Below are 113,331 nucleotides of genomic sequence, written 5' to 3' on the forward strand. Positions count from 1 at the left end.
CGGTTTCCTCATCGAGCTTCACCCACTCGATCGCAGCGCTGTAGCTGACCCCGAAACGCTTCGCAGCTGCGCGCCGCGACATTCCCTCTGTCTTCACCGCCGCCACGACGCGCTCTCGCAGATCCATCGATAGTGCCATCCATGCTGGCCTCCTTCCCAGCATGAATGGTGAATCATAAACCCGCTGATTTGGGAATCCTCAACGACTCCCAACAATTTCATCCCGCTCTAGCGTAAGGCGTCCGAACCGACCCGCTTCAACTAGGACGACTCGGCGGCCTCATCGGCAGCCGGCGGCATGATGACAGCTGAAGGCTTGGCCTTCTTGACATGCGCGGCCTCAAGGATATGCCTCGCCAGCGCCTTGGCCGCCGGCAATTTCTGCACCGTCAGATGCGCCGCATAGCCGAGCGGACTCCCTGCGCGGTAGATTTGCCACATCGGTGAAGGCCGGCCGCCGAAGACGCGCTTGTAGGGCTCGTCGCCGATGGTGAAATCGAGGTGTTGATCGCCGCGCTCGATGCAATCGCGGGCGATCTGCTCGAACATCAGGCTGCCGATCGACTGCTTCCGGTAGCCGGTCTCGTCGAAACCGCCGAGGATGACCAGAAGCGAGCCGCGGTGCTCGAGCCCGAGCGCGCCGGCGATCGGCTGGCCGTTCATCCAGAATGCATAGGTGCGGGCGAAGCCGCCGCATCCTTCATTGGCCACGGCCAGGTAGAAATCGAAATAGGAAGGCAGCTGCAAAAGGTCGGCGGGACCGTTGCTGCCGTCGAAGCGTTTGCCGCGATAGAGCTTGAGGGCATCGAATGTCGTGCGGACCGCGGCCGGGCCGTCAACGCATTCGAAGCGCGCCTCCCCGATGCGGTTGAGCTGCCGGGATTTCTTGTCCAGCTCCTTGCGATAGGACTGGTCCAGCCGCTGCTCGCGCCAGCCGGCGAATGTCGGCTCCAGCTTGCTGGAATAGGCGCTCATGCCCATGCTCTCCCGCTTGTCGACGCCAAGCAGGCGCTCCATCGCCAGGGAGCGGTCCGCCAGCTTGCCGATGCGCAGGAGATCGTATGGCCGCAGATGCTTGCGGATGGCGGCGACGGTGCGGGCGTCGGCAAGAATGCGGGAGAAGGTCTCCTCGTCGGCGACGGGCGAGACATAGTCCGAAACCCGCATATCCGCGAATTCCACGACCTTCAGCAGCGTGTAGCGGCGCCTCACCAGCGGCAGGACCATCGCGAGCCTTCCGCTCGCACGCACGCGGACGACGATGATCAGTGGCGTGGCGGCGCCTTGCCGCACGAGCCTCTCATAAAGTTGCGCGAGCCAAATCGGATGCTGAAAAGCGGTTGCCGCCGAGCTGGCGAAGAGCTCGGCGTACTCCGTCGAACGGAAATCGAACGCATCCTCGGCAGTGACTTCAAACATGTGATCCGAACCGGCAGGGACAGCGGCTATCCACGACTTCTTACGTTCCAGGTCAAGACCGGTCGCCGCGATTGTTGGAATCTTGGTATATGCCGAAACCGCTAATCTTGCGTTGCATGGCAGGCCGGGCGGACGGCCACAACCGCTTCGGGATCGCAAGTCGAAAGTCATGCCGGAAAAGTAGAAATCCGGTTTTGCGTGTAACGCCGATGTAAGTATTTTCGGCCAGTCTCTCGTTCCTCATTGTTGGAAATCCGAGCAGGACATAGCCGCCCAAGACATGCTGGCGATCGAGGTCATCGTTCCGCAATCGGCGCCCCGCCATTGGCAGCAGCTCGCCATAGAGCGGCTGGAGGCGGACGGCCACGATGTCGCGGTGGCGCATCAGCCCGGGCCGTCGACCTGGCCGGCCGCGGCAAAAGCCGCCTTCCAGTTCGAGCAACGTCTTTTCCGCCGGCGCGGACCCCTTCTCGGCTCCGCGGTGCAAGCAATCCCGGCACGGCCCGGCAGGCGCCCTGCCGCGCTGAGGCTCGATCTTGCCGGCGATGCGGCCTTGTCGAATGTCCCCACCATCGGCCTTCGCTTCGACGGATCCAGCGCCGATCTGTCGGCTGCAATCGCCGTCGCGGCCGGCAGGCTCCCGGTGATCGAGGCCGTGCTCGACAGGAAGACGGTAGTCGGCCAGGCGCGGCCCATGGTCGACAAGCGGGAATCCACCGCACTCGGCACCGAGGACGTGTTCGCCCGCGCCATTACTCTGGTTCAGTCGGTCACCCGCGCGTTCGCGGCGGACCGGCTGCCACGAGAGGCAGTTGCTGAAATCCATGGTCGTGGCGAGCCAGGCGGGTTCACATCCGCCTATCTCGGCGCGGCGCTGCCGCGGCTCGGCCGGGAAGCGCTTCGGCGCGCGCGCTTCCGCCACGCGCATTGGCGTGTCGGCTATCGCTTTACCGATGCGCCGGGTGTCGCCGATACCGGCAAGCTCGGCACCGGCTGGTCGGTGCTGCCGGACCCGGGCGATCATTTCTATGCCGACCCGTTCCCCTTCTGGTGGCAGGGTCAGCCCTTCGTGTTCGTCGAGGACTATCCGCACGCGACCGGAAAGGCGGTCATTTCCGTTGTTCCGTTCGACGCGGATGGCGTTCCTGGCGAGCCTCGGGTCGTGCTGGAGGAGGCTCACCACCTCTCCTACCCGCAAGTATTCGAGCGCGACGGCGCGATCTGGATGCTGCCGGAGGCGAGCGCCGGCGGCAAGCTCACGCTCTACCGCGCGTCGGGCTTCCCGGACAGCTGGCTTGCCGAGACCGTGCTGGTCGAAGGCGAGATTTCCGATGCCACCTTGTTCGAGCATGAAGGCATGCTCTGGCTGTTCGCCACGGACCGTGACGGCCATGGAAGCACTTCTGACACGCTGGTGATTTTCTCCGCCCCCGCGCTTGCCGGTCCGTGGCGGCCGCATCCGGCGAACCCGGTCCTGATCGACCACCGCATGGCCCGCCCCGGCGGAGCCTTCGTGCGCAACCGCGACGGCCGCGTGCTTCTTCCGGTTCAGGACGGAACGCTGGGCTATGGCGGCGGGCTGGGCCTGTCGAAGCTGCTGGAGCTCAACCAGCAGACGGTGCGGCTGTCGCCGCCGCGGCCGATCGATGCGGCTGGCGACTTTCCTTATCCGAAAATCCACACACTCAATCGGGCCGGGCGCCTGGAAGTGATCGACGGGATCGCCGCCGTGCGCAAGCGGTCAAGCAAGCAGTAGCGCCTCGTAGCCCGCGCACATCCTGGCCGGCGAATACTTGTCCCGCAGCCGCCGTCCCGCGTCTGAAAGCCTGGCCTTGGCTTCCGGCCGCGCAAACAGATCGCCAAGGCCCCTGGCCATGCCGGCGGCGTCGGCCTCGACGAACAGTGCGGCGGGAGAGCCGTCCTCCGCGGTCAGCACCTCGCGCAAGACGTCGAGGTTGCTCGCCACGACCGGCAGCCCGGAAATGGCGGCTTCGACGCAGGCGAGGCCGAAGGTCTCCGTCATCGAGGCAAACGCATAGGCATCGCCAGCCGCGAGGAATTCGAAGATGCGCGCCGGCGGAACCTCGCCCACGAGATGCAGGCGGTCGGCCACGCCGCGGCTTTCGGCAAAGGCGACGAGCGCCTCGCGCTCCGGCCCGGCGCCTGCCAGCGCGACGTGGACGTCGGGCAGTCGATCGAGCGCGCCGACAAGCGCGATCTGGTTCTTCATCCGCGTCAGGCGGCCCGATGATACGGCCAGCCAAACGTCCTGCGGCAGGCCGAAGGCGGCGCGCGCCGCTGCCTTGTCGAATTCCTCGCCCGGCGCGGGTACGCCGTGATCGATGCGACGCATGCGCCGCCGATAGGAGCGCGGATAGCGATCGAACTGCGCTTGCGTCCAGCCGGAATTGACGACATTCGCCTGGTAAAGGCCGACCGTGCCCATCAGCTTGTCGATCTGGGAGAGCAGCCCCATGACGCCGATGCTTTGCGGGGCGCCGCTTTGGTTTGCGACGATGTGCCTGACGCCCGCCAGCCGAGCGCCGATCGTGCCGAAGATGTTGCCATAGTGTTGGTAAGTGATGACTGCGTCGGGGCGTGCCGCGCGCAGATATCGCGCCAGGCCGATGGTCGCCCGGATCTGCCCGGGGAATCCGCGCGGTCTGTCCGTCAGGACGAAATCCACATTGGGATCGCGGTCGTAGGCTTCGGTCTTGCGGTACATGAAGACGGTGCGCACCTCGTGCCCCCGCGCCCGCAATCCCTCGCCCACCATGTCGGAGATCCGCTGCGCCCCCGCAGCCTCCGCCTGGGTCTGCACTTGGACGATCTTCACGTGCGCCCTTTCAGGAGGGCATGAGGCACCAGCCCGATCCTGTCCAGGGACAACCCGAGGATCGACGGGTTGATGCCGATTCTGCGCCGGGCGATCAATACCCCGAAAGCCGTCCATGCGATGACGGTTCCGGCAATGCTGAGGGCCGCTCCTATGGACCCGAGGTAGTAAGTTGCCACGGCCGTCACGCAAAGTCCGACAACGTTGACGATGACCAGCACCTTGAAGAGCGCATGCTGCAGACCCGTCAACTGCAACAGGACTTCGATCGGGCCGCAAGCGGTGCCGAACGTCGCCCCGATGCCGAAGATGACGAGCGTCGCCCTCATGGTCGGCGTCGCATAGGCCGGATTGAAGATGGACAGGATGAAGTCGCCGAATATCCAGAAGGACGCCAGCACGCACAGCGCAATGGCCGAGCCGCCAAGCGCGGCGAGGCTGGTGATGCGTTGAACGTGAGCCCTGTCGCCGCTGTAGAAGGCCGCCGATATCTGCGGCGCCAGCGCCTGGTTGATGCCGTTGAGGGCAAGGGTCACGAAGCGCGTGGTCCGGTCCGCCACGAAGATCGCGCCTGCCGCCTCTGGCCCGAGGATCATCGCCACGAGCAGGGTGCTGACCTGGCCGAGCGCGGGCGGCAGCGAGGTGACGCCCCACAGGCCAAGCGTCACCGTCTTGAATTCCTGCTTTTGCCCTTCCGTGAGACCGCCGCGATCTGCCCGCGCTGTGTCGCGCAACAGCACAATTGTTTGCGGGACGACCGAGAGGATGAGCAGCAGCGCCGTCAGATATGTCGCCGCGATCGCATCGATCTTCACTTGCATGAAGTGCAGCGCCGCAACGGCGGCGATTGTCGTCGCGCGCCAAATGATGTCCCGCGGCAGCAGGCCCGATATCAGCGCGTTCTTGGCCCGGAAGGCGCCCGAGGTAAACTCCGACCAGCCGAGCGAGAACGACAGCACCGCCGCCGCCACGCATAGCGGCAGCCATTCCGGCGTTCCCCTGCCGACGAAGGGCAGGAATCCCGCCACGATGATGAGCAGGCTGGTGCCGACAAGCCCGGCCAGCGCCACGAGGATGGCGCGCGCCATCAGCCCGTGAGCCGAGCCGAGATCGCCCAGCCCGGCATATTGAGGCCAGAATCTGAGCACGGTGCTCTGCTGACCCACTGAAGCGAAGAAGGAAACCAGGCTCGCGCCGGCATAGGTAGCGCTGTAAAGGCCGAACTCGCGTTCGTTCGTCACCATCGCCACGGCCACGAACATCAGGAAGGACAGGCCCGCGCTGGCAAGCTTGATTATGCCGGCCACGGCGCCGCTCTTGGCAAGCGCCGTGACCGACATGCGCATGTCGGTCGCCGGGCTGGCCCCTGCCCCGGGGGCGGCCTCGCGGTTCCCTTTATTGTCCTTCAACCTCGCCTCCTGAGACGATCGGCGATGGGCTACCCGCACCTACGACGACGCTCAAAACCCGATCCTGCATAAGCAAAATGCCGCAACCGCGCCAGCGCGAACGCTTCGCATGGTTACCGGCATCGCCAGCGCCGAGCGCATCGTCACGCCGCCAAGCTTAACGGATGGCTAACGATAATCCTTAATACTGTGGAGACGAGTGAGGTCGTGAAGTCGCGGCTCTCGACGAGGAAAATCGATGAAGCCAGCCAGTATCGACGAGCGCACTCTTACGCCGTTGTTCGACATAGGTGCAGTGTGGGCCATCCTTTGGGCGCGACGCGTGATGGTGCTTGCCATCGCCGGCGCGGCAGTGCTGCTGGCGCTCTCCTATCTTGCGGTGACCAAACCAAGCTATACCGCAACGGCCTCGATACTGATCGACCCCCGCGACACGCGCGCGACCAATTTCAACAACGTGCTTCCGGGGATCGGCTCCGACAGCGCCGCCATCGCCAGCCAGGTCTTCGTCATCCAGTCGCCAGACCTGCTCGGCGCCGTCTTCAAAAGCCAGAAGCTCGACAGCGATCCGGAATTCGCCGGCGGCGGCCTTGCTTCACGTCTGTTCGGAGCCGGCGCAAGCGCGCCGCAGGACGCCGCCTTCAAGCGCTTCCAGAGCAAGGTTTCTGTCGAGCGCGAAGGGCTGACCTACGTCATCAATGTCAGCTTCACGTCGCCGTCGCCGGAAAAGGCCGCGCGCATCGCCAATGCCATCGTCGATCAGTACCGGGCAGGCCTGGTGGGAGAACGCGAGAGCGCCAACAGCGACGTGAATACGCTGCTCACGGACAGGATCTCCGGCCTGCAAAAGGACGTCAGCGACGCCGAGCGGACGGTCGAAGACTTCAAGACGAAACACAATATCGTCAATTCGACGGACGGCGGCACGCTGCAGTCGCAGCTCGATCAGCTGACGACGCAGCTGATCGCCGCCCAGGGCGACGCCGACCAGGCCAAGGACCGCTACAATCAGGCGCTGGCTGCGGGCAGTTCGCCGGCCGGGCTCGCCAAGCTTGCGGATATTCTTACGTCCACCTCGGCCATCAAATTGCGCGACGACTACAACCAGCGCGCCACCGAGCTTGCCAGCCTGCAAACCATGTACGGGCCGCGCCACCCCACCATCGGGCGGCTGCAGTCCGAGCTGGATAGGTTGAAGCGGCTGATGGCCGCCGAGGCGGATCGCATAAGGCAGCAGTTGAAGGCCAGCTATGATCTCGCCGTGCAGAATGTCGGCAAGCTGCAGGACAAGCTCGAAGCCTTGCGCCAACAGTCGACGAATTCGAACATCGCGCAGGTACAACTGCGGCAGCTGGAATCGAAAGCCCAGGCGGCGCGCGCCGTGCTCGACGACTATCTCAAGCGGGCGCAGGAAACGTCGCAGATGCAGGGCGTGCAGACTTCCGAAGCGCGCAAGATCGGCGTGGCTTCGCCGCCTGTCCAGCCGACATGGCCGAAGCCGGTCCTGCTTCTCTCGGTGAGCGCCGTTCTGGGGCTCCTCGCCGGATGCGGCCTCGCTCTGGCGCTTGGTCCGGTCCCGCAGCCGCAAGAGGACCCGCAGGCGCCGAAGGCGGCCGTGCCGGAGCCGGTCGTGGACCGTAAGGACAGCGCGCCGGTCAGCCCCCGGCCATTGCCGATGCCAGCCAATTTCGGCGAGTACCGTCTGCCCGGCGTCGCCGGTGGGACCGCCTACTCAAACATCAAGGCGATCAGGAAACAGCTCTTCCAGACCGGAAACGAAACGCTGTCGCTCGCCGTCCTGAAGATCATGCGGCAGATGGTCTTGCACCTGAACGACCACGGCAAACCGTTCGTCATCCTCGTGTCTTCGATCCACAGCAGTTTCGAGGCAAGGATTGCGGGCGCGATGCTGGGCATCGGCATGCAACGGGCCGATCAGAACGTGCTGATGGTGGAAATTGGCGATCGTCTGTCCAGCGCGACGACAGACGGCGCCGGATTGTTCATCGGTGGCGCGACCGGTCTGCAGACGGTCGTGTGCAGCTCAGTGGCGGAAAAAAGTCCCGGCGTTGCCGATCGCAACTCGTTCCGCGGCATTCTGGCCGAAGCCGGGAGCGCGTTCGATTTCGTGCTCGTGATCGCGCCCTCGCTCAATGAGAACGGCTGGAATCCGGAGCTCTTCGCCAAGGCCGATCTTGCGCTTCTGGCGCTCAGCCCTTCCGAGCAGCCTTCGGAAGCCGCCAGGCTGCTCGCGCAAAAATTCGGTGCCGGCCAGATCGGCCGCAGTGCCACTCTTGTCGTCGCGTCGGCCGACGCGCGGCCAGCCGCGGCGATCGACAGTCCGCGAGCGGCCGGCGAGCAGCGCCGCAGCGGCGCCGCCCGGGGCTAGACCGTGGAGGCGATGCATCGATGACATCGCCGCCCAAGGTGTCGAGGCGACGGGCGCTGGCCTTTGCCGCCGGAGCCGTTTTCGCGGCCTCCCCTCTGCCGCAATCCGCTGCGCTCGCGACGGCCGGCCACGTTCCGTCGCACGGCTTCAACCTTCCCGGATGGCTCGACCGAAACGATGGGCTTGCTCCCGCCACGGCCACGCTTGAGAAGCTGCGCCAATCAGGCTTCGAAACGATCCGGCTGCCGGTCAACGGCGATCTCGTCTCCAACGGCGACCCGGCAACGCTTCGCCGCATCCAGAACGGGATCAGGGATCTTGTCGGGCTGGGCTTTTCGGTCCTCCTCGACATGCATCCTTCTGGCGAGCTCGTGGCGGCTTTTCGAAACGATGCCGAGGCGGCCGCAGGAAGAGTGCTTCAGGCCTGGATGGCGTTGCGTGCCGTCGTTGCCGATCTGCCTGCGGAGTGGGTCTATCCCGAGCTGCTGAACGAGCCCCCGATGGAACGGAGCGCCTGGCTGGCGCTGCGGGAACGGATCGCCGCGGCGCTGCGGGCGAAATGTCCGCGCCACACGCTGGTCTGGGGACCGGCACGGTTTCAGGGCATCTGGGAAATCGCCGACACGCCGCCGCTCGCCGACGACAACCAGATTGCCGCCGTTCACTATTACGCCCCCCTGGCCTTCACCCACCAGTGCGAGACCTGGGATGCCTCGCCGCTCGCCCGCATCGCGGACCTGCCCTTTCCCGCAAGCAAGGGAATGGCCCAGGTGAGCCGGCTTATCTCCAAACTGCGGTCGGCCGGCGACGAAGAAGCCGCCAACCTCGTTGAAGAGGAATTGTCGGCGCCTTGGACGGGCGCGCGGATCGGCTCCGATTTTGCCGATCTGGCGCGCTGGTCCACCACCAACGGCTGCCCGGTCATGCTGAACGAATTCGGTGTGCTCAACTTCTGCGTGGATGCAGAAAGCCGCGTCTCCTGGGTGCGCGCCGTGCGCAAGGCGGCTGAAGCGAACCATGTGGCATGGACCTATTGGGAGCTCGATCAGGGCTTCGGCTTCATCAGGAGCAGGCAGAGCGTCGAGGGCTTCGACGGCTCGATGATTGCCGCGCTCCTTGGAGGTTAGGCCGGAAATGGACGACAGGCGCCATCTACGCTTGCTGGGACAAGTGACGAGCGGAGCGGATCAGCGATGAGCACGACGCAGGTCTCTTTGCCCGTCAGACTGGGTTTGCCGGGCAGGGATACGCCCGAAACCTTGCTGCATGTCGGCACGGCCTTGCTTGTCGTTGCGCTGGCAGTCTCCGCATTTGCCGTGTGGACGCCGTTCGGGATTGCCGCAACATTCGTGCTGATGCTGATCGTTTCGAACGCGATGCCGGCGGGCGTTCCGGTGCTGATCATCTGCGCCTTTCTCTTTCAGAACCTCGTGGTCGCCTGGTTCACCCCCTACATTCCCGACAACGACACGTTCGACGCGCTGCGCGGCACCAACTTCATCATCCTGATGACAGCGTTCGGCATTTTCCTGGCCGCCTCATTTCAGTACCGCGTCCGCGCGCTGACCGAGTTGCGCCCGTGGCTGCTGCTGAGCATGGTCCTGTGCGGAACGATTTGTTTCTATTTCGCTCTCGGCGTCGTGCATGGCGACCCCAAGGACGCGGTCGTCTATTTCCGCAACACGATCACGCCGCTCGCCTGCTTCCACGTCGCGGTCCTCGCCGCCAGCCTTTATCCCGTCGATCTGCGCAAGAGCATGCTGTGGCTCGGCGCCGGCGCGATCGTCTATGGCTATGCGGAACTGACCTTCACCATGGATTTCCTCGGACTGTTCCACGGCGACCAATATGTCGAGCGCAGCATCTCGCGGCAGGTCGAGACCGGCGTGTGGGAAAAAGCGCTTCAGGAAACCGGTTTCGTTTACCGTGGGATCGAAGACGTGATGACCACGACCTTCTTCAACACGCCGCTGTTCAACGACATCCTGCCAAGCGTCTTCCGCATCGGCGGCCCGAACTTCCATCCGATCAGCTATGCTTACGCCTTAAGCATCATTTCGGCCTGGCTGCTCTTCAAAGGACGATGGGTGCTGCCTCTCGCGGCTCTGCCGCTGCTGCTCGTCATCGGCTCCAAGGGCGCGACCTTCATGCTTTTCGTCGCAATTGCCGTGCGGCTGATCCACAGCCCCTCCCGCGCCGGTCTGGCGCTCATGGGCGCGATGGCCCTGGCCGTGGTCTGGACGACGGCGGCGATCGGCTATGGCGCCACCCATGGCGACTATCACGTCCTCGGTCTGATTGCCGGCATGCGCGATTTCCTGGCCGATCCGCTCGGCCAGGGCTTGGGTCTCGGCGGCAACCTGTCGAGCACCAGCATCAATCTCAACTGGCAGACCGCCCAGGCCGAAGGCGCCGCCTCCGTGCCGGTCGAGAGCGCGGTCGGTGTCATGCTTTACCAGATGGGCGTGGGGAGCCTCGTCTTCTTCGGCTTCCTGGCGGCGCTGGCCGTGGCATTGCGACGGCAGCTTATCCAGACCGGCGACCCGGATTTCCTGTTCGGCTTTGTCGGCATCGTCACCATTTCGGCCAATGCCGTATTGCAGGAGGAGGCGTTCTACTCCCCTCTTGCCCTCGCCTTCTGTCTGCTGCTCGTGGGCGTCTCGCTGGGAACACGCTGGCGCATGGCCGCGGCGGCAAGAGCCGAAGCGGCGGGCTGACTTCGGATCGGCTGATTCCAGACCGGCTTCGCGATTTCGTTCAGGAACCGAACAGCACCATTTCGGTGAACGTCAGGTCTCCCGGAGAAGGCGATTTCGGACCCTTGAAATATTTGATTCCCTTGTTCGGAAAATACCTGCCGGACAGACCGGGAACCGGCCCCATCGCATCGACGAGGCAAAGCAGTTGTCCGCGCCGCAGGAGAAAGCGGCCCACGACCCCGGCGCACCTGACCAGATCCGCGTGGGATCGGCAGTAGACGATCTGGCAGCACGGCACGAGGCCATGCAATATCCGGCGCGGCTTCAGAACAAGCGGCAACGCCAGACCGTGGCAGACGCAGATTAGCGAAAGACAGCCCAACGCGGCGTGCTCGAGCAATATGTATCTTTCGTTGTCGGTGAGTTCAGCCATTTCGGCGAGGTCCGCATGGGCTTCCAACACCCGGTCCGGACGCGGCATACCGTTCAGAATGGGCAAGAAGGCGATCTGTCCGCCGGAAAACAGGCGAAAACCGAAGGCTTTGTTGAGCCTCACTGTCCCGGGCGATGGAGAAATATTGGTGTAGACCACGTCCTTGCGCAGGATAACCGTCGCGATCATCCGGCTGGCATAGGGCCGGAATTCCGCGTCCACGGACCAGCTCGAGAGATTGCAGCGGATTTCATCGCCTTCCAGGCTTCTGTGCCTGGCATAGAGCGTAAGCACCGCGCCGACGATCCGGCCCGACTTCTCTAGGACGAACCCATATCGCGGAAAATCGGCGACCGCGGGCCGCTGCGACAGGCGGGTCAGCGCTTCTATCCAATAGCTCCTGCTGCGCTCCGGAAACCCTCGGTGCAGGCAATCCGCCACGCCTCCCCAATCCCTCTCGTCGAAGGGCCGGCAACCGATACCGGGAGGGAATGCGCCGAGAACCGCCATAGTCGACTCAAGAGAAAAGTACTGGATGTCGCCGAAGTCAGTATTATCCTTGGCGATCGATTACCAACGAATTGCATCGTCACAGAAGTCAATTTTACTGACCCGTTTGGCGATGCTACGTCACTCTGCGCCCGTGCAACCGGCAAGCCAAGCTTTACAACCTTTTGGCAGTTAATGCTTGTACAATTAGCTAATATGTCTTCCCCGGGATTTCTCGCAAACCCGTCACATGGAGCCTGCTCTGACCAGCCCTAGCCCGCCGCGACCCCTTGCGCTGGAGTGCAAATGCATTCCGCCGCGAGGCACGGCCGAAGCGCTCGCTACGCTTTCACGCTGCCGGCGAGCCGGTTCTGCCAAGGCGCAAAATTTCTACCTGACCGGCTTGTGCCGAAATCTCATATGTGAATATAGTATTCACAAAAGAAGATTTCGAGGATCGATCGCGTCCGACTCCGGCTTGCCGGAGCTGCGGCCATTCTCCCGGAGCGGACGAACAGCGCAATGACCAGCTTCCCGCCTACCGTCGGCGTCGCTTCGACCTGCCCTGCCGACATGCCGGCCGATCACGCCCTGCTGCCGGTATGGAATGCCGAAAACTGGTTCTTTGAGGATTGGCCGATCGGTCAGAAAATCCGCTCGCTCCGGCGCACTATGGCCGAAGGCGACAGCCATCTCTTCAACACCCTGGTGCTCGACATCCACCCTTATGTGCAGGACCAGATGTTCGCCGAGCGCGAAGGTATCTTCGGCAAGCGCCTCGTGGCGGGCGCCTTCGTTTTCTCGGCCGGGCTTGGTCTAGTCGCCACCAACTGCGTCAATGCCTTTTCCTACGGCTATGACAAGCTCCGCTTCATAAAGCCGGTCTTCATCGGCGACACCATCTATTCGATCCGCACCAACATGGAAAAGAAGCCCCGCTACAAGGACATGGGGCTGATCCGCGCCAGCTATGAAGTGTTCAAGGGCGAAGGCGACCTGGTGCTCTACTGCGAGCATCTGCAGACGGTGAAATACAGGGACCCGGCCGACTTCGCCGGCAAGACGGAGAAGCAATGATGGCCGCCGAACAGCCGCTGTCCGGCCTTGTCGTCGTCGACATGAGCCAGTTCCTGTCGGGACCTTACTGCTCGCTGAGGCTCCTCGACCTTGGTGCCCGCGTCATCAAGATCGAGCGGCCCGATGGTGGCGACCTGTCGCGCCGGCTCTATCTCAGCGACACCGAGATCGGTGGTGATTCCACCATCTTCCACGCCATCAACCGTGCCAAGGAAAGCTTTGCGGTCGATCTGAAGAACGAGGACGACCTTAAAGCGCTGCGCGGGCTGCTCGCCAAGGCCGACGTGCTGATTCAGAACTTCCGCCCCGGCGTCATCGAGCGGCTCGGCCTCGATTACGAGCATGTGCGCACGATCAATCCGCGCCTGGTCTACGCCTCGATCAGCGGCTATGGCGAGGAAGGACCGTGGGTAAAGCGTCCGGGCCAGGACCTGCTTGCCCAGGCGCGCTCCGGCGTCATGTGGCTGAACGGCGACGAAGATCAGGGTCCGGTGCCGTTCGGCCTGGCAATCGCCGACATGCTGGCCGGCGCCGCCTGTGCGCAAGGCATCCTCGCAGCACTGGTCCGGCGCGGCATCACCGGCGCGGGCGGCCATATCGAGACCAGCCTCTTCGAAGCGCTGATCGACCTCCAGTTCGAGGTGCTGACGACGCATCTCAATGACGGCCGGCGGCTGCCGCGCCGTTCGTCGTTCCATAGCGCCCACGCCTATCTGGCGGCGCCCTACGGAGTCTATCCGGCCAAGGACGGCTTCCTGGCGATCGCCATGACGCCGATCCCGAAGCTCGCCGACCTGCTCGAGATCGAGGCGCTGGCGCCCTATCGCGACCAGCCGGCGACCTGGTTCACGGCGCGCGACGAGATCAAGGCGATCATCGCGCAGCGCATCGCGCAGAAGTCGGTCGACGAATGGCTGGCGATCCTCGAGCCCGCCGACATCTGGTGCGCGAAGGTGCTGAACTGGAAAGAGGTGCTGGAAAGCGACGGCTTCAAGGCGCTCGACCTGCTGCAGACCGTGACGCGCGAGGACGGTGTTTCGATCGATACCACGCGGTCACCGCTCAGGATCGACGGCATGCGCGCCAAAGTCGAGCAGGCGGCGCCGCGCGTCGGCGAGCACAGCGCAAAAATCCGCAAGGAGTTCGGCCTGTGACGACGCTCAAGGGCATGACCTGGAACCATCCGCGCGGCTATGATCCGATGGTCGCCTGCTCCCGGCTTTGGCGGGAAAAGACCGGCGTCTCTATCGAGTGGGAGAAGCGCTCGCTGCAGGACTTCGAGTCCTTCTCTGTCGAAGAACTCGCCCGCGCCTACGACCTGATCGTCATCGATCATCCGCATGTCGGCCAGATCACCGCCGAGAAGTGCCTGGCCCCGCTCGACGTGCCCGGCCGCGAGGCGGAGCGCGAAGCGCTGGCGAAGGCAAGCGTCGGCCGGTCCTATCCGAGCTACACTTGGCAGGACCGGCAATGGGCCTTTCCGATCGACGCCGCGACGCAGGTGCAGGCCTGGCGACCCGATTTGATAGACGCCGCGCCGAAGATCTGGACCGAAGTGCTGGAGCTTGCCCAGCGGGGCCGCGTGCTCTTGCCGCTCAGGCCGCCGCACTCGCTGATGTGCTTCTTCACGCTTGCCGCCGATCTCGGCCGGCCATGTGCAGTCGAAAGCCCGAGCGATCTGATCGATCCCGATACCGGCGAGACCGTCTTCGAAATGCTGCGTGAGATCGCGGCACTCCTCGATCCCGAGTGCCTTACGATGGATCCGATTGCGGTGTTCGAAAAGATGGCCGAGGCCGGCTCGCGCATCGCCTGCGCGCCGCTGATCTATGGCTACGTGCCCTATGCCACTGCAGGCTTCCGGCCGAACCGGCTCTTCTTTTGCGACATGCCGACTGTGGGCGGCAACGGCCCGGTCGGCTCCGCGCTCGGCGGCACCGGCATCGCCGTCTCCGCCTTTTCCGCTGCCGGCGAGGAAGCGATCGACTTCGCCTACTGGATCGCCAACGGCGACGTGCAGCGCGGCCTCTATGCCGCCGCCGGCGGCCAGCCCGGCCATGCCGCCGCCTGGGAGGACGAAGCCGTGAATGTCGCGACGGGCGACTTCTACCGCGGCACGCGGGCGACGCTGGAAGGCGCCTGGGTGCGCCCGCGCCACGACGGCTACATGGCGTTTCAGCAGGCGGCGTCCGATCGCCTCAACGAGGGTCTTGCCGGCCGGCAGGACGCCCCCCGCGTCGTCGCCGACATCAATCGCCTGTTCCGGCAGAGCTTCGCGGCGCCCCGCTAATACAGTCGGGCATCGGCCTTGCGGCTCACAGCCGCCAGAGCTTCTTCGCGTTGCCGGAGAGCAGTTTCGCGCGCTCGGTTTCGCTCGCCCCGGCAAGGAGCGCGTGCGTCGCCGCTACCCAGCCGAGCAGCCCGCCACCGAGCGTGCAGACCGGCCAGTCGCTGCCCCACACGACGCGATCCCAGCCGAAGCTGCCGATCGTGTGCTCGACATAAGGCCGCAGGGTCTCGACGGTCCAGCTCGCCGGATCGGCATAGGCGACGACGCCGGAGATCTTGCCGACGACATTGGGGCGCCGGGCGATCTCGGCGATCTGCTCGCGCCAGGGATGCTCGGCCTTGCCCCGGATGTCGGGCACGCCGCAATGATCGAGAACGAATTGCACGTCAGGCGCCAGATCGACCAGCGCGATCGCTTGGCTCATCTGTCGCGGCAGGACGCAAAGATCGAAGGTCAGCCCGCTGCCGGCGATGCGCCTGATGTTCTCGCGGAACAGGGCGCCCTCGGAGACGTCGTCGGGCACGACATGCAGCACGCGGCGGAATCCTTTGACAAATGGATCGGCCTTCACCTTGTCCAGCCAGGCGGCGAAGCCAGGTTCTTCCGGCCGGCACGACACGATCGCGCCCCGCACCAGGCTGCCGGGCTTCTTCGACAGTCCTTCGACAAGGGCTGTCTCGGCCGCGATATCGGCCGGGTGGACGTCGACCTCCATATGGAGCGCCAATTCTATGCCTGCGCGGCGCGCCTCGGTGGCGTATTCGTCGTGGGAAAAATCGCGGTCGAGGGCCGGCACGCCGGAGAGCCATGGATAGCGTAGCGCCGCCCTGTCGATGAGATGCAGGTGCGTATCGACGATCATCGCTTCCTCCCTTGTCGCGCTATCCACGTGGCCGAATTGCGCAGCGGCTTTTGCGCAAACGACATGCTTCAAAACATCGTCTCGATCATCTCACGGGAGAATTCATCATTCAAATAAGAATTCTTCCTATGACCTGACATCCGACCCGGCGAGTTGCGACAGGCGGGCCGCTGCTGTCTGGAGCAGCGTGATGGTCCTGGTGATATCGGGCGCTGCCGGCGCGTTGACCAGAGTGATATAAGGTATGGTGAGCGCGGCGATGCCGTGCCCGTCGGAACCGAGCACCGGCGCCGACAGATTGTAGACGCCGGCGGTCTGCAACGAAGCCATCATCTCGTAGCCACGATCGCGCACCTGGTCGAGGCGGGCGAAGAAGTCGGGCGACAACTTCATCTCCTCGTTGCTGCGCAAATGCTCGGCGATCATCATCTCGCGCTCTTCCGGTGAGCGGAAGGCCAGCAGCACATGTCCCGAGCCGGTGTCGAACAGGCTGATATGCGAGCCGACGCGGATCGATATGCCCCAGTATCGCGGCGCTTCCTGCTGGGCAATGACCACGGCGCTGCCCCGGTCGAACACGACGAGTTGGTTTGCCTGCCAAGAGGTCTCGGCCAGTTCCCGCATGATCGACGTGGCGTAGGAGACCAGCCTGCGCACCGGCGCATGCAGCTGGCCAAGCCCGAACAGCTTCAGCGTCAGCGAGTAGCGGTCGCCGTCTGGCCGGGTCACGTACCCGCGTTTCACCAGACGGTCGAGCATCCGGTAAAATTCGTTCGGGCTGCGGTCGAGCCGCTTGGCGATCTCGGCCTGGGTCAGGCCGCCATCGACGCTGGCGAGCAGTTCCAGAATGTCCAGCCCCTTGTCCAGTGCCGGCGCGCGATAGCGATCTTCCTCGTCGTCCTGCACCCGATGCCCTCTGGTGAATTGTGATCTTCATATACGCAAGACAGCCTTCATAGGGAAGAAGTTTCGGCTTGACGACTTATGAATAATTTGTTTGCATATGAATGAAGCATGGAGCTTCAGCCACGACGGCCTGCGGCCGTTCCAGGGAGGATATTCATGAACAGACTGCTTTCCGGCGTCGCCGCCGGCGCATTGCTCATGGCATCGGGTGCGGTCTTTGCTGCCGACCTGCCGGGCAAGTTCACCGGCGTCACGATCGACGCCAAGCTGATCGGCGGCCAGCAATACGAAAAACTCTACGCGCGCATCGGCGAGTGGGAGAAGGCGACCGGCGCCAAGGTCAACGTCATCTCCAAGAAGAACCACTTCGATCTCGACAAGGAGATCAAGTCGGACATCGCCTCCAACTCGATCACCTGGTGCGTCGGCTCCAACCACACCTCGTTCGCGCCCCAATATCCAGGCATCTACACTGACCTCGCCAAGCTGCTGCCGAAGGAGGAGATCGACGCTTTCGTCCCGGCCAACATCGCCGCCGGTACGCTCGACGGCAAGCTGGTGATGCTGCCGCGCGCGCAGTTCGACGTCTCGGCGCTCTACTACCAGAAGAGCCTCTACCAGGACGAGGCCAAGAAGAAGGCCTACAAGGAGAAGTACGGCGAGGAGCTCGCCCCGCCGGACACCTTCGACGAGATGGCTCAGCAGGCGGAATTCTTCGCCAGCCCGCCCGACTTCTACGGCACGCAATATGCCGGCAAGGAAGAGGCGATCAACGGCCGCTTCTACGAGATGCTGATCGCCGACGGCGGCGAATATCTCGACAAGGACGGCAAGCCTGCCTTCAACTCCGAGGCCGGCGTCAAGGCGCTCGACTGGTTCGTCAAGCTCTACAAGGCCAAGGCTGTGCCCGCCGGCACGACCAACTATTTGTGGGATGATCTCGGCCAGGGGTTCGCGTCCGGCACGGTGGCGCTCAACCTCGACTGGCCGGGCTGGGCCGGCTTCTTCAACGACCCGAAGTCGTCCAAGGTCGCCGGCAATGTCGGCGTCAAGGTGCAGCCGAAGGGCTCATCCGGCAAGCGCTCGGGCTGGTCCGGCGCGCATGGCTTCTCGGTGACCGAAAACTGCGCCAACAAGGAGGCCGCCGCCTCCCTCGTCTGGTGGCTGACCAACGAGGACAGCCAGAAGCTGGAAGCCGCGGCTGGCCCGCTGCCCACCCGCACCAAGGTGTGGGAATGGGACCTCGAGCAGGCCAAGTCCGATCCTTACAAAACCGAAGTGCTGCAGGCCTTCCAGGAAGCCGCCAAGAACGCCTTCCCGGTGCCGCAGACGCCGGAATGGATCGAGATCTCCAACGCCGTCTATCCCGAACTTCAGGCCGCCATTCTGGGCGACAAGACCTCCAAGCAGGCGCTCGACGACGCTGCCGCCAAGGCGACGCAGATACTCGAGGACGCCGGCAAGCTCTAAGGACTATCCTCCCAGCGGCGCCGGTCTTCGCGACCGGCGCCGCTTTGACCGAAGCGGCCGCCCTGCGATTGGATCGCCGGCCGTGCAAATTATTCTGGGACACTGCATGACGGCCAAGCGGCTTTCCGCGCCAACGCTTCTTCTGCTGCCGGCCGTGCTCGTTCTGGCGGCGGTGGTGGTCGTGCCGCTCTGCCTGTCCTTCTATTCGAGCTTCACGCCGTTCAGGCTGACGCGGCCGGAAACCTTCTTCACCTTCATCGGCCTGCGCAACTATCGCAACATTCTGTCCAACGCGAATTTCTGGTGGGCCTTCGGCCGCACCGTGCTCCTCCTCACCATCGCACTCAATCTCGAAATGCTGCTCGGTCTCGGCCTCGCGCTGCTGGTCGAGAAGGCGAGCCGCGGCCAGCGGCTGCTGCGCACCATCATGATGTTCCCGATGATGTTCTCGCCGATCCTGGTCGGCTTCCAGTTCAAGTTCATGTTCAACGACAATATCGGCCTGGTGAACAACGCGCTGCAGTCGCTAGGCATAACGCGGGACGCCATCCCCTGGCTGATCGAAGGCCATCTCGCCTTCATCGCCATTTCGATCGCCGAGATCTGGTCGTCGACCTCGATCTTCGCGATCCTGATCCTCGCCGGCCTGCTCGCCATGCCGAAGGAGCCGGTCGAAGCGGCACGCGTCGACGGCTGCACGCCGTGGCAAACCTTCCGCTATGTGACCTGGCCCTTCATCATGCCCTTCGCCTATATCGCCATGACCATCCGCTCGCTCGACGTTGCGCGCGCCTACGACATCGTCAAGATCATGACCGATGGCGGCCCAGCCGGCCGCACGGAACTGTTGTGGACGCTGGTCGCGCGCACCGCCTACGGTGACGCGCGCATGGGCGTGGCCAATGCGATGGCCTACTTCTCGATCCTGCTGTCGATCGTCTTCACCGTCTATTTCTTTAAGAAGCTCGCCGCGGCACGGACCCAGATCGGCGCGGAGTGGTGAGGATGGACGCCAACGCATCCGCCCGCCTGAAGCGCCGCGCCGGCGTCGTCGCCCACCGCGTCGGCCTGTTCCTCGTCATGCTTTTGATCTGTCTGCCCGGCATCTGGATCGTGCTGTCCTCGCTGCGGCCGACGGTCGAGATCCTTGCCAAGCCGCCGGTCTGGATCCCGCAGCAGGTCTCGCTCGATGCCTACGTCGCCATGTTCAGCGGTGTCGGCAAGGGCGGCATCCCCGTCTTCGACTATTTCCGCAATTCCCTGATCATCTCGGTGACCTCGACCGTCATTGCCATCGCGATCGGCATGGCCGGCGGCTACGCTTTCGCGCGCTACCGGTTTCGAGGCAAGTCGGCGATGTTCCTCGGCCTTATGCTGACCCGCACCGTGCCTGGCATCGCGCTGTCGCTGCCGCTGTTTTTCGTCTATGGGCGGCTCGACATCATCGACACGCATTTCGGCCTGATCCTCGCCTATGTCGCGCTCAATGTGCCGTTCACCATCTGGCTGATCGACGGCTTCTTCCGCCAGGTGCCGAAGGATCTCGCCGAGGCCGCGCAAATCGACGGCTGCACGCGCTGGCAGGCTTTCTGGCAGGTCGAGTTTCCACTCGCCGGGCCAGGCATCGCGTCGGCCGGCATCTTCGCCTTCCTTACCTCCTGGAACGAATTCGCGCTCGCCTCGCAGCTGACGCGCTCGATCAATTCCAAGACGCTCCCCGTCGGGCTGCTCGACTACACCGCCGAATTCACCATCGACTGGCGCGGCATGTGCGCGCTGGCGGTGGTGATGATCATCCCGGCGCTGCTCCTTACCTTCATCGTCCAGAAACACCTCGTCGGCGGCCTGACTTCCGGCGCGGTGAAAGGTTGATCCGATGGCGATTGTCTCGCTCAAGAAACTGACCAAGCGTTACGGCAACATGGAGATCGTGCACGGCATCGACCTCGATGTCGCCGACCGCGAATTCATCGCGCTGGTCGGGCCGTCCGGCTGCGGCAAGTCGACCACGCTGCGCATGATCGCCGGGCTGGAAGATATCTCCGGCGGCACGATCGAGATCGGCGACCGCATCGTCAACGATCTGCCGCCGCGTTCGCGCAACATCTCGATGGTGTTCCAATCCTACGCGCTTTATCCGCACATGACGGTCTGCGAAAATCTCGGCTTCTCGCTGAAGATCGCCGGCGCGCCCAAGGAAGAGATGGACCGTCGCGTGGCCGAGGCCTCAGCCATTCTCGGCCTCGACGCGCTGCTCGAGCGCCGCCCCTCCCAGCTTTCCGGCGGCCAGCGCCAGCGCGTCGCCATGGGCCGCGCCATCGTGCGCGATCCGGACGTCTTCCTGTTCGACGAGCCGCTCAGCAACCTCGACGCCAAGCTACGCACGCAGATGCGCACCGAGATCAAGAAGCTGCACGCCAAGGTGAAGTCCACGGTTATCTACGTAACCCACGACCAGGTCGAGGCGATGACGCTCGCCGACCGCATCGTCATCATGCGGGACGGCAACATCGAGCAGGTCGGCACGCCGGACGAGGTCTTCCAGCGGCCGGCGACACGCTTCGTGGCGGGCTTCATCGGCTCGCCGCCGATGAACCTGCAGGAGGCGACCGTGGACGACGGCAAGATCGTCTTTTCCGGCGGACAGAGCCTGCCGCTGCCAGGCCGCTTCAAGGCCAAGGTGAACGCCGGCGACAAGGTAGTGTTCGGCCTGCGTCCCGACGACCTCTACCCCGTGGGCCACGGCCTGCATTCGGGCGATGCCGCTGACGTCCACGAGATCGAGCTGCCGGTGACGGTGACCGAGCCGCTCGGCAACGAGACGCTGGTGTTCGCCGAGTTCGACCGCCGCGACTGGGTTTCGCGGATGCTGAACCCGAGGCCATTGAGGGCGGGCGATCGCGTGGCGATGAGCTTCGACCTGTCGCAGGCGCATCTCTTTTCCGCGGAAACCGGCAAATCCTTGAGGGCCTGACGATGGCGAAGATCGAGAAAGTCGAGCTTGCAATGGTCGATCTGGTGCCGAAGGTGAAGCGCACCGACGCCATCCAGAGTTTCGTCAGCCAGGAGACGCCGATCATCACCATCACCGACGCCGACGGCGCGGTCGGCATGGGTTACAGCTACACGATCGGCACCGGCGGCTCTTCGGTGATGCGGCTTCTGGCCGACCACCTCGCGCCCCGCCTGATCGGTGAGGATGCCGACCGGATCGAGGCGATCTGGCACGATCTCGAATTCGCCACGCACGCCACCACCATCGGCGCCATCACGGCCATCGCGCTCGCCGCCATCGACACTGCGCTCTGGGACCTTCGGGCGAAGAAGCAGAAGCTGCCGCTCTGGAAGCTCGCGGGCGGCGCCAAGGACCGCTGTCCGCTTTACACCACCGAAGGCGGCTGGCTGCACATCGAGACTGAAGCGCTTGTCGAAGATGCGCTGGCCGCCAAGGCGAAAGGCTTCACCGGCTCGAAGGTCAAGATCGGCAAGCCGCACGGCGCCGAGGATTTTGCCCGGTTGTCGGCCGTGCGCAAGGCGGTCGGCGACGGCTATGAGATCATGACCGACTGCAACCAGGGTTTTACCGTCGACGAAGCCATCCGGCGCGCCGAGCGGCTGCGCGATCTCGATCTCGCCTGGATCGAGGAACCGCTGCCGGCCGACGACATAGACGGCCATGTGCGGCTATCGAATTCGACGGCGACGCCTATCGCCGTCGGCGAGTCGCTCTATTCGATCCGCCATTTCCGCGAACATATGCAGAAGGGCGGCTGCAGCATCGTCCAGGTCGATGTCGGCCGCATCGGCGGCATCACGCCTTGGCTGAAGGTGGCGCATATGGCGGAAGCCTTCGACATGCCGATCTGCCCGCATTTCCTGATGGAACTGCATGTCAGCCTGGCCTGCGCGGTGCCGAACGGCAAATATGTGGAATACATCCCGCAGCTGGATGAGTTGACGGGCAAGAAGATGGTGATCGAAAACGGCCACGCCCTGGCGCCGGACGAGCCGGGCCTCGGCATCGACTGGGATTTCGATGCGATCAAGGCGCTGAGCGTCGTCGAATTCAGCGTCACCGTCACGGAGCGGAGGAACTGAGAATGCAGCGAATGGGCATGGTGCTTGGCCTGAAGCCGGAAAAGATCGAGGAATACGTGCGCCTGCACGCCGCCGTCTGGCCGGACGTGCTCGAGATGATCTCCGCCTGCAACATCAAGAACTACTCGATCTACCTCAAGCGGCCGGAGAACCTGCTGTTCTCCTATTTCGAGTATCACGGCACCGACTATGCCGCCGACATGGCCAAGATGGCCGCCGATCCGAAGACCCAGGAATGGTGGTCGGTCTGCATGCCATGCCAGGAACCCTTGCCGACAAGGCAGGAGGGCGAGTGGTGGGCGACGATGGATGAAGTCTTCCACCATGACTGATGCCTTCGATCCCGCCTCGCTGGCGCAATCCTGGCCGATGCCTGCAAAGCCGCGTCCGATCGTCACCTTCGGCGCCGGCTCGATCGTCGGCGATGCGCATTTCCCGGCCTATCGCAAGGCTGGTTTTCCAGTGGTGGGTCTCTACGATCCGGACCAGGCCAAGGCTCGGAAACTGGCCGAACAATGGGGCGTGACGGCATTCGGCTCGGTGGACGAAGCGGCCGCCGTCAAGGATGCGATCTTCGATCTCGCAACGCCGCCCGGCCGGCACGCCGAGGTGCTGAAGGCCCTGCCCGACGACGCGGTCGCATTGATCCAGAAGCCGATGGGCAACTACCTTGGCGAGGCAACCGAGATCCTTGAAATCTGTCGCACCAAGAAGCTCAAGGCTGCAGTGAATTTCCAGCTTCGCTTCGCGCCGATGATGCTGGCGCTGAAGGACGCGATCGCCAAGGGCTGGCTTGGCGAGGTCGTCGACTTCGATGCCTGGCTGGCGCTCGCAACGCCGTGGCAGCTCTGGGAATTCCTGCTTACGGCGCCGCGTGTCGAGATCGCCATGCATTCGATCCACTATCTCGACGTGATCCGGCAGCTTCTCGGCGACCCGAAGGGCGTGCATGCCAAGACGCTCGGCCATCCCAATCACAAGGTCGCGCAGACCCGTACCAGCGCCATCCTCGACTATGGCGACACGGTGCGCTGCGCGCTCTCGATCAACCACGATCATAAGTTCGGACGCCGGCATCAGGCCTGCGATTTCCGTATCTGCGGCACCGAGGGCGCCGCCTACGTCAGGCTTGGCCTCAATCTCGACTATCCGCGCGGCGAGCCCGACGTGCTGGAAATCCACCCTAAAGGCGGCTCCGATTGGGTCGCCGTGCCGCTCACCGGCGAATGGTTCCCCGACGCCTTTGTCGGACGCATGGCCAATGTGCAGCGCTTCGCCTCCGGGGAAGACAAAAAGCTGGTCAGTTCAGTCGAAGATGCCTGGAACACCATGGCCCTGGTGGAAGCCGCCTATCGTTCGAGCGCCGCGCCGGCAACGCCGCTCACCGCAAAACCGTAAGGAACGGCATGGAACAGGTCACCTATTTCGAGGATTACGAGATCGGCTCGTCGCGGCTGACCAGCGGCCGCACCATCACCGAGACGGACTTCGTCGTCCATGCCGGCCACACCGGCGATTTCTTTCCGCACCACATGGACGCCGAGTTCATGAAGACGACGCCCTTCGGCCAACGCATCGCGCATGGCACGCTGGTGTTCTCGGTCGGCGTCGGCCTGACCGCGAGCGTCATCAATCCGGTCGCCTTCTCCTACGGTTATGACAGGCTGCGCTTCATCAGGCCGGTCTTCATCGGCGACACGATCCGCACGCGCACGACGATCGCCGCGAAGGAAGACGATCCGAAGCGGCCGGCCTCCGGGCGCGTCATCGAACGCGTCGAGGTTTTGAACCAGCGCGACGAAGTCGTGCTGGCCGCCGATCACATCTATATCGTCGAGCGGCGCCCCCGGCTCGGCTGAAGATGGAGACAAAACAACATGGCTGATCTGACAGGCAAGGTGGTGGTCGTAACGGCCGCTGCGCAAGGCATCGGTCGGGCTAGCGCGTTGGCTTTCGCCAAGGCTGGCGCGATCGTCCACGCCACCGACATAAATGAAGCGGCGCTGGCCGAGCTCGGCAACACCTCGGTCATCAAGACTCGCAAGCTCGACGTGCTGAACGACGGCGCCGTGCAGGCCGCCTTCGCCAAAATCGGCCGCATCGATGTGCTTTTCAACTGCGCCGGCTTCGTCCACTCCGGCTCGATCCTCGACATGAAGGACGAGGACCTCGACTTTGCCTTCAACCTCAATGTGCGCGCCATGATCCGCACTATCCGCGCCGTGCTGCCCGGCATGCTGGAGCGCGGCGATGGTTCGATCATAAACATGGCATCGGTCGCCGGCGCCCCGAAAGGCGTGCCCAACCGCTTCGCCTATGGCGTGACCAAGGCGGCCGTGATCGGGCTGACCAAATCGATCGCCGCCGACTATGTCGGTAAAGGCATTCGCTGCAACGCGATCTGCCCCGGCACGGTGGAGAGCCCCTCGCTCGAAAGCCGCATGCGGGCGCAAGGCGACTATGAGGCCGCCCGTGCCGCCTTCATCGCCCGCCAGCCGATGGGAAGGTTGGGCACGGCGGAGGAGATCGCCGATCTTGCCGTCTATCTCGCCGGCGCCACCTATACGACCGGGCAGGCCTATAATATCGACGGCGGCTGGTCGATCTGATGAGGCACCGAGCATGACCTGCGTTACCGATCTTCGCGTCTTCGATCTGCGCTTCCCGACGTCGCAGAGCCTCGACGGGTCGGACGCGATGAATCCGGACCCCGATTATTCGGCCGCCTATGTCATCCTCGACACCGATAGCGAGGGGCTCAGCGGCCACGGGCTCACCTTCACCATCGGCCGGGGCAACGAGATCTGCTGCGCGGCGATCGAGGCGCTGCGCCATCTTGTTGTCGGGATCGACCTCGACTGGGTCAAGCAAGATCCCAGCCGCTTCTGGCATCACGTGACCGGCGACAGCCAGTTGCGCTGGATCGGCCCGGACAAGGGCGCCATGCACCTCGCCGTCGGCGCGGTTGTCAATGCGGTCTGGGATCTGTGGGCCAAGGGAGCCGGCAAGCCGGTCTGGCGCCTTGTCGCCGACATGAGCCCGGAAGAGATCGTGCGCATCGTCGACTTCCGCTATCTCACCGATGCGATCACGCCGGCCGAAGCGCTGGAGATCCTGAGGAAGGCCGAGGCCGGCAAGGCCGAGCGCATCGCCAGCCTCGAGCGCGAAGGCTATGCCTGCTATACCACATCGGCCGGCTGGCTCGGCTATCCCGACGGCAAGCTGAGGCGCCTCTGCCAGGAAGCAGTCGACGAGGGGTTCAATCACATCAAGCTGAAGGTGGGCCGCGACCGCGCCGACGACATCCGCCGTCTCAGGATCGCCCGCGAGGTGATCGGTCCGGACCGTTACCTGATGATCGACGCGAACCAGGTCTGGGAGGTCGACCAGGCGATCGACTGGCTGCGCGATCTTGCCTTCGCCAAGCCCTTCTTCATCGAGGAGCCGACCAGCCCGGACGATGTCGCCGGCCATGCCAAGATCCGCAAGGCGGTGGCGCCGATCAAGGTTGCGACCGGCGAGATGTGCCAGAACCGCATCATGTTCAAGCAGTTCATCGCCGGCGGCGCGATCGATATCGTGCAGATAGATTCCTGCCGCATGGGCGGCCTGAACGAGGTGCTGGCCGTGCTTTTGATCGCCGCCAAGTTCGGCTTGCCGGTCTGGCCGCATGCCGGCGGCGTCGGCCTGTGCGAATATGTCCAGCATCTGTCGATGATCGACTATATCGCGGTGTCGGGCACCAAGGATGGACGGGTGATCGAATATGTCGATCACCTGCACGAGCATTTCCTCGAGCCCTGTGCCATTGAGAATGCGGCGTACATGCCGCCGACGGCGCCGGGCTTCTCGATCGAGATGAAGCCGGACTCGATTGCCGCCTACCTATTCCACAGTTGAATGCGAGCCGTAACGCAGGTGGCCTTGGCGGCGTTACGGCGTCGCTTCTACCTGGCGCGCTTCAGTCAACCTCGACGGCAAGCACCGCAACACAATCGCCGGCCTTGACCAGGCCGGGGAAATGGCGCGCGGCCAGGAGCCCTGACATCCTGGCCTTGATCTCCTGGGGCGCGGTGCCGGTGCGACCGGTCGAATGGATGCGCGCCACGACCTGGCCTTCCTCCACCTTCTCGCCGAGATCGATCATGGTCTCGATCATGCCCTCGTCCTCGGCAAACGCAAAGCAGTCCCCCGAGGGCATGTCGAGCCATTGAGTTCGATTTTTCTCGATAGCACCATCAACGATGCCGGCATGGCGAAGCACATTGAGGATGCCACGGCGAGCGATGCGCACCGTCTCGGCCCGGGCCGTGCCGCCACCGCCGAGCTCGGTAGTGACGAAGACCTTGCCCATCTTCTCGGCCGCGGTGTCATACATGCCAACGGTATCGATCTCGGTCATGCGCATCGAGAACGGAGCCGAGAAGGCTTCGACCGCGGCGACGGCCTCTTTCTCCTGTTCCTTGTCCGGCAGCGTATGCGCGGCGCAGAACGGCACGAAGTCCAGCGTCTTTCCGCCGGAGTGGAAGTCGAACACGATGTCCGCCCGCGGCAACAATTCGCGCTGGAAATAGTCGGCAATCTTTTCCGTCACGGTACCGTCCGGCCGGCCGGGAAAGCTGCGGTTCATGTTGCCCTTGTCGATCGGCGAGGTGCGGCTGCCGGCGCGGAACGCCGGATAGTTCATCGCCGGCACGATGATGACGGTGCCGGTGACATCCTTCGGGTCGAGCGTGCGAGCGAGCTCGTAGAGCGCCAGCGGGCCTTCATATTCGTCGCCGTGATTTCCCCCGGTAAGCAGCGCCGTCTGCCCGTTGCCGTTGCGGACGATACAGATCGGAATCATCACCGAGCCCCAGGCGGAATCGTCGCGGCTGTAAGGCAGGCGCAGAAAGCCGTGCTGGACACCGTCGCGCTCGAAATCGACGGTCGGCGTTATCGGCGATGGAGGCAGAGCTGGCATAGGCCTCAATCCTTCACGAACAGTTTGCGCGGCACATTGGCCAGGCACTCGACGCCGGTCTCGGTGATCAGGATCGATTCGGTGATTTCAAGTCCCATTGTCTCGAGCCACAGACCCGTCATGAAATGGAAGGTCATGCCGGGCTTGAGCTCGGTGCGATCGCCGGGGCGCAGGCTCATCGTGCACTCGCCCCAATCCGGCGGATAGGAAAGACCGATCGAGTAGCCGGTGCGGTTGTCCTTGACGATGCCGTACTCCTTCAGCACGGCGAAGAAGGCATTGGCGATGTCCTCGCAGACATTGCCCGGCTTGGCGGCCGCAAGGCCCGCCTCCATGCCCTCTAGCGTCGCCTTCTCGGCGTCGAGAAAGGCCTGCGTCGGCTTGCCGAGGAAGACGGTGCGCGACAGCGGGCAGTGGTAGCGATTGTAGCAGCCGGCGATCTCGAAGAAGGTGCCCTCGCCCGCCTTCATCGGCTGGTCGTCCCAGGTGAGATGCGGCGCCGAGGCGTCGGCGCCCGATGGCAAGAGCGGCACGATCGCCGGATAGTCGCCGCCGATGCCCTCAACGCCGCGCGTGCCGGCATCATAGATCTCGGCGACCAGATCGCATTTGCGCATGCCGACCTCGATCTTGTCGACGATGCGCTGATGCATGGCCTCGACGATGCGGGCGGCCTTGCGCATGAAGTCGACCTCGGTCGGGCTCTTCACCGCGCGCTGCCAATTGACCAGCGCGGTGGCGTCGAGGAAGCGGGCGTTGGGCAGGTGCTTCTGCAGCGAGGCGAAGGCAGCCGCCGAGAACCAATAATTGTCCATCTCGACGCCGATGGTCAGCTTGTCCCAGCGGCGATCGGCAAGCACGCTGGCGAGATAGTCCATCGGGTGCCGCTCGGTCGACTGCACGTAGTGGTCGGCGTAGCCAATGATGTTGTCATGCGCGAGATAGGCGGTGCGCTTGGCGCCGTTGGCGTCCTGGCCGCGGCCATACCAGACCGGCTCGCCCGAAGGCGGCACGATGACCGCCTGATGCACATAGAAGGACCAGCCGTCATAGCCGGTCAGCCACGCCATGTTGGACGGATCGCTGACGATCAGCAGATCGACCCCCTTGGCCTCCATGGCTTTCCGCGTCTTTGCCAGGCGATCGGCAAATTCGCCCCGCGAGAATTTCAGGTTCGGCTGCATTTTGTTGGTCCTCGTTTGTTGGGCCTCGCGGCCATATTCAGCTTTCGAAAATCGTTCCCGTCTTCGCCGCCCCAGCGCGGTCGCGGGCTAAGGTGGCGATCGCGGTGTCCTGCACGCCGGTGCCGGTGAGATCCGCGATGGTGATGTCGCCGGCCGATCGTCGTCCGTGCTTTTTCCCGGCGATGACCTGGCCGAGCTCAGTGACTTCCGCGTCGGCCGCCATCGCCCCTGCCTCGATGGCGTGGTGAAGCTCGCCCAAGCGCCGCGTCTGCTTCGCGCTGTCTGCGACATAGAGATCTGCCAGGCGAAGGATCGCCGGCGCGATCTCGTTCTTGTGCTCGGCATCCGAGCCCATCGCGGTGATGTGCTGGCCGGCCGAGACGAACCCGGCCTTGATCAGCGGCTCGGTCGAAGGCGTGGTGGTGACGATGATGTCGGCGCCCGCTGCCGCCCTCGCCGCATCCGGCTCGGCACGCACCATGATGCCCAGTCTCTCGCGCAAGCGGGCCGCGGTCGCCTCGGCCTTGGCCGCATCGCGCGCCCAGACGCGCGCCTCCGCGATCGGCCTGACGAGGCGCAGCGCTTCCAATTGCAGGCCGGCCTGCAAGCCGGCGCCGAAGATCGCCGCTATGCTGGAGTCTTCGCGCGACAGATGCTTGGCCGCGACCGCGCCGGCTGCGGCGGTGCGCACATCGGTCAGATAGCCATTGTCGAGCAGCAGCGCCTCGACCACACCGGTCTTGGCCGAAAGCAGCACCATCATGCCGCCGCCGCTCGGCAGGCCGAGCTTCGGATTGTCGAAGAAGCCGGAGCTTATCTTGACGGCGAAGCCATCTATGCCGGGCACGTACGCGGACTTCACGTCGACCTCGCCGCGATGCTCGTGAATGTCAAGCCTCAAGATCGGCGGCATCGCCACCGGCATTGTCGCCAAAGCCCGAAACGCGTTCTCGACGCAGGCGACCGCATCCAGATCGAGCGTCACGATCTTGCGCAGCTCGGCTTCGGTGAGGATGGTCATGCGGCTCATGTGGGGCGCTCCGTCAGTGCAGCGTTGCCGCAGACGATGCGGCGATGCACGCTCATGTCGATGTTGCGGCCAGACAGGATGGCCACCACCGGTCCTTTCGCAGTGACCTTCCCAGCAAGCAGCGCGCCGATGCCGACCGCGCCCGCGCCTTCGACGATCTCGCGCTCTTCCTCATAGGCATGCCGAATGCCGGCGGCGATCTCGTCCTCGGAAAGCAGGATGACGTCGTCGAGCAGCTCACGGCACATGGCAAAGGTCAGCCGGTTATCGAGGCCGATGCCGCCGCCCAGCGAGTCCGCAAGCGTCGGCAATTCCTCGACCTGCACGGGGCGGCCGGCATCGAGACTCGCCTTCATCGCGGCACCGCGCGCCATCGAGACGCCGACGACTTTGGTGGCCGGGCTCACCCCCTTGACCGCCGCGGCAACGCCGGCTGCCAGGCCGCCGCCGGAGAGCGGCACCAGCACGCTTGCTGCGTCCCGAACCTGCTCCATGATCTCCAGCCCCAACGTGCCCTGCCCAGCGACGATGTCGGCATGGTCGAAGGGCGGCAGCATGACCAGCCTCTCCTCCGCTACCAGCCTGTCCACCTCCTGCTGGGCATCGTCCTGGCTGTTGCCGACGATGCGAATATCCGCGCCGAGCCGGCGGATTGCATCGACCTTGTTCTCGGGCACCAGCCTCGACATGCAGATCACCGCGCGCATGCCCTCGAGCTTCGCCGCATGGGCCAGCGCGCGGCCGTGATTGCCGGTCGATGCCGCGACCACCCCGCGCAATCTTTCTCGCGGACTCAACGCGGCGATCGCGTTTGACGCGCCGCGCAGCTTGAACGCGCCGGTCGTCTGGTGATGTTCCAGCTTGAGGTGAACGGGATGTCCCGCCCGATCCGAGAGGCTTTGCGACAACACAGTCGGCGTCCACTCGACCTTTCCGGCAATGCGTTCGCGCGCAGCGCGGATATGCTGAAGCGTGACTTCCGTTTTGGTCATTGGCATGCCCGCTCACCGGGCCAATGGCTTCGTCATCAGCCGGCCGAACTGCGGCCGCGCCGTGTCGTCCCCGCAAAGCCGCAGGCAGTTCCAGGCGCTCGCCTGGTTGCTGGTGACGACCGGGCGGCCGATTGCCTCCTCCATGCCTGGAACGGCGAGCGCCGCGCGTAGCGCGGTGCATGAAACGAACAGCGCATCTGCCTGCGCATGCGTCGCCTTGCGCGCCAGATCGACGAGCGAGGTAGGCTCGATGCGTGCCATCTCCCGATCGTCCTCGAAGCCGAGGCAGGTGACGCTCTCGATGTCGAAGCCGTGCGCGGCGAAATAGGCGGCCATCGGCCGGCTGGTCTCGACAGTGTAAGGGGTGAGAATGCTGATCCGCTTCACGCCGAAAGCGTTGAGGCCGCGCACACCGGCCATGGGCGGCGTGACCACGGGAACATTCGGCTTGGCCGCCTGGATCGCCTGCTCGATCTCGGCGTCGCCGATCACCACGGAAGCAGACGTGCAGGAATAGCAGACGGCATCGAGCGTCTCGTCCGGCAGGATCAGTGCCGCGCCCGTCGAAAGCGAGGGCTGCATCTTGCGCAGATTGTCCGGCGTCGTCGGATTGGCGTAGGGGATGCGCGCGACATAGACGCCGATCCGCTCGCTCGCCACCATGCGGCGGAAGTCGACCTCGCTGGTATGATCGGTGGCCAAAGCAATCAGCCCGACGCGCTTTTCGAGCGGGCGCGCATCGAGGGCGGGCCGGGTCGATGCCAGCTCGACTTCGGGCAACGGTTTCATGACTTTCATCTCTCGATCCTGCCGTAACGACGCTCCAGCCAGCGCAACAGCACGACGGAGCAGAGGCTGATGACGAGGAAGAAGGCGCCAACCAGCGTCATCGGCTCGATGTAGCGGTAATAGGTATTGGCGACGCTCTTGGCTTGGTTCATCAGCTCCAGCACGGTGATCGCCGAAAGCAGCGGTGTCTCCTTGAACATGGCGATGAAGTAGTTGGCCAAGGCCGGGATCATCGGCGGGATCGCCTGCGGCAGGATGACATGCGTCCAGGTGTGGCGCCCGTTAAGATTGCAGGCCTTGGCGGCCTCCCACTGGCCGCGCGGCACATTGTCGATACCGGCGCGATAGACCTCGGCCGTATAGGTGCCGTAGTGCAGTCCAAGCCCGATGACGCCCGCCACCAGGGGCGGCAGCAGGATGCCGATATCGGGCAGCACGTAGAAGATGAAATAGAGCTGCACCAGAAGCGGCGTGCCGCGGATGAATTCGGCGAACCAGCCGACGCTGCGCGACACCGTGCGGTTAGGCGAGCGCCGCGCCAGCGCGATCGCCAGGCCGACGATCCCGGCCAGGATCGAGCCGAGCACGGTCGCCAGGATCGTGATCTTCACCCCCTGGATCAGGGTCGGCATGATCTCCCAGACAAAGTTCCAATCCCATTCCATCAGTGGGCCCATTCCATCAGACACGCACTCCGTCGAGACCGCGCGCCATGCGGCGCTCCAGCGAGCGCACGCCGCAGGAGATGATCAGCGCGAGCGCGAAATAGATGACGAGAACTGAGAGGAAGGGCATTAGCGTGCTGCCCGTCTGCGAGCGCACCACTTGCGCCTGGAAGGTGAGATCGGCAAGCGAGATCAGCGATACCACCGAAGTCGCCTTGAGCAGCTCGATCGCATTGTTGCCGAAGGTTGGCAGCATGATGAGCAGCGCCTGCGGCAGGATGACGTGGCGCATGCCTTGCCAGCGGCCGAGATTGAGTGCCGTGCAGGCCTCATATTGCTCACGGCCGATCGACAGGATGGCGCCGCGCACGACTTCCGCCGCATAGGCCCCGACATTGAGCCCCAGCGCCAGCACGCCGGCCTGCAAAGGCGTCAGCGACAGACCGGCGAAGGGCAGCACGAAATAGGCCCAGAACAGCTGCACGAAGATCGAGGTGCCGCGGAAGAACTCGATATAGGTCGTGGCAATCGCGCGCACGATGAAGAAGCGCGACACACGTCCCATGCCGGCGAGAAAGGCCATGACGAGCGCAAGCACCGACCCCATCAGCGTCAGCTCGATGGTGACAAGCGCTCCCTGCAATATCAGGCCGAGATAGCCGGACCACTGGGTCATTGAGTTTCAAATTTTCCTAACGTTTGCAGTCGTTGCGAGAGGCTGCGACAGCCTTGTCCCCGCCCACGGGAGAAGATGCCGTCAGGCAGATGAGGGGCAGCGCTGACCTTGAAATGCTGGCGCGCCGCCCCTCATCCGGCTCTTCGAGCGACCTTCTCGCCGCGCAAGCGGGAAGAAGGGAGATTACTTCGCCACGCAGAGCTTCTCGCGCGTCGTCGACATCGCCGCCTTGGCCGAGAAGCCGTAGGGCTCGATGATCTTGGCGAACTCGCCGGACTTCTTCATCTTGGCGAGCTCGACGTCATAGGCATCGCGCAGCGCCTCGTCGCCCTTCTTGAAGGCGGCGCCGTCGCAATAGACCGGCGCGCCCTGCACCGGCGCGATCACTTCGAGGTTCGGATCGTTGGCCTTCTTGATGAGGTCGTTGATCGACAGTACGGGCAGCGAATAGGCGTCGATGCGGCCGTCCTGGACCATCTTCAGACCGCTCTGGCCGTCCGGCACGACGATGACGCGGTCGCGCGGCACGCCGGCATTGAGCGCCAGCTTCTCCTCGGTGCCGCCGCCCGGCGCGCCGATAGTGGCCGACGTGTCCTTGGCGACGTCCTCATAGCTCTTGAAGCCCTTGGGGTTGCCCTTCTTCACCAGCATCGCTTCCGCATCGCACAGCACCGGCTCGGAATAGGCGACAGCCGCGCAGCGCTCGGGCTTCATGAACAGGCCGGCGGTGACGACATCGAAGCGGCCGGCCTGCAGACCGGGGATCATGGCGCCATATTCGGAGATGGAGGCGACGATATCGTTGACGCCGAGGCGCTTGAAGATCTCGCGCGCTACGTCGGGTGCGGCGCCCGAGACCTTGCCGTCCGCGGCGACCGCGGTGTAGGGCGGCTCGTTGGCAATGGCGACGCGGGCGAAGCCCTGCTGCTTGAGCTGCTCGAGCTTTGCGTCGTCTGCTGAACGCGCGCCGGAGGCGAGCAGCATGGTGCTTACGGCGAGACCGGCGACGCCAGCCAGGATGCCAAGTTTCTTCATCGTTCCCAACTCCTTGTTTCTCTTCTTGGTTCGCTCGGTTCGGATGGCGTACTTGCCACCCGTTTCTGGCTTTCGGGACGGCTTCGCCGCCCTGGCATGGCGGTCAGACGCGATGTCCGGCCGCGATGATCTTCTTCAGGAAGCCCTGCGTGCGTTCCTGCTTGGGATGGCGGAAAATCTCATCGGGCTTGCCCTCCTCGACGATCCTGCCGCGATCGAAGAACAGCACGCGATCGGCGAAGTCGTGGGCAAAGCCCATCTCATGAGTGACGAGCAGCATCGTCATGTCGGTTTCGGCGGCCAGCTTACGCATGACGTTGAGCACCTCCTCGACCAACTCGGGGTCGAGCGCCGAGGTGACCTCGTCGAACAGCATGATCTTGGGCGACAGCGCCAGCGCGCGGGCGATCGCGACGCGCTGCTTCTGGCCGCCGGAAAGCTGTGCCGGCATGCTCTTGGCTTTATCGGCGAGGCCCACCATGTCGAGCAGCTCCATCGCCCGTTTTTCGGCGGCGGCTCGCGCCACGCCCTTGGTCAGCATGGGTGCCAGCGTGATGTTGTCCATGACGCATTTGTGCGGGAACAGATTGAAGAGCTGGAAGACCATGCCGATCTTCTGGCGCATCTTGGCCAGGTGCCGCTCGTCAGCCGGCACCAGCTGGCCGTTGCGCTCCATGTGATAGAGCTGCTCGCCGTCGATCTGGATATGGCCGCCGTCGATCTTTTCCAGCGTCATCAGGATGCGCAGGATCGTCGTCTTGCCCGATCCGGATGGGCCGATCAGCGCCAGCTTCTCGCCTGGCATGACCTGCATCGACAGGCCGTCGAGCACCTTGAAGGCGCCGAAGCTTTTCGAAATGGCGTCGACCTTGATGATGGGCGCGGGCAATCCATTTCCCCGTTCTAAAGCGGCCTATGGTCCTAACGATGCGAAACGCGCTAAATCATGTCAATTAGGAAAATAATATCATGACAATTTTTCGAGCGCTGCACAATTTCGGGGCAATTGGCGCTCCGCATTTGCATCAGATGGCGAGCAGAAGATGCTCCGGATCGCCCAGCAGGAGCTTGGCGACAACGCTCAAGCCCGCGCGCAGTTCCCCTTCGGTGGTCGAGCCGAGCGAGATGCGCACGGCCGGGTGCCACGGCGTGTCGGCGATGCGGAACGACGTGCCCGGGGCAATCGCCACGCCGCGCAGGCGCGCCTGCGCAACGAAGCTTTCCTCGGCGCGGTCGCCCGGCAATTCGAGCCACAGATGCAGCCCGTCGCGATGGGAGCGATAGTCGACACCGGCCAGCATTTCGGCTGCGATTTCCTGCCGGCGTCTCAGCGCCCCGCGCTGCCAGTTGACCAACTCAAAAGCCGTGCCGTCGTTCACCCACCGCGTCGCGATTTCCGCCACCATTGGCGTCGCCATCCAGTTCGAGACGAGATGGCGGTTGGCGACGGCCGCGACATAGCGGTCGGGCACCGCGAGATAGCCGATGCGCAGGCCGGGCACGGTGATCTTGGTGAAGGAGGTGACGTAGAGCGTCCGCTCGGGCGCGAAGGCGGCAACCGCCGGAGGCCGGCCTTCGACGAGCGGCCCGAGCACGTCGTTCTCGATGATGGCGATGTCATGTTTGCGCGCGACCGCGGCGATCTGCTCGCGCCGGCTGGCGTCCATCAAGCTCGCCGTCGGGTTGATGACCGAAGGCTGGACGAAAACGGCGCGAATGTCGGAGAGACGGCAGGCCTCGTCCAACGCTTCCGGGATCAGGCCGTTGTCGTCGATCGGCAGGCCTTCGAGATTGAAGCCGAGATAGCGGGCGAGCGGCACCAGCGTGTGGTGGCCGATCGCCTCGGTGGCGACCGTCGAGCCGGGCGGTGCGACGCTCATCAGCGCTACCGTCATGCCGGCGGTGGCGCCGTTGGTGAGGCTGATGTTCTGCGGTGAGGCGTCGAGGCCGCAGAGCTTCAGCCATTCGACCGCCACCGTGCGATGACGCGGGAACACCATGTTCGGCCGGAACGACAGCGCCGAACTCGACGGCAGGTTCTCGGCCAGCCACCCCAACGCCTGCTTCAGCTTCTCCAGATGCATCGGCTCGCAGACCGGCTTCAGGATCGAGAGGTCGATGACCTCGCCCAACCGTTCCGGAAGGTAGGGCGGCTCCGGCTCGCGGCGCTGCGTCTGCACGAAGCTGCCGCGGCCGACCTCGCCGGCAATCAGACCGCGGCGGATCAGTTCCTCATAGGCGCGGCTGACCGTCTGGACCGAAAGTTTCAGGTCGTCGGCAAGCCGCCGGTGCGTCGGCAGTCGCGCGCCATTGGCGAGCTTTCCGTCATGGATGGCGCGCGCGAACTGATCGGCCAGCGAGAGGTAGGCCGGGCGGCGGATGAGCGCAGGATCTGGCTGCCATAATGTCATGACTTTATTAGAGATCGAAATCAGTGCAATTGACAATCGAAATAATGCATCGTCATGGTGGCCGGAACAAAAAGCGGGGCCGGCATGGCGGCAGCGAAACTCGATCCGATCGACCTCAAGATCCTCGACGCCATCCAGCGCGACGGGCGCATCACCAAGCTGGCGCTGGCCGAGAAGGTCGGCCTGTCGCCGACGCCTTGCTGGATGCGGCTGCGCAAGCTGGAAAAGGCTGGCATCGTCTCCGGCTACCACGCCGCAATCGCCATGCGCGCGATCGCGCCGGTGGCGACCGTGCTGATGGAGGTGACATTGGCCAGCCACCGGCAAGCCGATTTCGACCGTTTCGAGCGGGTCATCCGCGACGTGCCCGAGATCGTCGCCTGCTGGTCGGTCGGCGGCGGCGTCGACTATGTGGTGAAAGTGATGGCGCGGGACATCGACGCCTATCAGCGGCTGGTCGACGCCCTGCTGGAACGCGAGATCGGCATCGACCGCTACTTCACCTACATCGTCACCAAGACGGTGAAGGAGGAGTCCGTGGTGCCTGTCGCCGACCTGTTGCCAGGCTGAAGCCGGAGAGATCGTCTGGCCCGGCGGGCGATGAGAGACAATCTCTCTCCTGGCGGCTGACGAAAAAGCCTCTCTGTCTCGGTCGCGCGGCTAATCTCTCCGCATCGCCTTGGCACCGGGAGACAAACGATGTCCGCGCATTTTGCACGCCCACACCGCCACGAAGCACTGGATCGTCTCGCCGATCACCGGCTGCTGCGCCATCTCGGCTATATCGGGGGACATTGGACGGCCGGCGACTCGGCCGCGAGCTTCGCAGTCACTGATCCGGCCACCGGCGCCACAGTCGCCTTCGTTGCCGCGCTCGGCGCAAGCCAAACGGCGGAGGCTGTCGGCGCTGCAGCGCGTGCCCTGCCGGCCTGGCGCTCGGCGCTGCCGCAGGAGCGCGCCGGAATCTTGCGAAAATGGTTCGAGCTGATCATCGCCGCCAAGGACGACCTGGCGCTGCTGATGACGCTTGAACAGGGCAAGCCGTTAAAGGAATCGGTGGGCGAGATCGACTACGCCGCCTCCTTCGTCGAGTGGTATGCCGAGGAAGCAAAGCGCCTCAATGCCGAAAGCGTCACCAGCCATCTGCCGAATGCTCAGATGACCGTTCGCCGCGAGCCGCTCGGCGTCGTCGGCGTCGTCACCCCATGGAACTTTCCGTCGGCCATGCTCACCCGCAAGGCCGCTGCGGCGCTTGCCGCCGGCTGCACCGTGGTGGCGCATCCGTCCTCGGAAACGCCGCTTTCGGCGCTGGCGCTGGCCGAGCTCGGCGAGCGTGCCGGTCTGCCCGCCGGCGTCTTCAACGTTGTCACCGGGGATGCGCGCACCATCGTCGGCGCGATGTGCGCTGACGCCCGGGTGCGCGCCATGAGCTTCACCGGTTCGACCGACGTCGGCCGGCTGATTGCCGCGCAGAGCGCGCCGACGATGAAGCGACTGGTCATGGAGCTCGGCGGCCATGCGCCGCTGATCGTCTTCGGTGATGCCGATATCGAAAAGGCGGTGACGATCGCCCTCGACGCCAAATTCGCCACCTCCGGCCAGGATTGTCTTGCCGCCAACCGCATCTATGTGCAGCGCCAGATCTATGACCGCTTCTGCGCCGCCCTCGCCCGTCGCATCGAGCGTCTGCGCACCGGCAACGGGCTTTCACCCGACGCCGATATCGGCCCGCTGATGCATGAGCGCGCCCTCAAGAAGGTGGAGGAGCAGGTCGCAGACGCGCTGGCTCGCGGCGCGCGCTGCCTCATCGGCGGCAAGCGCCATGCGGCCGGGCCGCTGTTCTATCAGCCAACGCTGCTCGTCGATGTGCCGGACCAGGCGCTGATCATGCATGAGGAAACCTTCGGCCCGGTCGCCGCCGTCACCCCGTTCGACGAGGAAGCGGAAGTCGTCGCCCGCGCCAACGCTACCGAATATGGTCTCGTCGCCTATGTCGTGACCGAGAACGGCGCGCGCCAGGCGCGCATGGGTCGCGCGCTGGAATACGGTATGGTCGCGATCAACCGGGTGAAGATCACCGGCGCGCCGATCCCGTTCGGCGGAGTCAAGCAGTCCGGCATCGGCCGCGAAGGCTCGCGCCATGGCCTCGAAGCCTTCACCGATCTGAAATACCTTTGTCTGGACGTCGCCTAGCGCACGCCGGAAGAATTCCCTGCAAGGAGAAAAAAGATGCTCGAACAGTCCAACGAACTTTCGGCCTGGGATCGCGACCACTTCTTCCATCCCTCGACGCATATGGGCACGCATGCGCGGGGCGAGTCCCCGGCACGCATCATGGCCGGCGGCGAAGGCGTCACCGTCTGGGACAACACCGGCAAGAAGAGCATCGATGCCTTTGCCGGCCTCTATTGCGTCAATGTCGGCTATGGCCGCCACAAGATCGCCGATGCCATTGCCGATCAGGCCAAGAACCTCGCTTATTATCACGCCTATGTCGGGCACGGCACCGAGGCTTCGATTACGCTCGCCAAGATGATCATCGACCGCGCGCCGAAGGGCATGTCGAGGGTCTATTTCGGCCTCTCCGGCTCCGACGCCAACGAGACCAACATCAAGCTGATCTGGTACTACAACAACGTTCTCGGCCGGCCGGAGAAGAAGAAGATCATCTCGCGCTGGCGCGGCTACCACGGCTCCGGCGTCATGACAGGATCGCTGACCGGGCTCGAGCTGTTCCACAACGCCTTCGACCTGCCGCGCGCGCCGATCATGCACACCGAGGCCCCCTATTATTTCCGCCGCGCCGACCGCTCGATGAGCGAGGAGCAGTTTTCGCAATATTGCGCCGACAAGCTCGAGGAGATGATCCTTGCCGAGGGCCCGGACACGGTCGCGGCCTTTATCGGCGAGCCGATCCTCGGCACCGGCGGCATCGTGCCGGCGCCCGCCGGCTATTGGGAAAAGATCCAGGCGGTGCTGAACAAATACGACGTGCTGCTTGTGGCCGACGAGGTGGTGACCGGCTTCGGCCGTCTCGGCACCATGTTCGGCTCCGACCATTACGGCATCAAGCCGGACCTGATCACCATCGCGAAGGGCCTGACGTCTGCCTATGCGCCGCTTTCCGGCGTCATCGTCTCCGACAAGGTCTGGCAGGTGCTGGTCAGGGGTTCCGACAAGCTGGGCTCGCTGGGCCACGGCTGGACCTATTCGGCGCATCCCATCTGCGTCGCCGCGGGCGTCGCCAATCTCGAACTTATCGACGAAATGGATCTGGTCAGGAATGCCGGCGAGACCGGCGCTTATTTCCGCGCCGAGCTGGCCAAGGCCGTCGGCGGCCACAGAAACGTCGGCGAGGTCCGCGGCGACGGCATGCTGGCTGCGGTCGAGTTCGTCAGGGATCGCGACGATCGCGTCTTCTTCGATCCGGCGCTCAAAGTGGGCCCTCAGATCGCCACGACGCTCGCGGCAAGCGGCGTCATCGGCCGCGCCATGCCGCAGGGCGACATCCTCGGCTTCGCGCCGCCGCTTTGCCTGACGCGCGAGGAGGCCGACACCATCGTCGCCAAGACCGCCGACGCCGTGAACAGCGTGTTTGCCAGCCTCTGAAGCAATCCAGGAAAGGTGTGAACGGTTTTCCGTCCGGAGTTGCGTGAAAGCAAAGGAACAGACCGACATGAATGCCATGACCAGGACCGTCCCGGCCACGATGGCCGCCGTGCAACTCACCGGCCACGGCGGCCTGGAAAAACTCGTCTATCGCACCGATGTGAAGGTGCCGCCGCCGGCTGCCGGCGAGGTGCTGGTCAAGGTCAGCGCCTGCGGCATGAACAACACCGATGTCTGGGTGCGCCAGGGCGGCTACGGCACGGAGGAAGACGCGGCCGCCGTGTCGACCTGGCGCCGGCAAGGCAACACGCTGACCTTTCCGCGCATCCAGGGCACCGATACGGTGGGCTCCATCGTCGCCGTCGGTGACTGCGTACCCTCCGAGCGCATCGGCGAACGCGTCATGGTCGACTTCTCCATCTACAACCGTGACGACGATTCGCTTGCCGACATCGACTATATGGGCCACGGCCGTGACGGCGGCTATGCCGAATACCAGGCGCTGCCGGCCGAGAACGCGCATGTCGTCAATACCGATTTGAGCGATGTCGAGCTCGCCACCTTCTGCTGCGCCTATCTCACCGGCGAGCAGATGCTGGAACGTGCAGGCTTGAAGGCCGGCGAACGGGTGCTGGTCACCGGCGCCTCCGGCGGTGTCGGCTCCGGCATCGTGCAGCTGGCGCGGGCGCGGGGCGCCATTCCCTATGCCGTGGTCGGCAAGGGCAAGGAGCAAGCGGTGCTCGACATCGGCGCCGAGAAAGTGGTCACGCGCGGCGTGGCCGACCTGCCTGCCGCCGTCAACGAAGCGACCGCTGGCCAACCCATCGACGTGGTCGCCGACCTTGTCGGCGGCGCCATTTTCAATGATCTGCTGCGCATCCTGCGGCCCGAGGGACGCTACACCACCGCAGGCGCCATCGCGGGGCCGGTGGTGCAGTTGGACCTGCGCACCATGTATCTGAAGCAGCTTCAGCTGCACGGCTCGAGCCAGGGCACCAGGGCCGATTTCCGCCGCATCGTGCGCTACATCGAGGAGAAGAAGATCCGCCCGCTGGTCGGCGGCGTCTACAAGCTGTCGGACTTCCACCGCGCCCAGACCGACTTCATGGCCAAGGATTTCGTCGGCAAGCTGGTGGTGGTGCCGGACGCCATTGCCGACACGAACAAGTAGCGGCCGATGGCGGCGGTCGACGGGTTGACCTTGGCGGTCAGCCCTTGCGCTCCTGAAGGGTGTTGCCGCCATCCACGACGATGACGGCTCCGTTGACATAGCTGGCGCCGTCGGACGCCAAGAACAGCACAGCCGCGGCGACCTCCTCCGGAGTGCCGGCGCGTCCAAGCGGCGTGTTTTGCGCCGCGAGGAGTTCTTCCGGGGTCGAGGCGCCCGTCGCGATCCAGCCCGGCGCCACGGCGTTCACGGTGACGCCGCTGCGGCCGACCTCCAGCGCAAGCGCATGCGTCAGCCCGACCATGCCTGCCTTGGCGGCGGAATAAGCGGCCTCGCCTTCGTTGGAAACGTAAGGGCCGGTGACCGAGGCCATGTTCACCACGCGTCCATGGCCGCGCTCTACCATGCCGGCCAGAAATGCGCGTGTGGCAAGGAATGTGGTCTTCAGGCTGACATCGATGCCGCGGTCCCAGTCGCTTTCGCTGAGATCGAGAAATCGCCGCTGCAGCGCCGGCTGAGCGACCGTTCCCATCCCGGCATTGTTGACGAGGATATCGATCTCGCCGACCTCCGAGCAGAGCCGCTCGACATCCGCTGCACGCGTCAGATCGGCCACCACCGCACGAACGTCGAGCCCCTCCGCCCGCAGCTCTTCAGCGCGCTGCTCGACGCGATGCGACGAGGCGGTGATCGCGACCGCAAGCCCGGCGTCGCCGAGTGCGCGCGCCACCGCGACGCCGATGCCGTCGGCGGCGCCCGCGCCGGTCACCAGCGCCGTGCGGGATTTGCGAAACGTGGTCATGAGCCCTCCAAGGCGATGACGCCAATGCCGCGAGTCAGTATCCGGCGCTGATGCCGAAATCGATCGAAAGCGCGGCCCCGGTGATCGGCGCCGCGCCGGGCTGGCAAAGATAATGGATGAAGGAGGCGATCTCTTCCACGCCGATGAACCGTGCTCTTTCCCCTTGCGGGTAGTGCCCAAGGAGCCGGCGCTTGTAGCCGTCCGGGTCATCTCCGCCATAGGTCCTTGCCTGATACTCGATCATCGGCGTCGCCGTGTCGCCAGGACAGACGGCGTTGACCCTGATGCCGTGCGGCGCAAGCTCCAGGGCGAGAGCCTTGGTCAGCAGCACCAGCCCGCCTTTGGAGGCGCAATAGACCGCCGCGCCGCTGTTGCCGACGATGCCCGCGTCGGAGGCGATATTGATGATAACGCCCTGCGCCGCCGACAGGTGCGGAATGGCGGCCGAGATCAGGAAAAAGGCGCCTTTGAGATTGACATCCAGCACCAGGTCCCATTGCTCTTCGCGGACCTCGCTTGCCGCTCCCTCGAGCCAGACGCCGGCGGCGTTGACGAGAATGTCCAGGCCGCCTCCCCACTCGCGCGCCTTGTCCACAACCTCCCGGCAGGCGGCGACGGAACGGACGTCGAGCGGCAGACCGATCGCGTTCGCACCGGTGGCAGCAATCTTTGACACGGCCTCGTCGAGTTTCGCGCCGGGAAGGTCGGCGAGCACGATCCGCTCGTCGTCAGCCGCCAGGCGCAGCCCCGTCGCAAGACCCATTCCCCCGGCGCCGCCCGCGATCAGGACGGTTCTTCCAGCCATTCGACAACCTCCGCTGTGCGATGAGCGTTGCGGCGAGACACGGTCCGGCATCCGAACCACGTCGGAGAGACATCTCGCATGCGCCAAGCCCGACAATCAATGATCACAGGACCGAAGCCATTCGCTTCGCGATCACCCCAGCTCCAGCGTCGTGATGCCGAAAACCTTCGACGGCGCATTGCCTGGTTTCCCGCCGCGGTACATGCGGGTCGTCGTGAAACCGGGGACCATGCCGACAGCCTGAAGCACGGCGGTAAAGCCGATCTGAGTGGCCGGCACGTCGATATGCAAGGCTTCGCCCGCCGTCCTTCCCGTCAGTTCCACCATCAAAGCCAGAGCTGTTTCCATGTCATCCGCGAACAGCGGACCGACCTTGAAACCTTCGCGGCATCGGCGCGCCACGCCGTAGCCGGCAAGGCCGGTCGAGCCAGTGGACATCATCGCGATCCGGGGCGGCCGCAGCCATTCCCGCAGGAAGGCCTCCCGAGGCGCCGGAAAGCACTGGCGGTCATAGGCCAGGATCTCGGCTGTCTCGGCGGCCTCAACGGACCGGATTTCCCGCCCCCCGGTCAGTCCCGCCGGACGACCGCTGAAGCGGACGGTCTCATAAGCCGGCACGAACCCTTTGTGTTGGTAGTTGGCCCGCTGCTCGGCTACGCCGTCGAGGCCGACAATGCGGTCGCCGAGCCGAGCCATGCCGGCATCCCAGACCGCCTTGCCATGGCCTTCACCGCGCCGATCGGGCCGGCAGATATAGAGGCCGATGAAACCGAACTCCGCGCCATAGGCGACGGCCGAGATGCCGGCCACCATCTCGCCGCCGACGATGGCACCGACAAATCCTTCCGGATCGGCGGCCCTGAGCGCGGTGGCATCGCCGATGCCCGGATTCCATCCCTCCCCCGCCGCCCACTCGACGAGCGTTTCCACCTCGCTGGCGGTCAGCGTCCGGATCGTTCTCGGCATGGCTTCACTCGGCGGCGGCCTAGAGGCAACGGATTTCAAGCCTCCAGGATAGGTCGCCGCCAGCAGGTTGCAAAGACCGGTTTTGGACGTTGCCGACCTGTCCACTCACGAAGCCCAAGCGTCGATGCTACTTCGCCGATTCGGCGAAGAGGCCGCCCATTGAACGCTAGACCGTCGAGCGGATTATTATCCGGGTTTTTCGAATCGATGCAAAGGGTTAGCAAGAACGCGCCGAAACATCAGCTGTTGTTCCAATGGGTAACTGGACACGACCGTGGAAGGCGGGGAATCTTCTTTGGTCGTTGCTTCGAATTGAATGGAGTGCCGCAGGAAATGCCCTTGAGCGCCGAAGAAATCGCCAGTCATCCGGCAGCTCTGCGCGGTGTCAAGGAGCAGTCGCGCGCGCTCATCCATATCTACGAAACCAGCCCGCGCCTTGCCGCCGTTTTTGCCACCCAGCAGCGCTGGCTGCTCGGCCATGTCGGACTTGCGCTGCATTTCAGGCGCGACCCCGATGACCGCCGCACCGAAATGACCGTAGCGCGTTTCATCGAGGTCGTGCGCCGCAACTCAGTCGCCAGCCGCAACACCGCCGAAGCGTTCGTCAAGGAAATGCTCCATTACAACGTCGCCGAATACATTTCATCGCGTGGCGATGGCCGGACTCATCCCTTGCGGGTGACCGCGGCCACAATCGAGACCTTTACCGGCTGGATACATGCCCATTTGCGAACGCTCGACCGCATCGATGGCGGAGCCCGGCTGACGACTTTCCTTGAACACCCCGATATGCTGGCCAAGCTGCAGCCATTGATCTGCGACGGATTGCTTGCATCCATTCCGGTGCGGGAACCCCAGCAAACCTTCTCGTTGTTCATCTGGCTCAACAACGGCGGCATCGTCATGGACTGGCTGATGTCGGGTATCGATCCGGAGGACGCCAGCCTCGAGAAGATTCCGACCGGCGTCATTTCGATCAGCGAATTCGCGCATTGGCTGAAACTGTCGCGCACGCATCTGGCGCGCAAGCTCCGCGACGCCGAGGCGCTCGGCAGCATCGGCTGGGTCGGGCAGCGCGGACATTCCGTCATGTGGGTGTCGCGGCAGTTCTTCGACGAGTATATGGCCGTTCAGGCAGCCAAGCTCGCGATCGTCGACGCAGCCTTCGAGGCGTGTTTTTCCGGCGCGAGCGAAGGCTGAGCGCCGCGGCGCCTGCTCCGAGCTTGCCGTGACGGCGCGCAAAGAGACGCGCCGTTGAGCCGCTTCGACCATGACGCGGCGCTCAGAGCAATTCCAGGAAAGTGTGAAACGGTCTTCCGTCCGGAATTGTCAAATCAAAGAGATAGGGCGATTTGCCGTTTCCGTGAAACGGTGAACCGCTCTATGTCCTCAGTCGATGTCGAACGACACGCCTTGCGCCAAAGGCAGCGCCTTGGAGAAGTTCACCGTGTTGGTGGCGCGCCGCATATAGGCCTTCCAGGCGTCCGAGCCGCTCTCGCGGCCGCCGCCGGTTTCCTTCTCTCCGCCGAATGCGCCGCCGATCTCGGCGCCCGACGTGCCGATATTGACATTGGCGATGCCGCAGTCCGAACCGTCGACGCCGAGAAAGCGCTCCGATTCCTGCAGGTCGCGGGTGAAGATCGAGGACGACAGGCCGGCGCCGACCGCGTTGTGCAGGTCGAGCGCCTCGTCGAAATCGGCATATTTCATCACATAGAGGATCGGCGCGAAGGTTTCTTCCGTCACCGGCGAAACCTGCTTCGGCATTTCGACGAGCGCCGGATGCACATAGTAAGCATCGGGATGGCCGTTCTCGAACCGCTTGCCCCCGGTCACCTTGCCGCCATGTGCTTCCGCTTCTTTCAATGCCTTCTGCATATTGTCGAAGGCGGCCTGGTCGATCAGCGGACCGACCAGCGCCGAGGTCTCCAGCGGATTGCCGACCGAAACGCTCTGATAGGCCTTCTTCAAGCGCGGCAGCAGCGCGTCATAGACACTCTCATGCACGAACAAACGCCTGAGCGTCGTGCAGCGCTGGCCGGCGGTGCCCATGGCGCCGAACGCAATGGCGCGCAGCGCCATGTCGAGATCGGCGCTCGGGCAGACGATGCCGGCATTGTTGCCGCCGAGCTCGAGCACCGCGCGTGCAAAACGCTTGGCCAGCCGCGGACCGACCTCGCGGCCCATGCGGGTCGAGCCCGTGGCCGAGACCAGCGGCACCTTCGGATGGTCGACCAGCACCTCGCCGACGGCGCGGTCGCCGATCAGCACCTGGAGCAGGCCTTCCGGCGCATCGGCGAAACGCCTGGCGGCGCGCTCGAAGATCGCCTCGCAGGCAAGCGCCGTCAGCGGCGTCTTTTCCGACGGCTTCCACACCACCGCGTCACCGCACACGAGTGCAAGTGCCGCGTTCCACGACCACACCGCGACGGGGAAGTTGAAGGCCGAGATCACGCCGACGACGCCGAGCGGATGCCAGGTTTCCATCATGCGGTGTCCAGGGCGCTCGGTGGCGATGGTCAGGCCGTAGAGCTGGCGGGAAAGACCGACCGCGAAATCGCAGATGTCGATCATCTCCTGTACTTCGCCGAGACCCTCGGACGGGATCTTGCCGACCTCGATCGACACCAGCCGGCCGAGCTCCGCCTTGTGAGCACGCAACTCCTCGCCGAGCAGGCGCACCAGTTCGCCCCGCTTCGGCCCCGGCACCAGCCGCCAGGCCTGGAAGGCATTGTGCGCGGCATCGATAGCCTTGCCAGCATCGACCGCCGAGATCGACTTCAGTGCCGCGATCTGCTCGCCCGTCACCGGGCTGCGCACGATGAGGTCGCCGCCGGAAAGCGTATCCTTGGCGACGCCAAGTTTCTCCAGAAGTGAGGCCGTTTCCTTCGCAATCGTCATGTTTGTTCCTTTTCAGATCTCGCCTTGGATATGGCGAGCGTCGAAGCCTTGCGCCACGTCTTGTCGCCGCCCTGAGGCACGACGGCGCTTTCATGGCGTGGCATTACTCGTTTCAGGGAAAAACCGCCACCCCGGGATGGTCCAACCCCGGCGCGCAAAATTGGGCCAGCAGTGAAAGTGGGATCAGCGCGCCTTCTTGGCCTGCGACGTCTCGGTGCTTTCCTTGATCAGCCGGTCGATATGCATGCGGATATGAGCGGCTTCGGCGGCGGTATTGGCTAAAGCGATCGCGCGGTCGAAGGCCACGCGCGCCTCCTCGCTGCGGCCAAGCTGCATCAGCAGGCCGCCCTTCAGGCCGAAGAAGTGGAAATAGCCTGCCAGCCGATCTTCCAGCGGCTCGATCATTGCCAGCGCCGATTCGGGGCCGCGCACCTTGCTTACCGCGACAGCGCGGTTCAGCGTCACTACCGGCGACGGCTGCATCTGCTCGAGCAAGCCGTAGAGCAGGTCGATCTCGGTCCAGTCCGTATCCTCGGGTGTTGCCGCCCGCGCATGCAATGCCGCGATCGCCGCTTGCACCTGGTATGGGCCAGGCTTGCGATGACGCAGCGCCTTGTCGACCAGGGCAAGGCCCTCGTCGATCATCTTGCGGCTCCAGAGCGACCGGTCCTGATCCTCGAGCAGCACGATCTCGCCATGCGCGTCGAAGCGCGCCGGCGCGCGCGCATGCTGGAGAAGCAGCAGCGCCGTCAGCCCCATGATCTCCGGTTCCTGCTGAAACAGCCTGAGCAGCAGCCGGGCGAGCCGGATCGCCTCCTCGCAGAGCGGCGCGCGGGCCGGCGCCTCGCCGCCATTGGTCGAATAGCCCTCGTTGAAGATCAGATAGATCATGGCCGCGACCGCCGCCAAGCGCTCGGAACGCTCGACCGCGCCTGGCGTCTCGAACGGCACGCCGGCATCGGCGATGCGCGCCTTGGCCCGGGTGATGCGCTGCTCCATGGCGCTCTCGCCGACGAGAAAGGCCCGCGCGATCTGCTTGACGGTCAGGCCGGAGACGATGCGCAGCGCGACCGCGATCTGCTGCGTCGCCGGCAGGTCCGGATGGCAGCAGATGAACAGGAGCCGCAGGATGTCATCGCGATAATGCGCGCCGTCGAGCCGCTCGGCCATATCGCCTTCGGCATCCTCGAGATCGGAGATCTGGTCCTCTTCCGGCATCGGCGCCTGCTTGGCGCGCTTGCGCACCGCGTCGATGCCGCTGTTGCGGCCGACGAAGATCAGCCAGGCCGCCGGATCGCGCGGCGGGCCGTTTTTCGGCCAGTTCTTCAGCGCCCTCAGGCACGCATCCTGGAAAGCTTCTTCCGCGGCGTCGAGGTCCCGGAAATAGCGCAGCAGCGCGCCCATCGCCTGCGGACGGGCGGTGCTGATCGCGTTGCTGATCCAGGCAAGCTCGGTCATGCGGGAACCTTTGTCGGATTGAAGACCGAGATCGGCCTGATCTCGTAGGAACCACCGCTCGGATTGACCTCGGAGAGTTCGCGGGCGAACTCGACGGCTTCGTCCAGGTGATTGCATTCGAGCGTGTAGAAGCCGAGGAACTGCTCCTTGGTCTCGGCGAACGGGCCGTCGAGCACCACCGATTCGCCCTTGACCTTGCGGAGCGTCGTCGCGGCTGTGGTCGGCAGCAGGCGCGCCACCGGCCCCAGCCGGCCTGCCCTGGCGTATTTGTCCTGTACGTTGAGGAGCTTTGCCATGACCTCCTCGTCCTGTTCCTTGCTCCAGGAGCAGACGACGTCTTCGGAGGCATAGCAGAGGATGGCATAAAGCATGGCGCGTCCTTTCCGTATCAAAGGACGCAACAGTAGGACCCTTCCCGACACAAGGTCGACAAAAAAGTTGTAGGGCTATCGAGGGTTTACGCTATCCTCCTGGTGGTCAGGCTTCGCGCGCCTGCAGCCATCTCAGCACCAGCGTCTCCTCCTCGTCGAGGCCCGGTATAAGGCGCTTTCGTTTGTTGGCTTCGGCTATTTCGCCGAGCAGCTTCCCTTCGGCCCACGCCTCGAATACGAGCGGATGGATATAGCACCGGCGGCAGACGGCTCGCGTATTGCCGAGTCGTTCGGCGACCTTGTCGACGACACTGTTCATCACGCGGTTTTTCTGGGTGATGCTCTCGGGCAACTCCGCCTGCGCGAACAGGGATGCCGCATGGATGGTGCCGCCCCAGGTGCGAAAATGCTTGGAGCTGAACTCCGGGCCAGATGCCTCGCGAATATAGCGGTTGACGTCCTCCGACCGCAGCGGCCGGCGTGTTCCCTCGTCATCAAGATACTGAAACAGCTTCTGGCCAGGCAGGTCCTGCGCGCCGCGCACGATCTTGGCGATGCGTCGGTCGACGAGCTTCAGCTTCCATTCCTTGCCGGACTTGCCCATGAAGGAGAAGCGCAGGCTGGAACCGGTGATTTCGACATGGCGGTCGCGCAGCGTGGTCAGGCCGAAACTCTTGTTGTCGCGGGCATAGGCGGCATTGCCGACACGGATCATGGTGTTGTCGAGCAGCCAGACGACAGAGGCGACAACGCGCTCCAGTGGCAGTCCATGACGGCGCAGATCGGCATCGACCTGGCGCCTCAAGGAGGGCAGGCTTTCCGCGAAAGCAACGAGGCTGGAGTATTTGACGCCGTCCCGTTCCTCGGTCCACTGCGGATGATAGCGGTACTGCTTGCGTCCGCGCTGATCCCGGCCGGTCGCCTGGATATGGCCGTTCGGGTCGGGCGAGATCCATACATCCGTCCACGCCGGCGGAATGACGATCGCCTTGATACGGTCGAGCGTCGCCGCGGTGACCGCACTCCCGTTCGGGCCGACATAGGAAAATCCCTTGCCTTTTCTCAGGCGCCGGATGCCCGGATCGGCATCGCTGACATAGCTGAGCGCGGCGCGCTCGGCGGAACTCTGCGCGCCGTTCCCTTGTATTTCCAGACCACCCGCCAGGCGGCCGAAGGACGATTGTGCTCGTTGCAGCATGGTAACTCCACGGAACTGGTCCGTAGATAAGCCGCGCGACAGCGGCTGGTTCCGCCGTCCCCAGAGGGCGTCCTTCAGCTCCGCCGGTCGGCGGACACCTCAGCCATCCAAAGCCTGCCGTCGTCGACATGGGTGGGAAAGTAGTCTCGCCCGGCCGGTATCGCTTCCAGAACCGCTCCCGACTCGTCCGTCAGATAGTCGTAGCCGATCTGCTGCAAACGTTGCTCCGGATCGAGATGATTGTAGAGGTCGCGACGTGCCACGCGCCGTTTCGGCTCGATCATCTTCAAATGATAAAGATTAAGGCCGCTGTCCCGAAGCTTGAAGCGCAGATCTTCGGGGAACCAGGCCTCATGCAGCCCTTGCGAGCGGCTCAGATCCGGGTGATAGGCGGGGAAAAGCCTGTGCTGCATCTTTTGGCCCCAGACGCCGTCGATGCGATAGCTTGCCGGCGTATACATCTCCCTTAGTCGAAATCCCCAGGCATTGCGCCTGGACCCGCTGGTCAGTTGGCCGATCCGGCTGGCCACGGCATCTTCCAGCCTTTCGTCCGGATCGATTGCCAAAAGCCAATCGGCACCCGCCTCATAAGCCGCGGCAACGAGCGCGCGCCGCCTCTGCGGTTCATTGCTGAAGACCGCATCCGCCGCCCGATCGTCATAGGCGATCCAGCCATCGACGATTGCGTCGAGATTGGCGAGGAGGTCTGGCACAAGATGCGCGTCGTAGCGATAGCTGAAAATGGCGACGATCCTTTGCCGCGACCAAAGCCATCGACCGCGCCGCCGGCGCGGCTGCTTCATCTCCATGGTGATCATGGCCGCGTGCCTGTCCTATCGCCATGCGTTACGCCGACGGCTGCCCCCAGAGATTTTGCGAACAATGCCGCCCATACGATCGGCAGCGATAACATCGCGAAACGTCTATCCTCTTCGGCCAGGCCTTCTTTTGCGAACTTGCCGACATTGCGCCGGTCCCGAAACACCCCTTTGAAAATCCGCAATGGCTTTCGGTGCCCAACGGATTTGAGGTAGGTCCCATATCGGTATCCGCGCAGATACTGGTCGACAATCACTCGGATCAGCCGTGTCTCGTTGCGATGGACGGTAAGCACCGCCGGCTCCCATAGCGGCACTATCGCCTTCGGCAGCCTTTCCAGGAATTCCGTGTCTTCTCCCGTCGCCATTTGTTCGTCGAATAGCCCATACCGATCGAACAATTTTCGGTCGAAAGAAACACCGTAGCGAAGTGCCTTATGAGCGGGAAGACCTGGCAGGCGCCGCATATAGGTAACGAGATGGGCCGCGCACGCGACCAGATTGCGCGGATGACTGTTGGCGATGGCGCTTGCCACGGCCGCGACGCCTTCCCGGTGATGGCGCAGCCGGACCTCTGCCCATCGCGGGCATGCCAGGCAATCATCCGCGAGAAAGGCGATGAAAGGAGCTTTCGTCGCCGCTATGCCGCGATTTCTCGCGGCCCCGGCAAAGAGCCTTTCTTCGCACTCGATGACTGGCACGTCGAGTCCGGCATTGGCCAGAAGCGCCTGGGCATTCCCGCCGCCGGAATTCACGACCACCACCTCGAGCGGGATGTTCTGGCCGAGCACCGACCTGACCGCCGCGACCAGATCGGTCGGAGCCCGAAAACCTATCACCACGACTGCAAGTTCCGGCCCGTCGGCCATCAGGCACTTTGCAGCTGGACGCGATGGGCTGGGAACCGGCGCCGCGCCGCGATTTTGAGCCGGTAGCGCATGCAGCGCCAGATGTCGGTGGAAACCTTGGGCGCCGCTTCGGCAACCGCCAGGAATTTTGCCGCCGTTTCGAGATCGCCGCGAGCGTAGTGTACGCGGGCGATCTTGAGCGCCACAAGCCCTTCCCTCGCTTTCAACGACGATTTCGCAATGCCGCAGTCGGCGAGTTCGCGCAGCGCCAGGCGCCATTCGAGGAAGCGTCGCGCAGGCTTTATCGCGAAGCGGTCATCCGAACGGTCCGACGATACGAAGTAGATCATGATCGGTTGCCTCACGACCGCGAGCGATGCCTTGCTCATAACCCGCGCCCAAAACAATGTGTCCTCGTCGTAGGCAAGACCGGTCGGGAAGCGCGTGTCGCCGACCGTATGCCGCGACACCAGCGCGCTGCCGACGGCAATCGACCGTATCCTGCCATCCACATAGGCGGAGGCATTGGCGAGTCCGGCAGTCATGTAGCCGGCCGGCGTTTTGAACTGTCGGTCCCGGCCATCGGTCCGCCGGCGGTAGGCGCCGACCACCATATCGGCGCCTGGCTTGGCCCTGGCCTTGGACAGCAGCGTCCGCAACCCGCCCTCGATATGCAGATCGTCGGCGTCGATCATATAGATCCAGGGGAAGCGCGCCTCGGCCAGCGCAAGATTGCGGGAGCCGCCCGCGTCTCGACAATTGGACCGGATGATCCGGAACGGCAGCGCCAGCCGCGAGGCTGCGTCCGCGGCCACGGCCGCCGTGTTGTCCGTCGAGGAATCGTCGACCAGTATCACTTCGCCGATGATCTCGGCTTCCGAGCGCAAGGTTGCCAACGTGTCTGCAACGGTTGCCGACGCGTTGTGTGCTGGAATGATGATGCTGACCGATGTCAACAATTGAACTCCGCGCAAGTGCCCGGCAGGCCGGTCCACGGTCCGGCGGCAAGATAGCGGCGGGATCGCGATTTGAGAAGCAGCCGCATCACCGATCGTGCGCCTTCAGGCAGCGACCGGGATGACATCGACCGCCTGCTCGCCGATCTGCTCGCCGGTGATTTTCAGGACGCCGACAATCGGCGCCACGTCGGAATAGTCGCGGCCGTATCCCACCGTGATATGGTCGTTGCTCGCCCGCATGCCGTTGGTCGGATCGAATTCCTGCCAGCCGGCATCGCGCCCGCACCAGGCCTTGACCCATGCATGCATGGCGTCGGCGCCTTCGAGCCTCGGCTTACCCTTGGGCGGGATCGTGCGCAGGAAGCCGCTGACATAGCCGGCGGGGATACCAAGCCCGCGCAGCCCGGCGATCATGATGTGCGAGAAATCCTGGCAAACCCCACGCTGAAGCGCAAAGGCATCGCTGGCGCGCGTCTGCACCGTGGTTGCCTTGCCGTCATAGGTGAAATCGCGGTGGATCCGATTGCAGAGATCGACCGCCGTGGCGATCGCCGAACCGGCGAGGCTTTCCCGCGCATATGCCGTGATTACCGGATCGATGCCGGCGTGGTCGCTGGCGGCGAGGAAGTGATGCGGCGCCTCGGCGGACAGCGAACGCACCGCGTCGAGTTCCGCCCTCAAGCCGTGAATGTCGGGCGAGACGTCGAGGCCGGCTTCCGGCCGCGACACCGACACACGGGCGCTCATCCTGACGTGGAGCTCCTCATGCGCGTCGCGAACGGCGATCGCAGTGACGTTGTTGCCGAAGAAATCGGAAAAATCCGCGCGCTCGGCCGGATTCGGCTGGAACGACAGCGAGGCGGCGATAACCCGCTGCACGCCGGCGATCGTCTGCGGCAGCACGCGCACCTGGTGCCTGCCGCCGCCGGCTGCAGCCGCATAGCCGTAATGAAGATGAAGCCTGACGTCGTAGAGCATTTATCCGAAATAGGCCTTGGCGAGACTGTTGTAGAGATCGCCGATCTGAATGGCGAGATCGTCCAGCACCTTCGCGGTCATGTCCTGAGGCTCCATCACGGCGAGCGCCGTGTTGAGCTGCAGGATTTCTTTCGCCGCGGGCGACATATGTCCCTCGCCCCCGACGGAAGGCAGCATGCCGATCTCGGCCTTGAGCCGCTCGAACTGGAACAGGATCGAGCGCGGGTTGAGCGGATCGAGCGCCAAGAGGTCTATAGCCGTGCGCCGGCCTGACTGAACCGGATATTGCCGGCGGTGGGTCATGACGCTGTCGCCGATCTCCAGCATCATGTCGAGTGCGCCGTCGGGCGCGTCTGCCTTTGTCAGCCTGGCTAGCGTGCGCGCGATCTGGATGCCACGTTCCAGTCGGCGGCCGATCTCCAGGAAGCGCCAACCGGTGAAGCGGTACATGTTCTCGTGCAGCAGCCCCGAGAAGCCCGCAAGCTTTCGCAGCATCACGGTCATCGCCCGCGTCGCGTCGTCGCCCGGCGCGACCGTCTCCGCGAATTTGTGGATGGTCTTCGACAGATCCTTCAGCGCCAGCCAGCCATCCGGCGAGAAGCGGTCGCGGATCTGGCCGGCGCTGTAGACGGCGCTGTCCAATGTGCCGATCAATCCAAGCGGGATCGCGGTTTCGACCTCGATGCCGAACGGTTCGAGATAGTCTCTGATGTCGGCGAGCAGCGGCATCTCGGGGTCGGATGTCTCCGCCAGCCTGACGTGATAAGCGCGCAGCACCCGCACCGTGTCTTCCGAGCGCTCGATATAGCGGCCAAGCCAGGTCAGGTTTTCCGCGGCGCGGCTCGGCAGGCTGCCGGGCATGGTGCGGGTGAAGCCGTCGGTCTCCTGCGGCAGCAACGTCTCCCGCTCGACAGGCCTGTCGCTGACCACCCAGACATCCGCCGCCTGACCGCCGCGCTGCATGGCCATCGCGGTCGGGTCGAGCGAGAAGCCGACGCGTGCAAAGCCGCCGGGCATCACCGTCCAGCCTTCGTGTGTTCGCGCCAGGTAGACGCGCAGACTGGCGGGCCGCGGCTCCAAGCGGCCGCCGGCAAAGACCGGCGTAGTCGAGAGCGTGACCGCCTCCTGGCCGACGAAGCCAACCCCGTCGGCTTCGATCCGCGCGATAAGATCCGCCCGCTCTCCGGCCGAAAGCGCCGAACCGAGCCTGGTCGCGCCATCGTCCTCGAAGGCAAGCCGTGTCGACAGCGCCGGGCCGACCACCATGCGGTCAATATTGGCCAGCACATGGTCGCGTTCGGCCTGCTGTCCGCACCACCAGGTCGCAATGTTCGGCAGCTTGAGTTCCTCGCCATGCAATTCCCGCGCGATCCGCGGCAGGAAAGAAAGCAGCGCCCGCGTTTCCGCCAAGCCGGAACCGAGCCCGTTGACGGCCGAGACGGTGCCGCGCCGGATCGCCTCGACCAGCCCCGGCGTGCCGATCTGCGAGTCCGGTTTGAGCTCCAGCGGATCGGCGAAAGCGGCATCGAGCCGCCGCCACAAAACGCCGATCGGCATCAGGCCCGAAACCGTGCGCACCATCAGCCGGCCGCCGGACACCGTCAGGTCCTCGCCTTCGAGCAGCATAATGCCGAGATAACGCGCGATATAGGCGTGCTCGTAATAGGTCTCGTTGAGCGGTCCGGGCGTCAGGATGGCGACGCGGCCGCCGGAATCCTTCGCCATGCCGTTCAGCGCATCACGGAAGCGGCGGAAGAAGCCGGCCAGGCGATGCACATGCAGCTCGCCATAGATGTCAGACAAGGCGCGCGTGGTGGCAACGCGGTTCTCCAGCGCAAAGCCGGCGCCCGACGGCGCCTGCGTGCGGTCGCCCAGAACCCACCAGCGGCCGTCGGGGCCGCGGCCGAGCTCGAAGGCGACCATGTGCAGGAAATGGCCGCTGGCCGGACGGACGCCGACCACCGGGCGCAGATATTCCGGGCTCGCCGCAATCAGCCCCGCCGGCAGGATTCCCTTCTCGATCAGCCGGTTCGGCCCGTAAATGTCGGCCAGCATCGCCTCGAACAGGTCGGCGCGCTGGACGAGGCCGGCGCTGATCTCGGCCCATTCCTTCTCGTCGATCAGCAGCGGGACATGCGCCAGCGGCCATTCGCGCTCGTTGGCGCCGGCTTTGTCGTAGACGCGGTAGTAGACGCCGGCATCGCGCAGATATTGGTCGGCGCGGGCAAAGCGCTGTCCGAGCGCCTCAGCCCCCAGATCGTCCAGCGCTCCGATGAAGGACCGCCAGGCCGGGCGCGGATTGCCCGACGCGTCGACCATCTCGTCGACGACGCCTTCGATCGGCCGGTAATGCTCCAACAGGCTCTGCGCCCGCGGCCTGCCGCCCGCCCGTTTCTGATTCCCCTTGGCCATGCTCGATCAGAATCTCGCCGGTCGCCTGAGGTCAAGGGTCATGGGAAACTCTTCAGAACCTTGTTCTTCACGCAGCACATAGGCACCCGGCGTATGGCCGCGCGGCTCGAAGCGGGCCAGCCGCCGCGCCTCCGCCTCGTTGCCGTTGACCGGGAAGGTCTCGTAGTTGCGGCCGCCCGGATGCGCGACATGATAGACGCAGCCCCCCAACGAGCGGCCCGACCAGCGGTCGTAGATGTCGAACACCAGGGGCGTGTTGACCGGCAGGGCCGGATGCAGGCCGGAGGCCGGCTGCCAAGCCTTGAAGCGCACGCCTGCCACCGCGACCTCTCTGCTGTCGGTCGCCTTCATCGGCACGATGCGGCCGTTGCAGACGACCGCGTGACGCTCCGGATTGAGGCCTTGCGTCCTCACCTGCAGCCGCTCGATGGACGAATCGACGAAGCGGACGGTGCCTCCGATCGCGCCTTGCTCGCCCATCACATGCCAGGGCTCGAGCGCCTGCCTGAGCTCCAGCTTGACGCCGCCATGCTGCACCTCGCCGCAGAACGGGAAGCGAAATTCGAGTTGGGCTGCGAACCATTCCGGGCGGAAGTCGAAGCCGTTGAGCTTCAGATCTTCCAGCACGTCGAGGAAATCCGCCCAGACATAATGCGGCAGCATGAAACGGTCATGCAGCGACGTGCCCCAGCGCGCGAAGCGGCCGTCGAGCGGGTTCTTCCAAGCCCGCGCGATGATAGCGCGGACCAGCAATTGCTGGGCGAGCGACATCCGGGCATTGGGTGGCATTTCGAAGCCGCGGAACTCGACCAAACCGAGCCGTCCCGTCGGACCGTCCGGCGAGAACAATTTGTCGATGCAGATTTCCGAACGGTGCGTGTTGCCGGTCACGTCGGTCAAGAGATTGCGGAACAGCCGGTCGACCAGCCACGGCAACGGCGCCTCGCCCTTGTCGGGATGCGGCACCTGGGCCAGCGCGATCTCGAGTTCATAGAGGGAATCATGCCGTGCCTCGTCGATGCGCGGCGCCTGGCTGGTGGGGCCGATGAACAGGCCGGAAAACAGATAGGAGAGCGATGGGTGCCGCTGCCATTGCAGCACCAGGCTCTTCAACAGGTCCGGCCGGCGCAGGAACGGACTATCGTTGGGCGTCGCGCCGCCGACAACGACATGATTGCCGCCGCCCGTGCCGGTGTGACGGCCGTCGATCATGAACTTGTCGGTGCCGAGCCGCGACTGCCTGGCTTCCTCATAGATCGCCGCGGTCGTCGCGACGCATTCCCGCCAGTCGGCGGCCGGGTGGATGTTTACCTCGATGACGCCGGGATCGGGCGCCACGCGGATGACGTTGAGGCGCGGGTCGTGCGGCGGCCCATAACCCTCGATATGCACCGGCAGGCCGATCGCCTTGGCCGCGTTCTCGGCCGCCGCCACCAGCTCAAGATAGTCCTCAAGCGCCTCGACCGGCGGCATGAACACGCAGAGCCGCCCGTCACGAGGCTCGACGGTGAGCGCCGTGCGCACCGCACCGCCGATCTCGGTGATCTCCTGCTCGACGCGGTCCTGCTGGCCCGTTGTCGCGGTGAAGGACGCTGCCAGCTGGCGGCGCGCCATTTCGTCGGGGCCCTCAAGTTCTGCTGGGGCAGGTTCCGGCAAGAGAGCGTCGCGCGCCGGCAGCGTAGCGCGCGGCAGCGACGGATCGACCGGCACGATATAGGGGTATTGCCCCGGCGGCACGTAAGGCAGCGCGCCGAGCGGCAGCCGATAACCGACCGGGGAATCGCCCGGCACCAGGAACAGCCGGCCGCGCCGCGTCTTCCACTTTTCCGAACGCCAGCGCTGCCCGGCGGCCTGGCTGTTCCAGCGCTGCACCGGCAGCACATAGCCTGACGGCTTGGTCAGGCCGCGCTCGAACACACGTGCCATGCGGCTGCGCTCTTCCGGATCCTCCAGCTTCGAGTTAGACGGGTCGACATTATCCGGCAGCTTGCCTTCCTTGAGCAGCCATTCGGCCGGATCCTCATAGGCCTCGCCGACCATCGCCTTGTCGATGCCGAGCTCGGCGGCGATCGCCGTGAGCAAGCTTGCGGCCTGCTCAGGCCCGACAGAGACGGTGCTCGTTTCGCGCGCGATCAGCGACGGGTCGCGCCAGACCGGCTCGCCATCGGTGCGCCAAAAGAGCGAGAAGGTCCAGCGCGGCAGGCTCTCGCCCGGATACCACTTGCCTTGCCCGTAGTGGAGGAAACCGCCCGGCGCGAAGCGCTCGCGCAGCCGCCGGACCAGCTGATCCGCCTTGTCGCGCTTGGTCGGCCCGACGGCCGCCGTGTTCCATTCGGCAGCCTCGAAATCGTCGATCGACACGAAGGTCGGCTCGCCGCCCATGGTGAGCCGCACATCCTGTTCCCGCAAAACCGCGTCGACCTTGTTGCCCAAGGCGTCGAGCGCCTCCCAGCTTTCATCCGAGAACGGCTTGGTGATGCGCGGATGCTCGGCGATGCGCTGGACGCGCATGTCGAAGCCGAAATCGACATTGGCGAAGCTCGCCATGCCGGAGATCGGCGCGGCATTGCGGAAGTGCGGCGTCGCCGCCAGAGGCACATGGCTTTCGCCGGTGAGCAAACCGGAAGTCGGGTCGAAACCGATCCAGCCGGCGCCCGGAATATAGACTTCGCACCAGGCGTGCAGGTCGGTGAAATCGACCGAGGTTCCAGGCGGTCCGTCCAACGAGACGAGGTCCGGCTTCAACTGGATCAGGTAACCGGAGACAAAACGCGCTGCGATGCCGAGGTTGCGCAGGATCTGCACCAGCAGCCAGCTTGAATCCCGGCACGAGCCTTTGCCGGCGGCCAGCGTCTCCTCCGGCGAATAGACGCCGGTCTCCATGCGCACGATATAAGCGATTTCGCGCTGCAGCCGCGCGTTGAGGCCGACCAGGAAGTTGACCGTGTTTGTCGGACTGCGGTCGATGGTTTTCAGGAAGGCCGACAGCAACGGGCCGGCCGGCTCGGGCGTGCGGTATATGGCGAGGTCTTGCCTGATCTCTTCCGGGTACTCGAACGGGAAATTCTCGGCTGATTCCTCGACGAAGAAATCGAACGGATTATAGACCGTCATATCGGCGACGAGATCGACTTGGATCTTCAGTTCCGTCACCGGCTCCGGGAAGACGAAGCGGGCGAGGAAGTTGCCGTACGGGTCCTGCTGCAGGTTGACGAAATGGTTCTTCGGCTCGACCTTCAGCGAATGGCTGAGCACCTTGGTGCGCGAATGCGGCGCCGGCTGCAGCCTGATCACCTGAGGGCCGAGAACGACCGGCCGGTCGTATTTGTAATGGGTCAGGTGGTGGACGGCTGCCAGAATTGCCATGGTGCCCCGGGGAACGACGTTTCAATCGCCGAACCCTGACATAAGTGCTGGGCATTCTCCAAGCAGAGATGTTGCGCTGCACCTAATTTAAGCAGCGTTGCCGGCTTAGAAAAACGCCTGAAGCCCCGTCTGCGCCCTACCCAGTATCAGCGCATGCACGTCATGCGTGCCCTCATAGGTGTTGACCGTCTCCAGGTTCTGGGCATGACGCATCACGTGATAGCCGATCTGGATGCCGTTGCCGCCATGCATGTCGCGAGCCTGGCGGGCGATGTCGAGCGCCTTGCCGCAATTGTTGCGCTTGACGATCGAAATCATCTCCGGCGCCATCTTGCCTTCGTCCATCAGCCGGCCGACGCGCAGCGAACCCTGCAGGCCGAGCGCGATCTCGGTCTGCATGTCGGCGAGCTTCTTCTGGAAGAGCTGCGTGCCGGCGAGCGGCTTGCCGAACTGCTTGCGGTCGAGGCCGTACTGCCGCGCGCGGTGCCAGCAATCCTCGGCCGCGCCCATGGCGCCCCACGAGATGCCGTAGCGCGCGCGGTTGAGACAGCCGAAGGGTCCCTTCAGGCCCGAGACATTGGGCAGCAGCGCCTCCTCGCCGACCTCGACGCCTTCCATCACAACCTCGCCGGTGATTGAGGCTCGCAGCGAAAGCTTGCCGCCGATCTTCGGCGCCGACAGCCCCTTCAGGCCCTTTTCCAGCACGAAGCCGCGGATCTGGTTGTCATGCGCGGCCGACTTTGCCCAGACGACGAAGACGTCGGCGATCGGCGCGTTGGAAATCCACATCTTGGAGCCGGAAAGCCTGTAGCCGTTCGCCGTCTTCTCGGCCCGTGTCTTCATGCCGCCCGGATCGGAGCCGGCATCCGGCTCGGTGAGGCCGAAGCAGCCGATCCATTCGCCGGAGGCGAGCTTCGGCAGGTACTTCTTGCGCTGCTCTTCCGAGCCGTAGGCATGGATCGGATACATGACCAGCGACGACTGCACGCTCATCATCGAGCGATAGCCGGAATCGATGCGTTCGACTTCGCGCGCCACCAGCCCGTAGGTGACGTAGTTGGCGCCGAGCCCGCCATATTCCTCCGGAATGGTGATGCCGAGCAGGCCCGCCTCGCCCATCTCGCGGAAGATTGAGGGATCGGTTTTCTCATCGGCATAGGCTTCCTCGATGCGGGGCGCCAGCTTGTCGGCGGCGAACGCCGCTGCGCCGTCGCGCACCATCCGCTCGTCTTCGGAAAGCTGGTCCTCGATCAGGAAGGGATCGTTCCAGACGAAGGCGTTCTTCTCGGCGGCCATGAGGTGGGTCTCCCGGTAAAATCTTGGATGGCCCGGCTTATCCGCCTCCATCTGGAAAAAATCAAACGAAATTGCATCAAGCATCAATGAGCGATAGTAATAGATCATGAACGTCCAGCGTCGCCTCTTGCCAAACATCAGCGCGCTTGCCGCCTTCGAGGCGGTGGCGCGTCTCGGCTCCTTCACCGCCGCGGCCCGCGAGCTCGATCTCACGCAAGGTGCCGTCAGCCGGCAGATCAATCTGCTGGAAGAGCAGTTCGGGCGCCGGCTTTTCGAACGCGACAGCCGCAATGTCAGGCTGTCCACGGCGGGCGAAATCTATGCCGGCGCGGTGCGCTCAGCACTTGCGCAATTGCGCGATGCGGCGCTTGGATTGATGAGCAATCGGCATAGCGGTGTTCTCAACCTTGCCATCCTGCCGACCTTCGGCACGCGCTGGCTGATGCCGCTCATTCCAGATTTCGTCGCCCGTCATCCGGACATCACGATCAATTTCGCCACGCGCATTGGCCGCTTCGACTTCGCGCGTGAGCGGCTCGACGCCGCAATCCACCACGGCATGCCTGATTGGCCGGACGCTGATTGCACGCTTTTGATGCGCGAGACCGTGATGCCGGTCGCCGCGCCCGAATTCCTGGCGCAGCGGAAGGTCGCGACGCCGGCCGATATCGGCCGCCTGCCGTTGCTGCACATGGCAACGCGTCCCGACGCCTGGAGCGAATGGTTCGAGCATCAGGAGCTCGACGCGCCGACCGGCCCCGGCATGCAGTTCGAGCAGTTCGGCACGGTCGCGCAGGCCTGCCTGGCGGGGCTCGGCGTGGCGCTGCTGCCGCAGATCCTGATCGCCGGAGAATTGCAGCGCGGCCAGTTGGTGCCGGCGCCGGGCAAGCCGATGCAGAGCCGCAGTGCCTATTATCTCGTCGTGCCGCACGCCAAGCGCGGCCATCCGCCGGTTGCCAGCTTTCGCGACTGGCTGCGGGGCCAGGTTGAGAAGGAGCCGGCTGTTCTGGCGTGGTAGCTATTTCCGCTTCATCGCCTCGGCGAGCGCCGCGCCGAACGCACCCTGTGACGGCTTTTCAGGCTGGCGCTGCGGCGCCGGCGAGCGCGGTACGGGCTTGCCGCCGCCGCTGTCGCGCTGGCCGACCCGAGGCGCCCCACCCTGGCCGCCATCCTTGCGCATCGAGAGGCCGATGCGATGGCGCTTGATGTCGACATCGACCACCCGAACTTTCACGACATCGCCGGCCTTCACCACCTCATGCGCGTCCTTGATGAAGCGGTCGGCCAGCTGGGAGACATGCACCAGCCCGTCCTGGTGCACGCCGATGTCCACGAACGCGCCGAAGGCTGCGACATTGGTGACCGTGCCTTCGAGCAGCATGCCGGGCTTCAGGTCCTTGATGTCGTCGACGCCTTCGGCAAAGGTCGCCGTCTTGAAGCCCGGCCGCGGGTCGCGTCCGGGCTTTTCCAGTTCCGCGATGATGTCACGTACCGTCGGCAGGCCGAAGCGCTCGTCGACGAAGACACGAGGGTCGAGTGCCTTGAGCGCGGCGCTGTCGCCCATCAGCGCGCGCACGTCGCGGCCGCAGGCGGCGACGATCTTCTTTGCCACGCCATAGGCTTCCGGATGCACGGATGAAGCGTCGAGCGGCTCGGAGCCGTTCGGGATGCGCAGGAAGCCTGCGCACTGCTCGAACGCGCGCGGTCCAAGCCGCGCCACGTTCAGCAGATCGCGGCGCGTAGCGAACGGACCGCCGACGTCGCGATGCGCGACGATCGCTTCGGCAAGCGATGGCCCCAGTCCCGAAACGCGCGCCAAGAGCGGCGCCGATGCCGTGTTGAGGTCGACGCCGACGGCATTGACCGCATCCTCCACCACCGCCTCCAGCGAGCGGCCGAGCCGGTACTGGTCGACATCGTGCTGATACTGGCCGACGCCGATCGACTTCGGCTCGATCTTGACCAGCTCGGCCAGTGGGTCCTGCAGGCGTCTCGCGATCGACACAGCGCCGCGCAGCGACACGTCGAGGTCGGGAAACTCGGCGGCCGCCGTCGCCGAGGCTGAATAGACCGACGCGCCGGCTTCGCTGACGATGACCTTGATCGGCTTCGGCCCGCCGTCGGACGGCAGGCTGGCGAGCATGTCGGCCACCAGCTTTTCGGTCTCGCGGCTGCCGGTGCCGTTGCCGATCGAGATCAGCTCCACCTTGTGGAATCGAATGAGCCTGGCAAGTTCCGCCTGCGTGCCGCGCACATCGTTCTTCGGCGGAAACGGATAGACGGTGGTCGTCGCCACCAGCTTGCCGGTACCGTCGATCACCGCCACCTTGACGCCGGTACGGATGCCGGGATCGAGACCCATCGTGGGCCGCGAGCCGGCCGGCGCGGCAAGCAAGAGATCCTTCAGATTGCGGGCAAAGACATGGATGGCCTCGTCCTCGGCCCGCTCGCGCAGGTCGCGCATCAAATCAAGTGTCAGATGGAGTGATAGTTTTATCCGCCAGGTCCAGCCGGCGACCTCCATCAGCCAACGGTCGCCCGGCAGGGTGCTACCAATCGCATAGGCGTTGGCGATCATCCGCTCGACCGGTTTGACCGGCGATTGATCGTCGGCATCGATTTCGAGGTCGAGCGACAGCACCTCTTCGTTGCGGCCACGCAGCATGGCCAAGGCGCGATGGCTGGGCACGTTCGCCCAGCGCTCGACATGATCGAAATAGTCGGAGAATTTCGCGCCCGCCTCCTGCTTGCCGTCGACGACCCTGGCGCGCAGGAAAGCGCGCTCCTTCATATAGGCGCGCAGCCTGCCGACCAGATCGGCATTCTCGGCCAACTGCTCCGACAGGATGTCGCGCGCGCCTTCGAGCGCCGCCTTGGCGTCGGGAACCTCCTCTGTGAGATAGGCTAGCGCGAGCTCGGCAGGCACCGCCGAACGGTCGGCGAGGATCGCCTCGGCCAGCGGCACCAGTCCACGTTCCCTGGCGATCTCGGCCTTGGTGCGGCGCTTCGGCTTGTATGGCAGGTAGATGTCTTCGAGCTCGGCCTTGGTGGTCGCCGCCGCGATTTTTGCCTCGAGGTCCTCGGTCAGCTTGCCCTGCTCACCGATCGAACCGAGGATGGTGTCGCGGCGCGCATCCAGCTCGCGCAGATAGGCAAGCCGCTCGGAAAGGTCGCGCAACTGCGTGTCGTCGAGGCCGCCGGTGACCTCCTTGCGGTAGCGCGCCACGAAAGGCACCGTTGCGCCCTCGTCCAGCAGCCCGATTGCGGCTGCCGCCTGCTCCGGCCGCGAGCCGATCTCGGCCGCGATGATTGCTGCGATGCGCTTGATGTCCGATGCCATGCTGGTTCCTGCCGAAAAGAGCGGCGACAATAGGCCGGGACGACGGCTGCGCCAACCGCGCTGTCTCCACCCGACAGGAAAGCTCCACAGGAAAGAGCTGCGAGGAACGACCAGCCGAACGGCTCAAACCATCCGGCTCAGGGCCTCGAAGAAGGCGACGACATCGAGATCAAGCTGATCGTCGACCGGTTCCGGCTGCGACGACATCTTGGCGATGACCACCTCGTCGCTCGGGTTGACGTAGATCCACTGTCCGTGAATGCCGATGCCGCAGAAGGCGCCGCTTGGCGTGCCCATCTGGTACCATTTGTTGCGGTAGCGGCCCTTGGGGAAGAGGAACACCATCGTACCGCGCCGCCAGGCTTCATGGCTGCCGCCGCTGGCAACCGTGTCGCGCACCCAGGCCTCCGGCACGATGCGGCGGCCATTGGCCGCGCCGCCCTGCCGCATCATTTCGCCGATACGGGCAAGGTCGCGCGGCGTCATCGACATGCCGCCGGCGGTACGCGCGGTGCCTTCCATGTCGACCGTCACCGACATCTCGCTCGCGGCGCCCAGCGGCAGCCACAGTTTCTCGCTGAGCAAGTCGCTGACGCGTCTGCCGGATGCCCGCTCCACCAGGATGCCCAGCATATCCGAATTGGGTGAGCGATAACGGTAGGTCTGCCCATGCGGCTCGGCGAGCCGCGGCAACGTCAACAGAAACGCAGCGAGGCTTTCCGACCCGCCGCCTGGATTCCACAGTGTCGCGCGGCGATAGCGGGCGAAGGCGCTTTCCGGATCGAGATAGGCCTCCTCGAAGTCGAGGCTGACCGTCATGTCGAGCACATTGCGCACGCTCGCATCGCCATAGGCCGAGCCCTTGGCTTCGGGGATGTATTCTGTCACCGGCGCTTCCGGGTCGAACACCCCCTCGCCTTGCAGGATGCCGGCGAGGATCGCCGTCACCGACTTGCTGATCGAAAAGATGATGTGGCGCTGACCGAACGCCATATGCGGGGCCGACCAATCGCCGACCAGCCTGCCGCCCTTCAGGATCGTCAGCCCGTCAGTGTCGGAGCGCTTCAGGAATGCTTCGACTGTTTCGGCGCCGCCGGCCAAGGTGACTTTCTCCTCGAGCAGCGCGCCGAGCGATTTCACCTCTTCCTCGCCGCCGGGCGCGGCGGCAACGTGGACGCTCGGCACCAGTTCGCCGACATTCTGGAACGACCATTGGCTGAACGGCCTCAGCCGCCAATTGTCGAGCCGCACATCCTTGCGGGCAAAGCCGTATCTGGTCTCGAACGCGGTGTTGCCGGTCACGATTGTCTCCCGGTCGTCTATCTCTGACTTTCAGCCTAGCGCGGCGGCTATGGCGTGCACGACCTTAAGCGTCGCCACCGAATAGGCGGCGTTGAGGAAATCCGGATAGGTCGAAAGCTTCACGACGACCATCCTGTGCTCCCAGCTGATATGGATCATCTGGCCGAACACGCCCTTGCACATCAGTGCGCGAGAGCGTGGATCCTCGATCCAGAACTGGTTGCGGTAGCTGCCGTCCGGAAGGCTCGGGCTGAAGTCCGGTCCGTGCTTGCCGCTGCGCGTCGCCTCGATCCACTCGGCAGGGATGACCCCGCCGCCATTGTCGAGGATGAGCTGGCCGAAGCGGCCATAATCGCGCAGCGTCGCGTTGAAGCCGCCATCGGCCAGCGCATAGCCGGCGCTGTCGACGGTGAAACAGGCGCTCTCGTCGGCGCCGAGCTTTTGCCAGAGTTCTTCCGAGACCAGCTGCGCCAGGCGCTTGCCGCTCACCCGCTCCATGATGAAGGCAAGCACATCGGTCTCGATCGAGCGGTACTCGAAGGCCTCGCCATGTTCGCGCACCTTGTCCTTCAGCCGCAGGATCAGCTCGAACAGATGCGCGGGCCACCGGAAATCAGGATCGCTGCCCGGCGGGATCGGCTTCCAGCCGGTGGCGACATCGACCTGGCCGATCTCGGAATAGCGATCCGTGTACTCTTCCGAGAAGCGCACGCCGGTCGTCATGTCGAGCACTTGCTGCACGGTGGCCCCCGCCCAGGCGGTCTCGCCGAGCTCCGGAAGATAATCCGTCACCAGCCTGGCCGGGTCGATCAGGCCGCGCCCGACCAGGATGCCGAACACCGATCCCGTGACCGACTTTGCCATCGATTGCGACAGATGCAGCGTGCGCTCGTCCATGCCGTTGAAGTAGCGCTCATAGGCGACCGTGCCGTCCTTCAACACCAGGAAACCGTCCGTGTAGGTCTCGTCGAGCAAGCCGGCGAGCGTTGTCGGCCGGCCCTCGCTATCCGCCACCGCCAGGTCGTCGAGATCGACCTCGGCGCGCTCGAGCCGACGGCGATGACCTTGGCCGCGCCAGACCTCGACGGTCGGCAAAAACTCACGCACGTGCTGGAAGGCCCAGCGGTTCCACGGTGGCCGATCCCAGTCGAGCTTCGGCAGAGCCATGGCCGGCGGCGAGCCCTGCATGATCGGCGGCCGCGGATCGGAGTTGCGGTAAGATGTCATCAATCCTCCCTGCACATAAGAAAGGGAGGCCGGAGCCTCCCCTCCCTTCATGCGTTCCCGCTCAGTTACTTGCGCAGGTTGGTCCAGATCTTGTTGTAGATCTCCACCACATCTGGCGGGCACGGCGGCACGAATTCCGGCGTCGGCGAACCGGCTGGCGGGCTGATTTCCGGCGAGTTGGCGAACTCCGCCGGCAGGAATTTGTGGCTGCCGGCGATGCCATTGTCGTAACCGGCATACTCGGAGATCAGCGCCGCGTTCTCAGGCGCCATGACGAAATCCTGGAAGAGCTTGGCGTTCTCCAGGTTCTTGGCGCCCTTCAGCACGGCGACATTGTCCATCCAGCCCTCGATGCCTTCCTTCGGATAGGCATATTTGATCGCCGGGATCTTCTGACGCGAGCGGTAAGCCGCACCATTCCACTGTTCTGTCACGATCACGTCGCCGGAAGTGATCTTGGTGATCGTGTCGTAGCTGAAGGTCTTCCATGACGGCTTGGCGGCCATCAGTATATCGTTGATCTTTTTCAGGCTGGCCTTGTCAGCGCCGCAGCGCGGCACGCCGGCATAGCGCTCGGCCGCGTGCATGACGGTGTTGACGTCGTCGAGCACGTTGATCTGGCCCTTCAGTTCGTCCGGCGGGTTGAACAGGATGGCCAGCGTGTTGATGTCGCCCTTGAACTTATCCGTATTGACGGAGAACGCCGTCGTGCCGAATTGCCACGGCGCGGTGTAATGGCGTCCGGAGTCCCAGTAGATATCGAGGAAGCGCGGATCGATGTTCTTGCCGTTCGGCATCGCGTTGGGCTCGGTCTTTTCGAGCAGGCCCTCCTCGATCATGATCTTCACGGTGTAGTCGGACGGCACGACGATGTCGTAGCCGGAATTGCCGGCGCGCACCTTGGACAGCATGGTTTCGTTGGAATCGTAGTCGTCCAGCGTCACCTTGACGTTGTACTGCTTTTCGAACTTCTCGATCAGCTTGGGGTTGGTGTAGTCGCCCCAGTTGTAGATATGCAATTCGCCGTCGGCGAGCGCCGGAACGGCCCATAACAGCACGGCCGCGGAAACGGCCGCCATCAGTTTTCCAGACATTTAATGTTCTCCTTGCCTTCCCATTGTTTTGTGGTGGAACTCACGGATCATTTGGCGCGTCGCCGCGCGATCAGGAACGAGACCGAGACGAACAGGATCGACACCAAAAGCAGGATGGTGGAGATGGCGTTGATCTCCGGCGTCATCGGCCGCCGGATCTGGTTCCAGATATAGAGGGGCAAAGTCGTCTGGCCGGGGCCGGCGACGAGCTGGGTGATGGTGAAATCGTCGAATGAGACGATGAAGGCGAGTGCCGCGCCCGACATGATGCCGGGAACAAGCAACGGCAGCGTGATGCGCCTGAAGGCCTTCCACGGCGTCGCGTAAAGGTCGGCGGCGGCATATTCCAGCGTCAGGTCCATGTCTTCCAGCCGCGCCCGGATCGGCATGTAGGCGAACGGAATGCAGAACACGGTGTGGGCGAGGATCAGATTGCCGATGCCGAAATTCAGCCCGAACGTGCCGGCGATCAGCGCGAAGAAGGAGAGCGTCGCCACCGCCGTGATGATTTCCGGCACCATCAGCGGCAGATTGATGACCATGAAGGCCGCCGCCAGCCCGCGCCACGGCTTCACTCTTGTCATGCCGATCGCCGCGAGCGTCGCGCACACGGTAGAGATTATCGTGGCGCTGATCGAGATGATCAGCGTGTTGCGGGCAGCGTTGTGGAATTCCTCGTTGCGCAATGCGCTGCCGTACCAGCCGAGCGTGACGCCCTCCCAATGCGTGACCAGCGAGCCGCTGTTCAGCGAGAAGATCATCAGGATCAGCACCGGCACGTAGAGCACCAGCAGGCAGATGACAGCAATCGAGCGGAAGCCCGGCTGCTCCTTGATGTCGATGCTGCGCGGCTCAGCCATGCTGCACCTTCCCCGACGTATTGCGGACGTAGAAGAACAGCGCCACCAGCACCGCGGCCATCAGGATCAGCGCCTGCGCGCAGCCGAGCGGCCAGTTGCGCCCCGATCCGAATTGCTGGGCGATGAGATCGCCGATCATCAGGTGGACGCCCCCGCCGAGGATCAGCGGCGTGACATAAGCGCCGAGCGCCGGGATGAAGACGAGCAGGCAGCCGGCGATGATGCCGGGCTTCGACAGCGGGATGATCACCCGCCACAACACCTGGCGGCGCGTCGCATAGAGGTCGTAGGCCGCCTCGATCAGCCGGAAATCGAGCTTCTCCAGGCTGGAATAGAGCGGCAGCACCATGAACGGCAGAAAGGCATAGAGCAGGCCGAGTTGGATGGCGAAATTGGTGTAGAGCATGGTGATTGGCTTATCGATCACGCCGAGCCCCAGCAGCGCGTTGTTGATCAGCCCTTCGTCGCGGATGATGAACATGATCGCCAGCGTGCGGACCAAAAGGTTCGACCAGAACGGGATGGTGATCAGAAGCACCCACCAATTGCGCTGCGCCGCCGGCCGCGTCGCCATGAAATAGGCGGTCGGAAATCCGAGCAGCAGGCAGATGATCGTCGTCACCACCGCGAACAGGAACGAGCGCAGATAGATGATCAGGAAGTCCGGCGTGAACTGCAGGGTGTCGTCGAAGATGTCGCGCTGGAACAGGAAGTTCAGATAGGCGTCGGTCGAGAACCGCCACTGCACGCCGCCATAGGGCGCGGCGGCCAGAAACGAATAGACGCAGATGATCAAAAGCGGCAGCACGCCGAAAATGCCGATGATGAGCAGCGCCGGCAGCGACAGCAGGCGGTTGCGTCGCGCGCCGGCTTTCACCGCCTGGGCTTCGAACAACGCGGCCTTGGAAGGCATGGTCGGGGAGAGCGTGGCTGTCGTCATCAGTCTTTCAGTACGCGCGCGGCGCCCTCCTCGAACTGGATGCCGACCTTGGCGCCGCTCTCGTAGGTCACCGGAGCCGACCGGCTGTTCTGATGACGCACGATGAAGTTTTCACCGCCATCGAGCCTCACGTGGTAATGCGTATCGGTGCCGAAATAGACGATGTTGGAAAGCGTTCCAGCGATCGTGCCCTTGGTCGGATCGGGCACCAGGTCGGCATGCTCGGGGCGCACCACCAGCGTCACCTCGCCTGTCGGATCGAAGCCCTCCGGATAGCCGGCGGCGATCGTCGCGTTGCTGGCGAATTTGACCGTGGCCGCCCCTGGCTTCTTCGACACCACCGTGCCGGCCAAGAAGTTCGTCTCGCCGATGAAGTCGGCGACGAAGCGTTCGGCGGGGCGATCATAGATGTCGCGCGGCGTGCCGACCTGGAGGATCTTGCCGGCCGACATCACCGCGATGCGGTCGGACATGGTCAGCGCTTCTTCCTGGTCGTGAGTGACGAAGATGAAGGTGATGCCGGTCTCGTGCTGCAGACGCTTCAGTTCGATCTGCATCTCCTTGCGCAGCTTGTAGTCGAGCGCCGAGAGCGGCTCGTCGAGCAAGAGCACCTTCGGCTGTGGCGCGAGCGCCCGGGCGAGCGCCACGCGCTGCTGCTGGCCGCCCGATATCTGGCTGGTGCGGCGCGCCTTGAGCGTCTCCATCTTGACCAGTTTCAGCATCTGAGCGACCCGTGCCTCGATTTCGCCCTTGGGCTTGCCGAGCATCTCCAGACCGAAGCCGATGTTCTGCGCCACCGTCATATGCGGGAACAGCGCGTAGCTCTGGAAGACAGTATTGACGGGTCGCTTGAACGGCGGCAGCGGCGCGATGTCATGGCCGTGCAGCAGGATTTCGCCGGCGCTTGGGAAATCGAAGCCGGCAATCAGTCTCAAAAGCGTCGTCTTTCCGCATCCGGACGGGCCGAGCAGCGTGAAAAACTCGTTCTCGCGGATCGAGACGGACACCGTGTCGAGAGCCGCTACCTGGTTTTCACCGGTTCCAAAAACTTTGCGTACGCCGCGAACTTCGATCGCGTTCTTACCCGGTTGTTCCGGCACGATTACCCCATTGAGAGAGCCTGCTCTTGGCGGCAGGTGCGTTCCTGTTTGATTGTCACCATAAGCCGGCCGGCTTGGCAACTGCGGAGCTGCTACTCGTTTTTTTAACGCAATACCCATGCCAGCCTCAGGCCTGGACAATCCTAAGCTTGGAAAGTGATCTTGCCGCCACAGATGGTGGTAACCGGCCGCACGGTGTGCAGCGCCTCCGGCGCCGTCTTCTCGATATCGGCCGACAAAACCACGATATCGGCGAGGTATCCGGGCTTCAGGCGCCCCTTGCGGTGTTCCATGAACTCGGCATAGGCGCCTTCGACCGTGTAGCCGGCAATCGCTTCATGCAGCGAGAAGCTCTGGTCCGGCAGGCCTTCTGCCCAAGGTTTGCGCATCACCGCCGCCTGGATGCCCAGGATCGGGTCAACCGGCGAGACCGGCCAGTCGGATGCGAAGACGACCCGCGCGCCGGCATTCTTCAAGGTGCGCCAGGCATAGCTCAGCGGCCACTTATCGCGGCCGATGCGCGAGATCGTCGGCTCCAGCGGGAAATTCATCGCGCCCGGCGGATGCGGCGGCTGCATCGAGGCGAGCACGCCGAACTCGGCGAAACGCGGCACATCGGACGGGGTGATTACTTCGATGTGCTCGATGCGGTGCCGGCTGTCGCGCCTGCCGTTTTTCTTCACTGCCGCCTGGTAACCGTCGAGCACGGCGCGCACCGCTCCGTCTCCGATCGAATGAACGGCGATCTGCAGGCCGCGCCTGTCGGCTTCGGCCGCAACCTCGGCGAAATGCTCGGGGGAAAAAAGCGGCTCGCCGCGCCAGCCCGGACGGTCGGCATAATCGTCGACCATCACCGCGGTCCAGGAATCCAGCACCCCGTCGTAGAAGACCTTGACCATGCCGGACGACAGCCACTCGGAATTGTACGCCGCCGCCATGCGCGAGGCTTTTTCCAGCATGTCCAGCTTCATGAAATTCTTGAAGTGGAACGGGATCTTGGTGCGGCAGATGAGCCGTCCTTCCTCTTGCAGCCCGGCGAGCAGCTCGAGCTGGTAGAGGTTGCCGTCCATGTTCTGGATCGAAGTGATGCCGTGCTTTGCGCACCACTCGAGCCCGCGGTGCATGAGATCGCCGTCGGCGGCAAGCTCCGCTGCCGACGGATAGGGATCCGGCTCCGCACCTTCGAGGCCGAGCCGTGTCCGGTTCGCGCCGAAATGGTCGAGCACGGGACCGAACGCCTCGCCTTCGCGCAACTCGCCGGCGGCAAGTCCGTCCGCGCCCATGACGATTTCGTTGCCTGGTCCCACCTGCTTGCCATGCAGCAGGCCGGCCTCTTCCAGCGCCTTGGTGTTCGCCCACATCGTGTGATGGTCGGAGGCCGACATGGCGAAGGGCCGGTCGGGAATGATACGGTCGAGGTGATGGCGGGTCACCGGCTCGGGCAGGATCGCATAGTCTACACCGGCGCCGAGCAGCAGCCCGGCTTTCGGACGCTTCGCCGCAAAGCCCCGGATCGCGTCGCGAAGCGCGTCGAAGCCCTGCACGCCTGCCAGATGCAGATTGTCGAGCTCGGCCGCGCCGCCGAACAAATGCATGTGCGCTTCGATGAAGCCCGGCAGGACGGAGCCGCCCTGAGCATCGACGACACGAGTGGCAGGGCCTTTGCAGTCGCGGACGCTATCGCGATCTGCGATCGCAATTATCTTATCACCTTTGATGGCAATGGCCTGGGCGGCGGGGGTATCCGGATCCATCGTCAATATGCTGGCGTTCTCGACGATAAGATCGGCCGTTTGCGGCATCATTTTCTCCCATTTGTGCCTAGGCTAGCAGAGTATTGGCGTCTGGCAAGCCGTCCCATGCTGGCCCGAACGACAAATTGAAATGCCCCTTGGCGGCGCCGGAACTCTCTGCCACAAAGCTGTTTGAGGCCCCGTAACCAGAACTCGAACAGCGAGCCAACTCCCAAAATGAAGACAGTTTTTTCGCCGCTTCACGCCGGTCACGCCGGCCAGATGGAACTGGTCACCTCGGCGATCGTGCCGGGTTTCGAGAAGCCCTCGCGGGCCGAATTCATCAAGGCAAGGGTGGAAAGCGAGAAGCTGGGGCCGATCATCGGGCCGGTCGAGCACGACCTTGCCGCCGCCAAGCGCGTGCATGAAGCGCACTACATCGATTTCCTGCCGACGGTTTGGCCGGAATGGGTCGCCGCCGGCTTCAAGGGCTCGGCGATGGGCTTCACCTGGCCGACGCGCGGCCTGCGCGGCGATGTCCCGCCGAAGCGCATTGACGCCCTGCTCGGCTATTATTCCTTCGACGCCGGCGCCACCTTCGTCGAAGGCACATGGAAGGCGATCAAGTCATCCTATGACGTCGCGCTGACGGCGGCCGCCCTGGTCAAGGGCGGCGAGCGGGCCGCCTTCGCGCTCTGCCGCCCGCCCGGCCACCATGCCGGCGCTGCCTTCATGGGCGGCTACTGCTTCATCAATAACGCCGCCGTCGTCGCGCAGTGGTTCCGCGACCAGGGCGCAAGCCGCGTCTCGATCCTCGATGTCGATTACCACCACGGCAATGGCACGCAGGAGATTTTCTATCGCCGCGGCGACGTCCAGGTGCTCAACCTGCATGGCGATCCGATGGTCGAGTACCCCTTCTTCCTCGGCCATGCCGACGAGCGCGGCGAGGATGAAGGCGAAGGCTTCAACGTCAACTACCCGATGCCCTTCGGCACCAACTGGGACGGCTGGAACGCAGCGCTGGAAGACGCCTGTGCCAAGCTTGCCGCCTATGCGCCGGACGTGGTCGTGGTCTCGCTCGGCGTCGACACCTTCGAGAAGGATCCGATCAGCCAGTTCAAGCTGAAGAGCGAAGACTATCCCAAGATCGGCCGGCGCATCGCCAAGCTCGGCCTGCCGACGCTGTTCGTCATGGAAGGCGGCTACGCGGTTGAGGAAATCGGCATCAACGCCGTCGGCGTGCTGACCGGCTTCGAGGACCTCTGAGCCATATCTGATTGAAAGGACGCGCTTCCGCCTGCAACGGACGTCACCGGGAAATCATCGGCTCGATGCAGCTCTGAAGCCACCCCCAAGCAACGCGATGAGCAGCAGCTGAGTCGCAACACGAGTCCAGCGGATTCGATTTTGTCAAATCGCGTTTGATGTCGGATTCATCTGCGGGTAGATTAGACCCGAATCAGCCGGTCCACGGGGGGCGCGGCGACCACCCAAAGTCTCAAGTTCCGGCGTCCTGCCGGCACCAGACGCGGACGGCTTCGCGTTCCCTGTAAGGATTCGGCTCGGTTGGGCGCTGTGCGCGCCCGTGGGTGTGTCTTCGTAAACGTGACGCGTTTCGGGTCCGAGCGCTGGCCAATGCCAGCACCGGGCGCAAGGATCGATTCCGGTCAGAATATCAAAATGAGCAGTCCCGCCGCGCTTCTTCAATCCGACGCTTCAGGCTCGCGCCTGGCGTCGCGCGGCGATCTCACCAGTTTCTTCATGCAGCTTTCAGCCGATATCGGCGCCGACAGCTATATGTTGGTCGCCATGGTGCACGATCAGGATCGAAACGACGCGCGTATCGTGTCGTCGAACTGGATTTTCGACGCCATCGAGTTGATTGGCAAGCGGCTGATTGCCAATCTCGCGCTCGGCCCGCTGACGGCAGCGCCGGGCGTGCGCCCGAAGCCATTGGTCGCGGCGCATGCGCCCGACGCGGGCGCGCTACTGAGCGGCGAGGAAGCGCGTCTGCTCGATGTGCTCGGCCACGCCGAGATCTATTCGCTGAGGCTCAATGTCGGCCGCCAGCGTCTTTTCGTGCTGTTTTCCGCCGCCGAGCCCGGCAAGATCGACCTTACGGCCCTGATGAAGGCGCAGCTGAAATGCTGCTACGCGCTATCCAGCATCCCGCAATTGATCGCCGCGGCATCCATGCAGGATCCGCTGTCGGACCGCGAGCGCGAATGCCTGTTCTGGGTATCGGAGGGCAAGACCACCGACGAGGTGGCCCTCATCCTTGGCGTCTCGTCGAACACCGTCAACAGCTACATCACGCATGCCATCCAGAAATTCGCGGCCTCGAACCGGGCGATGGCGATTGCGACCGCGATCAGGAGCGGCATCATTTGAAGCACGCACAGATCAAAGAGGCCGCTGCCGCCCTTTTCAACGAGCAGCGCAATCCGTTCGGCGCCTTCTCGCTCGGATCGGAGACGCATCACGCGGTGACCATTCCGGACGCCGTGCGCCGCTGCCGCTGGATCGCCGTCGACATCAACGCCTCCGGTTTCGGATTGTTCTTCGTCAGCCCCTCGCTGGAGCGAGCGCGCCTGGTCGCCTGCTTCGATTCCGATTATCCGTCGACCGGCCTCACCACCAAATTCATCTCGGGCGCCAGCGGCGAGGAAATGGTGCGCCACAGCCGCATCTCGACGACGCCGCGCTGGTGGGCCGACAGCGGCATGGCCGTTTCGCAGCAGAGGTTGGAGAGCCTGGCATGGTCCGAACCGACCGCGCCGCTGGCGCCCGGCACCAACGGCATCGCCTTTCCGGTGCATGCGGAGCGCGGCCAGTGCGGGCTGGTCGTCTTCCTGGGGCCGGATATGACCCTTTCGGACGACACGCTATGTGAAATCCACGCGCGCTGCTTTGCCCTGTTTGCGTCGGTCGCCCGCATCCGTCCAAGCGAAACCGGCAGGACGCGCGCCATTTCCAAGCGCGAACTCGAATGCCTGAAGCTGACCGCCAACGGCAACACCAGCGAGGAGATCGCGAAGCTCCTGAAACTGTCGGTGCACACCGCCAACCAGTATCTCACCCAGTCGACGCAGAAGCTCAACGCTGTCAACCGCAACCAGGCGGTCGCGAAGGCGCTGCGGCTTGGCCTGATCGAGTAGCTCGCCCAGGCCAGGCGCCGAGACCTGAAACATCGTCAGGGAAAAGCGAGCGGCTCGGTCCTCCGGATGCGCGCCTCGTCGATCGCGTCCTCGAGCAGGGCGGTGTTGTGCTCCGGCGTCTCGCCCGGCTTCTCGAAAGAGACGTAATTGACGATCACGGACGTGCCCTGCCCGGTCAGCATCAGCTGAAAATAGACGGTTACGCCGCGCGGCCGAAGCTCGAGATCGAGCACGATGCGCGGGCTGCCGCTCCAGTCGACATGCGCTTCGCCGCCATGACCGAGCCTGAGCGTGCCCGGCTGGAAATAGAGCTCCGCAGCCGAGTCCACCAGGTCCGACAGGCAGGCGAAATGCTCCAGCCGGATAAAGGCGATATAATCCGCGACCTCGATCAGGCGCAGCTCGCCCACCACGTCCTGGATGGCATTGGCGACGATCTGCTCGCGTGAATTGGCGTGTGGTTGCCGGTTCATGGATAGAAACAGCGTCCGATCATTGGGTTACTTTTCGCTCGGCCTTCTTCGAGTAGACGATCCGCACCAATTCGGCGACCGCCTGGTAGAATTGCGACGGGATCACGCTATCAACTGAAACTTGCTTGTACATGGAGCGGGCAAGCGCCACGTCCTCGAAGATCGGGATGTTGTTCTCTCTCGCGATCTCGCGGATTTTCAGCGCCACCAGATCCTGGCCCTTGGCGAGCACCAGCGGAGCGGAGTCCTCTTCGCGCACATATTTCAGCGCGATGGAATAGTGCGTCGGATTGGCGATGACGAGCGTCGCGCGCGGCACCGCCGTCATCATGCGCCGTCGCGCCCGGTCACGCGCCAGCGAGCGCAGGCGGGACTTCACGATCGGATCGCCTTCCGACTGCTTCAGCTCGTCTTTCACTTCCTGCTTGGTCATGCGCAGGTCACGCCGCCAGTGGAAGCGCGACCAGACGATGTCGGCGACCGCGATCACCCCCATGACGAACACGATCGCCACCAATATGTCGACGAAGATGCCGCGGATGACCATGCCGAACGACACCGGGTTGGTGATCATGCCGGCGAGCAGCCTGCGGTGATCTTCCGACAGCGTGAAGGCCAGCACGGCGATGGCGAAGGCAAGCTTGGCCAGCGACTTCGCGAATTCGACAAAGCCCTGCACGCCGAACAGGCGGCTCCAGCCCTTGGCGATCGAAATGCGCGACAGCTGCGGCCGGATCCGATCGCCGACGAATTGCGGGATGTTCTGGAACACCGAAGCGCCGACGCCGGCGACCACCAGCAGCACCAGCAGGCTGACGACGGCTCGACCGATTTCGAACAGCACGGTCTTGTAGAGCTCGATGACGTCGGTCTCGGTGTCCATCGGCCAAGCTTCCGGCTTTTCCAGGAACATGGCGAGGAACATGCCGAGATTGACGATGGCGTCCTTGGCGTAAAAGACGCTGAACACCAGTATGGCGAGGAAGGAAGCAAAGATCGCCGTCTCGCGCGAGTGAGGCAGCTTGCCCTGCTCGATCGTGTCGCGGATCTTCTTTTCTGTGGCTTCCTCGGTTTTGGAATCCTTGTCGACCGCCTCAGCCATGATGCCCTGACCGCATTGCTGTCGTCAGGCGGCTTCGGCAGTGGTCTGCATCGAGGGAAGCTCGAATGCTCCCTGCCGCGAGAGACGAATGGTCGCCACGGCGATCGTCTTTCGCGCCGCCATGATGTCGTCCAGCGCGATACCTTCCGATCCCTGTCCGAGCTCGGATTCGATCATGCGGCGCGAGCGTGCGCCGATCGCCGACAGCACGGATTCGGTAAGCTCCGCCGGCGCGCCGCGCAAAGCCAGTGTGACGAGCTCCGTCGACAGTCCGTCGAACAGAAGCACGCGCGCCTTCTGGGCGAGCAGCGGCAAGTCGTCGAAGGCAAACAGCCGCGACCTGAGCCCGGCCAGATCCGGCGTGCCGGCTTCCTCCAGGTCCTGCATGAGTTCGTCGAGCTCGGGCTTGGCCATCTCGTTGAGCACGCTGGCGACGCGCTCCTGGCCGACCGACGTGTCCCTGGTCGCTTTTTGCGAAAGCACGCTGGCGCGCAACTGGTTCTCGACGATCCTGGCTGCCGCATCCGGAATGTTGGCCATCGTCACCATGCGCTTGATGATCTGGCTGCGTATCGGCTTTTCCATCGTCAGCAGCACATTGGCCGCGGTCTGCGGCGCAAGCTTCGACAGCACCATGGCGGACGTTTGCGGATGTTCGCCGGCGAGGAAGGTGCCCAGGCGCGTCGGCTCGAGCTTTTCCAGATCCGGCCAGATCGGCGGCGGTCCCTCAGGAGCGGGCTCGAACTTCTTCTCGCCCATGATCGCGCTCATTTCCTCCGGCGACAGCGATTCGTTGAGGATCGTGTCCATCCGGTCCGCCGAATCGAGCAGGCCTGCGCCCTCGGTGAACTCGGCCTCGAATTCCGCAACGATGCGCTCCAGGTCGGTTTGCGGAATGGTGCGCAGCAGCCGCGCGCCCTCGATCAACGCCTTCAGCTCCTCCTGCTTGAAGAATTTGAGCAGCCGGCTGGCCGAGGGCTTGCCCATCGCCACCAGGATGGCGGCGGCCTTTTGCGGGCGCGTCAGCGTCAACGACGTCATTGGGCTTGGCTCCGCTGCCGGTGAATGCTCTCGCCGTCCATGCTCAGGCGCTCTTGGTAGCAGCGTTGATTTCGGTAAGCCTGATGCCGAAGCGTGTCGGATCGTGTTCAAGCACCGTGATCTCGCCACGCGCGATTCTGCGGCCGTTGACCACCACGTCGACCGGCTCGCCTATGCGGCGGTTGAGCGCTACCGTCGAGCCCTTCTGCAGCGCCATCAGCTCCGACACCGGCATTTCGGTGCTGCCCAGAATGATCTGCACATCGACCGGAATCGTCATGATGATCGAGGAATTGGCGCCGGCCTGCAGGGCGGCGTCGGGGCGGTTCTCCTCCTCCCGCAGCACGCCCCGCAATTCCTCGATGGCGCGGTCGAGCTGCTCGTCCGGCTGGTCGGCTTCGGGTTCGGCTTCCAAGTTGGTCTTTGCCATGCCTCGTCTCCAATAATCCCAAGCCAGGCCTCAGCCCGGCACCAATCCGTCGATGAAATCCTGCCCGCCATCGTGGGGATGCCGGATGCGGACCGTGTAGTTCTGTCCGAGCTTGCCGAACTCGCAGACAAACAGCGTCTTGTCGCGCGCGCTGAGCTTTGCCTGCAGCTGCGCATCTTCCTCGAACTCGATCACCTGTCCGGGCTGGAAGGCGGCGAGATCGCCAAGCGACAGCCGGGCGAGCGGCATGGTGGCCTCGAGCCGCACAGCCGAGCGCATCACTTCTTCCGAGAAGCGGGCTCGCCAGTCGAATTCCGTCGTCTGGTCGCCGCCGTGATCGGCGGTGGCGCCGCGGGTCGCCAAAAGGATTCGCTGCGGGATCATCACCGTCACCGTGCCGGTGTCGGTCGGCGTCGAGATGCCATAGATGATGCGAACCGCCGCCCCGTCGCGCAGCACGCGCCGTTTCGCCTCGTTGCCGGACATCGCCCTCGGGACAGGCTGGCGCAGCTCGAGAGAACGCCGGCCCGATCCGTTCAGCGCCATCGCGACCTCTTGGAAGACCGTGGTGGCGACGTCGGTCTCGATCTGTGACAGGTCGCGCTCGATCGGCGCCACCGGCTGATCCGGGTCGCCGCCGAACAGCGCCTGGACCATGACGGCGATCGCCGACGCGTCCATGACGAGCGTCATAGCGTCGGCCGACGTCGGCGACGGAACGATGGTCATGGCGAAGGTTTCGCCCGCGCGCATACGCGCATCGGGGACACGTCCCACTTCGACCGCCTGCAGGTCGACGGTGACCGGCGCGCCAAGCTCTCCAAGGGCTTTCTGCAGCAGCGGCAGCGAGCGCTCGGCCATGCCGCGGCCGACGCCGATCACCTGCGCGGCCTCGCCGCTGTCGCCGACGAGACGCTCGATGATGAGAGCCCGGGTTTGCGACGGACTTGCCGGACTGGTCATGACGCCAAACGGCCCCGGCTGAAGTTCTGCATGCTCAGGCCGCCTTCTTCTCGGCGGTGCCGGTGTTCATCGTGCTCTGCTCGACGGCATCGATCGTCGGACGCTCATAGGACGAGATGGTCTTGCGGCCGAACTCGATCGCGACCTGCGGCAAGGCGCCGTTCATGTAAGCGAGCAGCGTCTGCTTGACGATGATGTAGAGGCGGTTCTTCTTCTCGCGCACCGTCTTGATCTTGGTGGCGACCGGACCGACCACGGCATAGGACAGGAAGATGCCGAGGAAGGTTCCGACGAGCGCAGCACCGATCAGCCCGCCGAGAATTTCCGGCGATTGGTCGAGCGCGCCCATCGCCTTCACCACGCCGAGCACGGCCGCGACGATGCCGAGTGCCGGCAGGCCGTCGCCGACCGCGACCATCGCGTGATAGGCCTTCAGCTTGTCGGTGCGGATAGTCTGGATCTCCTCATCCATCAGCGCCTCGATCTCGTGCGAGCGCGCATTGCCGATGATGATGATGCGGCAATAGTCGCAGATGAAATGCGTCAGGTCGTGGTTCTTGAGCACGGTCGGGAACGCCTGGAAGATCGCCGACTCTTCCGGATTGTCGATATGCGCCTCGACCTCGCTGCGCGACTTCGATCGCAACTCGCGCATCAGGCTGTGCAGGACGCCCAGCGTTTCGAGATAGTCGCGCTCCTTCGGCACGGCCTGCTTGAAGGCCTCGAGAATGCCCTTGCCGGTGTCCTTGACCGTCTTCATCGGGTTGGCGACGAGGAAAGTGCCGAGCGCTGCGCCGCAGATGACCACCGCTTCCCAAGGCTGGATCAGCACATGCAGATGCCCACCCATGGCCATGAAGCCACCGAGCACGCAGCCAAGCGTCACCACAAGTCCGATCAGAATACCCACGACAGGTCCTTCCGCATGTCACGTCGGGGATCAGGGATAGTCCTCGTGCCTTGTGTGAGGCTTGAATCGCGATGCGGAAACCGATTCAGCCTCGCACAAGGAAGCATCGCTATCGTCACCGGAAAGCTTCGGCCGGAGGCGCAGATGTTGAACACCTATACGAGCTATCAGCTCATCGCCAAGGACATCCCAAAGGCAATCGACCAGGTCGAGTCGCAGCCCGTCGTCAAGCGTGAGACCGACTACTATTTGGCCAATATCGGCAACGTCAAAAGCATCGACGATTTCGTCAATAACACTCGGCTGTTCAACTACGCGATGAAGGCGTACGGGCTGGAAGACATGGCCTATGCCAAGGCCTTCATGGTCAAGGCGCTCAAGGAAGGCGTGTCCGACTCCGACAGCTTCGCCAACAAGCTGAGCGACAAGCGTTACGCCGACTTCGTCAAAGCGTTCAACTTTGCGGCTTACGGCTCGACCGCCACGCTCTATCCTTCCGCCCAGCAAGGCGCGGTCGACAAATACATGCGCCAGACGCTGGAGGAGAATGCCGGCGAGACCAATCAGGGCGTGCGGCTGGCGCTCTATTTCCAGCGTAAGGCGCCTGACATCAACAGCTGGTATGACGTGCTCGCCGACACGGCCCTTTCGAGCGTGGTGCGCACCGCTCTCGGCCTGCCCGACTCCATCGCGTCCGCCGACATCGACAAGCAGGCGCAGATGTTCGAGCAGAAGCTCGATATCGCCGACTTCAAGGATCCCGATAAGCTGAACACGTTCCTTACCCGCTTCACCAGCCTGTGGGAGATCAACAATCCGACGACCACTGCCGTGACCTCGGTCAGCGTGCTATTCGCGCAACCGACCACGGTCGGCATCTCGACCGATCTGATGATGGCCATGCAGAAGCTGAAGTTCTGAGAACACCATGCAGGACAGTCTCTACGTCGCCCTCTCCTCGCAGATTGCGCTCGAACGCCGTCTCGACACCATCGCCGACAACGTCGCCAACGCTTCGACCATCGGCTTTCGCGCCACCGGCGTGAAATTCGAGGACGTGGTCTCCGGCACCGGGCCGAAGTCGGTATCCTTCGCATCCTCCGGCAAGACCTATCTTTCCAGCGCGCACGGGTCGCTGACCGAAACCGGCAATCCTTTCGATTTCGCCATACAAGGCGACGCCTGGTTCGCCATCGAGACGCCGGCCGGCACGGTGATGACCCGCGACGGCCGTTTCTCCATGAACGAGAACGGCGAGCTGATGTCGATCGAAGGCTATCCGGTGCTGGACAGCGGCGGCGCACCGATCCAGCTCGATCCGCGCAACGGTCCGCCCAAGGCCGGCGCCGATGGCTCGCTACGCCAAAACGACCAGCTCGTCGGCGCCATCGGCCTCTACGATTTCGACCCCGGCGCCAATTTCGTCCGCTACGGCAATTCGGGCATCGTTCCCGCGCGGACCCCGGAACCGGTCACCGACCGCTCCGATGTCGGCGTAGCTCAAGGGTTTCTCGAGGAATCCAACGTCAATCCGGTGCTGGAGATGACCCGGCTGATCCAGGTGCAGCGCGCCTTCGAGAATACGGCTGCGCTGATCCGGCAGAGTGCTTCGTCCACCGACGATGCGATCAAGACCCTCGGCGACAAGTAACGGGATGGCGAACGGCTCGTCCCTGCTCCGCGCGCCCGAGAAGCTTGCAGGCGCCGGTCCCACGGACCGGCTTGCCGCGCTGGAACGCATCTGGCGGCGGTTCGACAACCCGGAAACGCTGCTCAGCCGCGGCGGCCGCGTCGTCGAGATCTCGCCCACCCACTACAGGGTGCGCGGCCTTTCGGACATTGCCAGGCTCGGCGACATCGTCGAGCAGCGCGGCAAGACCGGCACGCGCCGCGGCGAGATCGTCAGGATAGGCCGCGACGAGGTGGTGGTCGCGCCGTTCGAGCGCCACGCCGATGCCGGCATCGGCGACACCGTTTTCCGGCGCGGCCCACTCGCGGTCGCGCCTGATGTTTCCTGGCGCGGGCGCGCCATCGACGCTTTGACTCGCGTCATCGACGGCGGCCCGCCGCTGGTCAGGCCGAATGCCGCCGGCAGCGCCGACACATTGACGCCCGGCGCCATGTCGCGGCAGCGGGTCGGCACCGGCTTCCTGACCGGAGTGCGGGTGATCGACATCTTCACGCCGCTCTGCTTCGGCCAGCGGCTCGGCATTTTCGCCGGCTCCGGCGTCGGCAAGTCGACGCTGCTTGCCATGCTCGCAGGCGCCGAGGCCTTCGACACGGTGGTCGTGGCGCTGATCGGCGAGCGCGGCCGCGAGGTACGCGAATTCCTCGAGGACACCATCGGCGCCGACAGCATGGCCAAGACCGTCGCGGTCGTCGCCACCAGCGACGAGAGCGCCATGATGCGCCGGCGCGCGCCCGACACAGCCATGCGTGTGGCCGAGCATTTCCGCGACCAGGGCCATCGCGTGCTCCTGGTGCTGGATTCGATCACGCGCTTTGCCCATGCGCTCCGCGAGGTGGCGACGGGCACCGGCGAGCCGCCGGTCGCGCGCGGCTACCCGGCATCGGTCTTCACCGATCTGCCGAAGCTGCTCGAGCGCGCCGGACCAGGCGCCGAGGGCAAAGGCTCGATCACCGCCATCATCTCGGTGCTGGTGGACGGCGACGACCACAACGATCCGGTGGCCGATTCGGTGCGCGGCATCCTCGATGGCCACGTCGTGCTCGACCGCGCGATCGCCGAGCAGGGACGCTACCCGCCGGTCAATCCGCTGTCGTCAATCTCACGTCTCGCCGACAAGGCCTGGAGCGCGGAGCAGCGCATGCTGGTGACAAGGCTGAAAGCGATGATCGCGCGCTTCGAGGACACGCGCGATATCCGTCTGCTCGGCGCGTATCAGGGCGGCGCCGACGCCGAGCTCGACATCGCCGTGCGCCAGGTGCCGCTGATCTACGACGCGCTCACGCAGTCACCGAGGGACCGCGCATCGGCCGATCCGTTCACCGATCTCGCCCGCCATCTCAAGGGGAAGCAGAATGGCGATCAAGGAGACTGACCTGCAACAGACCGAGCGCATGCTGCGTGAGATGATTGCCGAGGCCAAGGCCGCCGAGGAGGCCGACGCCAGCCGCGACTCGCTCATCAACGGCCTGTTCCCGAAAAAGGTGGAGTGGCCCCAGCCGCCGCCGGCCCAGTTCCCCCGCCTGGCCAACAGGAAAGCGGACCGGCGCAGCGATTTCGTCGTCGCAGCGCTCGGCATCACGCTCGGCCTGATCTGCGCGCTGTTTCCCTGGTATATCTTTTTCAACCAGGAGCAGTTCGGCGTCCAGACCATCAAGTTCGGCGGCAGCGGCAGCAATTCGGGACGCGACGGCGGCGGCGTTGCGGCCGAACGCAGCGAACCGCTGACGGCCAAGGACGTTCCCAACGCCGATATCGACCTGCTGGCCACCGGAACGGTGCAGGACGACCCCCCGCCGGCGCCTGGCGACCAGCCCTTCCCTGCGGCCGCGGCGGAATTCAGGATGGTGCATGTCGCCAATGGCCGCGCGATGATCGAGGACGACACCGGCCTGTGGGTCGTCCAGCGCGGCTCCGTCCTGCCGGACTCCAGCCGCGTCGCCGCGATCGAGCAGCGCGGTGGCAAGTGGGTGATCGTCACCGATGCCAACAAGGTGATCCAGCTTTCCAGGTAATGGCCTCGTAACGGGCCGCGGGCTCGCTCCGCGCAAGGTCCGCGCAAGACTGGCGGCCTAGTCTTGTGCGTACTCGCCCGGAGAGTCCCATGGAATCCGTCAACCTCTTTGACCTCGCCACCCGGCAGTCGCAATGGCTGGCCGTGCGCCAGTCGGCGATCGCATCCAACATCGCCAATGCCAACACGCCGGGCTACACGGCAAACGACGTCGAACCGTTCGAAAAGGTCCTCGACCGGACTGCGGTGACGCTGGCGGCCACCCAGACCGGCCATCTGGGCGCCGAGGGGACCAATGCCGGCTTCAATCTCAAGCCGGAGGATGTCACGGGCTCGATAATGCCGTCGAAGAACACGGTGGTGCTCGAGGACGAGCTGATGAAGGCCGGCGAAGTGCGCCGCTCCTTCGAGCTCAACACGGCGATCGTCAAAGCCTTCCATTCGATGATGACGATGGTGGTGAAGAGCTGACCATGGACGCCCTGACCGCAGCCCTCAAAGTCGCGGCATCCGGCCTTGGCGCCCAGTCGGAGCGTCTGCGCGTGGTGTCGGAGAACCTCGCCAATGCGCAATCGACGGGCAACACGCCTGGCGCCGATCCCTATCGCCGCAAGACGATCAGTTTCCAGTCCGAGCTCGACCGGACGAGCGGTGGTTCGCTGGTCGAGGTGAGCTCGATCGCGCGCGACCCGTCGGACTTCCCGATCGAGTTCCAGCCCGGCAACGAGGCCGCCGACGCAAAAGGGTACGTGAAGATGCCCAACGTCAACGTGCTGGTCGAAATGGCCGACATGAGCGAGGCGAACCGCTCCTATGAGGCCAACCTGCAGGTCATCAAGCAGGCCCGCGATCTGATTTCCATGACCATCGACCTGATGAGGAACCAGCAATGATCGGCGGTATCGGGGCACTACAGTTCAAACCGGCAATCGACGGCGCGGAGGCCGCCTCGCCGGGCCTGCTTCAGGGCGGCGTCGGCACCAAAGCAGGCGAAGGCGTCGGCAGCAGCTTCGCGGAGGCTCTCAGCCAGGCTGCGACCAAGACCGTCAACACGCTGCAGAACGCCGAGCAGATGTCGATCCAGGCGCTGAAGGGCGACGCCGACACCCGCCAGGTGGCCGATGCGGTGTTGAGCGCCCAGCAGGCCCTGCAGACGACGATCGCCATCCGCGACAAGGTCGTCTCGGCCTATCTCGAAATCAGCCGCATGAGTATCTAGGACCGCGTCATGAAAGCCCTTGCCATCGCCGCGACCGGCATGAACGCCCAGCAGACCAATCTGGAAGTCATCGCCAACAACATCGCCAACATCAACACCACCGGCTACAAGCGGGCGCGCGCCGAATTCTCCGACCTGCTCTATCAGGTCGATCGCACCCAAGGGGTGCCCAACCGCTCCAACACCTCGCTCGTGCCCGAGGGCGTTTCGATCGGCCTCGGCGTCAAGACGACGGCCGTGCGCAACGTCCACACACAGGGCGAGCTGACCAGCACGGGCAACAGCTTCGACCTAGCGCTGACCGGCCGCGGCTGGTTCCAGATCGAGGGCGCCGACGGCAGCACGCTCTACTCCCGCGCCGGCGCCTTCAACACCAATGCCACCGGGCAGCTGGTCACCGCCGACGGCGCCACCGTCATTCCGGCGATCACCGTGCCGACCGACGCGGTCGAGGTCATCGTCAACAAGACCGGCCAGGTCTTTGCCCGTATCGACGGCCAGACCGACCTTCAGCTTCTCGGCCAGCTTCAGATCGCCAACTTCGCCAATGAGGCGGGCCTGGCGCCGCTCGGCGACAATCTGTTCCAGGAGACGGCGGCCTCCGGCCCGGCCAATGTCGGCGTTCCAGGCGATCCGGGCTTCGCCACCATCGAGCAGGGCTATCTGGAGTCCTCCAACGTCGATCCGGTCAAGGAAATCACCGAGCTGATCTCGGCGCAGCGCGCCTATGAAATGAACTCGAAGGTCATCCAGGCCGCTGACGACATGGCCTCGGTGGTCTCAAAGAACATCAGGTAACCGACGATGGCCATGCCGGCTTCCTGCCCTGCTTTTCGTCGCGTCGTGCTGGCCCTTGCGCTGGTGGTCGTCGGCGTGCCGGCACTTGCGCAAGAGACGGGCCCATCTCCCTTGCGATCCGGGGAGTCGGCCAACCAGCTCGCCGCCAATCAAGCGGTCGGCGAAGCCGTGCTGATCCCCAACCGGGTCATCTATCCCGGCGAGACGATCGAACTTGCGGCGCTGAAGCAGGTGACGCTTGTCCCGGGCAAGCACAAGCCGGACGGAATGGCGACGCGCTCCGAGGAACTTCAGGGCAAGGTCGCCAAGCGCACCCTCGTGCCCGGCCGCTACATTCCGGCGGCCGCGATCCGCGACGCCTGGCTGGTCGAGCAGGGTGCCTCGGTGGAGGTCTATTTCACCGCCGGAGCGCTGACCATCTCCGCCGCCGGCGTCACGCTGCAGCCGGGCGCCGCCGGCGATCTCATCAAAATCCGCAATGTCGACAGCGGCAAGATCATTTCCGGCACGGTAATGGCCGACGGCACGATTCGGGTCGGCGCATCGTGAGGCGCGTCTTTGCCCTTCTGCTGAGCGCCGCGATCGGTCTTCAGCCCGCATTGGCGGATGGGCTCACGTCCAAGGCCAAGCGCGAACTTGCGCAGAAAAATGGCGGCGTCTACGACGACCCGGAATACGATCCGGCGACCACCACCCGCATGTTCCGCGTCTCGACGGGACCGAGCACGCTGCCGCCCGGCCAGGTCGCCGCGCGCATCAAGGACATTGCCCAGTTACAGAGCGCGCGCGACAACCAGCTCGTCGGCTACGGCCTGGTCATCGGCCTGGCGGGAACCGGCGACAGCCTGCGCAACTCGCCGTTCACCGAACAGTCGATCCGCGCCATGCTGGAGAACCTCGGCATCGCCACCGAAGGTGGCAGCGCGCGCGCCAAGAACGTCGCCGCCGTCATCGTCACCGCCAACATGCCGCCCTTCGTCCAGTCGGGCGCGCGCATCGACATCGACGTCTCCTCGATGGGAGATGCCACCTCGCTTGCCGGCGGCACCCTGGTGATGACGCCGCTCAAGGCCGCGGACGGCGAGATCTATGCCGTCGGCCAGGGCTCGGTGATCGTGGGCGGTTTCACCGCCCAGGGCCAGGCAGAGCAACTGACGCAAGGCGTGCCCACCGCCGGCCGCGTGCCGAACGGCGCCATCGTCGAGCGCTCGGTGCCGGCCGAGTTCGATGACCAGGGCGTGCTGACGCTGCAATTGCGCAATCCCGATTTCTCGACCGCCATCCGCATCGCGGACGCCATCAACGACTACACCTCGCAGCGCTTCGGCATGCGCGTTGCGGCCGAGCGCGATGCCCGCACCGTGCAGATCAGACGGCCGAAGAACGTATCGGCCGCGCGCTTCTATGCCGAGATCGAAAATCTGGTCGTCGAGTCGGATGCGCCTGCCCGGGTCGTCATCGACGAGCGCACCGGCACCATCGTCATCGGCAACAACGTCAAGATCTCGCGCGTCGCGATCAGCCACGGCACGCTCACCGTGCGCATCACCGAGGCGCCGAAAGTGGTTCAGCCGGAGCCCTTCTCCAAGGGCGAGACGGCGGTCGAACCCTTCACCGCCATCGAGGCTTCGCGACCCGACGCCCGCGTCGCCGTGCTCGACGGCCCCGATCTTGAAACGCTTGTCTCCGGTCTCAACCGTCTCGGCGTCAAGCCCGACGGCATCATCGCCATCCTGCAAGGCATCAAGTCGGCCGGCGCCCTGCAGGCCGACCTGGTTCTCCAATAGGCATGCCGATGATCGAGCTCTTCTCCTCAAACCCGCATCGTCGCCCGAGACTTCATACGACCATGAAGCTGCTAGCCGCTGTCGCGATCGCTGCGCTGATGGGCGGCACTCCGGGTCGCGCGGAAGAAGTCCGCCAGGTGCTGCCCGGCGGACAGGCCCCGGCCCAGCCGGCTGATCTCGCGCGCGGGAAGGCGCCGGACGAGAGCGAGATCCAGCGCTTCTGCTCCAACATCGCCGATGCGGCTCGCGACCGCCGCTACGCGTTGCAGGCCGAGGAGCTGAAGCAGCTCCAGGCAGGCATCGACGAGCGCATGAAGGCGCTGGAGACAAAACGCGCCGAGTACGAGCAGTGGCTGAAGCGGCGCGAGGTATTCCTAGCGCGCGCCGAAGAGAGCGTCGTCAAGATCTATGCCGGCATGAAGCCAGACGCCGCGGCCGAGCGCCTGGCAATGGTCAACGCCGAGCTCGCTGCGGCCATCCTGATGAAGCTCGATGCGCGCAGGGCCGGCGTCATCCTCAACGAAATGGACCAGAAGGCGGCGGCGACGCTCACCGGCATCATGGCCAGCGCGGCGCGAAGGGTTGATCCGTCATGAAGTTGAAATTGCTCGTCCTTGTCGCGGTCGCGGCACTGTCCGGCTGCGGCACCGATCTCAAGGAAGTCGGCCGGGAGCCTGCGCTCTCACCGGTCGGCTCCGGCATCGGCAATGGCGGCGCAGCCCCCTACTCCTATCCGGAGCCGCCGGCGAGACCCGTCAAGAAATTCTCGCTTTGGGATGATCGCCAGAGCAGGCTTTTCACCGATCCGCGGGCGCTGCGCGAGGGCGATATCCTGACCGTCAACATCAAGCTCAACGACAAGGCCAATTTCAAGAACAAGAACGACCGCAGCCGCACCGCCGCGCGCAAGCTCGGCTACGACGTCACGCTCGGTTGGGACGGCAAGAGCACCAGCGGCAAGGGCGATGCCGGCTTGAGCTCCAGCACCGAGACCAACGCCGACGGCGAGATCAATCGCTCGGAGAATCTCGAGCTCAATGTCGCCGCCGTCGTCACCGAAGTGCTGCCCAACGGCAATCTGATGATCAGGGGCTCGCAGGAAGTGCGCGTCAATTACGAACTTCGGGTCCTCACCATCGCTGGCATGGTGCGTCCCTCCGATATCGGCGCCGAAAACACCATCCCCTACGAGCGCATCGCCGAGGCACGTATCTCCTATGGCGGACGCGGCCGCGTGAGCGAGGTCCAGCAGCCGGCCTACGGTCAGCAGATCCTCGACCAGGTTCTTCCTTTCTAGGCGGGGAGATCGCTGTCGTGGCAAACGTCGAGCAGGCTCAGTCCAAGAAGGGACCTTCCCTTGTGGTCCAGCTCGCCATGCTCTTGGCCATGACGGGCGCGGCCGTCGGCATGGGCTGGTTCTCGGGCGGCTATCTCAAGCAGGGAGAAGCCCCGGCGCCTGTTCCTGCCGCACCCGAGAACGCCGGCAACCCGGAGAAGTCGGCCGAAGTGGGCAAACAGATCGCCGGACCGACGGTGGTCCAACTGGCGCCGATCACCACCAATCTCGCCGCACCTAGCGAAATTTGGATAAGGCTGGAGGCATCGGTGCTCTACGACGCGCCGCAGCCGCAGGACATGACCGAGCAGATCCATCAGGACCTGCTGGCGTTCGTGCGCACGCTGAAGATGCATCAGATCGAAGGCGCCAGCGGCTACCAGCATCTCAAGGCCGATCTCGACGAGCGTGCGGCGCTGCGCAGCGGCGGCCACGTCAAACAGGTTCTCATCAGGACGATGCTGCTCGAATGAGAAAGTTCCTCATCGCCACGGCGCCCATCGTCGTCACCACCTCTGTCGCCGCGGCCCAGCAGCTCGATCTCGGCGGCATAGGCAAGGCCGACGGCACCACGGTCGGCTATCTCATCCAGATGTTCGGGCTGCTCACCGTGCTTTCGGTGGCGCCGGGCCTGCTGATCATGGTGACGAGCTTCACCCGCTTCGTCATCGCCTTCTCGATCCTGCGCGCCGGCATCGGCCTGCAGTCGACGCCGGCCAACCTGATCCTGATCTCGCTGTCGCTGTTCATGACCTTCTATGTCATGGCGCCGACCTTCGACCAGGCCTGGAACACCGGCGTCAAGCCGCTGATGGACAACCAGATCACCCAGGCCGAGGCCTTCGAGAAGATCTCGGATCCGTTCCGCAGCTTCATGCTGCACAATGTGCGCGATAAGGATTTCGATCTTTTTGCCGATCTCGCCCGCGAGCGCGGCCAGACCGTCTCGCGTGACACCGTGGACCTGCGCATTCTGGTGCCCGCCTTCATGATCTCGGAAATCAGGCGCGGCTTCGAGATCGGTTTTCTGATCGTGCTGCCGTTCCTGGTGATCGATCTCATCGTCGCCACCGTGACCATGGCGATGGGCATGATGATGCTCCCGCCGACGGTGGTTTCCCTGCCGTTCAAGATCCTGTTTTTCGTGCTGATCGACGGCTGGAACCTTCTGGTCGGCAGCCTGGTGCGATCCTTTACCTGACCGCCCCGCCGGGCTCGAGGACGACACTTAAGGCTTCGCCTGCTAAAGCCCGCGCGAATTATTTTGGATTAACCGTCCAGTTTAGCCGTTTGGTAGGAAGTTGCCCGCATAGTCCGCTCCAGATGGCGGGTGATCGGGTCTCAACGATCATTGGCATGATGCCGCACCGTCATACCGGACAAGCCGGTATGTCAAAAAAATCCGTGTAAAAACCAAGGTACGAGTATCATGTCCAGTATCATGACCAATTCCGCTGCGCTGACCGCGCTGCAGAGCTTGAACAACACCAACAAGCAGCTCGAGACCACCCAGTCCCGCATTTCGACCGGTTACCGTGTCGCCACCGCCAGCGACAACGCCGCTTACTGGTCGATCGCCACCTCGATGAAGTCGGACAACAAGGCGCTCTCGGCCGTTCAGGACTCGCTCGGCCTCGGCGCCGGCAAGGTCGACACAGCCTACACCGCCATCAACGACGTCAAGGATCAGGTGGACCTGATCAAGACCAAGCTGGTTACCGCCCGCGGCGCCAGCCAGGAAGACCAGCAGAAGATCGCGACCGAAATCAAGGCCATCCAGGATCAGATCAAGTCGTCGGTCACCAACGCCAACTTCGCCGGCTCGAACCTGCTGCAGAACGACGGCACGGCTGCTTCCGATCTGAACATCGTTGCTTCGTACAACCGCACCGGCTCGACCGTCACGATCGACACCATCAAGGTGGCCTCTGCCGACACGCAGGTCCTCGACACGGCGGGCACCGGCGGCATCGTCGGCGGTCTTCTTGCCACGACCTTCTTCGATCCGAGCTCCGCCGCCGTCGCCGACACCGCCATCGACACCGCGCTCGGCACCGTTGAAACGGCGCTCGGCAAGCTGTCCACCGGCGCCGCCTCGCTCGGTGCCGCAAAGTCGCGCATCGATACCCAGCAGAGCTTCCTGTCGAACCTGTCGGACTCGATCGACAAGGGCGTCGGCGCTCTGGTCGACGCCGACATGAACAAGGAATCGACCCGCCTGCAGGCCCTCCAGGTGCAGCAGCAGCTCGGTATCCAGGCGCTGTCGATCGCCAACGGCAACTCGCAGCAGATCCTGTCGCTCTTCCGCGGCTGATCGCCCGGCGAACTTCAGGCATCTTTGTCGGGCCGCGCCACCAGCGCGGCCCGATTTTCATTTTTGATGCTGCTGCCCCTCCGAGGCGCGCCTCTTCCCTCGAGAAATATTACCGCACCGCGGTTTCAAGGCTGGCTTTTAACGCGCCGTTAACTGTGACGCGCTAGCTATGGTTAACCAATCGCTATGACGGGCCGACCGACGGTCGACAGGCATGACCGCCCCCGCCAGAGAGTTGACCGGCATGCGCGAGGCATGCCTGCTTTGAGAAGGGGTGTATCTTGGCAAGCATCATGACCAACGCCGCCGCGCTCACCGCGCTGCAGAGCCTCAACGCCACCAACAAGGCGCTTGAGACCACGCAGGGCCGCATCTCGACTGGCTACCGTGTCGCCACTGCTTCCGACAACGCCGCCTACTGGTCGATCGCCACCTCGATGCGGTCCGACAACAAGGCGCTCTCGGCCGTCCAGGACGCGCTCGGCCTCGGCGCCGGCAAGGTCGACACAGCTTACACCGCCATCACCGACATCAAGGACCAGGTCGACGCGATCAAGGCCAAGCTGGTCACCGCGCGCGGCGCCAGTCAGGACAACCAGCAGAAGATCGCGACCGAAATCAAGGCCATCCAGGACCAGATCAGGTCGTCGGTCACCAATGCCAGCTATGCCGGTTCGAACCTGCTGCAGAATGACGGCACGGCCGCCTCGGATCTGCATGTCGTGGCTTCGTACAACCGCACCGGCACGACCGTCTCCATCGACACCATCGACGTGGCAGCGACCGACACGCAGGTTCTCGACACCGCCGGCACCGGCGGCATCGTCGGCGGGCTGCTTGCGACGACCTTTTTCGATCCGAGTGCCGCGGCCGTTTCCGACACCGCCGTCGACACCGCGCTCGACAGCGTTGAAACCGCGCTTGCCAAGCTCTCCACCGGCGCTGCCTACCTTGGCGCCGCCAAGTCGCGCATCGACACCCAGCAGAGCTTCCTGTCGAACCTGTCCGATTCGATCGACAAGGGCGTCGGTGCCCTCGTCGATGCCGACATGAACAAGGAATCGACCCGCCTGCAGGCGCTCCAGGTGCAACAGCAGCTCGGCATCCAGGCGCTGTCGATCGCCAACGGCAACTCGCAGTCGATCCTGGCCTTGTTCAAGAGCTGATATTTCCGCTGAGGCAACCCCTCCATCGCAAGGCCGCGTCTCGGGCGCGGCCCGCGTCTCGGGCGCGGCCTTTTTCTTGCGCGTTGGACTGCTGCCTCCGGGCCGTTCGGGCCTAGCATAGCCCCTGGCCGCATGCGCTATCATCCTCGCACAAGCTTCGCGGTCTAGTCTTCCGGCGGAAAGTCATGCTGGGAGCGGTTGAATCGTGCCGGAACAGATCCAGAGCCTCATCGCGAACCTCCGCGGCTTCGGCGTCAGGCGTCTCGCTCTCATGGGCGGCATCGCCGCGCTGGTCATGGCCGTCATCGGCGTCGGCTCGGTCTATCTCAACCGTCCGGCCTACGAGACGCTCTATGTCGGGCTCGACCGCAGCGACGTGAACCAGATCGGCCTGGTGCTGGGCGAGGCCGGCATCGGCTTCGATGTCGGCGCCGACGGAACATCGGTGCTGGTGCCGGCCGGCACCACCGCGCAGGCGCGCATGCTGCTGGCCGAAAAGGGCCTGCCGACCAGCGCCAACGCTGGCTACGAGCTGTTCGACAATGTCGGCTCGCTCGGCCTCACCTCGTTCATGCAGCAGATCACCCGCGTGCGTGCGCTGGAAGGCGAGATCGCGCGCACCATCCAGTCGATCGCCGGCGTCAAGGCGGCGCGCGTACACATCGTCATGTCCGAGCGCGCCAATTTCCGCCGTGACGAGCAGCAGCCCTCGGCCTCGGTGGTCATCCGTTATGCCGGCGTCGATGCCGAAAAGAGCGCCCAGTCGATCCGCCACCTCGTCGCCGCAGCGGTTCCCGGCCTGTCGGCCGACAAGGTGACCGTGCTCGATTCCAACGGCAATCTGCTCGCCGCCGGCGACGACACTTCCAACACAAGTGCTGCCCGCACGCTCGGCGTCGAGCAGACGGTCGAGGCGCAGATCGGTGACAACATCCGCCGCGCGCTGACGCCTTATCTCGGCCCCGACAATTTCCGCGCCAGCGTCAAGGCCGACGTCAATACCGACACCCGACAGACCGAAGAAACGATCTTCGATCCCGAATCCCGCGTCGAGCGTTCAGTGCAGTCGGTGCGCACCAACGAGGCCAGCAACCAGAAGCAGGCCTCGAACCCGACCAGCGTCGAGCAGAACCTGCCCGAGACGCAGACGACCACGACTGAAGGGCCGCAGTCCTCCTCGCAGAACGACCGCAAGGAGGAGATCACAAACTACGAGATCAACTCCAAGAAGATCGCCACCGTTTCCAACGGCTACTCGGTGACCAAGATGTCGATCGCCGTCGTCGTCAACCAGGATCGGCTGAAGACCATTCTCGGCAAGGACGCCACCCCCGAGCAGCTTGCCAAGCGCGTCGCCGATATCCAGAAGATGGTGGCCTCCGCCACTGGCTTTGAGGAGAAGCGCGGCGACGTCATCGATGTCTCGGCGGTCGAGTTCATCGACGGGCTGGACGGTGAGCCGATTGACCAGCCGGGCATCCTCGCCTCGATCGGCACATACACCGGCACGCTGATCAATGCCGGCGCCTTTATCGTCGTCGTGTTCCTGGTCGCCTTCTTCGGCCTGCGGCCGATGGCGGCCGCGCTGACGGCGTCGGCCAAGCCCGCGGCCCTCGCCGGCCCGAGCTTCGACGATGTCCAGCGCTCGCTGCCGACCCCCGACGCGCCGGTGGCCGCAATCGCGGCCGACACGGCCGTCGGCGCGCTGCCGGGCGCCCGGCCGGGCGCCACTCCGCTCGACGACCTGCGCCAGAAGATCAGGCCTGCGCCGCAGGAACGGCTGGCACGCATGGTCGACCTCAACGAGGAACGCACCGCCCAGATCCTGCGCAAATGGGCGGCCGCCCCGGAAGCCGCGGGTTAAGCCATGGCTTCGGCGGCCCTTTTCGATCTCCTGCCCGATTTCGGTTCGCGCGCCCCGCGCGCCGGCCAGGCACCGTCAGCGCCTGACATCGAGCGCAAGCCGGACGTATCGCCGCCGCAGGCCGACATCGGCGCGCTGATCGCCGAGGCGGTGGCCGATGCGGAAGCAGCACTCGGGGCGCGGCTCGCGGCCGCCCACGAGGCGGCCCTCGAGGCCGAACGCCAGGCCAATGAGGATGCGGCAAAGGCGTTCCTCAAAAGCTTCGGCGGCGATCTGGGGGCGGCGGTCGCGACACGGATCGATGCCATGGAAGCGCGCGTGGCCGAGCTCACCGCCGCCACCGTCGCCCGCATCCTCGGCGGCGTGGTCAGCCATGATCTGCAGGAGCGCTCGATCGAAGCTCTTGCCCGTACCGTAAGCGCCGCGATTGCCGACAGTGAGGCGGTGCGTATCGGCGTGCGCGGGCCGCTGTCGCTGTTCGAGCCGCTGAAGGCGTCGCTTGGAGATCGCGCGGCCAATCTCGATTTCACCGAGGCCGCCGGCTTCGACCTGACCGTGACCATCGATGAAACCGTCTTCGAGACGCGCATCGCCGAATGGTCGGCTTCCCTGTCGGAGGTCCTGTCATGAGCGCCATCGACCACGGCGAGGCCAGGCATGAGATCATCATCGTCAAGCGGAACCACGACGGTCATGACGACGGCCATCATGGCGGCGTCTGGAAGATCGCCTTTGCCGACTTCATGACCGCCATGATGTGCTTCTTTCTCGTCATGTGGCTGATCAACGCCGCCAACGAGCAGACCAAGGCGGCGGTCGCCAGCTATTTCAACCCGGTCGAGCTGATCGATCGCAATTCCAGCCGCAAGGGCTTGGAAGATCTTGGCGACGGCCCGAGCAAGGTTGGCCTCACGGCCGACAATCCGCAGGATGGCGCGAGCAAGGCCGGCGAGGACGGCAAGGGCGGCGCCGGCTCCTCCGACCGCAGGCAGACGAAGGAGGCCTCGCAGAAATCCGATCTCTCCGACGAGCATCTGTTTGCCGATCCCTATGCCGTGCTGTCGGAGATCGCCACCGATACCGGCGTGATGCAGAATGTCAGCGCCAAGGGTGAAGGCGGCGCTCAGAACGCCGGTCCGGCGACCGGCGCTTCCGGCGGCGAATCCTATCGCGATCCTTTCGCGCCGGACTTCTGGTCGCAGCAGGTTGCGACGCCTGGCGCCGAAGCCAGCGCCGAACGCAGGAGGATCGAAGGCGATCCGGCCAGGACTGGCGAGAAGGTCGCCGAGACCGATGTGCCGAAAGTCAAGGCCGCTCCGCCGGCACCGCCGCAGTTGGATGCGCCGCTCGAGCCGCTGGCGGCACCGGAAAAACACGGTGCCAAGGTGGTCGCCGGATCGGACGGCGACACAAAAGTCGGGAAGGCCGAAGGCAAGGCGATCAAGGGCGAGAAAGCCCAAGCTGAAAAGGCAGAAGCCGAAAAGGCAGAGGCCGCTGCGACCGATGCTGCGATGCCGGGAGCCGCAGGGGCCGAACCGGCGACGGCCGAGCCGGCAAAGGCGGAGCCGGAGCAAGCCTCCGACAACGGAAAGAAGGTCCCGAGCAGCGCCGCCCTCAAGGCGGCCGCCGAAATCAAGCAGGAACTGGCCAAGGCTTTCGCGCCCGGTGACAAGCTGGCCGAGGGCGTCTCCGTCGAGGCAACGGACAAGGGCGTCGTCATCTCGATCACCGATCAGCTCGACTTCGGCATGTTCGAGATCGGCTCGGCCGTGCCGCGCCGCGAGATGGTGCTGGCGATGGAGAAGATCGGCCGCATCATCAACGAGAAGAAGGGCACCATCACCATCGGCGGCCATACCGATGCGCGGCCGTTCCGCAGCAACGCCTACGACAACTGGCGGCTGTCCACCGCCCGCGCCCACTCCGCCTATTACATGCTGGTGCGCGGCGGCGTCGACGAAAGCCGCATCACCGAGGTCGCGGGCTTCGCCGACCGCCAGCCCAAGATCGCGTCCGATCCGCTGGCCGCCGCCAACCGCCGCATCGAGATCCTGATGGCGACCGGCGGATGAGGGTCAGGACCGCCATCGGCCGCGCAGTCGGGCTGCTGCTGCTCGCCGCAGGACCGCCCGCTGCCGCTTTTGCACAGGATGACGGCCTGCAGCCTTACCAGCTGGTGCGCTCGCTGCAGTTGGTCCAGGACCGCATCGCCGGAGGCGATCATGCGGCGCTGCCGATGCAGGCCAAGCTGCTGGAAATGACCGATGCGAGGCTTCGCGCCGCCGATGCCGGCGATTTCAAGGACCCGAAGAATTTCCGCGCTCTGCTCGTCTATGGCATGAGCGGCGGCAATCCCGTCACAGTCGAGGCGGCGGCTTCGCGCGCGGCGACCGACCCGCAAAGCCTCGCCATCGCCAAAGGGGTCGTCGCCTATCTCAACGGCAGGCCGGCCGCGGCAATCGAAATCCTGAAGCCGATCGACCCGATGAGCGTGCCCGCCGACCTCGGCGCCTTCCTGGCGTTGGTCAAGGGCTCGCTGCTTGCGACCGATGAACCCGCAACGGCGCTGACGCTGCTGGACGAGGCCCGCCTGCTCAGCCCCGGCACACTGGTCGAGGAGGCAGCGCTTCGCCGCTCGGTCGGCCTCGCAGCGACACAAGGCGACGCCGCGCGCTTCGCGCTTGCCTCGACGCAATATGTCGCCGGCTATCTCTATTCCCCCTATGCCAGTCAGTTCGCCGATTCCTTCGTCTCCGGTGTGATTGCGCTGCACATGTCGATCAGCCAAGACAAGCTCGCCGACATCACCTCGATGATGGACCCCGAGCGCGAGAAGGTGATCTTTCTGCGCATCGCGCGCCGCGCCGCGATCGACGGGCTGAGCGACCTCTCCGCCTTCGCCTCGGCCCGGGCCGAGCAGGGCCGCAACGGCAAAGGCAATCAGGACGACCCGCGCGCCGTGCTCTATTCGGGCCTCTCCACGGTGACATCGGCCACGATCGATGATGTACGCGCGAGGCTCGGCAAGGTCGATCGCGGCAAGCTTTCGGAGCGCGACCGCGCTTTGCTCGATGCGGCACAGGCCGTTGCCGGCGAGGTCGTCGCTCCCGTGCGTGCGGCCGCCATGAATGAGACGGAGGCCGGTCCGGCCAAAAGCGATGCCGCGAAACCCGCTGAAACCGAGGCTGCGAGCCAGGCCGACGCCGAAGGGTTGCCCCCGGTGGAAGGCGCGATGGCCGAGCAGCCGGCCCCGGTCAAGCCGGCGGACGCGCCGGCCGCAACGTCCGCGCCGCCGGCTCCGCCGACGACGGCTCAGGCCGCGGCCGAGGCTCAAGCCCCCGCTCCTGCGCAGCCCGAAACGCCATCCGTGCTGCCTGCATCCACGCCGGCGGCCGCAGCAAGCCTCGATCCGCACGATCCCACCGATGCCGCGATGCTCAAAGCGCGCCGCCAGCTCGACCAGATCGACCAGCTACTTGGAGCCGCTCCCAAATGACCAGCGCCCAAATGAACAGCGTGAGCCAGGCCACGCCGGGACTTGCATCCGCCCAGGTCCAATCGCGGCAGCATCCTGCCGACAGCAAGGAAAACGGCTCGAATTTTGGCGAGATGGTGCATGGCGCCGAACAATCGGCGCGGCAGGCAAAGCAGCCGGCCGAGCCTGTGTCTTCCGATGCGCAGCCGGCGCGGCGCGCCCTCGCCGGTCCGCCCAAGCCACCACCCGATCAGGATGGCCAGAACAAGACTGCCGCGCCGAAGCCAGCGGCCGGAAAGGCCGCGAAGAATGGCGCCGAGGCTGACCATGTAAAGGCCACGGACGATGCCGATGCGGCGGCGCAATCGTCAGATAGCGCTCTGCTTCAGGACGGTTTTCCCCTGCTGATGGCGCTGGGCGACATCCGCCACTTCGCAACGTCGACAAATGCCGAGCGCGGTGGATCTTCTGTCGAGGGAGAGCCCTCGATCGGCCAGGCCGCGTCTTCGCAGCTGGCGATCCGTCAAGGCAAACGCATGTTGGCCGACGCTTCCGAAGGCAGCGAGCCGTTGCCGCGATCCGGTCGCGCGACGATGGCGACCGAGAAGCCCGGGCTCGATTTCGGACAGAAACCGGCCGGCGCTGGTCAAGGCCCGGACATGTCGATCCGCAAGGACGACATCCGGTCTGGAACGCAAGGAGCCGCAACCGACGCAACGACGCCGCAAGGCTGGCGTCCGGCGGCCGCCCAGAAGACCGCGCAAACGGCGCAAGCCCTCGCATCGAACAATCAAGCCAAGCCATCCTCTGCCGCCGCGCGCATGGATGTGGTCAGCCAGCAGAGCTTCCCCGCGCCGGCCCAAAACGCCTTCGGCCAGACGGTATCGGCGCTGGCTGAGGCGATCGCCTCTGACAGCGGGGTTCAGCAGGCCTACTCGAGCGCTCCGATCGGCTCGCACGCGACCAACTCTGTTGCCGTTTCGACACATGTCCTGAAGATCGAGCTCCACCCGGCTGACCTCGGCACGGTCACCGCCAGCCTGCGTCTTTCCGGAGAGCAGCTTTCGATCGAGATGAAGCCGGAAACGCACGAGGCGTACCGCCGTCTGACCGCCGACAGCGACGCCATCGTCAAGTCGCTCCGCAGTCTTGGTTTCGACGTCGATCACGTCACCATCATGCAACCCTCGATAGCGGTCCATTCGCCCGGTCGCGTCGAAGCGAGCGGCGCACCGCCGATGTCCACGGGCCGCGAACAGCCTTCGTTCCAGCCCGGGAACTCGGGCGGCAACAGCGCCGGCGGCGATCGGCAACCGGGAAGGAACGACGGCAATGGCGCACAGGAATTCGGCCGCGCTGCTTCGCCTCTTCGCGAGCGCGCTGGCGACGATATCTATATCTAGTCTGGCCGCGACCGTCGCCGCCAAAGCCGCGCCCAATCCTTGCGAGCCGGAAATCCTGCGCGCCGCCGATCGCTATGGCGTGCCGGCCGGTATCCTTTACGCGGTCGGCCTAACAGAAACGGGAAAGAAGGGCAGCCTTCAGCCCAACGCTTTGAATGTAGAAGGAAAGGCTGTTTTTCCGCGCAGCCGAGGGGAGGCGCTGGCGACGTTCGAGAATGCCCGCCGCGAGGGCAAGACGCTGATCGATCTCGGCTGCATGCAGATCAATCATCGCTATCATGGCGCGCAGTTCCGCAGCGTCGAGGACATGCTAGACCCGCACCAGAACGTCGACTACGCGGCGCGCTTCCTGGCGAGCCTCCACGCCCGCCACATGACCTGGTCGATGGCCGTCGCCCGCTATCATGCCGGCCCCGACAACGACCCGGCGCAGAAGGTCTATGTCTGCCGCGTCATCGCCAACATGGTCGCCACCGGCTTCGGCAAATGGACGCCGAACGCCAGCGCGTTCTGCAACCATTAGTTGCAAAACCATATGCCTTTGGTCCGCCGCGACGGGGTTCACAGCGGCCGCCGGCAGCCCTCTATCCAGTGCCGCGAATAGTCCCTTCACGGCCGGCTTTATTACGGCTCCCAAAAAAACTCCCAAGAAAATAGCTACAAGAAATGACGGTTTTTCAGGATTCACCGCACCGGATACCGCTTTCCGCACGGGGCAAATGAGATGATTCGGAGGGCGGGCCGATGATCGTGATCGTTGATGAGCGCGAGCTCGTAACTGAGGGCTACAGCTCACTTTTCGATCGCGAGGGCGTTGCCACCGCGGGCTTCGCGCCAGGCGAGTTCGGCGAGTGGGTGAACTCTGCCGCCGACACGGACTTGAGATCGGTCAGGGCTTTCCTTATCGGCGACTGCCGCGAGGGCGCCATCTCGCCGCGCCAGATCCGCGACCGCACCGGCGCGCCGGTGATCGCGCTCAGCGAACAGCACTCGCTGGAACACACGCTTAGGCTTTTCGAGAGCGGCGTCGACGACGTCGTCCGCAAGCCGGTGCACATCCGCGAAATCCTCGCCCGCATCACCGCCATCCGCCGCCGCGCCCGCGAAGAGGCCGCCTACACCGAGGTCGGCTCGATGCGCATCTTCATGGACGGGCGCGACCCGGAGATCGACGGCGAGCCGCTGCCGCTGCCGCGTCGCGAGCGGCGCATCCTGGAATATTTGGCCAGCAATCGCGGCCGGCGCGTGACCAAGACGCAGGTGTTCAACGCCATCTACGGCATCTTCGACGAGGAGGTCGAGGAGAACGTGGTGGAGAGCCACATCTCGAAGCTGCGCAAGAAATTGCGCGAGAAGCTCGGCCATGACCCGATCGATTCCAAGAGGTTCCTCGGCTACCGGCTGGTGTTTTGATGGTCGTCGCCGGCACATCCCGCGCCAGCCTCGCGCAAGACACGAGGCTTAGTTTTGTAGCCTCTCAGAAAGGCACCGAGGAGATGTATCGATGAGCCTCTACGGAATGATGCGCACCGGCGTCTCCGGTATGAACGCCCAGGCCAACCGCTTGTCCACGGTGGCCGACAATATCGCGAATTCCGACACAACCGGCTACAAGCGCTCCTCCGCCGAATTCTCGACGCTGATCATGCCGAGCACCGGCGGCGCCTATAATTCAGGGGGCGTGACAACGACGATCCGTTCGGCCGTCAGCTCGCAGGGTGTTCTGCAGTACACCACTTCGGTCTCCGACCTCGCCGTCAACGGCGACGGCTTCTTCGTCGTGCAGGACCCGAGCGGAACGCCCTATCTCACCCGCGCCGGCGCCTTCGTTCCGGACGCTCAAGGACGCCTCGTCAACGCCGCCGGCTACCAGCTGATGGCCTACAGCTACGCCAATGGCGATCCGGCCGCCACCGCCAACGGCTTCGAAGGCCTCGTGCCGGTGCAGATTTCCGATCAGGAGATGACGGCGACGCCGAGCACGGAAGGGACATTCACCGGCAACCTGCCGGCTGGCGCCACCGCTGTCACCGCCGGCAACCTACCCACCGACAACAGCACCTCGTCACAATACACGTCGAAATCGTCGCTGGTCGCCTACGACAATCTCGGCAACAAGGTGTTGCTCGACGTCTATTTCACCAACACCGGCACCGGCACCTGGCAGGTTTCGGTATTCGATCAGTCGAAGGCCACGGCCGGCACGTCGTTCCCCTATGCGGGCGGCGCGCTGGGTTCGGCCAATCTCACCTTCGACACCACCACCGGCAAGCTCACCGGCGCGACCACCGGCGTGTCCTTCACGGTGCCGAACGGTTCGACTCTCAACCTCGACCTCTCCAAGCTGACGCAGCTCGGAACCGGCTTCACGGTCTCCGATGCCAACGTCAACGGCAATGCGCCGAGCACGATCGAAAAGATCCAGATCAGCCAGGACGGCGTCATCTACGCCCAATTCGAGGATGGCTCCACCAAGCCGCTCTACAAGATCCCGCTGGCCGACGTTCAGAGCCCCGACAACCTCACCGCGATGCCGGGCAACGTCTATGTGCAAAGCGCGGACTCAGGCGCTGTTCGCATCGGCTTTGCCAATGAAGGAAAGCTTGGCTCGGTCGTCTCGGGCGCGCTCGAAAATTCCAATGTCGATATCGCCGAGGAACTGACCAACATGATTGCGGCGCAGCGCAGCTACACCGCCAACTCGAAGGTCTTCCAGACCGGTTCCGACCTGATGGACGTCCTGGTCAACCTGAAGAGATAACCCCATCGGGCGCCAGCCCGTGAAAGACCCGCATGTCGCTTTCCACCGCATTAAGCATCGCCCAGTCGGCGCTCCTGGCCACATCCAAGCAAACCAGCGTCGTGTCGCGCAATGTGGCCGACGCGTCCAACCCGGATTATGCCCGTCGCGTCGCCGTCGTCACCAGCACGGCGCCCGGCGCGCGATCGGTGGAGATACAGCGCGCCGCCAATGATCTTCTGTTCCGGCAGAACCTTTCCGCGCTGTCGGCATGGAGCGGCCAGAGCGCGCTTTATAGCGGCATGGATCAGCTCGACTTATCGGTTAATGGAGTCGACAATGCGTCGTCTGCGTCGACTGCGATCGGCAATCTGCAGCAGGCGCTGCAGCTCTACGCCACCACGCCGTCGAACCAGAATCTCGGCGCCAGCGTCATCGACGCAGCCAAGCAGGTGGTGAGCTCACTGAACGACGGCACCACGGCGATCCAGGATTTCCGCACCCAAACCGACGGCCAGATCGCCACCGCGGTCGACGACCTCAACTCGCTGCTCAGCCAGTTCCAGGACGCCAACAAGGCCGTCATCGCCGGCACACGCTCCGGCACGGATGTGTCGGACGCGCTCGACCAGCGCGACGCGCTTCTCAAGAAGATCGCCGAATATGTCCCGGTCTCGACCTTCACGCGCGGCGACAACGACATGGTCATCACCACCAAGGACGGCACCACGCTGTTCGAGACGGTGCCGCGGTCGGTGACCTTCACGCCCTCGGCCGGCTACACCGCCGGTACGCCCGGCAACACGATCTATATCGACAATGTGCCGCTTTCTGCAGACACCGGCGACAATACCAGCGCCGACGGCAAGCTTGCCGGCATGCTGAAGCTGCGCGACGGCGTTGCCGCGACCATGCAGAGCCAGCTCGACGAGATCGCGCGCGGCCTGATCACGGCATTTGCCGAGACCGCGCCGTCTCAGCCCAACGCCGCAGGCCTGTTCACCTGGTCCGGCGCGCCGGCTGTTCCCGCTGCCGGCACCCTGGTCGACGGCCTCGCCGGCTCGATCAGCGTCAACGCCGCGTTTGACCCGAGCGCCGGCGGCAGCGCGGCGCTGCTGCGCGACGGCGGCGCCAACGGCGCGGCCTATGTTTCCAACACCGGCGGCGGCGCCTCCTATTCTGACCTGCTGATCGCCTACGGCAACAGGCTCGACCAGCCGATGGCCTTCGACACCTCCGCCGGCATCACGGTCAGCTCCGGCGTCTCGGACTACGCGGCCAACACCATCGGCTGGTTCGAAGGCGTGCGCCAGCAGGCATCGACCAACGCCGACGCGAAGGAAGCGCTGTCCACGCGCACCGCCGAAGCGCTATCGAACGATACCGGCGTCAATGTCGACCAGGAAATGTCCCTGCTTCTCGACCTCGAGCACACCTATCAGGCGTCGGCGCGCATGATGAAGACCGTCGACGACATGCTGGACGCCTTGTTGGGCGCGGTGGGATAATCCATGAAAGCGACAGCCGTCTCCTCAGCCGCCATTTCCAACGCCCTGCGCTATCAGCAGATGCGCATGCAGGCCGAACTCGTCAAGGCGACCACCGAATCCCAGACCGGCAAGGTAGCGGATGTCGGCCTGGCGCTCGGCGGGCGCACGACACAGGCCGTCACCTTCCAGCGCGATCTCGACCGGTTGAACGGCATCGTCGATTCGAACTCGCTGGTCGCCGCACGCCTGACTTCGACACAGGATTCGCTGGGTCAGCTCTCCGATGTCGCGCAGGATCTGCTGACGGCGCTGACCAGCGCCGTGTCGGGCGACTCTTCGACCAGCATCACCCAGACCGCCGGCGCCACGGCGCTGCAGCAGATGACGGGCATCCTGAACACCAGCGTCAACGGCGAATACCTGTTTGCCGGGACCAACACCGACGTCAAGCCGATCGACGATTTCAGCGCCGCCGGCTCGCCCGCCAAGGCGGCGTTCGACGCCGCCTTCACCAGCTATTTCGGCTTCACCCAGAACGACCCCGCGGCCGCCAACATCACCGCCGCCCAGATGGACGACTTCATCACCACCGCGGTCGAGCCGCAGTTCCTGGGCTCCGGCTGGCAGGCCAACTGGTCGAATGCCACCGACGACCAGATCACCAGCCGCATTTCATTGAACGAGACCACGCAGACGTCGGTCAGCGCCAACGAGCAAGGCATCCGCAAGCTCGCCATGGCGGCCGCCATGGTCGGCACGCTCTTTGCCGGCAACATCAGCGAGGCTGGGCAGAACACGATCGTCAGCCGCGCGCAAAAGCTGGTCGGCGAAGCCATCGGCGGCATCGTCCAGGTGCAGTCCGAAGCCGGCCTCACCCAGAAGCGCGTGTCCGACGCCAGCGATCGCATGAAGACCCAGGTCGATCTGTTCGAGAAGCACATCATCGACCTCGAAGGCGTCGATCCCTCGGAGGCCGCCACCCGCGTGGCCGACCTGACGCAGCATATAGAAACGTCCTTCGCATTGACCGCGCGACTGCAGCAACTGAGCCTGTTGAACTATCTCACCTGAACACTCTCACCGGAACGCCAGAGCTCCGACGATGTATCAATTCTCCTACGCCGACATCCAGACCGACTCCGTCGCCGACGCCAAGGACCGGGAGCGGCAGTTGCTCACCCGATCGATCGACATGTTGTCCACGGCTGCTTCCGTTGGGCCGGAGTCGATTGAGGCGGTCGAGGCGCTGCACTTCACCAACCGCATCTGGACCACCTTCGTCGAGGATCTCGGCTCCAGCGACAATGCGCTGCCCAAGGAACTGCGCGCCAATCTGATCTCGATCGGCCTGTGGCTGCTGCGCGAAACGGAAGACATCCGGCAGGGCCGCACCAACAATTTCGAAGGATTGATCGAGGTCTCCCAGATCATCCGAGACGGCATCCAATGAGCAACACGCTGAAGATCTCGCTGAAGCCGAACGAGAAGATCTACATCAACGGCGCCGTCGTCCGGGTTGACCGCAAGGTCACGATCGAGCTGATGAACGACGTTCAGTTCCTGCTCGAAAGCCACGTCATGCAGGCCGAGCAGGCCTCGACGCCGCTCAGGCAGCTCTATTTCATCGTGCAGATCATGCTGATCAACCCGCCGGGCGCCTCCGAGGCCCGCGACATGTTCCGCCGCTCGCTGCCGATGCTGATCGCAAGCTTTGACAACCAGGAAATCTGCAGCGCGCTGAAGCAGATCGACCGCATGGTCGGCGAGGATCATATCTACGAGGCGCTGAAGGCGATCCGCGCGCTCTATCCGCTCGAGCGCCAGGCGCTCGGCGGCAATGACGACATTCCGGAAGCGCCGCGCGCGCTGGCTGTGGGAGCATAAAGATGGCCGTGGACATGACAACGACGATCCCGGTTGGCGCCACCCAGGCCAGCAGCCAGCAGACCTCGAAGACGGCGGTCGACTACCAGTCGTTCCTGAAGCTTCTGATCGCCGAGATGAAGAACCAGGATCCGACCAAGCCGATGGATTCGACGGAATATGTCGCCCAGCTCGCGACCTTCTCGCAGGTCGAGCAATCGGTGCAGACCAACAGCAAGCTCGACCAGATCATGCAATCCTCGGCGCTGTCGCAGGCGGACGCGCTGATCGGCCGTTCGATCACCGCCGCCGACGGCAAGACAACAGGGACCGTGGTTTCGGTGAAGCTCGCCAGCAGCGGCCTGATCGCAGTGTTGCAGGACGGCACCGAGGTCCCTGTCGGCGCGGGCGTATCGATCAAGCCGGCCGCCTAGAGTTTCGCATAGGGTCTGCCCATGAACGAGGCCGACGCCCTCGATATCGTGCAATATGCGGTGTGGACGGTGCTTACCGCCTCCGCGCCGGTGGTGCTCGTGGCTATGGCCGTCGGTATCGGCATCGCGCTTATCCAGGCGCTGACGCAGATTCAGGAAATCACCCTCACTTTCGTGCCCAAGATCGTCGCCATCATGCTGGTCGTGGCGCTGACCGGCCCGTTCATCGGCAGCCAGATCTCGGCCTTCACCAACGTCATCTTCGAACGCATCGAGCACGGCTTCTGACCTGCGGCCGCGGGCATCCCGCCCGAGCGGACCGGCAAAAGTTTGGTCCACACCGGCAAGATGCTTGGCTTAAAGCTTCGCCGACGCATTTTCGCCTTTGCCTTCTTGTTGTTGGACCTGGATGCTTTGGCGAGTCGCCCGCGCGATGATGGCGCCGGGCGAGCGCAAGACAGCAAGATGAAGGCGGGACAGCGACCATGATCGACGACGAGCCGGAAAGCGAACGCGTCTCGGCGCTGGCGCCGTTCCGGCACGGCATCTTCCGTGCCGTCTGGTCGGCGAGCCTTGTGTCGAATTTCGGCGGCTTGATCCAGGGCGTGGGCGCCGCCTGGATGATGACGACGATCGCCACCTCATCCTACCAGGTGGCGCTGGTGCAGGCCTCGACCACCTTGCCGATCATGCTGTTCGCGCTTGTTGCCGGCGCCATTGCCGACAGCTTCAACCGCCGCAAGGTCATGCTGGTGGCGCAGAGTTTCATGCTGGTGGTCTCGGCACTGCTCACCGTATTCACCTGGTTCGGCTGGATGACGCCGTGGACGCTGCTTGCCTTCACCTTCCTGATCGACAGCGGCACGGCGCTGAACAGCCCGTCATGGCAGGCGTCGGTTGGCGACATGGTGCCGCGCGCCAAGGTGCCGGCGGCGATCGCGCTCAACTCGATGGGCTTCAACATCACGCGCAGCGTCGGCCCGGCGATCGGCGGCATCATCGTCGCCGCCGCGGGGGCGGCGGCGGCCTTCGCCGCCAACGCCATCAGCTATATCGGCCTGATCGTCGTGCTTTTCCGCTGGAAGCCGGAAGTACCCGCGCCGACCCTGCCGCGGGAATCGCTCGGCGCCGCGATGGGAGCCGGTCTGCGCTATGTCGCCATGTCGCCGAACATCGGCAAGGTGCTGGCGAGAGGCTTCGCCTTCGGCTTCAGCGCCGGCGCGGTGCTGGCGCTGCTGCCCCTGGTGGCGCGCGATGTGGTCAAGGGCGACGCGCTAACCTACGGCATCATGCTTGGCGCCTTCGGTATCGGCGCGGTCGGCGGTGCGCTGATCAGCGTGAGGCTCAGACAATGGCTCTCCAGCGAAACGATGGTGCGCGCCGCCTTCGCCGGTTTCGCGCTTTGCGCCTTCAACGCCGCCGTCAGCGACAATGCCTGGCAGACGTCGGCGGGCCTGCTCATCGGCGGTGCCTGCTGGGTGATCGCGCTCTCGCATTTCAACGTCACGGTGCAGATGTCGACGCCGCGCTGGGTGGTCGGGCGCGTGCTGTCGATCTACCAGACAGCAACCTTCGGCGGCATCGCGCTGGGCAGCTGGATCTGGGGCGTCGTCGCCGACGCCCATGGCGCGGAGACTGCATTGATGGTTGCCGCTGTCACCATGCTCGTCGGTGGCGCCATCGGCCTGATCCTGCCGCTGCCGCAGCACACCGCTCTCAACCTCGATCCGCTCAACCGGTTCAAGGAGCCGATGCTGGCGCTCGATTTGAAGCCGCGCAGCGGCCCGATCGCCATCATGATCGAATACATCATTCGCGAGGAGGACGTGCCGGAATTCCTCGCCACCATGGCCGAGCGTGGCCGCATCCGCCGCCGCGACGGCGCCCGCAACTGGACACTCGCCCGCGATCTCGAAAATCCGGGCATCTGGATCGAGCACTACCACACGCCGACCTGGGTCGAGTATATCCGCCACAACCGGCGTGCCACTCATGCCGACGCCGTTGTCGGCGAGCGCATCCGCGCGCTGCACAGCGGCGAGAACCCGCCGCGTGTGCGCCGCATGATCGAACGCCCGACCACCGCCGGCACGGCCCTTGTCTCGCCCAAGGGGCCGATCGATCACTAACCCGAGTCTTTTGGCCCGGAATATCTAGTTCCGATCAGCCAGCGCTGTGGATCATATAGAGCTTGCGCGTCGTCTCATGAATCAGCCACTCGCCCTTCCAGCCCTTCGGCAGGACGAGCAGATCGCCAGGCCCCAGCTCACGCATCTCGCCGTCGGCGCGGCTCACTTCCACGCGACCGGAGATGATGTGGCAGATCTCGGATGAACCCGAGCGGTCGGCGGTGAAGCGGCCGGGCGTGCATTCCCAGATGCCGATATCGACGGTCCCGTCCGGCGATTGGAAGAACGAGCGCACCGCTTCGACCTGATCGCCTTCGATCGAGGTCGGCTTCGGTGAAAAGACGCCGATATCGGCCGTGGCGAGGTCGCGGAAGGTCGAAAGGTCGATCAAGATAGGCTCCAGTGTCAAAAGCAATTCCAGGAAAGTGCAATGGTTTTCCGTCCGGAATTGCGCGAAAACAAAGAGTTAGAGCGGTTCGGCGAACGCCGAACCGTCTCAGTGGCCTGTGATGCTGTCGGCCAGGGCGGCCAATTTCGAAGTGTAATTGAGCCCGGCGGCCTCGCGTTGGTCGGCGATGCGGTAGAGCTGGTACATCGAGTGCACGCCGAGCCAGCGGAACGGTTCCGGCTCCCACGGTCTGACCTTGCGGTTGACCCAGGGCAGTCGCGTAAGATCCGTGTCATTGCCGAGGATCAGATCGGCAAGCGTGCGCCCCGAAAGGTTGGAGCTCGACACGCCCAGCCCGACATAACCGCCGGCCCAGCCGATGCGCGTCCTTGGGTCGACGCCGACCGTCGTGCACCAGTCGCGCGGCACGCCGAGCACGCCGCACCAGGCGTGGTCGATGCGGCACCCGGCCGTCTGCGGCAACAGCGTCGTCAGGATCGTGTGCAGCTGGTCGATCGTCGCCTGCTGCGTCCGACCGTTGACGTCGGTGCGCGAGCCATAGCGGTAGGGCACGCCGCGTCCGCCCATGGTGATACGGCCCTCGCGCGTACGCTGGGCGTAGCAATAGGCGTGCGCCGCATTGCCGAGGAGCTCATGCCCGTCCCAGCCGATCTCGCGCCAGAGTTCTTGTGGCAGCGGCTCGGTCACGATCTGCGCGCTGTTGAGCGCCAGCCATGTCCGCTCTTCCCCGGGAATGCCGGCCGTGAACCCCTCCGTCGCGCGAATTATCGTTTCCGCCAGCACCGTGCCACGGTCGGTGGCCACGCTGCCCTTGGCGATCGACGTCACGGTCGTCTTTTCGTAGATCGGCACGCCGAGCCGCTCGACCGCTTCCGCCAGCCCGCGCACCAGCTTGGCCGGCTGCACCCGCGCCTGGCCGTGGATGACGAAGCTGCCCATGACATTCGCGATATTGATGCGCGCGCGTGTGGCTGCAGCGTCGAGCAATTCGATGCGCTCGGGGTCGGCGTCCCAGGAGCGGATCGTCTCGCACGCCTCGCGCACACGTTCGAGCTGTGCGGCATTGGTGGCGACCGTTAGATTGTCGACGCGGCGGATGTCGGCATCGATGTCTTCTGCCGTCGCCACCCGGATCACCTCGTCCACGCAGCCGGCCATCGCCTTTTGCATGGCGGTCACGCCTTGCCGAGTCGAGGTCTTCAGATATTTTTCGCGCGACCAGCCAAAGCCGCCCGAAAGCCAGCCGCCATTGCGCCCCGAGGCACCGAAGCCGGCGAATTCGCGTTCGAGCAGGACTATGCGAAGCGAGGGCTTCGCCTTCTTCAGATAATAGGCGGTCCAGAGCCCGGTGTAGCCGGCGCCGACGATCGCAACATCGGCTTCGATGTCGCCGGGCAAGGGCGGACGCGGGCTTGGGACCGCGCCCAGATCCGCATACCAGAACGAGATGTCGCCGTTGCGCTTGACTTGCATGGGATGGCTTCCAAGAGACCGGAGAGAGGGATCAGGTGAGCGTCGTGTCTGCCGTGCTGTCGTCGGGCAGAAGCTTGGCGTCGGCGCCGTCGAAGCAGAGTTCCACCTTCTCGCCGAGGGCGAAATTCTCGCCCGTCAGCGGCGACCGCACGATCGCGGTCGAACCGTCGCCGAGCTTCACTTCGTATTTCGATCCCGAGCCAAGATAGATCGCCTCGGCGATCGTTCCCGCCAGGCGATTCTTGCCGTCGGCTTGCCCCGGCGGGCGAATGGCAAGTTTCTCGGGCCGCAGCAGCATCACCGGGCTGGTTTCTCCGGCAAGCCGGCGCGGCGCGGCGACCGTCTCGCCGGCGATGGTCAGCGCAGTGCCGGTGCCGTCACTTCTGGCTTCGCCGCGCAGCACCGTGGAGTCGCCGATGAAGCGGCCGACGAACAGCGTCGCCGGCTCGTCATAGAGCTGCCGTCCGGTGCCGACCTGCTCGATGCGGCCGCGGTTAAACACGGCGATGCGGTCCGACAGCACCAATGCCTCCTCCTGGTCGTGCGTGACGTAGACGAAGGTGGTGCCGAGCTCGCGATGGATGCGCTTGATCTCGAGTTGCAGCCATTCGCGCAGCTTCTTGTCGAGCGCGCCGAGCGGCTCGTCCATGAGGAGCAGCGGCGGGTCGAAGACGATGGACCGCGCCAGCGCCACGCGCTGCTGCTGACCGCCTGACAATTCGCTCGGATAGCGATGCGCGAAGTCGCCCATCTTGACCATGTCGAGCGCCTTGGCCACGCGCCGCTTCCGATCGTCCTGCCCAACGCCGCGCAGCGTCAGTGGATAGGCGACGTTGCGGCCAACCGTCATATGCGGGAACAGTGCGTAGTGCTGGAAGACGACGCCGATGTTGCGCTTGTGCGCCGGCACGCCGACGACGCTTTGTCCTCCGACCAGCAGCTTGCCGCTCGACACATCCGTGAAGCCGGCGATCACATTGAGCGTCGTCGTCTTGCCGGAGCCGCTCGGCCCAAGCAGCGTCATGAACTCGCCGGGCTCGATCCTGAGCGACACGCCGTCCAGCGCCTTGAACGCGCCATAGGCCTTGGTGACGGATTCGAGGTCGATCGCCGCGCCGCGATTGTCCGGTCTTGGGTTCATAAGCGTCCCTTCCGCTCGCGGCCAAGAAGAAGCATGCCGCCGCCGATCAGGATGGTCGTGGCGCACAAAAGGATCGTGCCGACGGCCGCGACCGTCGGGTCGGCGTCGCGCGTGATCGAAGAGAAGATCTGCACCGGCAGCGTCTTGAGATAGGGGTTGGTGATGAACAGCGAGACGATGATCTCGTCGAAGGACGTCGCGAAGGCGAACAGCAGGCCCGACAGGATGCCGGGCAGGATCAGCGGCAGCGTCACCGTCCGGAACGTGGTGAGCGCGCCGGCGCCGAGGCTCGCCGCAGCCGTCTCCAGCCGCTTGTCGAACACTTCGAGATTGGCCGAGACGGCGATCAGCACGAAGGGCAGCGCCAAGATGGTGTGGGCGAGCACGAAGCCGGGCAGCGTGCCGACGAGTCGCGCATCGAGATAGACGGCATAGATGCCGATGGCCAGCACCACGCCCGGCACAACCATCGGCGTCAGCATCAGCATCCGCAGCAAATTGGCAGGCCGCGCCTTCATACGGTCGAGGCCGAAGGCGGCCAGCGTGCCGAGCACCGTTGCCAGCACCGCCACGATCGAGGCGACCTTCAGGGAATTGAGGAAACTGGTCGACCATTCTGGATTCGTGACGAAATTCTCGTACCACTGCCAGGAGAAGCCTTGCGGTGGGAAAGAGAGCGACTTGTTGCCGTTGAACGACATCGGCACGACGACCAGCGTCGGCGCCACCAGCCAGATGGCCACCAGCAGGCTGACAAGGCCGAGAACGACACGGGTGAGCGTCTTCATTTCCATCAGCGCCGCCCCGCCTCCCGGTGCCGCGATCTCATCACCGGCGCAGCAAGCGCAAGCAACAGGAAGGTCGTGACCAGCAGCACCACGCCCATCGCGCCGCCGCGTCCCCATTGCAGCAGGCTGAGCACCTGGGTCTGCACCAGTGTCGACAGCATCGTCGAGCGCGGCCCGCCGAGCAGTGCCGGCGTGATGTAGAAGCCCAGCGCCAGGATGAAGACGATGATTGCGCCGGCATAGACGCCCGGCAGCGACAGCGGCAGGTAGACTGTGAAGAAAGCGCGGGACGGCCGGGCGCCAAGGCTTCGCGCCGCCTGCACCAGCCTGAGGTCGATGCCTTTCATCACCGAATAGAGCGGCAGGATCATGAAGGGCAAAAGCACCTGCGCCATGCCGATCACCACGCCCGTCTGGGTGCGGATCAGCCGGACGCCCGCGAAGCCGGCTGATCTGAGCAGCGAGTTGATGACGCCGGAATCCTGCAGCAGGATCACCCAGGAGAGTGTGCGCACCACGCCACTCACCCAGAATGGGATCAGCACGCAGAGAACCAGGACGAGCCGCACGCGCGGCCCGACCGCGGTCATGAGGTAAGCATAAGGATAAGCGCAAACCACGCAGACCAGCGTCACCCATGCCGAGATGGTGAAGGTGCGCTGGAGCACCGCGAGATTGACGGGCGCGCCGAAGAACCAAGCATAGTTCTGGACGCCCCATTCCGGCTCCGACAGGCTGCGCAGCACGATGGTGAGCAGCGGATAGCCGATCACTGCGGCGAGCAGAACCAGTGCCGGCAGCGTGAGCGCGAACGGCCGCCAGGCCCATCCTGCCCGCTTTTCGGCAGTCTGGATCGTCGGTTCGAGCGCGCTCACGGGCCTTGCCTCCGTCAGCTCAGTTGCCGGCCATCAGCGCGGACCACTTCTCCTGCGCCACTGGGAAGTTCTCGACCCAGAACTTGATGTTCTGCTTGTAGCCTTGCTTCTGGCGCTCGGGCGTGTTGGTCAGGAAAGCTGCGACCGACTCGTCAACCTTCGGCTTCGCATCGTTGTTGATCGGCGTGTAGGAGGTCTGCTGCGTGAGAATCTCCTGCGCCTGCTTGCCGAGGTAGGCATTCAGCAGCGCATAGGCGGCATCCGTATCCTTGACACCGACGGGGATCGTCATCTGGTCCATCACCACCAGCCAATCCTGCCAGGCGGGCGCGTATTTGGCGCCGTTCTTGACCGCCGTCATGGCGCGGCCGGTCCACATCATCAGCATGTCGGCTTCACCGGACTCGGCGAGCTGCTGCGATTCAGCGCCCGTCTTCCAGTAGATCGTGTCCGGGCCGAGCTTGCGAATCACGTCGAGGGCCTTGTCGATATCGGCAGCGGTCATCGCCTTCGGATCGCCGCCCGCCACCTTGAAGGCCTGTTCGAGCAGGCCACCGGTCGGATCGCCGGATCCGTCCAGGGCGCGCACGCCGGGGAATTTTTCGGTGTCGAAGAAGTCGGCCCAGTTCTTGGGCGGGTTATCCTTGTACTTCTCCTTGTTGTACATCAGCACGACGCCGTAGTTCATCGCCGGAACCGAGCACTCGCCGACCTGTCCTTCGGGTATCTTCGAGACGTCGAGCTTCGAGAGATCGAGCTTCTGGAACAGCTTTCCGCAATGGACGTAAGGCGGCAGATCGCCGGTATCGACCACGTCCCAGGTGACGTTGCCGGATTCGACCTGGGCCTGCAGCTTGGCGATCTCGGTCGGGCCGTCATTGAGCAGCTTGACGCCGGACTTCTCGACGAACTCCTTAAGCGCCGCCACCTGGCCGTCCTGATAGATGCCGCCATAGGAGACGAAGGTCAGGGTCTTGCCCTTGAGCGAGCCTTCCTTCACCTCGCCCGCGACCGGCTTTTCCTGTGCGAAGGCGGTGGTTGTCAGCATTCCGAGCGCCAGCACGGTGCCAAGACCTGCAAGTTTCGACTTCAACATAACTCTGACTCTCCCATTATGCCCGCGTTTAATCGGACTACCTGGCCGCGAGCGGTTTCCAGGGCTTGTATTGATCG

At 64.5% G+C, this 113,331-nt stretch carries 109 protein-coding genes (1 of these 109 only partly in view); 57 read left to right on the forward strand and 52 right to left on the reverse strand.

What is annotated here, in order from left to right; translation table 11 throughout:
- The coding region (locus tag A9K71_RS32720) for a helix-turn-helix domain-containing protein (RefSeq protein ID WP_197504244.1) at nucleotides 1-139 on the reverse strand (139 nt) is incomplete at its 3' end.
- Nucleotides 140-261: 122 nt separating this feature from the next.
- The gene (locus A9K71_RS24585; RefSeq protein ID WP_067002258.1) at nucleotides 262-1,419 is read right to left on the reverse strand and encodes a GNAT family N-acetyltransferase; all 1,158 of its coding nucleotides are present in this window, start codon (nucleotides 1,417-1,419) and stop codon (nucleotides 262-264) included.
- Between the two features lie 280 nt (nucleotides 1,420-1,699).
- On the opposite strand from A9K71_RS24585, the gene A9K71_RS24590 reads away from it, so the two are divergent.
- A complete protein-coding gene (locus A9K71_RS24590) occupies nucleotides 1,700-3,175 on the forward strand; it encodes a hypothetical protein (protein WP_067002260.1) in 1,476 nt (491 codons plus the stop codon).
- Here the strand turns inward: A9K71_RS24590 and A9K71_RS24595 are convergent.
- Together A9K71_RS24595 and A9K71_RS24600 are read right to left on the reverse strand one after the other, a co-directional pair.
- Complete coding sequence (locus A9K71_RS24595) at nucleotides 3,161-4,255, reverse strand: glycosyltransferase family 4 protein (RefSeq protein WP_067002262.1); 1,095 nt, start codon at nucleotides 4,253-4,255, stop codon at nucleotides 3,161-3,163. The genes A9K71_RS24590 and A9K71_RS24595 overlap by 15 nt on opposite strands.
- Nucleotides 4,252-5,664: a lipopolysaccharide biosynthesis protein gene (locus tag A9K71_RS24600; protein WP_067002264.1), complete on the reverse strand. Its 1,413-nt coding sequence runs from the start codon at nucleotides 5,662-5,664 to the stop codon at nucleotides 4,252-4,254. The genes A9K71_RS24595 and A9K71_RS24600 overlap by 4 nt, the downstream gene beginning before the upstream one ends.
- Before the next feature lie 238 nt (nucleotides 5,665-5,902).
- On the opposite strand from A9K71_RS24600, the gene A9K71_RS24605 reads away from it, so the two are divergent.
- The 3 genes from A9K71_RS24605 to A9K71_RS24615 all read left to right on the forward strand — a co-directional run bounded on the left by A9K71_RS24605 (nucleotide 5,903) and on the right by A9K71_RS24615 (nucleotide 10,770).
- The gene (locus A9K71_RS24605; protein WP_082980689.1) at nucleotides 5,903-8,053 is read left to right on the forward strand and encodes a GumC family protein; all 2,151 of its coding nucleotides are present in this window, start codon (nucleotides 5,903-5,905) and stop codon (nucleotides 8,051-8,053) included.
- 20 nt (nucleotides 8,054-8,073) lie between these two features.
- Nucleotides 8,074-9,180 (forward strand): cellulase family glycosylhydrolase, encoded by a 1,107-nt coding sequence (locus A9K71_RS24610; RefSeq protein ID WP_067002268.1) that lies wholly within the window; start codon nucleotides 8,074-8,076, stop codon nucleotides 9,178-9,180.
- A gap of 66 nt (nucleotides 9,181-9,246) precedes the next feature.
- Nucleotides 9,247-10,770, forward strand: coding sequence for a hypothetical protein (locus A9K71_RS24615; protein WP_067002271.1), 1,524 nt, complete (start codon nucleotides 9,247-9,249; stop codon nucleotides 10,768-10,770).
- Nucleotides 10,771-10,810: 40 nt separating this feature from the next.
- Here A9K71_RS24615 and A9K71_RS24620 read toward each other — a convergent pair whose 3' ends face one another.
- Nucleotides 10,811-11,695, reverse strand: coding sequence for a hypothetical protein (locus tag A9K71_RS24620; RefSeq protein ID WP_245299765.1), 885 nt, complete (start codon nucleotides 11,693-11,695; stop codon nucleotides 10,811-10,813).
- A gap of 501 nt (nucleotides 11,696-12,196) precedes the next feature.
- On the opposite strand from A9K71_RS24620, the gene A9K71_RS24625 reads away from it, so the two are divergent.
- The 3 genes from A9K71_RS24625 to A9K71_RS24635 are packed head-to-tail and all read left to right on the forward strand — an operon-like array spanning nucleotide 12,197 to nucleotide 15,041.
- Nucleotides 12,197-12,751, forward strand: a complete 555-nt coding sequence (locus A9K71_RS24625) for a MaoC family dehydratase (RefSeq protein ID WP_067002273.1) — start codon at nucleotides 12,197-12,199, stop codon at nucleotides 12,749-12,751.
- Nucleotides 12,748-13,905, forward strand: a complete 1,158-nt coding sequence (locus tag A9K71_RS24630) for a CaiB/BaiF CoA-transferase family protein (RefSeq protein WP_067002275.1) — start codon at nucleotides 12,748-12,750, stop codon at nucleotides 13,903-13,905. The genes A9K71_RS24625 and A9K71_RS24630 overlap by 4 nt, the downstream gene beginning before the upstream one ends.
- 14 nt (nucleotides 13,906-13,919) lie before the next feature.
- Complete coding sequence (locus A9K71_RS24635; RefSeq protein ID WP_067002719.1) at nucleotides 13,920-15,041, forward strand: extracellular solute-binding protein; 1,122 nt, start codon at nucleotides 13,920-13,922, stop codon at nucleotides 15,039-15,041.
- A 25-nt stretch (nucleotides 15,042-15,066) separates the two neighbouring features.
- Here A9K71_RS24635 and A9K71_RS24640 read toward each other — a convergent pair whose 3' ends face one another.
- Both A9K71_RS24640 and A9K71_RS24645 read right to left on the reverse strand, forming a co-directional pair.
- A complete protein-coding gene (locus A9K71_RS24640; protein ID WP_067002721.1) occupies nucleotides 15,067-15,903 on the reverse strand; it encodes an amidohydrolase in 837 nt (278 codons plus the stop codon).
- Between the two features lie 126 nt (nucleotides 15,904-16,029).
- A complete protein-coding gene (locus tag A9K71_RS24645; protein ID WP_067002276.1) occupies nucleotides 16,030-16,809 on the reverse strand; it encodes an IclR family transcriptional regulator in 780 nt (259 codons plus the stop codon).
- 156 nt (nucleotides 16,810-16,965) lie between these two features.
- On the opposite strand from A9K71_RS24645, the gene A9K71_RS24650 reads away from it, so the two are divergent.
- The 10 genes from A9K71_RS24650 (at nucleotide 16,966) to A9K71_RS24695 (ending at nucleotide 26,277) form a co-directional block, all read left to right on the forward strand.
- Nucleotides 16,966-18,279, forward strand: coding sequence for an extracellular solute-binding protein (locus A9K71_RS24650; RefSeq protein ID WP_067002278.1), 1,314 nt, complete (start codon nucleotides 16,966-16,968; stop codon nucleotides 18,277-18,279).
- Nucleotides 18,280-18,385: 106 nt separating this feature from the next.
- Complete coding sequence (locus A9K71_RS24655) at nucleotides 18,386-19,282, forward strand: sugar ABC transporter permease (protein WP_067002280.1); 897 nt, start codon at nucleotides 18,386-18,388, stop codon at nucleotides 19,280-19,282.
- 2 nt (nucleotides 19,283-19,284) lie between these two features.
- The gene (locus tag A9K71_RS24660; RefSeq protein ID WP_067002283.1) at nucleotides 19,285-20,151 is read left to right on the forward strand and encodes a carbohydrate ABC transporter permease; all 867 of its coding nucleotides are present in this window, start codon (nucleotides 19,285-19,287) and stop codon (nucleotides 20,149-20,151) included.
- A 4-nt stretch (nucleotides 20,152-20,155) separates the two neighbouring features.
- Complete coding sequence (gene ugpC, locus A9K71_RS24665) at nucleotides 20,156-21,253, forward strand: sn-glycerol-3-phosphate ABC transporter ATP-binding protein UgpC (RefSeq protein WP_067002285.1); 1,098 nt, start codon at nucleotides 20,156-20,158, stop codon at nucleotides 21,251-21,253.
- A gap of 2 nt (nucleotides 21,254-21,255) precedes the next feature.
- The gene (locus tag A9K71_RS24670; RefSeq protein WP_067002287.1) at nucleotides 21,256-22,377 is read left to right on the forward strand and encodes a mandelate racemase/muconate lactonizing enzyme family protein; all 1,122 of its coding nucleotides are present in this window, start codon (nucleotides 21,256-21,258) and stop codon (nucleotides 22,375-22,377) included.
- Nucleotides 22,378-22,379: 2 nt separating this feature from the next.
- Nucleotides 22,380-22,709: an L-rhamnose mutarotase gene (locus A9K71_RS24675; RefSeq protein WP_067002289.1), complete on the forward strand. Its 330-nt coding sequence runs from the start codon at nucleotides 22,380-22,382 to the stop codon at nucleotides 22,707-22,709.
- Nucleotides 22,702-23,775 (forward strand): Gfo/Idh/MocA family oxidoreductase, encoded by a 1,074-nt coding sequence (locus tag A9K71_RS24680; RefSeq protein ID WP_067002291.1) that lies wholly within the window; start codon nucleotides 22,702-22,704, stop codon nucleotides 23,773-23,775. Before A9K71_RS24675 ends, A9K71_RS24680 begins: the two co-directional genes overlap by 8 nt.
- A gap of 8 nt (nucleotides 23,776-23,783) precedes the next feature.
- Nucleotides 23,784-24,236, forward strand: coding sequence for a MaoC/PaaZ C-terminal domain-containing protein (locus A9K71_RS24685; RefSeq protein WP_067002293.1), 453 nt, complete (start codon nucleotides 23,784-23,786; stop codon nucleotides 24,234-24,236).
- Nucleotides 24,237-24,254: 18 nt separating this feature from the next.
- Nucleotides 24,255-24,986 (forward strand): SDR family oxidoreductase, encoded by a 732-nt coding sequence (locus A9K71_RS24690; RefSeq protein WP_067002295.1) that lies wholly within the window; start codon nucleotides 24,255-24,257, stop codon nucleotides 24,984-24,986.
- Nucleotides 24,987-24,999: 13 nt separating this feature from the next.
- Nucleotides 25,000-26,277 (forward strand): L-fuconate dehydratase, encoded by a 1,278-nt coding sequence (locus tag A9K71_RS24695; RefSeq protein ID WP_067002297.1) that lies wholly within the window; start codon nucleotides 25,000-25,002, stop codon nucleotides 26,275-26,277.
- Between the two features lie 61 nt (nucleotides 26,278-26,338).
- On the opposite strand, the gene doeB is transcribed toward A9K71_RS24695, so the two are convergent.
- The 10 genes from doeB to A9K71_RS24745 form a co-directional block, all read right to left on the reverse strand.
- Complete coding sequence (gene doeB, locus A9K71_RS24700) at nucleotides 26,339-27,340, reverse strand: N(2)-acetyl-L-2,4-diaminobutanoate deacetylase DoeB (protein WP_067002299.1); 1,002 nt, start codon at nucleotides 27,338-27,340, stop codon at nucleotides 26,339-26,341.
- Nucleotides 27,341-27,345: 5 nt separating this feature from the next.
- Entirely contained in the window at nucleotides 27,346-28,524 is a 1,179-nt protein-coding gene (gene doeA / locus A9K71_RS24705) for an ectoine hydrolase DoeA (protein ID WP_067002301.1), read from the reverse strand.
- Between the two features lie 37 nt (nucleotides 28,525-28,561).
- On the reverse strand, nucleotides 28,562-29,554 hold the full coding sequence (locus A9K71_RS24710) for a cyclodeaminase (RefSeq protein ID WP_067002303.1): 993 nt from the start codon (nucleotides 29,552-29,554) through the stop codon (nucleotides 28,562-28,564).
- Nucleotides 29,551-30,546 (reverse strand): hydroxyectoine utilization dehydratase EutB, encoded by a 996-nt coding sequence (gene eutB, locus A9K71_RS24715; RefSeq protein WP_067002305.1) that lies wholly within the window; start codon nucleotides 30,544-30,546, stop codon nucleotides 29,551-29,553. Before eutB ends, A9K71_RS24710 begins: the two co-directional genes overlap by 4 nt.
- 12 nt (nucleotides 30,547-30,558) lie before the next feature.
- The gene (gene eutA / locus A9K71_RS24720; protein ID WP_067002723.1) at nucleotides 30,559-31,335 is read right to left on the reverse strand and encodes an ectoine utilization protein EutA; all 777 of its coding nucleotides are present in this window, start codon (nucleotides 31,333-31,335) and stop codon (nucleotides 30,559-30,561) included.
- 5 nt (nucleotides 31,336-31,340) lie between these two features.
- Complete coding sequence (gene ehuD, locus A9K71_RS24725) at nucleotides 31,341-32,000, reverse strand: ectoine/hydroxyectoine ABC transporter permease subunit EhuD (RefSeq protein WP_067002307.1); 660 nt, start codon at nucleotides 31,998-32,000, stop codon at nucleotides 31,341-31,343.
- Nucleotides 32,001-32,016: 16 nt separating this feature from the next.
- Nucleotides 32,017-32,676: an ectoine/hydroxyectoine ABC transporter permease subunit EhuC gene (gene ehuC, locus A9K71_RS24730; RefSeq protein WP_067002309.1), complete on the reverse strand. Its 660-nt coding sequence runs from the start codon at nucleotides 32,674-32,676 to the stop codon at nucleotides 32,017-32,019.
- 183 nt (nucleotides 32,677-32,859) lie between these two features.
- A complete protein-coding gene (gene ehuB, locus A9K71_RS24735; RefSeq protein WP_245299776.1) occupies nucleotides 32,860-33,660 on the reverse strand; it encodes an ectoine/hydroxyectoine ABC transporter substrate-binding protein EhuB in 801 nt (266 codons plus the stop codon).
- A 154-nt stretch (nucleotides 33,661-33,814) separates the two neighbouring features.
- Complete coding sequence (ehuA, locus tag A9K71_RS24740; RefSeq protein WP_067002312.1) at nucleotides 33,815-34,600, reverse strand: ectoine/hydroxyectoine ABC transporter ATP-binding protein EhuA; 786 nt, start codon at nucleotides 34,598-34,600, stop codon at nucleotides 33,815-33,817.
- A gap of 136 nt (nucleotides 34,601-34,736) precedes the next feature.
- Entirely contained in the window at nucleotides 34,737-36,122 is a 1,386-nt protein-coding gene (locus A9K71_RS24745) for a PLP-dependent aminotransferase family protein (RefSeq protein WP_067002314.1), read from the reverse strand.
- Between the two features lie 84 nt (nucleotides 36,123-36,206).
- Here A9K71_RS24745 and A9K71_RS24750 point away from each other — a divergent pair, with 84 nt between their 5' ends.
- The 4 genes from A9K71_RS24750 to A9K71_RS24765 all read left to right on the forward strand — a co-directional run bounded on the left by A9K71_RS24750 (nucleotide 36,207) and on the right by A9K71_RS24765 (nucleotide 40,902).
- Entirely contained in the window at nucleotides 36,207-36,692 is a 486-nt protein-coding gene (locus tag A9K71_RS24750) for an Lrp/AsnC family transcriptional regulator (protein ID WP_067002725.1), read from the forward strand.
- A gap of 129 nt (nucleotides 36,693-36,821) precedes the next feature.
- Nucleotides 36,822-38,315, forward strand: coding sequence for an NAD-dependent succinate-semialdehyde dehydrogenase (locus A9K71_RS24755; RefSeq protein WP_067002316.1), 1,494 nt, complete (start codon nucleotides 36,822-36,824; stop codon nucleotides 38,313-38,315).
- Between the two features lie 36 nt (nucleotides 38,316-38,351).
- Nucleotides 38,352-39,731, forward strand: coding sequence for an aspartate aminotransferase family protein (locus tag A9K71_RS24760; protein ID WP_067002318.1), 1,380 nt, complete (start codon nucleotides 38,352-38,354; stop codon nucleotides 39,729-39,731).
- Between the two features lie 67 nt (nucleotides 39,732-39,798).
- A complete protein-coding gene (locus A9K71_RS24765) occupies nucleotides 39,799-40,902 on the forward strand; it encodes an alcohol dehydrogenase family protein (protein WP_067002727.1) in 1,104 nt (367 codons plus the stop codon).
- 37 nt (nucleotides 40,903-40,939) lie between these two features.
- On the opposite strand, the gene A9K71_RS24770 is transcribed toward A9K71_RS24765, so the two are convergent.
- The 3 genes from A9K71_RS24770 to A9K71_RS24780 all read right to left on the reverse strand — a co-directional run bounded on the left by A9K71_RS24770 (nucleotide 40,940) and on the right by A9K71_RS24780 (nucleotide 43,472).
- A complete protein-coding gene (locus tag A9K71_RS24770; protein WP_067002320.1) occupies nucleotides 40,940-41,701 on the reverse strand; it encodes an SDR family NAD(P)-dependent oxidoreductase in 762 nt (253 codons plus the stop codon).
- A 34-nt stretch (nucleotides 41,702-41,735) separates the two neighbouring features.
- Nucleotides 41,736-42,506, reverse strand: coding sequence for an SDR family oxidoreductase (locus A9K71_RS24775; protein WP_067002323.1), 771 nt, complete (start codon nucleotides 42,504-42,506; stop codon nucleotides 41,736-41,738).
- A 132-nt stretch (nucleotides 42,507-42,638) separates the two neighbouring features.
- Nucleotides 42,639-43,472, reverse strand: coding sequence for a GNAT family N-acetyltransferase (locus A9K71_RS24780; protein WP_067002325.1), 834 nt, complete (start codon nucleotides 43,470-43,472; stop codon nucleotides 42,639-42,641).
- Between the two features lie 333 nt (nucleotides 43,473-43,805).
- Between A9K71_RS24780 and A9K71_RS24785 the strand changes: the two genes are divergently transcribed.
- Entirely contained in the window at nucleotides 43,806-44,672 is an 867-nt protein-coding gene (locus tag A9K71_RS24785) for a hypothetical protein (protein ID WP_067002327.1), read from the forward strand.
- Between the two features lie 189 nt (nucleotides 44,673-44,861).
- Here A9K71_RS24785 and A9K71_RS24790 read toward each other — a convergent pair whose 3' ends face one another.
- The 11 genes from A9K71_RS24790 to A9K71_RS24840 all read right to left on the reverse strand — a co-directional run bounded on the left by A9K71_RS24790 (nucleotide 44,862) and on the right by A9K71_RS24840 (nucleotide 60,077).
- Nucleotides 44,862-46,373: an aldehyde dehydrogenase family protein gene (locus A9K71_RS24790; protein WP_067002330.1), complete on the reverse strand. Its 1,512-nt coding sequence runs from the start codon at nucleotides 46,371-46,373 to the stop codon at nucleotides 44,862-44,864.
- A gap of 183 nt (nucleotides 46,374-46,556) precedes the next feature.
- Nucleotides 46,557-47,831 carry an RNA polymerase sigma factor gene (locus tag A9K71_RS24795; RefSeq protein ID WP_067002332.1) on the reverse strand — a complete coding sequence of 425 codons (1,275 nt, stop codon included), beginning with the start codon at nucleotides 47,829-47,831 and terminating at the stop codon, nucleotides 46,557-46,559.
- Nucleotides 47,828-48,202 carry a YciI family protein gene (locus A9K71_RS24800; RefSeq protein WP_067002334.1) on the reverse strand — a complete coding sequence of 125 codons (375 nt, stop codon included), beginning with the start codon at nucleotides 48,200-48,202 and terminating at the stop codon, nucleotides 47,828-47,830. Before A9K71_RS24800 ends, A9K71_RS24795 begins: the two co-directional genes overlap by 4 nt.
- Nucleotides 48,203-48,308: 106 nt before the next feature.
- Nucleotides 48,309-49,400 carry a DNA topoisomerase IB gene (locus A9K71_RS24805; protein ID WP_067002336.1) on the reverse strand — a complete coding sequence of 364 codons (1,092 nt, stop codon included), beginning with the start codon at nucleotides 49,398-49,400 and terminating at the stop codon, nucleotides 48,309-48,311.
- 74 nt (nucleotides 49,401-49,474) lie between these two features.
- The gene (locus A9K71_RS24810) at nucleotides 49,475-50,218 is read right to left on the reverse strand and encodes a hypothetical protein (protein WP_067002338.1); all 744 of its coding nucleotides are present in this window, start codon (nucleotides 50,216-50,218) and stop codon (nucleotides 49,475-49,477) included.
- Nucleotides 50,215-51,087, reverse strand: coding sequence for a glycosyltransferase (locus A9K71_RS24815; RefSeq protein WP_067002340.1), 873 nt, complete (start codon nucleotides 51,085-51,087; stop codon nucleotides 50,215-50,217). Before A9K71_RS24815 ends, A9K71_RS24810 begins: the two co-directional genes overlap by 4 nt.
- Nucleotides 51,087-52,022: a glycosyltransferase family 2 protein gene (locus A9K71_RS24820; RefSeq protein WP_067002342.1), complete on the reverse strand. Its 936-nt coding sequence runs from the start codon at nucleotides 52,020-52,022 to the stop codon at nucleotides 51,087-51,089. The genes A9K71_RS24815 and A9K71_RS24820 overlap by 1 nt, the downstream gene beginning before the upstream one ends.
- A 105-nt stretch (nucleotides 52,023-52,127) precedes the next feature.
- Nucleotides 52,128-53,003, reverse strand: coding sequence for a transglutaminase family protein (locus A9K71_RS24825; RefSeq protein WP_067002343.1), 876 nt, complete (start codon nucleotides 53,001-53,003; stop codon nucleotides 52,128-52,130).
- Nucleotides 53,004-55,415, reverse strand: coding sequence for a circularly permuted type 2 ATP-grasp protein (locus A9K71_RS24830; RefSeq protein ID WP_067002345.1), 2,412 nt, complete (start codon nucleotides 55,413-55,415; stop codon nucleotides 53,004-53,006).
- A 6-nt stretch (nucleotides 55,416-55,421) separates the two neighbouring features.
- Nucleotides 55,422-58,781, reverse strand: a complete 3,360-nt coding sequence (locus tag A9K71_RS24835) for a transglutaminase family protein (RefSeq protein WP_067002347.1) — start codon at nucleotides 58,779-58,781, stop codon at nucleotides 55,422-55,424.
- Between the two features lie 105 nt (nucleotides 58,782-58,886).
- Complete coding sequence (locus A9K71_RS24840) at nucleotides 58,887-60,077, reverse strand: acyl-CoA dehydrogenase (RefSeq protein ID WP_067002729.1); 1,191 nt, start codon at nucleotides 60,075-60,077, stop codon at nucleotides 58,887-58,889.
- Nucleotides 60,078-60,183: 106 nt separating this feature from the next.
- Here A9K71_RS24840 and A9K71_RS24845 point away from each other — a divergent pair, with 106 nt between their 5' ends.
- Nucleotides 60,184-61,095, forward strand: coding sequence for a LysR family transcriptional regulator (locus A9K71_RS24845; RefSeq protein WP_067002349.1), 912 nt, complete (start codon nucleotides 60,184-60,186; stop codon nucleotides 61,093-61,095).
- On the opposite strand, the gene A9K71_RS24850 is transcribed toward A9K71_RS24845, so the two are convergent.
- The 8 genes from A9K71_RS24850 to A9K71_RS24885 form a co-directional block, all read right to left on the reverse strand.
- Nucleotides 61,096-63,417 carry a Tex family protein gene (locus A9K71_RS24850; RefSeq protein ID WP_067002350.1) on the reverse strand — a complete coding sequence of 774 codons (2,322 nt, stop codon included), beginning with the start codon at nucleotides 63,415-63,417 and terminating at the stop codon, nucleotides 61,096-61,098.
- Nucleotides 63,418-63,540: 123 nt separating this feature from the next.
- Nucleotides 63,541-64,719: a serine hydrolase gene (locus A9K71_RS24855; RefSeq protein ID WP_067002353.1), complete on the reverse strand. Its 1,179-nt coding sequence runs from the start codon at nucleotides 64,717-64,719 to the stop codon at nucleotides 63,541-63,543.
- A 30-nt stretch (nucleotides 64,720-64,749) separates the two neighbouring features.
- Nucleotides 64,750-65,946: a serine hydrolase gene (locus A9K71_RS24860; RefSeq protein ID WP_067002354.1), complete on the reverse strand. Its 1,197-nt coding sequence runs from the start codon at nucleotides 65,944-65,946 to the stop codon at nucleotides 64,750-64,752.
- Nucleotides 65,947-66,011: 65 nt separating this feature from the next.
- On the reverse strand, nucleotides 66,012-67,040 hold the full coding sequence (locus A9K71_RS24865) for an extracellular solute-binding protein (protein ID WP_067002357.1): 1,029 nt from the start codon (nucleotides 67,038-67,040) through the stop codon (nucleotides 66,012-66,014).
- 47 nt (nucleotides 67,041-67,087) lie between these two features.
- Nucleotides 67,088-67,900: an ABC transporter permease gene (locus A9K71_RS24870; protein WP_067002359.1), complete on the reverse strand. Its 813-nt coding sequence runs from the start codon at nucleotides 67,898-67,900 to the stop codon at nucleotides 67,088-67,090.
- A complete protein-coding gene (locus A9K71_RS24875; RefSeq protein WP_067002361.1) occupies nucleotides 67,893-68,840 on the reverse strand; it encodes an ABC transporter permease in 948 nt (315 codons plus the stop codon). The genes A9K71_RS24870 and A9K71_RS24875 overlap by 8 nt, the downstream gene beginning before the upstream one ends.
- Nucleotides 68,840-69,940, reverse strand: a complete 1,101-nt coding sequence (locus A9K71_RS24880) for an ABC transporter ATP-binding protein (RefSeq protein WP_067002363.1) — start codon at nucleotides 69,938-69,940, stop codon at nucleotides 68,840-68,842. Before A9K71_RS24880 ends, A9K71_RS24875 begins: the two co-directional genes overlap by 1 nt.
- 143 nt (nucleotides 69,941-70,083) lie before the next feature.
- Nucleotides 70,084-71,742 carry an amidohydrolase gene (locus A9K71_RS24885; RefSeq protein WP_067002731.1) on the reverse strand — a complete coding sequence of 553 codons (1,659 nt, stop codon included), beginning with the start codon at nucleotides 71,740-71,742 and terminating at the stop codon, nucleotides 70,084-70,086.
- 168 nt (nucleotides 71,743-71,910) lie between these two features.
- Here A9K71_RS24885 and A9K71_RS24890 point away from each other — a divergent pair, with 168 nt between their 5' ends.
- The 3 genes from A9K71_RS24890 (at nucleotide 71,911) to A9K71_RS24900 (ending at nucleotide 74,834) form a co-directional block, all read left to right on the forward strand.
- On the forward strand, nucleotides 71,911-72,942 hold the full coding sequence (locus A9K71_RS24890; RefSeq protein ID WP_067002365.1) for a histone deacetylase family protein: 1,032 nt from the start codon (nucleotides 71,911-71,913) through the stop codon (nucleotides 72,940-72,942).
- A gap of 414 nt (nucleotides 72,943-73,356) precedes the next feature.
- Nucleotides 73,357-74,067, forward strand: a complete 711-nt coding sequence (locus A9K71_RS24895) for a helix-turn-helix transcriptional regulator (protein WP_067002732.1) — start codon at nucleotides 73,357-73,359, stop codon at nucleotides 74,065-74,067.
- Complete coding sequence (locus A9K71_RS24900; protein ID WP_067002367.1) at nucleotides 74,064-74,834, forward strand: helix-turn-helix transcriptional regulator; 771 nt, start codon at nucleotides 74,064-74,066, stop codon at nucleotides 74,832-74,834. The genes A9K71_RS24895 and A9K71_RS24900 overlap by 4 nt, the downstream gene beginning before the upstream one ends.
- A gap of 35 nt (nucleotides 74,835-74,869) precedes the next feature.
- Here A9K71_RS24900 and A9K71_RS24905 read toward each other — a convergent pair whose 3' ends face one another.
- Genes A9K71_RS24905 through motA form a run of 6 tightly spaced genes read right to left on the reverse strand, consistent with a single transcriptional unit; the run spans nucleotide 74,870 to nucleotide 79,753 of the window.
- Nucleotides 74,870-75,307, reverse strand: coding sequence for a hypothetical protein (locus A9K71_RS24905; RefSeq protein WP_067002370.1), 438 nt, complete (start codon nucleotides 75,305-75,307; stop codon nucleotides 74,870-74,872).
- A 19-nt stretch (nucleotides 75,308-75,326) separates the two neighbouring features.
- On the reverse strand, nucleotides 75,327-76,409 hold the full coding sequence (gene flhB / locus A9K71_RS24910) for a flagellar biosynthesis protein FlhB (RefSeq protein ID WP_067002373.1): 1,083 nt from the start codon (nucleotides 76,407-76,409) through the stop codon (nucleotides 75,327-75,329).
- A gap of 24 nt (nucleotides 76,410-76,433) precedes the next feature.
- Nucleotides 76,434-77,450, reverse strand: a complete 1,017-nt coding sequence (locus A9K71_RS24915; protein ID WP_067002375.1) for a flagellar motor switch protein FliG — start codon at nucleotides 77,448-77,450, stop codon at nucleotides 76,434-76,436.
- A gap of 43 nt (nucleotides 77,451-77,493) precedes the next feature.
- Nucleotides 77,494-77,880, reverse strand: coding sequence for a flagellar motor switch protein FliN (gene fliN, locus A9K71_RS24920; RefSeq protein WP_067002376.1), 387 nt, complete (start codon nucleotides 77,878-77,880; stop codon nucleotides 77,494-77,496).
- 30 nt (nucleotides 77,881-77,910) lie between these two features.
- Nucleotides 77,911-78,843 (reverse strand): FliM/FliN family flagellar motor switch protein, encoded by a 933-nt coding sequence (locus A9K71_RS24925; protein WP_067002379.1) that lies wholly within the window; start codon nucleotides 78,841-78,843, stop codon nucleotides 77,911-77,913.
- Nucleotides 78,844-78,877: 34 nt separating this feature from the next.
- Nucleotides 78,878-79,753 (reverse strand): flagellar motor stator protein MotA, encoded by an 876-nt coding sequence (gene motA, locus A9K71_RS24930; RefSeq protein WP_067002381.1) that lies wholly within the window; start codon nucleotides 79,751-79,753, stop codon nucleotides 78,878-78,880.
- Between the two features lie 144 nt (nucleotides 79,754-79,897).
- Here motA and A9K71_RS24935 point away from each other — a divergent pair, with 144 nt between their 5' ends.
- From A9K71_RS24935 to A9K71_RS25085, 31 genes are all read left to right on the forward strand, one after another.
- Nucleotides 79,898-80,674, forward strand: coding sequence for a DUF1217 domain-containing protein (locus A9K71_RS24935; protein WP_067002383.1), 777 nt, complete (start codon nucleotides 79,898-79,900; stop codon nucleotides 80,672-80,674).
- 7 nt (nucleotides 80,675-80,681) lie between these two features.
- Complete coding sequence (gene flgF, locus A9K71_RS24940) at nucleotides 80,682-81,404, forward strand: flagellar basal-body rod protein FlgF (protein ID WP_067002386.1); 723 nt, start codon at nucleotides 80,682-80,684, stop codon at nucleotides 81,402-81,404.
- 4 nt (nucleotides 81,405-81,408) lie between these two features.
- The gene (gene fliI / locus A9K71_RS24945) at nucleotides 81,409-82,815 is read left to right on the forward strand and encodes a flagellar protein export ATPase FliI (protein ID WP_067002388.1); all 1,407 of its coding nucleotides are present in this window, start codon (nucleotides 81,409-81,411) and stop codon (nucleotides 82,813-82,815) included.
- Nucleotides 82,796-83,455, forward strand: a complete 660-nt coding sequence (locus A9K71_RS24950; protein ID WP_067002390.1) for a hypothetical protein — start codon at nucleotides 82,796-82,798, stop codon at nucleotides 83,453-83,455. The genes fliI and A9K71_RS24950 overlap by 20 nt, the downstream gene beginning before the upstream one ends.
- A gap of 89 nt (nucleotides 83,456-83,544) precedes the next feature.
- Complete coding sequence (gene flgB, locus A9K71_RS24955; protein ID WP_067002392.1) at nucleotides 83,545-83,925, forward strand: flagellar basal body rod protein FlgB; 381 nt, start codon at nucleotides 83,545-83,547, stop codon at nucleotides 83,923-83,925.
- Between the two features lie 2 nt (nucleotides 83,926-83,927).
- Complete coding sequence (gene flgC / locus A9K71_RS24960; protein ID WP_067002393.1) at nucleotides 83,928-84,347, forward strand: flagellar basal body rod protein FlgC; 420 nt, start codon at nucleotides 83,928-83,930, stop codon at nucleotides 84,345-84,347.
- Complete coding sequence (locus A9K71_RS24965) at nucleotides 84,344-84,673, forward strand: flagellar hook-basal body complex protein FliE (RefSeq protein WP_067002395.1); 330 nt, start codon at nucleotides 84,344-84,346, stop codon at nucleotides 84,671-84,673. The genes flgC and A9K71_RS24965 overlap by 4 nt, the downstream gene beginning before the upstream one ends.
- A 9-nt stretch (nucleotides 84,674-84,682) precedes the next feature.
- Nucleotides 84,683-85,471: a flagellar basal-body rod protein FlgG gene (flgG, locus tag A9K71_RS24970; protein ID WP_067002397.1), complete on the forward strand. Its 789-nt coding sequence runs from the start codon at nucleotides 84,683-84,685 to the stop codon at nucleotides 85,469-85,471.
- A 6-nt stretch (nucleotides 85,472-85,477) separates the two neighbouring features.
- Nucleotides 85,478-86,020: a flagellar basal body P-ring formation chaperone FlgA gene (flgA, locus tag A9K71_RS24975; RefSeq protein WP_067002399.1), complete on the forward strand. Its 543-nt coding sequence runs from the start codon at nucleotides 85,478-85,480 to the stop codon at nucleotides 86,018-86,020.
- The gene (locus tag A9K71_RS24980) at nucleotides 86,017-87,258 is read left to right on the forward strand and encodes a flagellar basal body P-ring protein FlgI (RefSeq protein ID WP_067002401.1); all 1,242 of its coding nucleotides are present in this window, start codon (nucleotides 86,017-86,019) and stop codon (nucleotides 87,256-87,258) included. Before flgA ends, A9K71_RS24980 begins: the two co-directional genes overlap by 4 nt.
- Nucleotides 87,259-87,320: 62 nt before the next feature.
- Nucleotides 87,321-87,854, forward strand: coding sequence for a MotE family protein (locus A9K71_RS24985; RefSeq protein ID WP_082980704.1), 534 nt, complete (start codon nucleotides 87,321-87,323; stop codon nucleotides 87,852-87,854).
- The gene (gene flgH / locus A9K71_RS24990; RefSeq protein ID WP_067002405.1) at nucleotides 87,851-88,555 is read left to right on the forward strand and encodes a flagellar basal body L-ring protein FlgH; all 705 of its coding nucleotides are present in this window, start codon (nucleotides 87,851-87,853) and stop codon (nucleotides 88,553-88,555) included. Before A9K71_RS24985 ends, flgH begins: the two co-directional genes overlap by 4 nt.
- A 17-nt stretch (nucleotides 88,556-88,572) precedes the next feature.
- Nucleotides 88,573-89,067 (forward strand): flagellar basal body-associated FliL family protein, encoded by a 495-nt coding sequence (locus A9K71_RS24995; RefSeq protein WP_067002407.1) that lies wholly within the window; start codon nucleotides 88,573-88,575, stop codon nucleotides 89,065-89,067.
- Nucleotides 89,064-89,795: a flagellar type III secretion system pore protein FliP gene (fliP, locus tag A9K71_RS25000; protein ID WP_067002408.1), complete on the forward strand. Its 732-nt coding sequence runs from the start codon at nucleotides 89,064-89,066 to the stop codon at nucleotides 89,793-89,795. The genes A9K71_RS24995 and fliP overlap by 4 nt, the downstream gene beginning before the upstream one ends.
- 228 nt (nucleotides 89,796-90,023) lie before the next feature.
- Nucleotides 90,024-90,908 (forward strand): flagellin, encoded by an 885-nt coding sequence (locus A9K71_RS25005; protein ID WP_067002410.1) that lies wholly within the window; start codon nucleotides 90,024-90,026, stop codon nucleotides 90,906-90,908.
- 281 nt (nucleotides 90,909-91,189) lie between these two features.
- Nucleotides 91,190-92,074: a flagellin gene (locus tag A9K71_RS25010; RefSeq protein ID WP_067002412.1), complete on the forward strand. Its 885-nt coding sequence runs from the start codon at nucleotides 91,190-91,192 to the stop codon at nucleotides 92,072-92,074.
- A gap of 205 nt (nucleotides 92,075-92,279) precedes the next feature.
- On the forward strand, nucleotides 92,280-93,938 hold the full coding sequence (fliF, locus tag A9K71_RS25015) for a flagellar basal-body MS-ring/collar protein FliF (RefSeq protein WP_067002414.1): 1,659 nt from the start codon (nucleotides 92,280-92,282) through the stop codon (nucleotides 93,936-93,938).
- 3 nt (nucleotides 93,939-93,941) lie between these two features.
- Entirely contained in the window at nucleotides 93,942-94,568 is a 627-nt protein-coding gene (locus A9K71_RS25020) for a hypothetical protein (RefSeq protein ID WP_067002416.1), read from the forward strand.
- Nucleotides 94,565-96,010: a MotB family protein gene (locus A9K71_RS25025; RefSeq protein WP_067002417.1), complete on the forward strand. Its 1,446-nt coding sequence runs from the start codon at nucleotides 94,565-94,567 to the stop codon at nucleotides 96,008-96,010. Before A9K71_RS25020 ends, A9K71_RS25025 begins: the two co-directional genes overlap by 4 nt.
- Nucleotides 96,007-97,434 carry a chemotaxis protein MotC gene (locus A9K71_RS25030; RefSeq protein WP_067002419.1) on the forward strand — a complete coding sequence of 476 codons (1,428 nt, stop codon included), beginning with the start codon at nucleotides 96,007-96,009 and terminating at the stop codon, nucleotides 97,432-97,434. The genes A9K71_RS25025 and A9K71_RS25030 overlap by 4 nt, the downstream gene beginning before the upstream one ends.
- The gene (locus A9K71_RS25035) at nucleotides 97,431-98,816 is read left to right on the forward strand and encodes a flagellar hook-length control protein FliK (RefSeq protein ID WP_082980692.1); all 1,386 of its coding nucleotides are present in this window, start codon (nucleotides 97,431-97,433) and stop codon (nucleotides 98,814-98,816) included. The genes A9K71_RS25030 and A9K71_RS25035 overlap by 4 nt, the downstream gene beginning before the upstream one ends.
- Nucleotides 98,746-99,339 (forward strand): transglycosylase SLT domain-containing protein, encoded by a 594-nt coding sequence (locus A9K71_RS25040; protein WP_245299767.1) that lies wholly within the window; start codon nucleotides 98,746-98,748, stop codon nucleotides 99,337-99,339. The genes A9K71_RS25035 and A9K71_RS25040 overlap by 71 nt, the downstream gene beginning before the upstream one ends.
- Nucleotides 99,340-99,560: 221 nt before the next feature.
- Nucleotides 99,561-100,229 carry a response regulator transcription factor gene (locus tag A9K71_RS25045; protein ID WP_067002421.1) on the forward strand — a complete coding sequence of 223 codons (669 nt, stop codon included), beginning with the start codon at nucleotides 99,561-99,563 and terminating at the stop codon, nucleotides 100,227-100,229.
- A 91-nt stretch (nucleotides 100,230-100,320) separates the two neighbouring features.
- A complete protein-coding gene (locus A9K71_RS25050) occupies nucleotides 100,321-101,577 on the forward strand; it encodes a flagellar hook protein FlgE (RefSeq protein WP_067002423.1) in 1,257 nt (418 codons plus the stop codon).
- Between the two features lie 32 nt (nucleotides 101,578-101,609).
- Nucleotides 101,610-103,064 (forward strand): flagellar hook-associated protein FlgK, encoded by a 1,455-nt coding sequence (flgK, locus tag A9K71_RS25055; RefSeq protein ID WP_067002425.1) that lies wholly within the window; start codon nucleotides 101,610-101,612, stop codon nucleotides 103,062-103,064.
- Between the two features lie 3 nt (nucleotides 103,065-103,067).
- A complete protein-coding gene (locus A9K71_RS25060; RefSeq protein ID WP_067002427.1) occupies nucleotides 103,068-104,117 on the forward strand; it encodes a flagellar hook-associated family protein in 1,050 nt (349 codons plus the stop codon).
- A gap of 31 nt (nucleotides 104,118-104,148) precedes the next feature.
- Complete coding sequence (gene flaF, locus A9K71_RS25065) at nucleotides 104,149-104,496, forward strand: flagellar biosynthesis regulator FlaF (protein WP_067002429.1); 348 nt, start codon at nucleotides 104,149-104,151, stop codon at nucleotides 104,494-104,496.
- Nucleotides 104,493-104,930 (forward strand): flagellar biosynthesis repressor FlbT, encoded by a 438-nt coding sequence (flbT, locus tag A9K71_RS25070; protein ID WP_067002431.1) that lies wholly within the window; start codon nucleotides 104,493-104,495, stop codon nucleotides 104,928-104,930. The genes flaF and flbT overlap by 4 nt, the downstream gene beginning before the upstream one ends.
- 2 nt (nucleotides 104,931-104,932) lie before the next feature.
- Nucleotides 104,933-105,343 (forward strand): flagellar hook assembly protein FlgD, encoded by a 411-nt coding sequence (flgD, locus tag A9K71_RS25075; protein ID WP_067002433.1) that lies wholly within the window; start codon nucleotides 104,933-104,935, stop codon nucleotides 105,341-105,343.
- 21 nt (nucleotides 105,344-105,364) lie between these two features.
- Nucleotides 105,365-105,631 carry a flagellar biosynthesis protein FliQ gene (fliQ, locus tag A9K71_RS25080; protein ID WP_027165133.1) on the forward strand — a complete coding sequence of 89 codons (267 nt, stop codon included), beginning with the start codon at nucleotides 105,365-105,367 and terminating at the stop codon, nucleotides 105,629-105,631.
- A gap of 197 nt (nucleotides 105,632-105,828) precedes the next feature.
- Nucleotides 105,829-107,472, forward strand: a complete 1,644-nt coding sequence (locus tag A9K71_RS25085) for an MFS transporter (protein WP_067002435.1) — start codon at nucleotides 105,829-105,831, stop codon at nucleotides 107,470-107,472.
- 34 nt (nucleotides 107,473-107,506) lie between these two features.
- Here A9K71_RS25085 and A9K71_RS25090 read toward each other — a convergent pair whose 3' ends face one another.
- The 7 genes from A9K71_RS25090 to A9K71_RS25120 form a co-directional block, all read right to left on the reverse strand.
- The gene (locus tag A9K71_RS25090; RefSeq protein ID WP_067002437.1) at nucleotides 107,507-107,863 is read right to left on the reverse strand and encodes a cupin domain-containing protein; all 357 of its coding nucleotides are present in this window, start codon (nucleotides 107,861-107,863) and stop codon (nucleotides 107,507-107,509) included.
- Between the two features lie 105 nt (nucleotides 107,864-107,968).
- Nucleotides 107,969-109,354 (reverse strand): FAD-binding oxidoreductase, encoded by a 1,386-nt coding sequence (locus tag A9K71_RS25095; protein ID WP_067002439.1) that lies wholly within the window; start codon nucleotides 109,352-109,354, stop codon nucleotides 107,969-107,971.
- Between the two features lie 31 nt (nucleotides 109,355-109,385).
- Entirely contained in the window at nucleotides 109,386-110,495 is a 1,110-nt protein-coding gene (locus tag A9K71_RS25100) for an ABC transporter ATP-binding protein (protein ID WP_067002442.1), read from the reverse strand.
- Nucleotides 110,492-111,289 (reverse strand): ABC transporter permease, encoded by a 798-nt coding sequence (locus A9K71_RS25105; protein WP_067002444.1) that lies wholly within the window; start codon nucleotides 111,287-111,289, stop codon nucleotides 110,492-110,494. Before A9K71_RS25105 ends, A9K71_RS25100 begins: the two co-directional genes overlap by 4 nt.
- Nucleotides 111,289-112,158, reverse strand: coding sequence for an ABC transporter permease (locus A9K71_RS25110; protein ID WP_067002446.1), 870 nt, complete (start codon nucleotides 112,156-112,158; stop codon nucleotides 111,289-111,291). Before A9K71_RS25110 ends, A9K71_RS25105 begins: the two co-directional genes overlap by 1 nt.
- Before the next feature lie 19 nt (nucleotides 112,159-112,177).
- Nucleotides 112,178-113,254 (reverse strand): extracellular solute-binding protein, encoded by a 1,077-nt coding sequence (locus A9K71_RS25115; protein ID WP_067002448.1) that lies wholly within the window; start codon nucleotides 113,252-113,254, stop codon nucleotides 112,178-112,180.
- Nucleotides 113,255-113,291: 37 nt separating this feature from the next.
- Nucleotides 113,292-113,331, reverse strand: the end of a protein-coding gene (locus A9K71_RS25120) for an XRE family transcriptional regulator (RefSeq protein ID WP_067002738.1). 626 nt of this gene lie beyond the right edge of the window; the window shows 40 of its 666 coding nt (coding positions 627-666); the start codon falls outside the window, past its right edge — the gene reads right to left on this strand; it ends in the stop codon at nucleotides 113,292-113,294.

The organism is Mesorhizobium sp. WSM3873, assembly GCF_001672445.1.
Lineage (GTDB): Bacteria > Pseudomonadota > Alphaproteobacteria > Rhizobiales > Rhizobiaceae > Mesorhizobium.

Bases quoted from the DNA above. Each gene is read 5' to 3' on its own strand.
- A9K71_RS24585 (WP_067002258.1), bottom strand. From the start codon at position 1,419: ATGTTTGAAGTCACTGCCGAGGATGCGTTCGATTTCCGTTCGACGGAG.
- A9K71_RS24590 (WP_067002260.1), top strand. From the start codon at position 1,700: ATGCTGGCGATCGAGGTCATCGTTCCGCAATCGGCGCCCCGCCATTGG.
- A9K71_RS24605 (WP_082980689.1), top strand. From the start codon at position 5,903: ATGAAGCCAGCCAGTATCGACGAGCGCACTCTTACGCCGTTGTTCGAC.
- A9K71_RS24610 (WP_067002268.1), top strand. From the start codon at position 8,074: ATGACATCGCCGCCCAAGGTGTCGAGGCGACGGGCGCTGGCCTTTGCC.
- A9K71_RS24615 (WP_067002271.1), top strand. From the start codon at position 9,247: ATGAGCACGACGCAGGTCTCTTTGCCCGTCAGACTGGGTTTGCCGGGC.
- A9K71_RS24620 (WP_245299765.1), bottom strand. From the start codon at position 11,695: ATGGCGGTTCTCGGCGCATTCCCTCCCGGTATCGGTTGCCGGCCCTTC.
- A9K71_RS24625 (WP_067002273.1), top strand. From the start codon at position 12,197: ATGACCAGCTTCCCGCCTACCGTCGGCGTCGCTTCGACCTGCCCTGCC.
- A9K71_RS24630 (WP_067002275.1), top strand. From the start codon at position 12,748: ATGATGGCCGCCGAACAGCCGCTGTCCGGCCTTGTCGTCGTCGACATG.
- A9K71_RS24635 (WP_067002719.1), top strand. From the start codon at position 13,920: ATGACCTGGAACCATCCGCGCGGCTATGATCCGATGGTCGCCTGCTCC.
- A9K71_RS24640 (WP_067002721.1), bottom strand. From the start codon at position 15,903: ATGATCGTCGATACGCACCTGCATCTCATCGACAGGGCGGCGCTACGC.
- A9K71_RS24650 (WP_067002278.1), top strand. From the start codon at position 16,966: ATGAACAGACTGCTTTCCGGCGTCGCCGCCGGCGCATTGCTCATGGCA.
- A9K71_RS24655 (WP_067002280.1), top strand. From the start codon at position 18,386: ATGACGGCCAAGCGGCTTTCCGCGCCAACGCTTCTTCTGCTGCCGGCC.
- A9K71_RS24660 (WP_067002283.1), top strand. From the start codon at position 19,285: ATGGACGCCAACGCATCCGCCCGCCTGAAGCGCCGCGCCGGCGTCGTC.
- ugpC (WP_067002285.1), top strand. From the start codon at position 20,156: ATGGCGATTGTCTCGCTCAAGAAACTGACCAAGCGTTACGGCAACATG.
- A9K71_RS24670 (WP_067002287.1), top strand. From the start codon at position 21,256: ATGGCGAAGATCGAGAAAGTCGAGCTTGCAATGGTCGATCTGGTGCCG.
- A9K71_RS24675 (WP_067002289.1), top strand. From the start codon at position 22,380: ATGCAGCGAATGGGCATGGTGCTTGGCCTGAAGCCGGAAAAGATCGAG.
- A9K71_RS24680 (WP_067002291.1), top strand. From the start codon at position 22,702: ATGACTGATGCCTTCGATCCCGCCTCGCTGGCGCAATCCTGGCCGATG.
- A9K71_RS24685 (WP_067002293.1), top strand. From the start codon at position 23,784: ATGGAACAGGTCACCTATTTCGAGGATTACGAGATCGGCTCGTCGCGG.
- A9K71_RS24690 (WP_067002295.1), top strand. From the start codon at position 24,255: ATGGCTGATCTGACAGGCAAGGTGGTGGTCGTAACGGCCGCTGCGCAA.
- A9K71_RS24695 (WP_067002297.1), top strand. From the start codon at position 25,000: ATGACCTGCGTTACCGATCTTCGCGTCTTCGATCTGCGCTTCCCGACG.
- doeB (WP_067002299.1), bottom strand. From the start codon at position 27,340: ATGCCAGCTCTGCCTCCATCGCCGATAACGCCGACCGTCGATTTCGAG.
- doeA (WP_067002301.1), bottom strand. From the start codon at position 28,524: ATGCAGCCGAACCTGAAATTCTCGCGGGGCGAATTTGCCGATCGCCTG.
- A9K71_RS24710 (WP_067002303.1), bottom strand. From the start codon at position 29,554: ATGAGCCGCATGACCATCCTCACCGAAGCCGAGCTGCGCAAGATCGTG.
- eutB (WP_067002305.1), bottom strand. From the start codon at position 30,546: ATGACCAAAACGGAAGTCACGCTTCAGCATATCCGCGCTGCGCGCGAA.
- eutA (WP_067002723.1), bottom strand. From the start codon at position 31,335: ATGAAACCGTTGCCCGAAGTCGAGCTGGCATCGACCCGGCCCGCCCTC.
- ehuD (WP_067002307.1), bottom strand. From the start codon at position 32,000: ATGGAATGGGATTGGAACTTTGTCTGGGAGATCATGCCGACCCTGATC.
- ehuC (WP_067002309.1), bottom strand. From the start codon at position 32,676: ATGACCCAGTGGTCCGGCTATCTCGGCCTGATATTGCAGGGAGCGCTT.
- ehuB (WP_245299776.1), bottom strand. From the start codon at position 33,660: ATGCTGCTCGCCTCCGGCGCGCGTTCAGCAGACGACGCAAAGCTCGAG.
- A9K71_RS24745 (WP_067002314.1), bottom strand. From the start codon at position 36,122: ATGACATTATGGCAGCCAGATCCTGCGCTCATCCGCCGCCCGGCCTAC.
- A9K71_RS24750 (WP_067002725.1), top strand. From the start codon at position 36,207: ATGGCGGCAGCGAAACTCGATCCGATCGACCTCAAGATCCTCGACGCC.
- A9K71_RS24755 (WP_067002316.1), top strand. From the start codon at position 36,822: ATGTCCGCGCATTTTGCACGCCCACACCGCCACGAAGCACTGGATCGT.
- A9K71_RS24760 (WP_067002318.1), top strand. From the start codon at position 38,352: ATGCTCGAACAGTCCAACGAACTTTCGGCCTGGGATCGCGACCACTTC.
- A9K71_RS24765 (WP_067002727.1), top strand. From the start codon at position 39,799: ATGAATGCCATGACCAGGACCGTCCCGGCCACGATGGCCGCCGTGCAA.
- A9K71_RS24770 (WP_067002320.1), bottom strand. From the start codon at position 41,701: ATGACCACGTTTCGCAAATCCCGCACGGCGCTGGTGACCGGCGCGGGC.
- A9K71_RS24775 (WP_067002323.1), bottom strand. From the start codon at position 42,506: ATGGCTGGAAGAACCGTCCTGATCGCGGGCGGCGCCGGGGGAATGGGT.
- A9K71_RS24780 (WP_067002325.1), bottom strand. From the start codon at position 43,472: ATGCCGAGAACGATCCGGACGCTGACCGCCAGCGAGGTGGAAACGCTC.
- A9K71_RS24785 (WP_067002327.1), top strand. From the start codon at position 43,806: ATGCCCTTGAGCGCCGAAGAAATCGCCAGTCATCCGGCAGCTCTGCGC.
- A9K71_RS24790 (WP_067002330.1), bottom strand. From the start codon at position 46,373: ATGACGATTGCGAAGGAAACGGCCTCACTTCTGGAGAAACTTGGCGTC.
- A9K71_RS24795 (WP_067002332.1), bottom strand. From the start codon at position 47,831: ATGACCGAGCTTGCCTGGATCAGCAACGCGATCAGCACCGCCCGTCCG.
- A9K71_RS24800 (WP_067002334.1), bottom strand. From the start codon at position 48,202: ATGCTTTATGCCATCCTCTGCTATGCCTCCGAAGACGTCGTCTGCTCC.
- A9K71_RS24805 (WP_067002336.1), bottom strand. From the start codon at position 49,400: ATGCTGCAACGAGCACAATCGTCCTTCGGCCGCCTGGCGGGTGGTCTG.
- A9K71_RS24810 (WP_067002338.1), bottom strand. From the start codon at position 50,218: ATGATCACCATGGAGATGAAGCAGCCGCGCCGGCGGCGCGGTCGATGG.
- A9K71_RS24815 (WP_067002340.1), bottom strand. From the start codon at position 51,087: ATGGCCGACGGGCCGGAACTTGCAGTCGTGGTGATAGGTTTTCGGGCT.
- A9K71_RS24825 (WP_067002343.1), bottom strand. From the start codon at position 53,003: ATGCTCTACGACGTCAGGCTTCATCTTCATTACGGCTATGCGGCTGCA.
- A9K71_RS24830 (WP_067002345.1), bottom strand. From the start codon at position 55,415: ATGGCCAAGGGGAATCAGAAACGGGCGGGCGGCAGGCCGCGGGCGCAG.
- A9K71_RS24835 (WP_067002347.1), bottom strand. From the start codon at position 58,781: ATGGCAATTCTGGCAGCCGTCCACCACCTGACCCATTACAAATACGAC.
- A9K71_RS24840 (WP_067002729.1), bottom strand. From the start codon at position 60,077: ATGGCCGCCGAGAAGAACGCCTTCGTCTGGAACGATCCCTTCCTGATC.
- A9K71_RS24845 (WP_067002349.1), top strand. From the start codon at position 60,184: ATGAACGTCCAGCGTCGCCTCTTGCCAAACATCAGCGCGCTTGCCGCC.
- A9K71_RS24850 (WP_067002350.1), bottom strand. From the start codon at position 63,417: ATGGCATCGGACATCAAGCGCATCGCAGCAATCATCGCGGCCGAGATC.
- A9K71_RS24860 (WP_067002354.1), bottom strand. From the start codon at position 65,946: ATGACATCTTACCGCAACTCCGATCCGCGGCCGCCGATCATGCAGGGC.
- A9K71_RS24865 (WP_067002357.1), bottom strand. From the start codon at position 67,040: ATGTCTGGAAAACTGATGGCGGCCGTTTCCGCGGCCGTGCTGTTATGG.
- A9K71_RS24870 (WP_067002359.1), bottom strand. From the start codon at position 67,900: ATGGCTGAGCCGCGCAGCATCGACATCAAGGAGCAGCCGGGCTTCCGC.
- A9K71_RS24875 (WP_067002361.1), bottom strand. From the start codon at position 68,840: ATGACGACAGCCACGCTCTCCCCGACCATGCCTTCCAAGGCCGCGTTG.
- A9K71_RS24885 (WP_067002731.1), bottom strand. From the start codon at position 71,742: ATGCCGCAAACGGCCGATCTTATCGTCGAGAACGCCAGCATATTGACG.
- A9K71_RS24890 (WP_067002365.1), top strand. From the start codon at position 71,911: ATGAAGACAGTTTTTTCGCCGCTTCACGCCGGTCACGCCGGCCAGATG.
- A9K71_RS24895 (WP_067002732.1), top strand. From the start codon at position 73,357: ATGAGCAGTCCCGCCGCGCTTCTTCAATCCGACGCTTCAGGCTCGCGC.
- A9K71_RS24905 (WP_067002370.1), bottom strand. From the start codon at position 75,307: ATGAACCGGCAACCACACGCCAATTCACGCGAGCAGATCGTCGCCAAT.
- flhB (WP_067002373.1), bottom strand. From the start codon at position 76,409: ATGGCTGAGGCGGTCGACAAGGATTCCAAAACCGAGGAAGCCACAGAA.
- A9K71_RS24915 (WP_067002375.1), bottom strand. From the start codon at position 77,450: ATGACGTCGTTGACGCTGACGCGCCCGCAAAAGGCCGCCGCCATCCTG.
- fliN (WP_067002376.1), bottom strand. From the start codon at position 77,880: ATGGCAAAGACCAACTTGGAAGCCGAACCCGAAGCCGACCAGCCGGAC.
- A9K71_RS24925 (WP_067002379.1), bottom strand. From the start codon at position 78,843: ATGACCAGTCCGGCAAGTCCGTCGCAAACCCGGGCTCTCATCATCGAG.
- A9K71_RS24935 (WP_067002383.1), top strand. From the start codon at position 79,898: ATGTTGAACACCTATACGAGCTATCAGCTCATCGCCAAGGACATCCCA.
- flgF (WP_067002386.1), top strand. From the start codon at position 80,682: ATGCAGGACAGTCTCTACGTCGCCCTCTCCTCGCAGATTGCGCTCGAA.
- fliI (WP_067002388.1), top strand. From the start codon at position 81,409: ATGGCGAACGGCTCGTCCCTGCTCCGCGCGCCCGAGAAGCTTGCAGGC.
- A9K71_RS24950 (WP_067002390.1), top strand. From the start codon at position 82,796: ATGGCGATCAAGGAGACTGACCTGCAACAGACCGAGCGCATGCTGCGT.
- flgB (WP_067002392.1), top strand. From the start codon at position 83,545: ATGGAATCCGTCAACCTCTTTGACCTCGCCACCCGGCAGTCGCAATGG.
- flgC (WP_067002393.1), top strand. From the start codon at position 83,928: ATGGACGCCCTGACCGCAGCCCTCAAAGTCGCGGCATCCGGCCTTGGC.
- A9K71_RS24965 (WP_067002395.1), top strand. From the start codon at position 84,344: ATGATCGGCGGTATCGGGGCACTACAGTTCAAACCGGCAATCGACGGC.
- flgG (WP_067002397.1), top strand. From the start codon at position 84,683: ATGAAAGCCCTTGCCATCGCCGCGACCGGCATGAACGCCCAGCAGACC.
- flgA (WP_067002399.1), top strand. From the start codon at position 85,478: ATGGCCATGCCGGCTTCCTGCCCTGCTTTTCGTCGCGTCGTGCTGGCC.
- A9K71_RS24985 (WP_082980704.1), top strand. From the start codon at position 87,321: ATGAAGCTGCTAGCCGCTGTCGCGATCGCTGCGCTGATGGGCGGCACT.
- flgH (WP_067002405.1), top strand. From the start codon at position 87,851: ATGAAGTTGAAATTGCTCGTCCTTGTCGCGGTCGCGGCACTGTCCGGC.
- fliP (WP_067002408.1), top strand. From the start codon at position 89,064: ATGAGAAAGTTCCTCATCGCCACGGCGCCCATCGTCGTCACCACCTCT.
- A9K71_RS25005 (WP_067002410.1), top strand. From the start codon at position 90,024: ATGTCCAGTATCATGACCAATTCCGCTGCGCTGACCGCGCTGCAGAGC.
- A9K71_RS25020 (WP_067002416.1), top strand. From the start codon at position 93,942: ATGGCTTCGGCGGCCCTTTTCGATCTCCTGCCCGATTTCGGTTCGCGC.
- A9K71_RS25025 (WP_067002417.1), top strand. From the start codon at position 94,565: ATGAGCGCCATCGACCACGGCGAGGCCAGGCATGAGATCATCATCGTC.
- A9K71_RS25030 (WP_067002419.1), top strand. From the start codon at position 96,007: ATGAGGGTCAGGACCGCCATCGGCCGCGCAGTCGGGCTGCTGCTGCTC.
- A9K71_RS25035 (WP_082980692.1), top strand. From the start codon at position 97,431: ATGACCAGCGCCCAAATGAACAGCGTGAGCCAGGCCACGCCGGGACTT.
- A9K71_RS25040 (WP_245299767.1), top strand. From the start codon at position 98,746: ATGGCGCACAGGAATTCGGCCGCGCTGCTTCGCCTCTTCGCGAGCGCG.
- A9K71_RS25045 (WP_067002421.1), top strand. From the start codon at position 99,561: ATGATCGTGATCGTTGATGAGCGCGAGCTCGTAACTGAGGGCTACAGC.
- A9K71_RS25050 (WP_067002423.1), top strand. From the start codon at position 100,321: ATGAGCCTCTACGGAATGATGCGCACCGGCGTCTCCGGTATGAACGCC.
- flgK (WP_067002425.1), top strand. From the start codon at position 101,610: ATGTCGCTTTCCACCGCATTAAGCATCGCCCAGTCGGCGCTCCTGGCC.
- A9K71_RS25060 (WP_067002427.1), top strand. From the start codon at position 103,068: ATGAAAGCGACAGCCGTCTCCTCAGCCGCCATTTCCAACGCCCTGCGC.
- flaF (WP_067002429.1), top strand. From the start codon at position 104,149: ATGTATCAATTCTCCTACGCCGACATCCAGACCGACTCCGTCGCCGAC.
- flbT (WP_067002431.1), top strand. From the start codon at position 104,493: ATGAGCAACACGCTGAAGATCTCGCTGAAGCCGAACGAGAAGATCTAC.
- flgD (WP_067002433.1), top strand. From the start codon at position 104,933: ATGGCCGTGGACATGACAACGACGATCCCGGTTGGCGCCACCCAGGCC.
- fliQ (WP_027165133.1), top strand. From the start codon at position 105,365: ATGAACGAGGCCGACGCCCTCGATATCGTGCAATATGCGGTGTGGACG.
- A9K71_RS25085 (WP_067002435.1), top strand. From the start codon at position 105,829: ATGATCGACGACGAGCCGGAAAGCGAACGCGTCTCGGCGCTGGCGCCG.
- A9K71_RS25095 (WP_067002439.1), bottom strand. From the start codon at position 109,354: ATGCAAGTCAAGCGCAACGGCGACATCTCGTTCTGGTATGCGGATCTG.
- A9K71_RS25100 (WP_067002442.1), bottom strand. From the start codon at position 110,495: ATGAACCCAAGACCGGACAATCGCGGCGCGGCGATCGACCTCGAATCC.
- A9K71_RS25105 (WP_067002444.1), bottom strand. From the start codon at position 111,289: ATGGAAATGAAGACGCTCACCCGTGTCGTTCTCGGCCTTGTCAGCCTG.
- A9K71_RS25115 (WP_067002448.1), bottom strand. From the start codon at position 113,254: ATGTTGAAGTCGAAACTTGCAGGTCTTGGCACCGTGCTGGCGCTCGGA.